Origin of the sequence: Cytobacillus sp. SAFR-174 (genome assembly GCF_051964675.1) — a bacterium.
In the GTDB taxonomy this organism is placed as follows: Bacteria; Bacillota; Bacilli; order Bacillales; family Cytobacillaceae; genus Cytobacillus.
In genome coordinates this window covers 1-115,343 of record NZ_JBQCMZ010000013.1, presented here as the reverse complement: position 1 = coordinate 115,343, position 115,343 = coordinate 1, and the positions used below count along the sequence as shown (strand labels likewise).

Below are 115,343 nucleotides of genomic sequence, written 5' to 3'. Positions count from 1 at the left end.
ACAGAGGAAAGAGTGTTATTCGGAATGAATAATAAAGGCCATTTACAAGAGTTGCGTGAAGATGATGAAGAAATTGCTTCTGGCCTGTAAAGTAGAAAACAGCACCTATGGAGGATAACGGGTTCGGATACCTATCACAATTTTTGCAGACCAAATTGCTATACCGGCAATTTGGTTTTTTGTTTTGTGGGGCATTTATAAACCATTATTACAGAGAAGGATTTATGCTCCTTTTGGTTGAATTTCTAATTAAACTAACGGATCAGTTTTGTTGAATTATGAACCAAGTTTCTGAATATGACAATAAAGAGAAATTCATTAGAGTGGGAGTGTTTACTTTGAGGATATTGGTTACAGGTTCAACAGGACAACTAGGGTCAACTTTAGTTAAGCAACTAAAAGGTTCTGATTATAAAGTTAAAATAACTTCTAGAAGAAAACCTGAAGGATTAGGACATTTCGAGTGGGTTTATAGCGACTTATCGTCTGGTGAAGGATTAGATGCCGCAGTAAAAGATGTAGATGTAATAATACACGCAGCAACAAGTCCGATGAAAAATTCAAAAATGGTCGAGGTTTTAGCGTTTAAGGAGTTTTTAGGTAAAATGAAACACATAAAACATTTTATTTATCCGTCAATTGTTGGGATAGATGAAATACCATTTAAATATTATAAACACAAATATGAAGCAGAAGAGTTGTTAAATAATTGTTCTATCCCACACACAATTGTACGTGCCACTCAGTTCCACAATTTTGTCGAAAATTTATTTATATCAAAACCACTCTTTAAAAGATATATTGTCCCTGGAAACTTTAAATTTCAAAGTGTTGATGTTAGTGAATTTGCCAGTCATCTAATAGGTTTAGTGGAGAAAGATCCACAAGGAAGAGCGGATGATTTTTGTGGACCAGATATTATGACATTAAAAGAAATGGCTGAACTGAAAATCCAAAAAAATAAGGAGTCAAATAAAGTTTTAAGCATTTCTTTTCCAGGAAAACTGTACAAATCTATCTCAGAGGGGAAAAATACAAATTCTTTTCGAAAAATGGGGAAAATCACCTTCGGGGAATATCTAAGTAATAAGATCGAATGAGGTATTCAGGCTGCTGAGGGGGCCTTCTTTATTTCCTAATAAGGATTGTGGAAATTGTATTTCGTTCATAAATAAAAATCGCTTAACGCAACTGTTAAGCGATTTTTTTTCATTCTCCAAATTATCTTTCTGTTAGCAAAATTGCCGGTTAAAATGTACCGTAATTTGCAGCCGAACTTTTGACAGGTAACTGAACCCGTTACCTGGGGGAAGGTGTTTTTTACTTTTTGGAGATATCGCTGAACATGGCCACATGCAGCTTCGGTTCGTCTGCATCATTTTTGATGGTACTGATGGTTAGCCACTCTGGAAAGATCTCGCCGTTCTTCTTTTTGTTCCAGATTTCACCCTGCCAATATCCTTTCGTCTCAATTTCCACCCACATCTGCTTATAAAACTCTTTTGTATGTTTTCCTGACTGAAGGATTGCAGGTGTTTTGCCGACCGCTTCTTCCGGTGTAAATCCAGTAACCTTTGTGAAGGCTGGATTTACTTGTTTAATAATTCCTTTTAAATCGGTAATCATCATGCCGGACTCTGTACTTTCAAGCACCTGTTTCGATAAGCTGAGCTTATCCTGGTAGTAAAGCCAAACGACCAGAATTAAGCTTGCGAGGGCAAATTCGGATAATGCCATAAAACCGATGGCATAATGACCGGTCCAATCGAACTGAATGGTTAAAATAATCGGCGGGAAAAATCCGCCAAGTCCCCCCATAGCAGCGACTATCCCATTGACAATCCCGGCTTGTTTGGAAAAATACATAGGTACAAGTTTAAATATGGTTCCATTTCCAATTCCTGCACAAATGGCTACACCGAGACATCCAACTGTGTAGATCGGAAGTGATGGCGTGAAGGATAAGAGAAATCCGCCGAATGTCAGCCCTGAGAATACAAGCATCAAAATGACAAAGGAATTGAATTTATCCCCAAGCCAACCGCCGGCAGGGCGCAAAAAGGTAGCGATGGCAATAAAGCCGGCCGTCCGAAGTCCTGCATCCACTTTATCCAGTCCAAAGTGATTTACAAGGAAATTGGGCAAATAAATGGTAAAGGCTACGAAGGATCCAAACGTGATGAAATAAAACAAACTTAACAGCCATAATTTAGGATTGCGGTAAACACTTCTAATCTGCTCCCCGAGAGACACCTGGACTTTCTTTTCCTTACGGTCACCAAGCAAGAAATTTAATACCGCAATGAGTGCTAAAAGAATGATAAAGAACTGCACCGTAATTCGCCAGCCAAAGCTGTTTGCCAGTACCGGCGCCAAGAAGGCGGTTACTGCAGTACCGATGTTGCCGGCTCCGTAAATGCCATTTACAAAACCGTGCCGTTCTTTTGGATAGTATTTCGGCAAGGAGGTAACACCAACAGAGAATACTGCTCCGCCAATCCCCAGTAAAAGCCCTCCGAGGATGAGGGTCATCATCGTACCTGCTGAACTGATCACAAACACAGGCAGAATCAGGACAATGAAGCTTACGGTGAAAATAGGCCTTGCACCATAACGGTTGGTCCAGTAGCCAATTGGGACTCTTAATAAAGACCCCAATATGACAGGTATGGCCGTGACTAACGCCACCTCTCCCGGATTGAGGGCAATATCGGACTGGATATAGGGCATCAGTGAGGAAAGAATGACCCACACCATGAAGCCGACAACCAAACTTCCTGTCTGCAGAACTAATTGAAAGCTTCCTTTTTGCATAACGCTCTCCTTTCATGTAGGAAATGCATGTGTGAACGTGATGTATTAGGGCATTCTTAGTTTTAAAATACCCAAATACTTACAGGTCAACCATACTTTTTCCGGGACCATAACCTGAGTTGACAAATTCGGGAACATTATCTCTGCATAGCAAATTGATGAATAAGGAACTATATATTAAAACTTTGCTTATAAATATATGCTTCTGTTGGAGGAGATAAGTTCTTTACATAGCAGGTATAGAAATAAAAAAAGGCGGTTCATTTGTATGTATTGGTTTCCTTATCTTTCATTGGCCATTAATCTCATTGTAATTTGGTTTATGCCAAAGCGTTTAACGAATAAAGAAATATACGTAAGCTGGGCTGTCATTGCTTTGATTAACTTAAGTACAGACGTAATGCTAAGTTTATATTTTCGGCTGTATGAGTTAAACGGCGGGGGAGTACAGCTGGGGGTACATATTATTGAATTAACTCTTGGTGCGTCATTCGGGATTATTTTTTTGAATTTCATGCCGGAAAGCAGGCGTTCTTTTTTCATTTATACAGCAGCCTGGGTCATTTTCTCTGTTCTTTATGAAATGGTTACGGTTAAGATGGATTTTATTAATTATTTCTTCTGGAAATGGTGGTATTCTTTCTTCTACTATTTTGCTGCTTTTTTATTTGTCCGCTGGCATTTGCATTATATCAGGTCAAATTAGAGCTTCCTGCTATTGCCGGAAGCTCACAGCCTTTCTTTATTCCTTTCCATTCTGTTATCGAAGAACTTCCTGGCCTCGTGTTTTATCATATTTCTGATCGTTCTTAATATTTTCATGTTCATCACCACTATAGGAATACGCAGATGAAAATATTCTGTGCCAGTCCGTGTATCGGGAGAAATAACAAAAGACTCCTGCTCCGTTGGTCAGGGGCAGAAGTCTTTCAGCGATTTTTAATTTCTTTCAGGAGTGCCAGGCGGCATATAGCTTGGCGGGATTCTCAGCCAGCCTCTTTCCTTCATTAAATTCTTAAGAGGGGAGGCAATTTCCATTAAGTGCACCTGTAAGGTAAAGAACATTAACCCCACATCTGTTCTGACTGTTTTACTCATAGCCTGTGCACAAAAGGTTATGCTTGCTGCGATTTTTACTGATATTAAATTAGCGATTTCATCTTCCGTTAACTTGACACCTTCAGGAACAGAATCCGGGTTGGAAAGTGGTTTTTCGGCATTAGTTAAAGGCAGTGGCACTCCTTCTTTAAGCAGAAAATTCTCAATCATTTTTGTGTCGGCCCTGCTTCCTTTAATGGAGGAGCGTATAGTATGCAATAGTTCAGGATCTGTGGTCATATTTAAGGCAATATAGTAAAGGGAGTGGGCTTCATGGAATGCTGTATACAGAGTCCATAAATCCATAACCTCCCCGACATGCAGCGGCGGCTTTGGTTCGTTATCAGCAAAATTCTTAATGGTTTCCTTAATGGCCTCGAATGGGTTTTGCATTATTTCACCCCATCATATGTATTTTTTTTAGTTTTGCCGATATTTTCAATTTCATTCAATATTAAGGAAATGACTAATTTTTTTTGAAACTATTTTTGAGAATATTCGTAATACATTAGGAGCAGACCTTACTCGGAAAAGGGGAATTTCTGAATGAGAAATAGAGTCCTGAAGAGACTTTCCTATCTTTTTACCGGAGAATCAATGAGTTTAATCATGTTTGTCTTCATCAGAAATAATGAAAAAGGGAGTTGGTCAGGTGTCCACGGGATTTGGTGCTAAATACAAAGAAAGAGATTCTGATCTTCCGCGACATAGAGAAAGAATAATGCAATGCATTGAAAAGGATTTGATACATGATCAAAATGTGTTGTCTGTTTTTTATGGCGGCTCAGTTGGAGAAAACAATACGGATTTATTTTCAGACATCGATGTGAGGATTGTCGTGAAAGACGGGGCATTTGAGGAGTATAGGCATAATAAAAGAGAAAGGGCAAAAAAATGGGGAGATGTTTTATTTTTCGAAGATAATATCCGGGCTGCACATACTGTTGCACACTACACTAATTTCTTAAAAGTTGATGCATTTTATTATTCTACTAAACAGCTTTGGCCAACTGTATGGCTTCAAAATATTAAAATTGTTCATGATACGGATGGATTAATGTTTGGATTATCCCAAAGATCAAAGGATTTAACTTACCAGCCTGAAATTGAAGATATAGAAAGCTGGAGAAATAAATTTTTTGCATATGTACATGAAATATACAGACGAGTGAGCCGGGGTGAGGTATATTATGCTCTTCGCTGCCTGGACAATCTTCGGTTATCCATAATAAATGCATGGCATATGGAAGCAGGGGTGCAGCCAAATACCTTTGGAGATTGGGCCAGATTGCAAGGATCAAGGAGCAAACTTGAAGACTGGCAGCTGATTCTTCTGGAAGAATGGTTCAGCAGCCAGGAACCCTCTGAAATTATGACGGTAATGACATGCATTTTCCCCGAATTCAGAAGAGTACATGCATGTCTGTGTCATAAGGTTGGGCTTGAGGAAAATAGTGATTTGGTGGATAAGGTACTTGGAATGGTTATTTGAAAAATACATATTAAATTAATGAAAGCAAGAGATGACAATGGCAAAAGTAGTTGGGTTTGAATTAAACTGTCAGGATCCGGAAAAAGCAGCTGAGTTTTATTCCAAAGTTTTTAACTGGGAGATAGAAGAGCGAAGTGGGGATATCGGCCCGTCCATACTGAAAAAGCTCAAAATCAAGCAATTAATGGGGGTATCAGTATAGGTCCAAGTGATTACCCGCATGGAACCAGGATTCAGATTGAAGTAGAATACGATTGATGACACCATATCACTTGCAACAGAGAATGGAGCAATGGTTGTAAGAGATAAAATGGAATTTGATGACTTTTATCTTGCCTATTTGGCTGTAGAGGCTAATTTAACTAACGAAGCAGGATTGTTTAAGAAGAAAAACAGGAACTTGTTGCAATAGCTAAAACGCAAGACACCAGTTAATTTATTAGGAGGAAGTTTTATGCGAAAAAAATCTTTAGTAATAATTGATATTCAAAATGACATAACAAAGAATTACAAAGATATCATTGACAATATCAACAAATCAATTGATTGGGCGGTCGAAAATAATATTCATGTTGTTTACATAAGACATGAGAATTTGTCACCTGGTACGAGAACTTTTAAAACAGGTACACTAGGTGCGGAATTAGCTCCAGATTTGAAAATAGTATCAGAAAATGTTTTTACAAAATATAAAGGAAGCGCATTAACAAGTGAAGAATTCACAGATTTTATTAGTATAAATGAAATAGACGACTTCTACATTACTGGAGCGGATGCTGTTGCTTGTGTTAAGTCAACTTGCTATAACTTACGTAAATCAAACTATGGGGTTAGTGTACTATCAGATTGCATTACCAGTTATGATAAAAAGAAAATTGATGGTATGATAGACTATTATGAAAGTAAAGGATGCGAGATAATTTGTTTGAATGACTTATTGATTTAAGAATTTTTTTAGGACCATTTAATCGTCCAGAGGCTGTTTTAGCATACTGCTTTGCTCCGCTTAAAGTATCTATACGCACTACTCAATAATTAAAGAATAATTTTTGGAATAAGTTTCTGAACTAATGTACTTAAACATAAGGGTGCTTATCTTCAATAACGTGCTGCTATAAAGAAAGCTCAGAGCATAATGGCTCCGAGCTTTTTTCGTGCTAATTTTACTGCTAAAGTGTTCAGCTAATTACACTGCGAAAAGCATTGCAAATTCGAATTTTGCACTTCAAAACCGAATCCGTTATGCTCATCCAGTTCCGTTTTTGATTTAGATACTTTCGCTCTTGCGCTTGCTGATGAATTTGTAAGCGAAGAAAATAATGAGTCCCGCAAGGATAATCAGGACTATAGGAAGGGCATAGCTATTGAAAATTTCCTCTGCTTCTTTATAATGAGGGCCAAGCTTGAACCCAAGGTAAACATAAAATGCGGTAATCGGAAGCATTGCCAGGAATGTATAGATTGAGAACTTCCACACATTCATTTTGGCCATTCCGCATGGAATCGATATCGCTGTACGGACAACCGGCAGAAAGCGGGCAAAGAAAGCCACACCTGAACCATATTTTTCAAAGAACTTGTCCGACGCATCAATCTGTTTTTGTGAAACTAAAAAGTATTTTCCGTATTTTAAAACCATGGGACGGCCGCCATATCGGCCCAGCGCATATAATGTCAGCGGTCCGATCGTTCCTCCCACAGTGCCTGCTAATACAACCAGATAATAATTAAAGTCACCCTGGAAGACCCAAAAGCCGGCCAAAGGAAGAACCACTTCTGCCGGGACAAATTCAAAGCATAGGGCAAGCAATATCCCAAAGTAAGAAAACTGTTTTAAAAATTCAATTAAGCTGATAACAATTTCTGACATAGTCACACATCCTGTTGATTAATAAGAAAAGCGCAAGCCGACCCATCGAGGGGGTAGGCGCTAGAGCTAGACAATTCACAAAGTTTATAGATATAAAATGTACATAAGTCAGTCTAACGGGTAATAAGAAAACAATCAAGTATTTATATAGACACAAAAATGGCGGCTGCCTTAATCGGAGCCGCCGTTTTTTCTTAGGCTAACTGGGGCTTGCTTTTAAAAACCTCCAGATAATGAAGCTGGTGTCCATCTTTTTCGTGGACTTTAAATGTAAATCCATCCGCTTCAATCTCTGTTCCTATTTCTGCTTCCATATGCTGTGTAAGGAACCAGCCGCCAATAGTATCTACGTCTTCATGCTCAAAATCCGTGCCAAGCAGATTATTGACATCTTCTATAAGAAGCTTGGAATCCAGGATATAATGATCATCATTCAGCTTTCGTATCTCCGGAACTTCATCTTCATCAAATTCATCACGGATCTCACCGACTATTTCTTCAAGAATGTCTTCAACCGTCACCAATCCGGAAGTTCCGCCATATTCATCCATTAAAATGGCAATATGGATGCGTTCCTTCTGCATTTTGACAAGCAGGTCATGAATGGGAATGCTTTCAATGACATGGATGACCGGATTAATAAAGGAGTCTAAATCAAGGTTCTCAGGTGTAATCCTGTCTGTTAGACTGGCAGTCAGAAATTCTTTTACATTAATAAACCCGCGGATATTGTCTTTATCCCCATCTTCAACGGGGTATCGCGTGTAATTTTCTGTCTGGATGGTTTGCATAATTTCTGCCAGTGTATTATCGAAGGCAATCGTAACCATCTCAGTACGCGGGACCATGATTTCTTTTGCAATTCTTTCATCAAATTCAAAGATATTGTTCACGTACTTTAATTCATTTTTATTGATTTCACCGCTCTTATAACTCTCAGATAAAAGAATTCGCAGTTCTTCTTCTGAATGGGCCATTTCATGCTCAGAAGCCGGCTTTAAACCAAACAGGCCAACGAGTACCCTGGCAGATCCATTTAAGAACCAAATGAATGGAAACATCACTCGGTAGAACCAGATAATCGGTGCTGCGAAAGCCATTGTAACTGCTTCCGCTTTTTGAATGGCAACTGTTTTTGGTGCAAGCTCTCCTACAACGACATGCAGGAAGGTGACTAAAGCAAAGGCAATACCAAATGATAAAATATGGGTAAGGGACTCTGCTATTTCAAACCTCTCAAATAACGGATGCAATAACTTTTCAACCGTTGGCTCACCAAGCCACCCGAGACCTAATGCAGTGATGGTAATCCCCAATTGGCAGGCCGATAAATATTCATCCAGGTGCGTGACGACTCTCTTAGCCGCTATAGCCCTTTTATTCCCTTCAGCAATCAGCTGATCAATTCGGGAAACACGGACCTTTACAATCGCAAACTCGGTTGCTACGAAGAATGCGGTTAATGCTATTAATAATGCAATCAATAATAAATTTATGGTTGTCAACAAGCAGTCTTACTAAAAAGTAAGACATACACCTCCTAAAATGGTAATAATACTTAATAAGTTCACTACTTAAATTGTGCCCAAACAAATATCCATAATGCTCCAAAAATCAAAAAAACGATATCAGTTCAGCAATAAGAGCAGTGACTGAATTAATGATAAGCTTTCATGTGAAATATTTTTTTTAACATACTCATATTTTTCCGGATCTGATTTCTTCAGCTGTGAAAGTGCTTTCGTCACATCTTCCTCCAGATCCTGAATTTTTAGCCTTAGCTCAAGAACATCTACCTCTTCAGAAAATTGGCTGATGACTTTTTTCTTGATTTCCTCCAATGACAAACCATCCGCTTTACATTTCTCGATAAAAGCAATACGTTCGATGGAGGAGTGGTCATAATAGCGATAATTTGAAGGTGAACGTTCTGCTTCTAAAAGACCCAGGGAAGTATAGTAATCAATCGTTCTCTTCGTAACCTTTGCTTTTTCAGCCAATTCTCCTATTCTTAACTTCTCAGCCCCATGAGGTTTCCTCCAAACTGTTACGTGATGGTTATGAATCTAATTATACTAAACTATCATAGAAAAGCAATGAAATTGAATGTAGAAGGGGAGGGTGAGCTCCGAAAAAAATAACACCGGATAACCGGTGTTATTTTGTGATCAGGCTTTAACAGCCTCTTTCTTTGCTTCTGTTTCCGTGACAATAACTGCACAAGCAGCATCTCCTGTAATATTGACAGCTGTTCTCGTCATATCAAGCAAACGGTCAATACCGATAATTAAGGCGATACCTTCAACCGGCAGGTTAACGGAGTTAAGAACCATGGCAAGCATAATAAGGCCGACACCCGGCACACCTGCAGTACCTACGCTGGCAAGCACCGCGGTAAGAACAACGGTGATAAGCTGGGTGAGTGATAAATCCACATTGAATACCTGTGCGATAAATATAGTGGCAACACCCTGCATGATGGCTGTCCCATCCATGTTGATCGTTGCACCAAGCGGCTGAACAAAGCTGCTGATTGATTCAGGAACTTTCAGATTCTTTTGAGCAGTATTCATGGAAATCGGCAACGTTGCATTACTGCTTGAAGTACTGAACGCAACTCCCATTGCCGGTGCAAAGCCTTTAAAGAACCAAATCGGGTTTTTCTTTGCAAGTAAAGCAATGGAACCTCCATAGGTTAAGATCGCGTGTATAAATAACGCGAGAAGGACAACAATCATATAAAGTCCCATGGCTTTAATGGCACTTAGACCTTGGCTGCCGACAGCTGAAACGATAAGTCCGAATGTTCCATATGGCGCAAATTTCATAACCAGATTAACAAGATACATCATTATGTCATTGCCCTGTTCAATCAGGTTTAAAATGCCTTTTGTTTTATTGCCAAGCATCGTTAAGGCAAATCCGACGAAAATGGAAAAAGTAATAATCTGAAGCATGTTTCCTTCTGTGAAGGCTTTTACAGGATTGGTCGGAATAATATTTAATAGGGTGTCAGAGACAGGCGGAGCTTCTTCAGATTCATACTCCACGTTTGTTACGTCAAATTCCCCAACATTTCCCGGCTGGAAGACATATGCCAAAGCGAGTCCGATAATAATCGCTATACTTGTAGTAACTAAAAAGTAGGATATCGTTTTTACACCGATTCTTCCTAATTTCTTTGGATCACCAAGTCCTGCAGTACCGAGGGTGATGGAAAAGAATACGATCGGGACAACCAGCATGTTAATCAGATTTAAAAAGATTTTTCCAAGCGGTGTAAACAAAAACTTGTCAAGCTCAGGGAATATTCCAGGCGCAAACAAATTAATCAGCAGGCCTGTAATTCCCCCTGCAATCAAAGCAATAATAATTTTAGTTGATAATTTCATACGCGTTCCTCCAATGAATGATGTAAAAAAATGTAAAATACAGACACAAAAAATAATGTCCTTCCCTATATTACCCCCAAAAAACATAAATCTAACTTAAAAAAGGCAACAAAAAAACACAGAGGTATAACCACTGTGCATATATGCAGTGTTTCCCTCTCAACACGCTTACGAGGTTAGCTGTCGGGTTCGGGTTTTGAGAGTACCCTACCTATAAAAGGATTCACCCCAGGTACTTTATAAAAAGTACAATTGGTTCCCCCGCTCAATAAAGATTAAGCGAAAATCATTTATGTTTTTTTAATATAATAACAAAATAGTATGAAATTTGTAAACATCCTTTTAATTATTTGTTATTTCCAATAATATATTATTCAAACAATAATATTAAGGTATTAGAAATTAAGCCAGTTGAAAATAGGATGTCTATTTTTGTCCTTGACTTTCAGTTCCTTCTTATTCAGCTTGTCTTCATGTTCGGCAAGCCACTTTTTCAACTCCACTTTATCCTTGCATTGCGTATAATAAGTCTCGCCGTTTTTTCCAGTGGCACTCACAACATATCTGCATGTATTTCCCATAATGCACCCTTTTCAAAGTAATTTCTTTTTGAATTATAACAAGATATCTGGCAATGTCCACTATATTTTTAAAGAAAATAGATATATGCATTATGGGAAAACAAACCTATTTTCGCAAAACTGTAATAAAACCGTCCAGAATATCGTGACTCTTAGTAAATCCTTTACTTACATAAAATTCAAGGGCCTCTGTATTACCATTTGATACATAAATAAAATAGTCTTCCACATCTTTAAATTGACCTAACCATTCCATCGACATGTTAAAAAGCACTGACCCGATTCCGTATTGCCGGTAGCCATCTTTAATAAAGAATTGTGATAAGCAGCCAACATTGTCTTTCTCAACTGAAGATAAATCAAAAAAAGTGGCGATATCATTCGAGTAGGCTTCCTTAGGAGAAACATTGGAATAGACATAGCCCACGACTTCTTCATCGTCCTTAACAATTACAATATAATTATGTATAGCAGATTTTACGGATGGAACCATTCTTGTTTCAAAGTTCATGCTGTCAAATCGCTCAGGTGTTATATGTGCCTTTGATTTCTGAAAAGCCATCAGCTCATTGCATAAATCCCGGCATAGGCTGATTTCGTCTTCTTTTACCACTTCATAGTTTAGATTCATACCAATTCACCCCTTTAGCTAACATTTTATATTGGAAGGGACTCATTCGTCCAAAAAAGAGGGGATTTTTTTTCGATAGAGAATTAGTTTTTAAAACTAATATAAAAAGAGGGACGATCATGATTAAGGAAATAAATATTAAGGACCGAAAAGCGGCTGAGCAGGTTCTAAGCGTACAGCTTTCCGCGTACAAAATTGAGGCTGAAATCATTGGTTATCCTGATTTACCGCCTTTGAAGGATTCGGCGGACGATTTGCGAACAACCGGAGAGACCTTCTTTGGGTACTTTACTGGAGAAAAATTATGCGGTGCGATTTCCTTTAAAGAGAAGAATGATGTTTTAGATATTCACAGACTGATTGTGCATCCTGAACATTTTAGGAAGGGGATTGCACAAAAGCTGCTGAATTACATTGGGCGGAGGCCGATCATAAAAAAAATGATTGTCACAACCGGTTCCAGGAATACTCCAGCTGTCGCATTTTATCTGAAAAATGGATTTAAAGAGGTAGAAATGATCAAAATAAACGATTTACTCACAATTACTGCTTTTGAGAAATTATTATAAGAAACCCGTGAAGGTGGAAAGGAGCGGCAATATGAATTTTAACTTAAGAGAAGCTATTGAGATTCTTGAACGTACACCTGATACGCTGGATGCCTTACTAAGAGGTTTATCTTCAGAATGGCTCAATGGCAATGAAGGGGAAGGGACGTGGAATGCAGCCGAAGTGGTTGATCATTTGATTGATGGCGAGGAGAAAAATTGGATTCCGCGACTGACATTTATTTTGCAGGAAGGGAAAAGCAAGCCATTTCCTCCATTTGACCGTTTTGCTCATTTAAGTTTGTCAGGGGATCTGCCATTTGAAGAAAAGCTTAAAATCTTTAAGACCCTTAGAATGAAAAATTTGGCTTCGCTGAGAGGTATGCCTGATCTGGAAACTCATTTCGAAAAGAAAGGCCTTCATCCGGCATTTGGTCCAGTAAGAGTCAGGGAATTGATTTCCACTTGGGCTGTGCATGATCTTACGCATATTTCACAGATTTCAAGAGTATTGGCAAATAGGTACAGGACAGATGTTGGTCCTTGGATTGAATATTTGGGCATATTAAAAAAGTAAGCACTTTAAAAAATTGTTAAGTATTGTAAAACAGTATAATTTTGGGACCAATACATCATGCCCTGGCCGAAGGTGTTCATTTATACTAGGTGTTGATTGTGACTTTTCTGATTATTCGAAGTCCTTTCAAAACATTATGGAGGCGAATGAATGCTGAATCGTAAGAGAAAAGGTCTGCTGTTATCGCTGATTCTATTTGCTGCCATTCTCATTGTAATGCAGCCCATACAAGATTCAATAACAAAGGCAGCTGCTGGAGATGGGTCCTGGTCATCACCTTATTCGGTTTCTCAGGGAATCAATGCTCAGAATAACTCATCCAAAACTGTTCAAGGCTATGTGGTTGGACAGCCGACTGCAACAAATACGGTGATCACCAGCGGGTTTCCAAATGACTATGCTTTAGCGCTGGCGGATAGTCCATCAGAGACCAGCTTGGCTAAGATGATTTATGTTCAAATTCCATCCTCCTTTCGCTCAAGCTATGGTTTGAAATCGAATCCATCTCTGATGGGAAAGAAAATGAAAGTAACGGGAGCGCTGACTGCTTATTTTTCTCATCCGGGGCTTAAGGATGGTACTGCTTTTGAACTGGATGGCGGCGGAGCAATCGACCCGGAACCCGGACCTGGAGGGTATTATGATGCTGCAAATGGAAAAACAGGTGAGTCTTTAAAATCTGCTCTTCATAACATCATTGATGACCATAATGAAATTTCCTATTCCAATGTATGGGAAGCTCTTCGTGAAACAGACGAAGACCCGGCTAATCCGAATAACGTCATACTCTTATATACCGGGCGTTCACAGGGCAAACTCACCAATGGATCTGGAGTCAATGATTGGAACAGGGAACATGTGTGGGCTAAATCGCACGGGGACTTTGGCACAGCGATGGGGGCGGGAACTGACCTTCATCATTTGCGGCCAACAGATGCTTCTGTAAATAGTTCGAGAGGAAATCTCGACTTTGATAATGGGGGATCCCAGCACTCTGAAGCACTTGGAAATTACTATGACTCAGATTCCTGGGAACCAAGGGATGCCGTAAAAGGCGATGTAGCCCGGATGCTGTTTTATATGGCTGTCCGCTATGAAGGAGACAGCGGAGAAGTGGATCTGGAGCTGAACAATGCAGTCAACAACGGTTCTGCTCCTTATCATGGCAAAATGTCTGTCCTGCTCGAGTGGCATAAGGAAGATCCGGTCGATGATAAAGAACGGAGAAGAAACGAAATCATCTACTCTGATTACCAGCATAATCGCAATCCGTTTATCGATCATCCTGAGTGGGCATCTGCGATTTGGGAATAAGGCACTATCCGTTTTAAGAAACAATTCAGTTAAGATAATTCATAGAGAAATTACACACAAAAAGCTCAGAGTATGTGACTCTGAGCTTTATTTTTTGTATGTGGCCTAATCCGATAAAGAACCCAATTAATGCTTAATAATTACTCGTTTTTAACGATTTCTTCCCAGTAATCCCAGGCTTCAAGGTATTCCTGGAAATCACATGGATGATGCTTTATACAAGTTGCCATTCTAAGATATAAACCAACTAGTGCCTCTTCATATAAAACAGAAAGATTCATATCACTTTTAGATTTCAAAAAGGCTGCTGCACTAAGGAGGGTTTCTTTCGTTAGTTCCTCTGGGGATGAACAAAAAGCATAAATTAAATCATATAAAGGCTCGCCAATAACAGGCGTCGGGTCAATTACACCACTTAATTGTCCATTACGAAAAATAAAATTATGTACTCCGCAATCCCCGTGCAGTAAAAATGCCTCTTTGCCTTTGCTGTTTTTTTCAGCAAGCTCCAGTACGAGATTATAATGACGATTATCTAATCGTGAATGAAGGATTTTATTTGCTTCATTGATGTTATCAAGTATAAAACTATGCCAAGACTTCGATGGCTGATCCGCCCAGCCCCAGCCATTAATGCTGTCAACGGGTTTGTAATGATTTAAAAGCCCTTGCACCAGTGTTTGGAGGGTTTCTTTTTTGTTTTTTCTAACATAATTGGCAGTGCCTTCAATGAAGGAATAAACGATGTACTCGTATAATGGATCAACGAATAAGAGTTTCGGCAATAAATCAGTCTTCTTGTAATCATTAAGGAAATTTGCCTCTGATTTAATAATTTGTGGTTCATTTTTCTTAATGACATACTTCATTTCCTCAAAATGCAGAAGGTACAATTCACTAACCGTACCCCCATTTAATTTTTCATGATAAGTTGGCTTTGAAGGTAAAATGTTATTGTTCATTAGCTGATGTATTATTTCTTGTATATTCATATTTCTCCCCCTATCTATGACGCTTTCTTCTGCTTCTCTTTATATTTTAATATAATTTACCAAGTTTCTAGCTGAATTTTCAAAATAATTGAGTATAAAACGTTTGCGATTTCTTACTCGATCTCTAATGTGCAAACAGGGCAGGATTCTTGAAGAAGGTATTTGTAATAGAAAATTGAATAATTACTTACATATACAGTGAGTTAATTTTAATATAAAGGAGAATTTAAATTGAGCGAACTTAAACTAATAAAGACTTACAAAAACGAGCTTCAAAAATACTCTTTAGAACAGCTAAGCTATAAATCTGAAGAAACGGTCTGGTCAATTGGGCAAATGTATGACCATTTAATCCTTGTAGCCCATGAGTACCTGGATAATATGGAAAAATGCTCCAAATTATATGATGAACAGCCCCTTGGGAAAACTGAGTTTGGTTTGCATTTATTTAAGATAGGAGGGTTTCCTCCAATAAAAATTAAATTGCCGGCTGAACTAAATGCTCCACCTAATAATTCAGATAGCAAGGATGATCTTAACAGCAGAATGGATCAAGTAATTCTAAGGCTAAGTCAATGGGAATCGAAAGTGGATAATATAAACCCAAAATATAAAGTAGAGCATGGGGGGTTCGGATGGCTGAATGCAAGGGAATGGTATGATTTAGTTGGTATGCATTTCCGTCATCACTTGCGCCAAAAAGCTGAGTTAGAACAAAGGCTTGTTAAATGATGGCTGTATAAGTTGAGGGTAGGAAAGTTTTGGGTAGGATAGTTTTGGCTAGCCTGTCTTCTTATTCAATAACAGGTGCGTTATTCCGCAAGGAATGACCAAAAGGACCTTATGAGGAGGTCTTTTTCTTTTGTTCAAAAAATTAATATCCCTTTAAACTCAGCTTTATGAGAAAAAGATTGACAAGAGATAAACATGGGAGTAATTTATATTTATTAATTTCATAGTAAACCTTTTTGCTGAATCATTTGAGCGGGGGAACCAATTTTGATAAACCTTGTTTATCTTGGGGTGAATCTTAGCATATTAAGGCTAAGAAGGGATACTCTCAATCCCTAATCCGACAGCTAACTCCGTAAGCCAAATCGAGAGAAGGGTTAATGGAAACCATTGGCCATTCTTTATTAAGAGTGGTTTTTTTGTGTTCATTTTTTAAAAAGAAGGGAATTTCTTCAATGAAAAAACAGTATGCTGTATTTGGTTTAGGCCGCTTTGGCGGCAGTCTTGTAAAGGAATTTCATGAATTAGGTGTGGAAGTGCTTGCGATTGATGTGGATCAGGAGAAAGTGAATCAATACGCTCAGTTTGTGACATACGCCGTTCAAATCAATGGGATTGATGAAGCTGCCATTAAACAGACGGGAATCAAAAATATTGATCATGCGTTTGTTTCATTTGGTGAAAACATCGAGTCCAGCATATTGACATCATTGCTCTTAAAAGAATTGGGAATTCCAAAGGTGTGGGCGAAGGCACATAATGAGTATCATGCCAGAGTGCTCGAAAAAATTGGCGTTGATCGTGTAATTCATCCGGAGCGGGATATGGCAAAGCGGATTGCCCACCATATTGTTTCAGAGAAGATGATTGATTATATTGAGCTGTCTGAAGATTATAGTATGGTGGAGATTGTGGCGACTAATAAAATTGCCAACAAATCTCTATCAGAGTTGAATATACGGGCTAAGTATGGCTGTAATATCGTGGGGATTCAGCGCGGGAAGGAAATAATCGTTACTCCGCCGGCTGAAGAGGTCATTTTAAAGGGAGACGTCCTGATTGTAATGGGACATAATAAAGGGATTGGCAGGTTTGAGAGGCATGGAGTATAAACCTTCCTAAAAAATACCAATACAAGGGGTTAGCCTTAGATGTATAAGGAGCATAAAAGAATGAGGAGAATGGGACGATCCTATAAGTGGATAAAAATGAATCCGGCACAAATGCTTTCGGTCGGTTTCTTAATCTTAATTGGTGTAGGCACACTGCTGCTGATGCTGCCTTTTGCTACGAAAGACAGACATCATTTGTCGTTTATCGATGCCCTTTTTGAGGCGACTTCTGCTGTTTGTGTAACAGGTCTCGTGGTAGTGGATACCCAAACAACATTTACTGTTTTTGGCCAAATTGTATTGATGGTACTCATACAGATTGGCGGCCTTGGATTTATGACATTTGGAGTTCTCATTGCTATCATGCTTGGAAAGAACATTGGGTTGAAAGGAAGGCTGATGATCCAGGAATCTTTAAATCAGCTTTCGATTGAAGGGATGGTCAGGCTGGTTAAATTCGTTGTCGGCTTTACTTTAATTGCTGAAACGATCGGTGCATTGATACTGGCCATACGCTGGTTGTCCGATTTTGGATTTCCCCGCGCGTTGTATTATGGCATTTTCCATTCGGTTTCTGCCTTTAATAATGCCGGGTTCGATATAATGGGCCAATTCAGGAGTGTGACTGAATATGCCGGCGATTTTACGGTCATTATGACGCTCAGCACTCTGCTGATAATCGGGGGAATTGGCTATTTTGTTGTACTTGATGTGAAAAGAACCAGGAGCTTGAAGAAACTCTCTTTGCATACAAAATTGGTCCTTTTGATGACTCTGGTTCTAAATTTTCTGGGGACAGTGTTTATCTTTGCGCTGGAATTTGATAACCCCGGGACACTTGCCAATTTGCCTTTAAAAGATAAACTGCTGGGAGCATACTTTCATGGTGTAGTACCGAGAACCGCTGGCTTTAATTCTTTGAATACTGGTGAATTAACACTGGGTTCACAGCTGGTAACCATGCTGCTCATGTTCATTGGAGGGGGATCCGGCGGTACTGCAGGAGGCATTAAAGTCACTACATTTGTCTTGATTTTTCTTGCAGTCCGGGCGCTGATAAAGGAGGAAGATGAAGTAAGCCTGATGGGGAGGCGAATTCCGAAGGATCTAATTGTCAGGGCCTTTACGATAACCGTCTATTCAATAGGATTTATTTTCTTTATCTTATTTATTTTATCCATAACTGAAAATGCTCCTTTAAACGTCCTTTTATTCGAAGTAATCTCCGCCTTTGGCACGGTAGGCATGTCGATGGGGCTGACACCTGAATTAAGTGCAACAGGAAAAGGAATAATTGCATTTATGATGTTTGCAGGAAGAGTAGGGCCTATCACAATCGCTTTTGCACTTGCCCGAAGAAAAGGAAAGGCCAAATATAAATTTGCAGAAGAGAAAATTATGATTGGCTAGTACGGGATAGAGTGTGACACTCTATCCTGTTTTTTTTATAGAGCCGAAAAAGCGAGCGGCGGGAAGAAAATGGTCCCCCTGCTAGGGCGAATACCAAATTCCAACTATCCAAATTGATTTCAGTTCCTTCTATAATAATAGTATAATAAAATACATATATTTCTATTTTTCGGCCGATGGGTATTTTCAGTGAGTCATACAGGGGGAAGATAATGGCGAAGATTATGCAGATATCAGACGAACTGAAGGAATGGATTACGGGTGCGTTAAAAAATGAAGTGAGTCCTATTTCGCTAGCAAATGCATTGATCAAAAAGGGGTTCGATAACCGGTTTGCTTATGAGACTTTATTTAAAATTGTTGGAAATGAAGCAATAGGGACGACAGAAGGGCAGCAGATTCGATATAATTATGAAGTCCCTGAAATAGGCAGGAAGGGGAATATCCTGCATGCCAGGGACAGGGACGTCAAAGTGCTTTCCAGGAATGAAAAGCCGTTTGTTCTCCATTTGGATTCTGTGCTCACCTCAGAAGAATGTGATGGGCTCATCAGTCTTTCAAGGAGCCGCCTGCAGCCATCCCGTGTGGTGGATACGGGTTCTGGAGAAGAACGGGCAGGTTCCGGCAGAACAAGCAGGAGCATGGCTTTCAGCATCATGGAAAATGAGCTGGTCGAAAGGATTGAAATGAGGATTGCCGATCTGACGGGTTATCCGGCAGAAAATGGCGAAGGCCTTCAGATTCTGAACTATGGATTGGGTGAAGAATATAAGCCTCATTTTGATTTCTTCCCTACCCATATGGTGGATGCCGGCAAGGGCGGACAGCGGGTTGGCACTTTCCTCATCTATTTGAATGATGTGGCTGAGGGCGGTGAAACCGTTTTTTCTAAAGCCGGACTTTCGATTGTTCCCAAAAAGGGATCGGCCATTTACTTTCATTATGCCAATGACCAGGGGCAGCTGGACCGATTATCAGTCCATAGCAGTCTTCCTGTCAAAAAGGGAGAAAAATGGGCGGCAACCAAATGGATTAGGGAAAACAATATTTACAAGTGTTATTAAGTAGGCTGTTTTCGCAAGGTTTGCTTTTTGTATTATATTTACTGTGTTGATTGGAGCGGAAGGTGCGAGACTCCAGCGGGAGTAGCGGGACAGGTGAGACCCCACAGACGCGGAGCGCCGAGGAGGCTCACCGCCCGCCCCGCGGAAAGCGAGCAGCCTGGAGCGGAAATCAACGGACAACATAGATAGGCAAAAAACAACAATTTGTACGGAAAAGATCCTAAAAGTAAAACCAAAAGGAAGTTTGATCAGGTGAAACTCATCAACAAACTATTCTCAAAAGAAAAAACATCTTCAATTGAATTTTGCCAGCGGAATCTGGATGAATTTTTAAAAGAAGAAAGTTTGGCTGAATTTAACCAATTCCTGAGCCGTAAGAATATTACCTATAAAGAATACGAATGCCAGAGCAAATGCAAAGAATGCAGGCTATCTCCCTATGCTGTAGTGGACGGAAAAATGATTGCAGCGGAGAATTCGGATGAATTATTGATAAAACTGAAAGAAGAAGTAAAGAAATAAAAGGAATCGGAGCAATCCGGTTCCTTTTTTCATACAATATTCAAATACTTGTTTGAATAAGGTCACAGACGAGGTATAATATATTCAAATGAATGTTTGAATAATGAGGGGAGAATAAAATTGGGCTCTAAAGATACATGCGATATTTACTGCTTTGATGAAGACAAAGTGAACCGCATTCAGGGGGAACTGCTGAAGGAAGATCTTTCGGGTGCTGCCCAATTATTCAAGGCTCTTGCTGATGAGAACAGGGCAAAGATTTCTTATGCACTAACCCGGGATGAAGAGCTGTGTGTCTGTGATATTGCCAATATCATTGGCGCAACAGTGGCAACGGCATCCCACCATTTGCGGACATTGCATAAGCAAGGAATAGTTAAGTTCCGGAAGAAAGGGAAATTGGCTTTTTATTCATTGGATGATGATCATATCAGGCAATTAATGATGATTGCACTTGAACACAGAAATGAGGTGAAAGCCAATGTCTGAACAAGCTGGAATTGCGGAGAAAGAGACGGTAACCTACCGTGTTCAGGGCTTTTCCTGAGCAGGCTGTGCCAAGACGTTCGAAGAGAACGTGAAACGCCTGGATGGCGTTTTAGATGCGAATGTGAATTTTGGTGCTTCTAAGATAACTGTTACAGGGAAAGCTTCAATGAAGGCGGTCGAAAAAGCGGGAGCCTTTGAAAATCTGAAGCTGCGTGCAGAGAATGAAAAAAAGGTGGAGCGCGAGGCATTTTGGAAGCAGAAATCTAACTATAAAGTGTATTTGGCAGCGCTTATTCTGATTGTGAGCTGGTTTTTAAGCGAACAGTATGGAGAGGATCATCTATATCCGATCACAGGGTATGCAGCAGCAATCATCATAGGCGGTTATACTTTATTCCTGAAAGGCTTCAAAAATCTTGCAAGATTGAATTTTGACATGAGCACCCTGATGACGATCGCTATTATAGGTGCAGTGATCATTGGCGAGTGGGGAGAAGGAGCGATGGTTGTCATCCTTTTCGCCATCAGTGAAGCCCTTGAGCGTTTCTCAATGGAAAAAGCGCGCCAGTCCATTGAATCATTGATGGACATTGCCCCTAAAGAAGCATTGATCAAACGGGACAATGAAGAAATGCGGATTCATGTGGATGATATTCAAATTGGTGACATCATGATTGTGAAGCCGGGAGAAAAATTGGCCATGGATGGCGTGGTAGTGAAAGGAACCTCTTCCCTGAACCAGGCAGCGATTACCGGAGAAAGCGTGCCTGCCGTTAAGACTGCAGGTGATGAGGTTTTTGCAGGCACACTAAATGAAGAGGGACTACTTGAAGTAAAAGTCACGAAGCATGCTGAAGATACCACCATCGCCAAAATCATCCATTTAGTGGAAGAAGCACAGGCTGAAAAAGCGCCTTCCCAGCAATTTGTCGATAAGTTTGCCAGGTACTATACGCCTGCCATTATTGTTTTAGCATTTTTAATAGCGATGGTTCCTCCGCTATTTGGCGGGGATTGGAGCGAATGGATTTACCAGGGGCTAGCTGCATTGGTTGTCGGCTGTCCGTGTGCGCTAGTCGTATCTACACCGGTAGCGGTCGTTACGGCCATCGGAAATGCGGCAAGAAACGGTGTCCTGATTAAAGGCGGCATCCACCTGGAGGAAACAGGGGCGCTTAAATCGATTGCATTTGATAAAACAGGCACATTGACAAAAGGTGTTCCTGCCGTTACAGACATCATCACTATTAATGGTGATGAAAGACAGCTTCTCCAAATCACGGCTGCCATTGAGAAAGGGTCACAGCATCCCCTTGCTTCTGCAATCATGAAAAAAGCAGAAGACATAGGCACTGATTTTACCGGCCTGGACATAGAGGATTTCATCTCTATTACAGGAAAGGGAGTAAAAGCCTCAGTGAATGATGTCCTCTATTATGCCGGAAGCCCCAATCTGTTTGAAGAGCTTCATAGCGGCATGGAAGGCACGATTCAAAAGCAAATAACAGATCTGCAGACCCAGGGTAAAACCGTTATGATTCTGGGAACAGAAAGCGAAATCCTCTTAATAATAGCTGTTGCAGATGAAATACGGGAGCATTCGAAAACGGTCATCAGCAAACTAAATGATATGGGAATTAAAACGGTTATGCTGACAGGCGACAATCACAGAACGGCTTTGGAGATCGGAAAGCAGGCCGGCGTTTCTGAGATTAAAGCGGATTTGCTGCCACAGGATAAACTGGCTGTTATTAAAGAGCTTCGTGCCCGCCATCAAAGTGTGGCAATGGTCGGAGATGGAGTCAATGATGCGCCTGCACTTGCTGCTGCGTCTGTCGGGGTTGCCATGGGCGGTGCCGGAACCGATACGGCACTAGAAACAGCGGATATAGCGCTAATGTCAGATGACTTGAGCAAATTGCCTTATACGATTAAACTCAGCCAAAAAGCGTTAGCGATCATAAAACAGAACATTACGTTCTCACTCGGAATCAAGGCCCTTGCCTTACTGCTGGTGGTTCCAGGCTGGCTGACCTTATGGATTGCCATTTTCGCGGACATGGGAGCAACTCTGCTGGTCACCTTGAATAGCCTAAGGCTTCTCAGAATAAAGAAATGAAAAAACTCAGAGTGATGCTTTCGGGCATTGCTCTTTTTTTTGCGGTGTATTTGAATTTCTGTCTGGGTAACAGCCTACTCTTAAAATAAATATCTGCATACGCTAATACTGAAATTTATCCTGAGGAGGACTAGACATGCAGAATGAAGTGAATGAACTAATGCAGATTAGCCCAGATGATGACTTTAGGAGGCCATTTGGTTTTGGGAGACCTTTCGGGTTTGGCAGGCCGTTTGGTTTTGGGAGACCGTTTGGATTCGGAAGACCATTTGGGTTTGGAAGACCATTTGGATTTGGCAGGCCGTTCGGTTTTGGCTTCGGGTTTCCTTTCCTGGGAGGTCTGCTTTTGGGAAGTGCTTTAGCTCCGCCATTCGGATATGGTTATCCTTACCCATATTACGGTTATCCTTATTACTCATATCCTCCATATTACTATTATTAATCTCTTTATAAATAAAAGAGGAAGGAGCATTATTGCTCCTTCCCTGCACCAAGCTCTTCTGCCAATTCCACAATCGCTTTGTTGATTCTCCAGACGAAATAAAGATGATGAATCAAGTCACGCTGGGATTGCTGCCTTGGTGGTGCCATTCGTTCAATTTGTTCTCTTTCCCGGTCCAGACTATAGACAAGTGTGCCGTCTCCGCTTTCTTTGATCAGGTCCATTAATGTTTCAATATTTAATTCAAGTTTCTCCTCCATTCTTGTGAAAACATCGACCAGCTCATCAGGATAGTCGAATCCTTTCCGGTAGGAGGAAGCCACCAGATGTCTTGCATAGTAATTGATGGCTGAAAAAAGGGTGATCCATCTGTTAACGTCAGCATGGCGCGGAGATCCGGGTTTCTTTATCAGTGATTGCGCTTCGACGTTTATGGTTTTAAGCTTTTGATCCAATAAGAAGCCTTTGCCTGAAAGCTCCTTAACATTCACATCTTCCCGGAAGCTTCGCACATATGCCGTGACATACGGTTTCAGTTCCTGAAGATAATCATTTATCGTATCGGCCACTTTATCCTTCGTTTTTTTAGGAAAAATAAATAGAGATACGCCGAATGCAATGCCGGCACCGGCAATCGTATCGATAACCCTGGAACTGATAAGGGAGAATGATATTCCGCCAAGTAAAAGGTCATACATAAAAGCGACCAGCATCGTAATAAACATGCTCATTAATGTATAAGAGACTTCAAATAAATAAAAAGAGAAGAAAACTGCTGCAAAAATGAGCGTGATTTCCAGCACAGAATGGCCGCTGACCACTCTGGCAAGCGTAAATCCTATCACTGCCCCGATAATCGTTCCAACTGACCGCTGAAAACCTTTCGTATAAATGCGCCCGATTGATTCGGTTCCGAGCAGAACGATAAAGGCTGTTAAAAGAACCCAATAAGGCTGGTCAGGCGAAAGAATCTGTCCAGCAATGATGGATATGATGGCAGCAGTCAATGCCTGAAATGCTTTTTTGGTGGAAGGTTTGAGGCTCTTATCTTCTTTAGGTGATTCATCCTCATCGGGCGTCTCTTCAGATACTTCTATTTCATTGTCTTTTACTTTATGAAGCGCCTGCTGTATAGTTATGCCGCCCTCAATGACATGGTTTGCAAGGGACTCGATCCGCCTGATCAAGTAAAGCCATCCTGCCGGTTTGTCTTCCCTGTTGAACAAATCCATAATAAGCAGGCGAAGTGCCTGTACAGCAAGCTCTGCTTCACGAAGATTTTGTTCTTCATATTGATGGGCAAGAACTTCAGCGTCACGGAGAGAGCGGGTGACCCAGACCAGGAGGTTTCTCAGCTCTTCTATGTCAAGGGCATTCGCTTTTTTTAAGTTCCGGATGGAGTCAGTCAGCGTTTCAATCAGCATGCCTGTATCAAATATATATAATCTCAGCTGGGATGGGGTCAGCCCGGGCCATAATTTCTGCACATCATCCTCATTGATATACTCTGAAACGATTACAGCATAATCCCGGAGTTTCAGCACGTTTCTCCGCAATTCTTCCCGCTGATGAGCAGTCATACGCTCTTCCTGCATTCCCTCAATTAAGAGATTGAAGGTAAAATTACTTTGGAAATGAAAGGAGCGGATGCTTCTTTTCAGGTTTTTCGCGGTGTCCTGAAAAAGAATAAAATTGAACAGGAAAGCATACGCGACCCCAATCCAGATCCCGAAGTAAAAGGAAGGAAGCTGGCTGGCTGATAATTGCAGAATAGATGAGAAATAAAGTGTCATGAATGCGATCATGCATAATGAGAAATAGCGGACACCAAAGCGGGTCAAATAAAAGCTTAAAAATATTAATGCAACCATTGAAATATCGGTAAAGATTGTGCTTTCTGCCAGCAGTGAACCGATTGATACTCCTGCCATTGCTGAAAATCCAAGGAGGCCGGTTGTGAGCATTTTCCCTTTTTTAGAGTCATCCATCACAATCATGATGCCAAGCATGCCGGCCATTCCGGAAACAATTGCCGGAGTAAGGGCGAGAGCGGCATCTGCCCCAGCCAATTGCATAAGAAATAAAGTTGTAAATACCGACGCCATTAAACTTAATGTGGCTCGTCCGGCTTTTTGAAATCGGATAAGTCCGGGATCGGACGCCAGCAAGCTTCCAAGCCACCGGTGTTTGATTTGCATCTGCTTCATTGTTTCACCAATCTTTTTTTAGAGAGTTAAAGTGTATTTTACCATTCGTACTTTTATTATCCAAATGAACCAACTTAAGCTTTTTCTGTTTTTTAGGTTTTAAAATCGAACAAATGTTCTATAATAAAGTATGGAGGGATTTATTATGCCGCTAAAAGACAGAGGGAAAATAAAATGGCAGCCTGCTCACTTCATGCCGGAACACCGGGCGATGCTAAGAAAGCTGGAAAGAGATCAAATGGCGCAAAACAAGCCGCTCATTGATGAATATGAATTGGAGGAATATGAAAACAAAATTCACTATGCAATGGAATATGCTTATCTTTTGAAAGTAAAAGTCTGGCGGGAAGGATTTTTCCTCGAATACAAAGGAAGGGTAAACCGACTGGATGGCATCAGCAGAAAAATTTATCTGCAACTGGAGAGCGGGGATCTTGAGAAAATTAACTTTGATGAAATAGCCGGGGTGGAAGCGGAAGAATGAATAATATTTTATAATTGCAGCAGACTCGAGGAACTTACCTCGAGTTTTTATATGGGCCGTGGACCGCAAACCTGGAGAAAATACATCCACTTTTTTCAATTTTTAGATATAATAAGAAAGAGCAGCTGGGAGTGAGTAGCGTTAAAGTACATCAAACATTTTTTCGTTATAAGGAGTCTTATCAATGAATGAATTGTTAACAGATTTACTTGATGATCTGCAAAAGTCAAACGGTGGCCATATTCTTTACCACTATGATCAAATGGATTGCTATCTTCAGAATGCGGTCTCATACATAACGGCTGGTGTCAGATGCGGCGGACATGTTTTATTTGTGGAGAATGATCGGAATTATTTTCTTATTGAAAAAGAATTAACTAATATGTTGGGAAAAGAGGAATTAAACAGGGTTCATTTTACGAACAATTTTGATTTTTATTACTCTAACGGTAATTTTAATCCTGGTACAGTGTTCAACTTTTTTCTTAAACACATTCAGCCATATTTAGATAGCAATACTAAGATATTTACATGGGGTTTGGTTGAGTGGGGGAACGTGAAGGACTACATTCCGTTAGTGGAACAATATGAAAAAAATCTAAGCAATGCCATTTCTGACCATGGCCTGATTTCCCTGTGTGCGTATGATAACAGAAATACCCCTCCGGAACTAAAGGAGAATTTAATGCGCTGCCATGATGTGCTCATAACAGATAGAGAGTATAAATACCTATAAAATGTTTTTAGGAGAAACCGATGAAAAAGATCACATTTCATGATATTTATAAACCGGGACACAGTGTTCTGGAAAATGACCTAATTATTCATAACCATAATCCTGACATGCTCCTTCAGTATGACAGCAATTTTATTGCCTTTAAAAGAATGCCTTCCGTTCAGGAGTTTGAAGAGGCACATCAATATTTAAGAGATTTTCATCAGAAAAAGGGCCAAAAGCATGTAAGATTTTATTTTCCGGATGATGAGGAGCTTTCTGGAGAGCTTGTGGCTTTCTTTCAGCAGGATAAAGATTATACGGTTGGGTTCCTGGAGTTATTTGCGATTCTTCCGGCTGAATTTCCGGAAGTCCAGGAAAGGGAAGAAATTAAAGTTGAAAATGTTACGGATAAAACATGGAACGATTATTTGGAATTTCAGTATGAGCAGGATTCGGTATATGGGGAAAACTTCGCAGAGAAAAAGAAAGCTCAGCACTTAAGAAATTACAAAGATGAAAGTATTCAGCAGCTTATTGCATTTTATAAAGGAAAGACAGCCGGATCTGTTGATGTCATTATCAAGGAACGAACAGCTGAAATTGATGGATTGATGGTCCATGAGGATTTTCAAAAAAAGGGCATCGGCAGCTCCCTGCAGAAATCCGTGATGGATCAGTATAAGGATAAAACGATCATTCTTGTGGCGGATGGAGAAGATACTCCAAAAGAGATGTACCGAAGGCAAAATTACCGGTATATTGGAAAGCAGTATAACTTATTAAAAGTATACGAATGAAGGGAAACCTGGTTCTATATGAGCCAGGTTTTTTTGTGTCAATAAAACATTGTTTTACAGTAAGAAACTTGAACAGTATTGATTTCGTGGTGAATTCCGGAAGATTTGTCGAAAAAAATCAGGAAAAAAAGAATAAAAACACATTTCATACGTAACAGTGTTATGTTACAATCGTATCATCAGAAAGGAGTCCTGGAATTGAGCGATGAATTAATTTCAAAAAAAGAGGTTCTGGATTTAACTGGGATTTCATATGGACAGCTTTACCGGTGGAAAAGGAAGAACCTGATACCTGAGGACTGGTTTGTCAGGAAATCAACTTTTACAGGGCAGGAGACTTTTTTTCCAAAAGAGAAAATCCTCGAGCGGGTTGAAAAGATACAGAAGATGAAGGATAGCCTTTCTTTGGATGAGCTGGCTGATTTGTTTTCATTGAATGCAACGAATCTGAAGCTGCCAAAGGAAAGTCTGATGGCTAAAGGAATAGCTTCTGATCCGGTTATGAATATCTTTCTGGACACACAGGGGGAGATTCACGAATTCAATTATTATGAGATTTTAAAGCTTTATATACTTTCCAGCCTGCTGGAATCGGGGGATATCCATATCGAAGAAGGGAAAATGCTCCTTCAGCTATTAAATGATCATCAAGAGATTCTGCAGCAGCCAAAAGCTGTGATCTGCTTCATTCGAAAACTCGGCATGTCCAGCTGCCTGGCTTCAATGAACGGGGAACAGGTCCTTCTCGAAAAAGGGACAAAATTGGCTGCCGCTATATCGGTAGAGCAATGTGCTGAGGAATTAAAATCCAAATTGGCATAGGAGGAAATGCTGTGGAAATGAAAACACTGGGGAACTTAATCATTAATGGAGTTGGATCGGTTAATGGAGGAACTTTTAATAAAGTCGAAATCAATGGAAAGGGCACGGTAAATAGTGATATAGAATGTGAGAGATTCAATTGCAACGGTACGGGGACGATCCATGGAAACGTAAAAACCGAAAAAGGAAAAATCAGCGGTGCAGCCAATATCCATGGAGCAGTTAAAGCTGAATCTTTAAATATTAACGGCTCCGCATCCATTTCAGAAGCTGTCCACAGCCAAAAGCTTGAGGTTGCCGGGAATTCCTCCATTGGAGGTTCTGTAAAAAGCGATGAAATGGTAGTGAATGGAAAAGCAAAGATTGCAGGAGACTGTGAAGCGGAGGTTTTCCGCGCGGAAGGGGCTTTTAAGATAGATGGTTTACTAAACGCAGAAACGATTGATATTAAACTATTTGGAGAAAGCAAAGCGAAAGAGATTGGCGGAAGAAAGATTAAAGTGGCACAGCATAGAGAAAGCCTGTTTAAATTGATCAAATCGCTCTTCCCCCTCAAGCTTGAGGCAGAATTAATTGAAGGTGATGACATCGAACTTGAAGGCACCTCAGCTCTTGTCGTCAGAGGCAAAAATGTCAAAATCGGCAAAAATTGCGAGATTGGACTAGTGGAATACTCCGGAGAATACGAATGTTCACCAGACTCAGTGGTGAAAGAATCCCGGTTAATATAGAATCATGAAAACCTAACCTGATTGGTTAGGTTTTTTTATTAAAAAGGCAAGATATTCATAATACCCGGGCACACTAACAAACAAGATTCGTTTTCCAAAGGAGATTTACTGTGTTCCGGAAACATTACAGTCACCATAAAAAGATAAGCAAGAGTATTCACTCTAATATTCAATACTTAACAGAGCAGTTTGGCAACAGCTCCGATCTATCAGTCCGAAATATAATACTTTCAAACCATGGAAAAGCAGCCCTCATACATATCCAGGGGATTGTTGACGACCAAAGCCTGCATGACAATGTTCTGCATCCTATTCTTGCCTTTAGTCATGAACAGAAATCTATTCAAAATTGGTCCGATGAAATATCTCAGATCATTTCAGTTCCTAAGGTGACTAGCATTGATGAATGGCCTGAATTAGTAGACGGTCTGCTGAGCGGGGACACGGTTATTTTGATAGAGGGGCAGTCAGAGGCAATCCTTGCCGGAACAAGAAAGATTCAATCAAGGTCAATTTCAGAACCTACCACACAAACGGTGGTGAAGGGGCCAAAGGATGGGTTTACAGAAAATTTAGGTACGAATATTTCGCTGATTCGCTCCAGAATACAAAATAATCAATTAAGAATTGAACAGACAAAAGCAGGGAAAGTGACCAAAACGGATATAGGCATTTTATATATGGAGGGCATAGCGAAAGAGGAAATCGTCAAGGAAGTGAAGGAAAGAATCAGTAAAATCGATATGGACAGTATATTGGACACAAATTATGTGGAAGAAGCCTTAAAGGACAACAGGAAAACGATCTTTCCCCTCTTCCAGAATTCAGAGAGGCCAGACGTGGTCTCTGCTAACCTTTTAGAAGGGAAAATTGCGATCATTATACAGGGGACACCATTTGCATTGATTCTGCCGGCTGTTTTTATCCAATTTTTTCACTCTCCTGAAGACTATTATGCCAATTACCTGGTGAGTTCTTTTTTAAGACTCATTCGGGTTGGCTCGTTTTACGTTAACATGTATGCATCGGCCATTTATTTGGCCCTGATCACGCACCACCATGGCTTAATCCCTACTACTTTAATGGTGACGCTCATGGCACAAAGAGAACAGGTTCCTTTTCCAGCCATTGTGGAATTACTGGTAATGGAGCTAGCCTTCGAAGTCCTGCGGGAAGCCGGGATTCGAATGCCAAGGGCCATTGGTCCGGCTGTTTCCATTGTAGGGGCACTTATTCTCGGGCAGGCTGCAGTCGAAGCAGGCTTTGTTTCAGCGGCAATTGTGATCATCGTGGCGACGACAGCTATCTCAAGCTTCACACTGCCTAACCCTAATATTGTGAACACCGCACGCCGAATGCGTTTCATTCTTATTTTTGCCGCTGCTTTTATTGGATTCTATGGAATTATCCTGTTTTCCTTATGCATTATTCTGCACCTTTGCAGCCTTAAATCAGTAGGAGTCCCATATCTCACTCCACTCTCACCGGTCAGAGTCAGCGATTTGAAAGACAGTTTAGTCCGGATAGGCACCTCATCCAAGTGAGGCTCCTTGATCGGAAGTCAAATAAAAGAGCAGGGATGAACGTATGAAAAAAGTCATTTCAGTCCTGTTGATAATGGGTTTACTAACGGGCTGTTCCAATTATAGAGACTTAAATGAAGTCGGTTTAATAATCGCCATTGGCATAGACCTCCCCCAGGAAAGGGAATCAGGCTATCGGGTCACGTATCAACTAATCAATCCGGGTTATTTTTCGCAAAATGGGGCTGGAAGCAGCCTTCCAGTTATTAATTACACAGTCGAAGCAGAAACGTTTATTGAAGCCTACCGGATGGCGTCTTTAATCATTCCAAGAGAGAACAGTGTTACTCATCTTTCTTTGATTGTGATTGGAGAGGCTCTTGCAAGAGAGGGGCTGGGGCTAATATTTGATGTGTTTGAAAGAGGTGAATCACGCTCTTCGTTTCCTGTTTTTATCGCAAGGGACACGACTGCGGAAGAAGTTCTGGGGGTCATTGAGCCGCTGGAATCCAATCCAACGAAAAGCATCATTAGCACCAGCGAGAATAATGAAAAAATGTACGCCATCTCAGAAATCGTTCCCATTTACCGGGCCATCTCCCTTTTATCAGGTGAAGGGCAGAACCTTATGCTGTCAGGCATTCATTTGAATAAACCGCTTAAATCTCAGAATCAGACGGATAACCTGCAGGATATCAAGCCTCCGGTCGTAGAGGTAACTGGATTGGCACTGTTTAAAAAAGATCAATTAGCCGGCTGGTTTGACGGTAAAATCGCAAGAACAGCCCATTTAATCAATTCAGCCGCTGAATATACATCCTTTCCGCTGCCGTGTAACAGTAAAAAAAATATGACCGTCACGACAAAAGGAATAAAGTTAACCATTAAAACAGAGTTAAAACCAAAATTGACCCTGGCAGTTGACGCAGCTATTAAGGGCTATATTGCTGAACTGGAATGCTATATAAAAATTGACAGTGATGAAGAAATAAGAAAGATTGAGAAAAAATTAGAAGACGAGGCTGAAAGCCAAATAAGGCAAACAATAAAAATGGCGCAGGAAATGGAAACCGATGTATTTGGTTTCGGCAGAAAACTATCAATAAATAATCCAAATTACTGGAAAAAACATAAGGAAGAATGGAATACGCTATTTAGAAATGCGGATATTGAAGTAAATGTGAATGCAAACATATCGAACGCAGGGTTGCTGACAGATCCATATAAACTACAATAATTCTGGATGTGAAGTAAATGCCGAAAGATAAGATTGATGGAATACAATTATTCTGCTTGATGGTCCTTTTTATGTTTGGGACAGCTGTGTTTTTGGATCTTGGAAGCGGAGCACGCCAGGATGCATGGATCGTTACAATTCTTTCACCCATTGCCGGGCTGGCAATCTTCGCTGTTTACTATCGTCTTTACAGACAGCATCCGGATTTGCCGCTGACAGAATATGTGAGAAAAATACTTGGAAAATACCTTGGAAGCCTTATAAGCTATATGTACATTATTTATTTCATTTATATCGCGTCCAGGGTTTTACGTGATGTTGAGGAATTGCTGATCAGTTCTCCTTATGCCAAAACCTCCATTATTACGCTGGGTATCTGTATGGTGTTTGCATTGATATACGCAGTTCATTTAGGTTTTGAGGTATTTGCAAGAGCAGGGATTATCTGTTTCGCCGTCATGACAGTCACTTTATTGCTAATCCTGATATTCTATGTGATCAGTGACTTGATTCACCTCGAAAATTTACGGCCTGTTTTGGCTAATGGATGGAAGCCGGTCATCGGGGAGATTTTTCCGGTTAATATGACGGTCCCCTATGGAGAATTGGTTTTATTTACGATGATCCTTCCTTTAATGAACCGGAAGACAAAGATTTTGAAAACAGGAAGTATGGCAATTGCTTATGTAGGCATTTATTTAACTATTAATACTATAATCTTAATTTGTATTCTTGGTGCAGACCTCCTTGAGCGTTCGGCCTTCCCGGCATTGGCTGCTGTTGGCTATATTGAAATTGGGGGATTTATTCAGCGTCTGGATCCTTTTATCATCCTATTGATTGTATTTCTGGGGTTTATTAAAGTGGGCATGTTCTTCTATTGTGCAGTAATCGGAATGAATAACCTTTTCAAAATGAAGCCAAATGTTTTTACCTCCTATTTTATGGGCGGGATTATTTGTCTTTCTTCCATTATGATTGCACCAAGCTATCAAAGCCATCTGGATGAAGGATTAAAAGTAGTGCCTTATTTCCTGCATATTGCTTTCCAATTCGCCATTCCTGCTGTATTGCTAGTATTGGCGTCAATGCAGCGTAAATGGAAACTGGGAAAAGTGTAAAATAGCGGTTATTTTTTCTTCTTTTCCTGTAACAAGTACATAACGAATAAACCAAGGATAAAAATTACCATAAGAAAATAATCTTCTCCCTGTGCGGAAGACAGAACACTTTTTATGCTTTGCCAGGATTCAAATAATGAATGACCCTGGATATAATCAAGAGAAACAATGAGGCCGATTGTACCGGCTAAGAGTGATAAGAGAATGAATAAAACACGCAAATGATTCACCCACAGGTATTAGGATATGTATTAGGTTTAACATGTTTTTTCTTTTATAAACTTTTAAGGAACCAAGTGTGGCAGGAAATCAAGAAATGAATATGGGATAAAAACCTGTTCTGCAGCATAATGTACAAATTTAGAAAAATATACTTTACTATTCATCAGAAAATAAATAAATTTTTATTTTTGTAAGCGCTTTAAAGGGTTGAAGTTTTCAGAAGACTTTGATAAGATTTAAAAAACCGAAAAGGCTGTGTGTAACTGGCGAGACGCGGATCACCGCGGGGGAGCACATAGTGTCGAAGCCGTTCGCCTGGGCAGAGGTAAGGGATTCTACCCTTGCCTCTTTCTGTTTTAAAATCTGACAAAGTTAGTTGAAAAGGGGAGAATCCAGTGAGTACCATGACTTTAGACAAAGTGAAGACGATTAAAACACTGAATGCCATTGCGCCAAGCGGTCTTGAAGTGTTTAACAAGGATCATTTTACAATCGATAATGAAAGCGGCAATCCGGATGCGATTGTTCTTCGCAGCTTTAATATGCATTCTATGGAATTGGGCGATCGTTTAAAAGCAATCGCACGTGCAGGTGCAGGCGTGAATAATATCCCGGTGGATAAATGCACTGAGCAGGGAATTGTCGTTTTTAATACACCTGGTGCCAATGCAAATGCAGTAAAAGAAATGGTGCTTACTTCATTGATGGCTTCATCCCGCAATCTTTTTGCAGGCATCGCCTGGACCAAAACGCTGAAAGATGAAGGAGACCAGATTCCAAAGCTTGTGGAAGCAGGGAAAAAGCAATTTGTCGGAAAAGAAATAAAGGGGAAAACGCTGGGTGTCATCGGATTGGGGGCAATTGGAGCACTTGTGGCCAATGATGCACTTGAACTTGATATGGATGTTGTTGGCTTTGATCCATTTATTTCTGTTGACACGGCCTGGAACCTGTCCCGCAATGTACAGCGTGCTATGAGCATCGAGCAGGTGTTTGCAGAATCTGACTATATTACTGTACATGTTCCATTAACCGATGATACAAGGGAAATGTTCAATGAAGATGCGTTTGGCATGATGAAAAAGGGTATTCACATCCTGAATTTCTCACGCGGGGAGCTTGTGAATGAAGCAGATATGGCAGCTGCCCTTGAAAACGGAAAAGTGGGTAAGTATATTACAGACTTCCCAAATGAAAATATCCTGAAAATGAAAAACGCAGTGGCCATTCCGCACCTTGGCGCGTCAACGAAGGAATCTGAGGAAAACTGTGCTGTCATGGCAGCAAGACAAGTGAAGCACTTCCTTGAAACAGGCAATGTCAAAAACTCAGTGAACTTCCCAAATGCTGCTCTTCCTTACACTGGCAAGCGGCGTGTCACTGCTTTTCATAAAAACATTCCCAATATGGTCGGCCAAATCACACTTGCCATTTCAAGCTACCAGCTGAATATCGCAGACATGGTGAACCGCAGCCGCGGTGAATATGCGTACACCATGATCGACATTGATAATAAGGTGAATGGCGATGTGATCCCTGGACTGCTTGAACAGATTAATCAAATAGAAGGCATTGTTACGTCACGGATTATATAAAAATGCAGCCTCAATTCCGATGGGATTGGGGCTTTTTTTGAAAGCACACAGAACTAATCTTAAAAATAGTATAGGTGCAGTATAAAATCAGCTATCCTTAGAATAAACTGATAAAAATTTTAATACCCCGTATCTTTTTGTTCTCTTATTGCGTTATAGAAGCAGAGATGTATTAAAGGAGTGAACAGGTTTATGAAGCATGGGAAAGTTCAGGCTGAATCAAGGAGTTCCTTAAAACAGAAGGAAAGCTGTATTGCAGATATCTATCCTTCACTGCAGAGATATAGCCGGTTTCTTGCACAGAACCGCTGGGATGGGGACGATCTATCTCATGAAGCAATCGTCCGCGCTTATAAAAACTATTTGCCTGAGAAAATTAATCAGGCTCTTTTAAAGAAGATTGTCTATAATTGCTGGATTGACACTCTTCGAAACAGAAAGCGGGAGCAGCTGGCAGAGTTGCCTGAAGGTGAAAAGAAGAATTCCATCTCCAGTGGAGGAGAAGCAATCAGCCATCTCATTAATCGTCTAACATTAAAACAGGCAGTTATTTTTACGCTGAAGGAAGGGTTTCGATACAAAACTAAAGAAATTGCTGATATCATGCAGACTACTGAATTTGCAGTGAAGTCCGCGCTGACCCGTGCACGGAAGCAGCTTCAACACGCAGTTGAGGATAAGACTCAGGATATTTTTGCAAATGAGGAAGAAGAAAAGCTTTTTCATCTGATGCAGCAATCAGTGGCGGCTGAAGACCCGTCCATCCTAATAAAGTCCATCCCTTTCCTGCAATCCCTGGAAAGCTATTCGAAGAAGCCTGTTCTGCCCGTTTCATCTCCTTCTAATACTCTCTGTATGGCGGCATAGATCCGCAAAGAACAGGAGGGATAAAGATGACAGCCATACCATATGTCATTGAGCAGTCCGGCAAGGGAGAACGTTCCTACGATATTTACTCACGGCTTTTAAAAGACAGGATTATCATGATTGGTGAAGAAATTAATGATGTGGTTGCCAATAGTGTGATTGCCCAGCTGTTATTCCTTGCAGCGGAATCTCCTGAAAAGGATATCTCTCTTTATATTAATAGTCCGGGTGGTTCGACAACCGCAGGGTTTGCCATCTTTGACACGATTCAATATATAAAGCCTGATGTGAGAACGATTTGCACTGGAATGGCCGCGTCATTTGGGGCGATGCTTCTGCTGGCAGGAAAAAAAGGAAAACGCTACAGTTTGCCGAATAGTGAAATCATGATTCATCAGCCGCTTGGCGGAGCGAGGGGGCAGGCGACCGAAATCGAAATTTCGGCAAAGCGGATTTTAAAACTGAGGGAGCACATCAATGGAATTATCGCAGAAAGAACAGGCCAGCCTGCAGAAAAAGTGGCTCGGGATACGGACAGGGATTATTTCATGAATGCCGAAGAAGCAAAGGAATACGGGATTATAGATGAAATAATCTATAAAAGCTAGGTGAAAAGAAAAAGCAGCCAATGAAGGCTGCTTTTTCCGTTTGATCATTTTTCCCCGGAGTAGTACTCGTCAATTGCCCGAAGCCAATTAACACGTGCGATATGTCCGGCCTTTTCTCTGTCTTTTTGTTCAAAAGCTTTTAATATATCTTCATGTTCTTCAATAGAACGTTCTTTTAAAATAATGGTTTTATTATAGTATAACCGCATGACATGAGCCTGCAGCATGGAAGCTGTATTCGAAATATAAGGATTCTGGGCAAGTTCGATTATGATATTATGAAACTTCTCATCCTGCTTCAAAGCTGAGAAGGTATCTCCCGCCTTTAGAGCTTTGGCGAATTTATGATTGATGTCCCTGAGAATATTGACTGTCTCCTGGCTGATAACAGGAGCGGCCAGTTCAGCAGCAAGCGCCTGAAGGACGCCTAAAGGAGGCAGGATCTTGCTGATGTCTTCCGGGTTAACTGAAGTGACTTGAGTTCCGACACCCGGGAACATTTCGACAAATCCCTGAACATTCAGCAGCTGAAGCGCTTCCCTGATAGGGGTGCGGCTGACTCCTAAAGCTTTGGCAAGATCAGCATCGTTTAATTTTTCCTTAGGCTGAAGTGTCCCGTCAATAATCCACTCCTGGATCTGTGAGAAGGCGCGATCTTTAGCGGATACACGAGTAGGTGATGAATAATTAGAGGGTATTGGCATAGCTGTGACCACCTTTTCATTTCTAGCAATTTTCCTGCGGATTTATAGTTATTTCCAAATAAAATATAAATTTAGTATATAGAAGTATCTTAAAAAATTCAATATATCGCATGATTCGACAAAAAGTTTTATGCGATATATTGCATAAGTATTTTGAATATGTTATCTTGAGTTATGCAATATATTACTAGAGTGCAAAAACAATAATATTACCGCACTATAATTTCAGAAAATTTAAATTTGATAGATTGTTAGGTTTAAAGCCTTGTCAATAGGAGGAAATAAATATGACGAACAAAATACCATTCTCATTTACTGTGACAGTTGGATTTATGCTCTTTGCCTTATTTTTTGGGGCAGGAAACTTAATTTTCCCTGCAATGCTGGGCCAATCGGCAGGAACCAATGTATGGTCAGCGAACGCAGGATTCATTATAACGGGTGTGGGTTTGCCTCTGCTTGGCATCCTGGCTTTGGGATTCTCGGGAAAAAGTGATTTGCAATCGCTGGCAAGCCGTGTCAATCCATTGTTCGGGCTGGGTTTTACAGTTGCCCTGTACTTATCAATTGGACCACTTTTTGCTATTCCGAGAACAGCTACCGTTTCATACGAAATCGGCATTAAGCCTTATCTGTCAGAAGGAAGCGGTTCAGTCGGCTTAATTATTTTTTCAATTATTTTCTTTGGGATTACAGCATTTTTCTCTTTGAATTCTTCAAAAATTGTTGATATCGTAGGAAAGTATTTAACACCTATTCTCCTAATTGTTATAGCAGTTTTGATCGGTGCGGCTTTCTTTAATCCAATGGGTGCATTCCAGGCTCCGGCAGAAGCCTATGTGAACGGTGCATTTTTTAAAGGATTCCAGGAAGGCTATCTTACGATGGACGCATTAGCAGCATTTGTATTCGGGATTATTGTCGTAAATGCTGTAAAGGAAAAAGGCGCTAAAACCAAGAAGGAGATCATGGTATCTATTGCCAAAGCAGGAGTAATTGCTTCAGGTTTATTGGCAGTCATTTATACATCGCTTTCCTTTATTGGAGCATCAAGTGTAAGCGGTCTGGGAGCATTGGATAACGGCGGTGCTGTTCTATCAGGTACGTCTGAGCATTATTTTGGCTCATTTGGTGCACTGCTTCTAAGTGTAATTGTGTTTGGCGCTTGTCTGACAACCAGCATCGGTCTGATCACAGCGTGCTCTTCATACTTCAATAAACTGATGCCAAAAGTTTCTTACAAAATGTTCGTAGTGGTTTTATCCATATTCAGCGCCGTTTTTGCCAACTTTGGTTTAAGCCAGCTGATCACCATTTCTGTACCTGTATTGGTGGGAATCTATCCATTGGCGATTGCACTGATGGCTCTTACTTTCCTTCATCCGATATTTAAAGGCAGGAAAGAAGTTTATCAGGGAAGCATGCTTTTCACATTTGTGGTAGCTTTGTTTGATGGCTTGAATGCAGCAGGTATTACATTCGCGCCAATCAATGACCTATTTAGTGCAACCCTTCCTTTGTATGATGTTGGCTTAGGCTGGATTGTCCCGTCCTTGGCAGGCGGTCTGATCGGTCTTGCAATTGCAGTAATAAAGGGCAGCAGCCAGTCAAATTCTTCTGAAGTGAAGAAAGCGGCATAATGTGTGAAACCTCCAGTTTTCTGCTGGAGGTTTTTTTGTGAATTTTGTAATTACGAATATTAAATAGTAATTATGAACTAAATGTTCGTTTTTAGGTTGAATTTATAAGGGTTATTTGTTATATTGGCAAAGTAATCTTATAAAAAACATCACTCGTATATGCTCGGTAATATGGTCTGAGCGTTTCTACCTGGTTCCCAATGAAAGAACCGGACTACGGGTTAAAGTATAAAAAAAGCTGTATTCTTTTTTGGCAGCTGCTTTAACTCTATGGTCTGGAAGGTAGAATCCATTCTGCTTTTTTCAGGCCTTTTTAATTTTCTATTACCAGCACTACGGTGCATCAGACACCAGGAGAAGGGGAGAACGTAAAATGAATAAGAAATTAGCATCAATCGCTGCCATCGCAGTCATGTCTGTATCCGTGCTTGCAGGGTGCACTTCAGCACCAAAATTTGAAACAGAAGCAGAAGGGGCACAAAAGCCAATTCTTATTCAAGGACCTATGCCGATCGAGGCAGAAAAATTTGCCCAGCGATTAGACAAGGTTAAGGTTGAAAAATCAGGGAATTTTGTTTTCTATAAAGGAAAATTGGACAAGTATCCAGTCATCGTTGCCAAGACAGGAAAGGGCATGGAAAATACAGCTGCAGCTACCGCGATTGCCATTGAAAAATATGATCCAGCTGCAATCATCAATCAGGGAACATCCGGCGGCCATGATCCGAGCTTGAATGTGTATGATATTGTATTAGGCGAAAGAACAGTCAATATTGGATCACTGAAAACGGGGCATTTAGAAGAAGGAGAAGGAATCGAACCAACCAATTGGATTCCAATGGACCTCATGGCTTCTGAAGGAAGTGCGGGGGAAGACCCTGATGCAGAAAAGATCCGCTACTTTGAAGGTGATGAAAATCTGCTGGCCGCTGCCAATGCCGTAAAAGATAAGTACACCAAGGGCAAGGTAGTTGAAGGGACTATTGGTTCAGCAGACTTATGGAATAATGAAGTGGACCGCATCAACTGGTTCCACGAAAACTACGAAACATCGGTGGAAGAAATGGAAGGTGCTGCAGCAGCGCAGATTGCCGGAGCATATGATGTTCCATTCCTTGGAATTCGCGTCCTTTCCAATAACAAGACAAACGGGGGCAAGTACGATCCCAACACCGCGGCAGCAAATCAGGATTATGTGTATGAAGTTGTAAAGGAGTATATTAGAGAGATAAAAGGAAAATAGTTTGAAGTGTGAGGCTGTTTTGATAAAAAATTTGAACATGGATTCGTCTTCGGACACAAAAAGCAAGAATCCAGGGATTAGAGTCAGAACCTAGTGCTACTTCGGACACAAAAAGCAAGAATCCAAGGATTAGAGTCAGAACCTGGTGCTAATTCGGACACAAAAAGCAAGAATCCAGGGATTAGAGTCAGAACCTGGTGCTACTTCGGACACAAAAAGCAATAATCCAAGATTTTGAGTCAGAACCCGGCCCATCTTCGGACACAAAAAGCAAGAATCCAGGGATTAGAGTCAGAACCTGGTGCTACTTCGGACACAGAAAGCAATAATCCAAGATTTTGAGTCAGAACCCGGCCCATCTTCGGACACAAAAAGTGAGAAACCGGGATTCTGAGTCCAAACCCAGGCAGCGACCTAATCAAAACCCGCCACCAGAATGATAACGCAAAAAAAGAGTCTTCCCCAAACGGGAAGACTCTTTTTTATGCTTCTAACCAGGTCTGCGACCATTTTTCTATTTCTTTCATTAACGGCTCCATGGCAAGGCCTTTTTCTGTTAAGGAATATTCAATTCTTACAGGAGTTTCAGGGAAGACATTGCGTTTTACGACTCCCTCATTTTCCAGGTCCTTAAGCCGGTCTGAAAGAACTTTGCCGCTTATTCCGATAGAGGATTCGATGCTGCAGAACCGCTGTGGCCCGTTAAGTAATTGGTAGATGATCAATCCGGTCCAGCGCTGGCTCAGTATGCCAATGGCTTTTTCAAATCTTGGACAAATTAGTGATTTCTCCATCCGTATCACTCCTTGTTTATTATTATAATCATAAACCAAAAATAATTAAATAACTATTAATAAAAAAGTTACTTGACGACACTTAATTTAAATTATATACTAACTTACATAAAGTAAGTAACTAACAAAACAGTAAAATTAACTAACCAAGGAGGAACAAACATGAACAAAAACGAATTAGGCCATTTCATTCTGCGTGCTATTTTAGGATTTATTTTCTTGATTCATGGATTATCAAAATTTCAGGGAGGCATCAGCAATACAGCCGGTTTCTTCGATAGTATCGGCATTCCAGGCTTTATGGCTTATGTCGTTGCCGTTATCGAGCTGGCAGGAGGCATAGCGCTAATATTGGGTATCGGCACAAAAATTGTTTCCTCATTATTTGCTGTCATCATGCTCGGAGCTATCTTTACTGCTAAGCTGCCCCTAGGTCTCTTAGGAAATGGCCAAATGGCCGGCTATGAATTAGATTTAATATTGCTTGCAGCATCGATTTATTTTGTTTTAGCCAAGGAAACACCGCTTTCACTTGACAACAAATTAACACAAGGGAGGAACATAACATGAACTTTCATCAAAAACCAATAACCTTTGTTGCACAGGTCCATATAAAAGTTCAGGATCTGGAACGGTCCCTGGCATTCTATAAGGACGTAATCGGATTTAAAGTGTTATCAAAAACCGATAGAACTGCCGAACTGACTGCTGATGGCAAAACAGCATTGCTTACCATCGAACAGCCGGAAAACGCTGAACCCAAAATGGGAAGAACAACTGGTTTGTATCATTTCGCCCTGCTGCTTCCGAAGCGCTCCGATTTGGCTAAAATTGTTCGTCATTTCACCGAGATCGGGCTGCAATTTGGGTCATCCGACCATCTTGTCAGTGAAGCACTCTACTTGTCTGATCCGGATGGCAATGGAATAGAAATTTACATTGACCGCAGTCCTTCCGATTGGACATGGAAAAACGGGGAAGTTGTTATGACCGTCGATCCACTTGACTTTCCTGACCTGCTCTCCATTGGGCAGCAGCAGTCCTGGAAGGGCTTGCCCGCCGGTACGGTCATGGGGCATATTCATTTACATGTGGCTGAACTGGCGAATACTGAAAAATTTTACACAGAGGGCCTGGGGTTTGAAGCGGTCTGCCGATATGGCACACAGGCATTATTCATTTCGAGCGGAAAATACCATCATCATATTGGTTTGAATACATGGAATGGAGTGGGAGCTCCACAGCCTTCAAAAAATAGCGCCGGACTTCAATCCTTCACACTCGTTCTGGAAAATGAAGCAGCCCGGGATCAGGCAGTCGAAAATTTGAAAAAAATAGGCGCCGCTACAGCAGTTGAACATAATCAAGTGATTACAGCAGATCCATCTGGAAATCGCATTATTTTAACAGTATAAAAGGATTTTTGAGCAGAACCTTGAGGGTCCTGCTCTTTTTTTGTCGGGAAGAAAGGTTTTCTTGCTAATCTAAAAGGAAATAATTAAACATAACAAAGAGAAGGGGGTGGTACTGGTGTGGAATGCTGCATTTTGGGGCGCAGTTTCAGGGTCAGCGGTCCTGCTGGGCGCATTGGCAGCCATGTTTTTACCTGTCAGAAAAAAATTAATCGGTTACATTATGGCATTCGGTACAGGTGTCCTGATTGGTGCAGCCTCATTTGAGCTTCTGGGGGAGTCTGTCCATAACGGCGGTTTATTGCCAACCGGCATTGGATTTATGGCCGGTGCCGTTACCTTTACCCTCTTTGATATAATGATTTCCAAAAAAGGGGCGCAGCACAGGAAAAGGTCCGGCCACAAAGCAGCAGCCACCAGCGGCATTGTTCTTTTCGCGGGAACCATTATGGATGCCATACCAGAATCCATCATGGTCGGAACAAGCCTGCTTGAGGCAGATTCGGTCAGCTTTCTTTTGGTCACCGCCATTTTTATCAGCAACTTTCCTGAGGGGCTTTCAAGTACTTCAGGTATGAAAAAAAGCGGTTATTCCAAAAAGAAAATCATTCTCCTTTGGAGTTCGGTATTTTTCATTTCGGGAATCGCTTCAATGGCCGGGTACATATTTTTGGATGGAGCAACAGAGGAGGTGCTGTCAGGGATTGCGGGATTTGCAGGGGGCGCGATTATTGCGATGGTTGCATCCACCATGATGCCTGAAGCTTTTGAGGACAGCGGTCCGGTGACCGGATTTATTGCAGCGATCGGCTTGCTGGCTTCATTGGTCCTGGATTATTTTTCTTAACATCTTTCCGAAAAATCATGAATGTTTGGCACCTAATGTGGAAAAGGCAAAACAGGGGGTGTTATTCATGAAAATTAGAAATATTGTCAGGGAACAGCAGGAGGATGTGCATATTGAGATCGGCAGCTACAAAATGGTCATCGAAAAGCGATATCAGGCTATTTCATTTGTAAATGACATACTCCTGGGTGTTCTTTATTTAATCGGAAGTATATTATTTTTGACAGATGTCAGCCAGACGGTTTCCATCTCGTTTTTCCTTGCAGGAAGCATCATGATGATCATCCGGGCAGGCTTAAATTTATTGAAGGATCTTCATATTAATAAGATATCACGAAAATAAAACGGGTTTTGCAGAACGCCAAAACGGCAATACTAGCGACATAGTTAAAAATATATTGATTTTTAAAGGAGAATCGAGATGGCTGAAGAAACAGATAAGGTAAGCAGTGGAAAGAAAGCAGATGTTGGCGATACGATTAGCATCATTAGCGGTTCGGAAAAAGGGAAAAAAGGCAGAGTAGTTGTGGTACGGGATAACTCAGTCATTGTAGAGCTTGGAATTAATCCGAAAAAGGATGAGCCCATCAAAACGGTGATCAGCCATAAGCGCTACAAAATCGTTAAATAAGGGGGAGGTACAGGAATGAAACCTGAGTCGAAACAGAGCTCTGCCTCCATACCTCCGGATGTCCGGGAAAAAATTATTAGGTCAGACAGGGATGAAAAAGCCAAGCGGCAAACAAAACGGCCGCAGTAATAGGATTTCCATGATAGACGAAAATGCTGTCATGGATTTTTTTGCTTTTTAGGAATTATAAAATCGCGATAGGTTTATAACTTTGTGGATGAAATTATCTACGTCTAGCTTCAGCGCCTACCCCCTCGAGTAGTCGGGGGTGAGCAAGGCGCTTGGGCTTTTGTTCTTGAATGGGGGAGTGAAAATGCTGATTGGACATATTAAAGAGATTGTCCGCTATCCGGTGAAAAGCTTTCATGGGGAAAGCGTGAATAAAACGAATGTAATGAATTATGGACTGTATGGGGACCGCAGCCATGCCTATCTGGATGAGTCCAGGCCAGGTAAATACTTGACGATTACTCAGTGTCCGGAAATGGTGCGGTATAAAGCAGAGTTTATGGGTGAGGAAAATAAGGACAAATATCCGCCTGTTAAAATTACAGCCCCGGACGGAAAACAGGTCACCTGGGATGATGACCAATTGATTAAAGAAATAGAAGAACATTCTTCTTCAAAAATCACCCTGGTGCAATACAGTCCTATACATGTTCCAGAAGGGGCAATTGAAGAAGAAAATATTTTAGTGGTAACAGATACTTCCCTGAAGAAAATGAAAGAGCTATGGGGAAAAGAGAAGCTGGACTTCCAGCGGTTTCGCCCGAATCTAGTTCTTTCCCTGGTAAAAGAGGAACCTTTTTTGGAGGATCAGTGGTTTGGGAAGACCATGAAGATTGGCAAAGTGGAGTTAAAAGTGAAGCGGCATTGCGAACGGTGCATGATTATTACAGTAGATCCTGAAAGCGGTGAACGGGATCCAAGCCTCCATAAAAAGGTAATCAGTGAACGGAATAATCACTTTGGAGTGTATGCCGCCGTCCTGAAAACAGGTGAGATCGCAGCAGGGGATAAGGTTTACCTTTTTGAGTGAGAACCTGTAAACTAGAAACAAATGTTTCCGGGAGTGAAAAGATGTTTCAGGCTATTATTTTATTTATACTGGCCGGATTAGATGAAATTGGCGGAGGGTATTTAATCTGGCAATGGATACGCGAAGGAAAGCCTCTTTCATGGGGAATTGCTGGAGGACTGATTCTGGCATTATACGGTGTTATTGCCGCATTCCAGGCCTTCCCGTCTTTTGGAAGAGTGTATGCTGCATATGGAGGTGTGTTTATCGTTCTGTCCATTTTATGGGGATGGGGCATCGATAAAAAAGCACCTGACTTTTATGATTGGCTTGGTGCCGGGATATGTCTTATAGGGGCGTCTATAATCCTGTTTGCACCACGGCAATAAGATTGGCCCAGTTGATGAACTGGGCTATTTCTTATGCATTATGACTCAATCTCTTTCCTTTTTTCTGCATCCCTGCTGCAAAAATGAGGACGAAAAAGGTTGCAGATATTAAGGTTCCATGGAAAACCCAGACCATTTTAGCCAATGATAAAACTTCCAGTACAAGCGGCGCGGCAACAAATCCGAGGGCAAAGCCCAATGATTTTAAAAGCATGCCGACTCCAAAAATCCTGCCTCTGACGTGGTTGTCTGTCTTTTGCAGGATGGTGGCATGCAAAGTCGTGAAGCACGCATCAAAAATACCGGTTAAAAAGGCAAACGGCAGAATGATCGCTAAGCCAGTATTGGACAGAAAGGTGATAAATCCTGCGGACATCAACATGGCTGCTGTAAAGCAGGCAAAATAAAGGCGGTTCCCCTGGAGGCTTTTCAATCTTGGCAGAATGATGGTTGCGAGGACCGACCCGATTCCCCATACACCCCAGATTAGCCCATAATAAAAGCTTTGTTTGCTGCTGTCGATCTCTTCTGCCAGCAGCGGTATCCCTAAATTATGCGAAGCCCCTGCAAAAGCCCCGATAAGGAAGACAATATTGACAAGCAGCAGCATTGGTTTAAGTAAGATAAAGGAATAAACTTCCTTCAAATCCCGGCCAATGCCGGCCAGCTTTTCTTTTAAGCCGCTGCTGATTCCTTCATTTAAGGCTGGTTCAGATGTTTGCCACTTCATTTTTAGTAAAACAAGAGCAGAAATAACGTAGGTGGCGGCATCAAGGATTAAAGTGGCCTCATAGCCAAGGAAATCAGTGATGACTCCAGCACCGATAAAGCCAAACACCAGGCTGACAGATGTTAGTCTTGATATTAATGCATTTGTCTCCAGCACTTTATCCTGCCCAAAAATCTGCGGAATTTCGGCGCTGTAGCTTACCGTGAAAAAGCTGGAGGTCAAACCAATAAAGAAGCAGACAATGAGAATCATGATGGGATTCGGAAACGGAATTAAGCATAGAATGATAACGGCCCGGAAAACATCCGTCCAAATCATAATTTTCCGCCTGTCATATCGGTCGGCGAGAACCCCTGAGAAAAGGCTGGATAAGACGCCGCCGAGTGTCCTGAAGGCCATTGTGGCAGCAAGCCAGGCAGAGCTTCCGGTGGCAACATACATGAGCACATTAATGGCAATCAAGTCCATGAAGGTACCCAGATCAGAAAAGGCTTTTACATACAGAAAAATTTTGCGGTTCATGTGTGTCTCCCTGGTTTTCAAAAATGGTTTCTGTTTTATTTTAAAGATTTTGAATTTAATTCGCAATACGAAATTTCAGAATAATGCTACAAAGGATTTAAAAAAACTCTGTAGAATTAGTAAGAATGCAAGAATTCAAGTGATGATGGAAGGAGACTGTCTATGGCTGCTCCAGTTATAAAAACAGACAGATTAATTCTAAGAAAAATGAGAAGAACTGATTTGCCCCATCTGATGGAAATCTTTTCTGACCCGGAGGCCATGAGGTTTTATCGCTCCACAAAAACAATAGAGCAGGCTGAAGATTGGATCAGCTGGACGCTGCGTAATTATCGGACTTATGGTGTCGGCCTTTGGATTGTGGAGGAGAAAGCTTCAGGCAGGTTTTTGGGGCAGTGCGGGATTACCCCGCAGGATACAGGCGGGGTTACGGAAATGGAGATCGGCTACTTGTTTGCCAGGCGTGAATGGGGAAAAGGCTATGCCACGGAAGCGGCACTAGCCTGTAAAGAGTATGGGTTCACCAGCTTAAACTACAGTAAGCTGGTTTCCATTATCAATGTCCATAATCTTGCATCAATCCGTGTTGCAGAGAAGGCAGGCATGAAAAAGGAAAAGACCTTACATAGGGCGGGAAATAAGATGTATGTATACTCGATTTCCAAAGGTTAAAAGATGTTTTTATAATGTTCATTAAACACCTTGAAAAGTCTTTCATCTCCACCTCGGTCAGGATGGAGGGCTTTCAATAGTTTTTTGAATTCTTTTCGGACTATTTGCAGATCTTCATCAGGCTTCAGGTCCAAAAGCTTTGCCGGCTTAATTTCTTCATCGGCAATCAGTTTTTGTGCCTGAATCATTTTCTTCAATGATTTCACTTTTGATTCCTCTATTTGGACCCTTGTATTCAGGATCTCGATTTGCCCTTTCAGGTCTTTAACTTGAAGCAGGACTCCTTCAAGCTTTTGGCGATACAGCACTTCTTTTTCCTGGATGATGAAATCAGCGAGATCCTTCATCTTTATGGAGTAGCTGACTTGCCTCCTCGCGCTGCGTTCCGCTTTTATTTTTCCTTCATTGATCCAGCGCTCAACGTCATCACTATTCGCCTTTATTCCAGATTTTTGCAATTGCGCTACAGCATCAGTAATGTTCATTTTTCTTGCTCGCTCTCTATAAAATCTATTCAGCAGTCAAAATAATCATATCACTGATCACTTTCAGAAAAATGACAGGAGAATGACATAGTATTAAAGTTTATTTACATGAGTGTTTCTGCTAAATGAAAAGGAATCACCCATGAATAGGTGATTCCTTTGCTGCACTCTACTTTATCGCAGTCTAACGGGCAGTAAGACCCCCACTTTAAGAATCAGAGGAATCAAAGGAAGATAGTGGGGGTCAAACTGCCCGTAAAGGCCCGATTGGTGAGATACAGTGAAACTTGCCGACGCGCAGGCAGAGGCTTAGTTGAACCAATCGGGTTCGTAGTGTCGATTGATCGAAGCGCTAGCGGAGATCTTAGCGACACTAGAACGCGACTAACAATCAGTGGGGGATAAGGAAAACCCCCACTGATTGAAGTTTCACTTTATGGGACGCTCGAGCGTCAGGATTTCATCCTCCATTGAAGCATATTGCTGTTCCACCACATGCTTTACATCAGCGATTGCTGCATTGTAGAAATGCGGGGCCAAAGACTCCTTAACAAAATCCAATACTCTTTCTGCAGCGAACTCAGATAGATCCTCATCTCTTTCCTCGGAAAAGAAAATCTGGATATCCTCAATCATCTTTTGCTGCTGCTCTTTTGTCACTTTAATAAACACAGCATGCCTTCCTTTCGGGTTGGGATACATGTTACTATACACGGAAATTTCATAAAATGGGAGGGTGGGATTTTGGCGGTTATGCCTCATCCCCGTAGACATCAAATAAAGAGCTGTAGTAATCTTTTACATAAGTGTTACTGTTTGCCTTCTTTTTCGGATAGAGGAAAATAGGTATAGATGACAGGGCAAGAACAGAGCTGCATAATAAAACCAGATAGAATATTCCTGATAGAATGAACATGAAGGATACCTCCTTTAGTAGTTAAAAAAAGCTTAATGTATGAAACGCATTTCATAGCAAGTAAAAAAGTGAAAAAAACAGGTGGGTTTATGGCAAATATTAAAGATATCGCTAAAAGGGCAGGAGTTTCGGTTACAACTGTGTCGAGGGTGCTCAATAATCATCCCTATGTGAGGGAGGACAAGCGGGAAGCGGTCCTGCAGGCGATGGAGGAATTCAATTATCAGCGGAATATCAATGCTGTTCATTTGAGTAAAGGGGAAACCCTTCTTATTGGAGTGGTTGTTCCTTTTACCAATCATCCCTATTTCGGTCTGCTGGTAGAAGGGATTGCCAATGAAGCCATGAAAAACAACTATAAATTAGTTCTTTTTCAGACGAACTACGAGGAAGCCAGGGAAATCGAGGCTCTGAAAATGCTGCAGCATAAGCAAATTGATTCTTTAATCATTTGTTCAAGAATCTGCGGCTGGGAGGTCATTAACCAGTTTACCGAGTATGGTCCCATTGTCTTTTGTGAAGATGCAAGGAATCAGGATGTGTCCTCAATCTTTATCGATCATTATATGACGTTCACTAATGCTTTAGAGTATTTACATAATAAAGGGCATAATAAAATTGGATATTGTATTGGAAGAAGGTCCGGCGCCAACAGCAGGCAGCGCGGAAAGGCCTACGCAGATTTTTTAAGCCGAATTGGGGAGTCGTATAATGAAGACTATATCTTTTATGAGTGTCTGAATTTTGAGCATGGCGAAGAAGTGGTTCAGCGGTTATTGAACATGGATAATCCTCCGACCGCGCTGCTGGTAACAAGTGACTTTGCTGCTGCCGGAATCGTCACATCCTGCAGGGAAAAAGGGATTCGCATTCCTGAGGATCTCGCGATTATGGGATTTGATAACCAGCCGATCGCCAAAATCATGCACATCACCACACTTGAAATCCCGCTGGTGGAAATGGGGAAAAAGCTGATGCTTCAAGCGATAGATAGTGAAAGCCGTACTCATGAGGAAATATCGGTGAAGCTGATTGAGCGGGAGACTGTTTAGGATGGCGGCTGGCGCCGGAGTTGGGCATGGAATCAGGAGCGGCTTCGGACAGAGAATGCAGAAATCATAGTTTTTGAGTCAGAACCTGGAGCAACTTCGGACACAGAAAGCAGAAACCAGTGATTTGAGTCAGAACCTGGAGCAACTTTGGACACAGAAAGCCGAAATCGGAGTGTTTGAGTCAGAACCCGACGCAACTTCGGACACAGGAAGCCGAAAACACAGTGTCTGAGTCGGAACCCAGCCCTGACTTCGGCCACAGAGTTAAAAAATAAGTCTTTTTTCAAACCAGGTAAACACCTAAAGGAAGCCACGACAGAATAATTACCTCCATGCCCGCCAATACTAACAAAAAAATATGGGGATGATGTTACATGGGGTTCGTACTTTTGGTTTTTCTGGCATGGCTGGTGCTAATGCTGTTTACTACTATGAATAAGAAACTTACTTTTATTGAAAATACCTTTGTTTATTTGGCAGCGATGGTCATTCATATTAATTATACGTGGATTGTTTATGAAGAGCTGAATATGGCGGATATTTCCCAGCAGATCTTAAACAATTCTGCCTTTATAATACATAGAAGCATAACGCTTCCAATTACATTAGCAATCACATTAAATTTAGTAAGGACAGGGGATTCGCTGGGTTCAAAGTTTCTTAAAGTGGCGGTTTCCGTTGCTTTCCTTGTTTCTGCTGTGATGATTGCCAGGTATTTTGGAATTGTTGATTATAAAAAATGGAATATTGGCTATGAAATCATCTATTTATTCCTCCTGCATTTAGTGGTTCAATTCTTACTGAAGTATTTTGGGCAGCTTAAAACAAGAGGGGTGAATGAAGCATGAAATTGTGGAAGGACTTCGGCGGCAATGAGATTTATCTTTTGCTCATGATTGCTGCTGCCTATCTTGTTTATTTTCTCCTTATAAGAAGGCCGGACAGACTGGCGAAGCAGATCAGAGTGCTGAGTTTACTGTGGGGCATTGCCATTGGGATCCTTTATGATTTCACCATAGGCGGGGGCAGAACCGATTTTTATAAGATTAATGATCTAAATAATTATGAAGTGACAGATATTTTATACTATATCTTATTCGCTCCATTTGGCTACTTCTTTTTTTACCTTTATGAAAAACTGAACATCAGCAAAAAAACGTTTATAATTTATGTGTTGGGGTGGGCCTTATTTGGTGTGTTTTTTCAATGGGTGTTGACGGCGGCAGATATTATTACCCTGCAAAAAGGGTATAAGCTCATTCATTCTTTCCCAATCTTTTTGCTGACTCAGACACTGACAGGTGTTTATATTCAGGTGCTCAAATCAAAGGAATCACTTAGAGCAGCTGAATAGGCCGCAATGTTTTCATGAAACTTTTTTCTGCTTCTGAACGTATGACTTACTAAATGAAGCGGAAAGGAGAATGAATATGAAAGCAGAAAAATGTCCAAAGTGCGGATCAAATGAACTGGGGAAAGGGAAGCATTCGGGTTATGGGGGCATGTTTCCTGTGGATAAGATGAGTCTCGGTTCTGATATTGAATATGTTATTTGCACCAGCTGCGGTTTTATCATTGAAGGGTATGTGAAGAAGCCGGAGAAGTTTAAAAATAGAATGTAGGAGCATCATGAAAAAATTTAAGTTAAAGAACATTTTAAAGGATTAAAAAAGGGTACGCACTTTTACTTGATTGCGGAATCTGAATTTATTGGCATTAAAGAATATGTACTGCGGACAAAAGATTTATCGTATCGGATCTCCATTAATGAGGCCGAGCTGAAGAGGAATTTTATTTTCATGCCCAAAGAGTAAAAAAGAATGCTCAGAGCATGCCGCCCGGAGCATTCTTTAAAAATTTGTCACCAAATATCCCCGCGTTCTTTCTTCAGAGTCTTCATTTTTTCAACCCATTCGTCTACTCTCTGTCTAATTTCATCACTTTCCGTTTCAGCTGTATTCCGATTTTTTTCGTGCAGCTTCATATACAAATCCTTCATTTGGCCGCTGCGTTCGTAGCCCCATTCACGGAGTTCGGATCGCTGCTCATCCGTGATCCAGCCCTTATCGCCCATAATGGTGACGGCATCCAGGATTCGGTGTGCTTCACGCCTGCCGACTGTAAATAATTGGCGGGGATAAACTTCACCAATTTTATATTCATCCATCATTTCCCAAGGGCTTGGTGCCATTGTAAAAGCCCATGCGAGGTCACCGGCAGACGGAAGCCACTCGTATTGAATGGTGTCTTTCAGATCGTCGGGACTGTCTGCTTTAAAGTACTCCCCGTTGCCGGCTTCGGCTACTGCTTTTAATTGATCCTCGGCCTTGCCGTCTACATCAAACCCAATGATATTTACAGTATTGCTGCTGTTGTTATTTACAAGGTTCTCGCTGGCCTTGACAGGGTCGCCGTCACATGTTTCGGCACCGTCGCTGACAATGTAGATCGTGGTGGAGCCGTCATAGCCGCTGCTCATTTCTGCTGCTTTTTGAATGGCGCCGGCAAGAGGCGTCCAGCCTTTGCTTTCAAATGAATCAACAGCTTCGTGAAATTCCTTCTTGGAATATTTGCTCATAGGATAGACTTCCTCAACACCAGAGCAGGAAATTTCTTTATCAGCGTCTGCTTCAGAGCCTTTATGGCCATAGACCACAAGGGATACATCACTGCTTTGGCCAATCGTCTGGGCGAAACTCTTGACGGCGCTTTTAGCAATATCCATTTTCACTTTGCCGTCTGCCTGCAGCAGCATGGATGAACTGGCATCCAGAAGAATAATGGCCTGTTCTGCTGCCTTTTTTTCTTCTTCTCCGGGTTCTGACTTGGTGGGATCCGGCAGGTAAGGTTCTTCAAAATCGGGTTTGTAGGCATTGGACTTTTCAATAATGTCTTTATAATGTGGACTCGCCAGCAGGGAAACTAGCCCTTTTTTAATAGAGTCTGTATCCTTGGCTTCCTTCGTCAGCTCTTCCAGTTTGGGCGTCATCTTCCGTAAAAGTTCAGGATCAGTTTCCGGTATAACTTCAATGGCTTCAATGTCTTTTTCGTATGTAAGGTTATCCATTAGGGTTCCAGGAGGTAAATTTAGCAGGGTTTCTTCAGAGACCTCCAAATTAATATTCTTAGACTCTGCTAAAATGCTTACCTGCTTTTCTTCTTTCTTTTGCTCTTCTTTAACAGGTGAATCAGCGGCTGTTTTCTCTTTGTCATTGCTGCACGCGGAAAGAATCAATCCGGCAGACAGCAGCCATAGACCATAACGTTTCACAGAAATTCTCCTTTTGTTTATATTTTACTAATAATAGAGTTTAACATGGATAAAGCTGGTTTTGAAGTAATTTCCATATGATAGGATTTTTTTACAGCAATTTGGTATAGTTGAAGATAGATATTTTGCAGAGGAGGCAGTCCGTTGGAAAAAGCATTTCCGATTCTTGAAACAGAAAGATTAATGTTAAGAGAAGCAACTGAAGAAGATGCAAAAGATATGTTTGTGTACCTGTCAGATCAGCTGGTTGTAAAGCATATGGGAATCTCAGCCTGTGAAACACCTGAGGAGGTGCTTGGAGAAATAGAATGGTATAAATCCATTTATACAAATGGCACAGGAATCCGCTGGGGCATCACCCTGAAGGATTCAGGGAAGGTCATTGGGAGCTGCGGTTTCCTGAATAGGAATCCGAAACATTACCGAAGTGAAGTCGGCTATGAATTAAGCAGGGAGCATTGGGGAAAAGGTATAGCGAATGAAGCACTTGAAAGGGTATTAAAATTCGGATTTGAACATCTTGGGCTTGAAAGGATCGAAGCCTTGATCGAGCCAAAAAATCTATCATCCCAGAAGCTGGTTGAAAGGCAGGGCTTCACGAGAGAAGGACTGCTTAGGCATTATGAATATACGAACGGGAAATTTGATGATTTATATATGTACTCCATTTTAAAAGGGGATTTATAAATCGATACATACCAGGAGGATATTTTCATGAACTATAATGACCGTACCTTTGTTTCTGTGCAAAATACAGAGAATGGTGAAGTTTCTTCAAAGACCTTCTTTCATTATAAACAGGAAGGGAATATAATATCAGCTGCTTATGGCGGGGGAGAAATCATTCAGGGAACGCTGATTGGAATTGTCAATGAAGATGGATGTTTAGAATTCAGATATAACCATGTGAATAACAAAAATCAGCTGCGCGGCGGAAAATGTCTCTCCACCCCTGAAATTTTGGCTGACGGCCGCATCAGGCTGCATGAAAAATGGCAGTGGCAGGATGATGAAGGAACTGAAGGACAGTCGATTATCGAGGAAGTAAAAGAATAAAGCAGGCGGCATGCCAGCCGGAGGGAATTATCCCTCCGCATGCAGCTTCAGGTTCTGTCGGCTTCTTTTTGTTTTTTCTTTGGTTAAGGTAAAGAAGAAAACAAAGCCGATGAATGATGTAATAAACAAGATGGCACCCATTGGAACTGCAGTGGTTTCATCAATGCTCACCAAAGGGGAAACGGCTGAACCCAGCACTAAAGGAAGCATTCCAATAACGGCGCTTGCACTGCCGGCACGATGCCCCTGGTTTTTCATGGCCAATGTAAACGAGCTCGTGATGATCATCCCCATTGAAGTCATATAGATAAAAATCGGGATGACTAGCATGAATAGCGGCCCTTTAATGATCGTCATGATTAAAAGGACCGAAGTGGCACTGACCGCAATACAGACCGCTGTCCGGAGCAGGTTTCTTTCCGGAATGACACCTGCCAGGCGGCCAATCAGGAAACTCCCCGTAATGATGGCCAATCCATTAATGCCAAACAGGATGCTGAACACCTGAGGCGATACACCATAAATCCCCTGATAGACAAAGGGTGTCCCCGACACATAAGCAAAGCTTCCGCCATGTATGAATCCAACGATAAGGGCATAGCCGATGAAGGAACGGTCCCTGAAAAGGCCCCCCATGCTTTTAACGGAATTCCCAATGGAGCTTGGGACCCTTTTTTCTCGAGGAAGGGTTTCTTTTAATCGGAAATAGATCACAATGGTAATAAATAATCCCAAAAAGCTTAGAAAATAAAAGATGGATTCCCAGCTTGCGAAAGGAATCAGAAGCAGGGCACCGCCTGTCATTGGCGCGATCATCGGAGCCGTTGCATTAATGACCATAAGCAAAGCAAAAAATTTCGTCAGCTCTTTTCCGCTGAACACATCACGGACAACCGCCCGGGACAGGACGATTCCAGCAGAGGCGGTTAATCCCTGCAGAAAGCGGGCTGCAATAAAGGCCGCAATATTGGGTGAAATGGCGCATAAAAGGGAAGATACGGCAAAAAGAGAGATGCCGATTAGAAGCGGTTTTCTTCTTCCATGTGAATCGCTGAGCGGTCCAACAATAACCTGTCCAGCTGCAAGTCCGATCAAACACGCTGTTAAACTCATCTGTACAAGTGAAGCTCGGGTACTGAAATCATCAGCGATATCCGGGAAGCCCGGCAAATACATATCAATATTGAAGGGCCCCAATATTCCTAGCATACTGAGGAGAAAAGCCAGCGCAAGCCTCTCTTTTCCAGTCGGATTGTGAATCATGTTAAACACCTTTCTTTCTATGAAGCTGCTAATCTTTTACATAAATATGGCTAGTATACGCGAGGCAAATGTGGATGTCCAGCGGGGAATGCTGTAAATAAAAAAATCCATGGCCATCTAGCCACAGATTCTTTCATTAGCAATTGCAGATCATCAATACATTGCCATCCGGGTCCTGAAAGTTGAAATAAGCAAAATCTCCAATACGTTCAATTTCCCTCACAATCGAGATTCCCTGATTTTTAACAAAATCGTACGCCTCGTCAATATCCCGGGCAAAGAAATTAAATAAAACGTGACCGGAAGGAGTCCATTTGAAGGATGGATCAAAGGTGTGGTCATCCAGTGTAAGACCAGTTTCAGAGTTCACTGGAATGTTGTATACCGGAGATTCCACATCATCCATATTAAAAGGCAGTCCAAGCAGGCTGCTATACCATTCAGCCGATTTTTTTAGGTCCTTGACATGAATAAACACATTGTTCACTTTGCCTGCGATCGGGGAAGCAATTGAATTCATACTCTCACCGCTTTCATTGTTATTATTTTACATATTCTCTATATGAGGCACAATCCCTTTATTTAATATTTTAGAAATGCGGCAACAGGAACTTCTTTAAATACACAAATCCCGATTAATAGGAAAAAGTTAAAATATATGTCGTATTATACCCCCATAATATTCAGATTCTTATTCGTATTCTATGAATATAATCAATCATTAGTCATGAGGAGAATATTATGAAATCACCAGCTAAGGGAGCCCTAGTCATGGTAATAGCGGGGGCTTTAACGTTTTCTGCTGCCAATGGCATTTTGAAAGCAACTGAACTTTTTTCAGCGGAAAATTCATCTGTTTTAACAGGTATTCAAAAGAAATCTGAAGCATACATACAACATGACAAAAAAGCTGAATCAAAAACAGTGGCTGAAAAAAATACTGTGAAACAAAAAACGGAGGAAAATACTCCTGCTTCTGCAGAATCCCCCAAAAAGGGAGATAGCAATAAGGCAATTGCTGCTGTGCAAACGGATACCGAATTATCGAGCCGGAAACCTGCAGCAAAACCAGTGGTAAAAACGGAATCTGTACCAGCCAAAAAGCCTTCAGCTCCTGAGCCTGCTTCTGCGCCTACAGGAAATAAGACAACAAGTGAACCCGCAAAACCTGTAACCAGCCCAAAAGATTCCCAAGCACCAGCATCTGGCATGGGAGGGAATAGTACAGCAAGTCCTGCTGAAAAAGTTCTCAACCATGGACAGCAGGTTTCCCAGACCGCTAAAGAAAAAGCTGAGAGCAGACGAGCGGAAAAAGGAAATGAAAACAAAGAAAGCAATGGGAAGAACTTATAGACTTCCTGGATCATTAAAAATTAAAGGCCTCTCCCGCGATTGGGAAAGGCCTTTTAGTTTACAGCGGATGATCTTGTGTCACACTGCCTTTACGTTTTAGTTTATTCCAGCCGACAGTTACACCTTTTATGGCAGAGAAAATCGATTTTACCACCACATAGGTCATCAGCTGTTTATATAAAATTCGCTGTAAGAACAATGAGGCCAGTGGTTTAGGACTTTCTTTTTCCAGCCTGAACGCATATAAGGAGGTAAAGAAATCCATCAAGTAAAATAGAACAAACCCAATGGCTGCTTTTTCAGGCTTGGTGCTGAAAAAGGCTAAGATAAACAAAAGATCTGCAATGGGAGAAATCGTTTGATAAACATATTGAAAGAGCCACATGTTTGGAAGGGCTACATATCCTAATGATTGATGTTTTCTGTTAAATAATGCCTCCCTGTGTTTCCAAAGGCATTGAAGAGTCCCATATACCCACCGGTAGCGCTGCTTTGCCAGGCTTTTAATATCTTCCGGCACTTCAGTATAAGCATAGGCCTTTTCTTCGAATTCAATTTTCTTTCCATTGCGCAATAGGGCAAGCGTGATATCCGTATCCTCTGCAAGTGTATCCTCGCTAAAGTATCCGGCTTCTTCAACCTCAGACTTTTTCCATGCACCGATTGCACCTGGTACTACAGTAATACAGTTGAGAGCGGCGAAGGCTCTTCTTTCCAGATTAAAGCCTGTCACATATTCAATATGCTGCCAGTTCGTCAGGAGATTCCCTTTATTGCCGACCTTCACATTACCTGACACAGCAGCCACTTGATCGTCCTTGAAATGGCTGACAAGCAGAGAAATAGCATTTTCAGCGATAAGCGTATCGGCATCTAAAGCTACCACAATTTCCCCCTTAGCTTCCTTGAAACCAAGGTTTACAGCTGAAGATTTTCCGCCATTGGCTTTTTTAATTAATCTGACGCGCGGGTTGTCTGCAAAAGCATCTTCAACAGCACGGGCCGTCTGATCCTTTGAGCCATCATCAATAACCAGTATTTCAAAAGCAGAATAGTCACTGGTTAAAATGGAATCTACAGTTTTGCAGATGACCTTTTCCTCATTATAAGCAGCAATGACCACACTGACATATGGAGTAAATCCAGGGTCAATCTTTGTCTCTTTATACCGCTTAACCTGCTTCCTGGACAGGAAAACAAGAAAAACAAGACGCAAAATTCCTAAAAGGATGGCTGAATAAAACAAAAAGCTGATGCCGTTATTCCAGTTTTTAAGGATTTTAAAAACGGCACTATCATATACAGAATAAGGGTTTTCCTGATCAGCAAAAGGCATGATCTCACTGTCCCTTTTCCCAATTAAGCCGGCAGTAGTTGAAAATGTATAGCCGCGGCCTTTAAGTGTTTCAATAATAATCGGAAGGGCCTCAACAGTTTTGGAGCGGTCACCCCCGGCATCATGAAGCAAAATGACATTCCCTTCTGACAGCTGATCCAATGTTTGATTTACGAGATGATCAACTGTGGCTTCCTGCCAATCTCCAGAATCAATGGATTGGCCGACCATGGTATAGCCAAGCTTCTGAGCTTCCATTATAGGAAGCTGCTCATTCCTTGTGGCCAGTTCCGTATCTGCAATGTATGGAGGCCGAAAAAGAGTCATAGAACGGCCGGTTATGCCTTGAATTAAGCGTTGTGTTGCATTCAATTCCATCCTCAAACGGGAAGGTGTGATGGATGTAATATCTGGATGTGTAAAGGTATGGTTTCCAAGCTCATGCCCCTCATCATAAATTCTTTTAACAAGCTGAGGATGCATCAGCGCATTTTCCCCTACGACAAAAAAAGTGCCTTTCACCTGATACCTGTTCAATATGTCCAGTATTTCCGGCGTGTAGGCAGGATCAGGACCGTCATCAAACGTGAGAACGACTTCTTTTTTACTTGATTTTCCATGGCGGATTACTTCAAAAGGCTTTGGATATTGGACATAGGATTCCTTTTTGATCATTCCATTGGAATCCATTTCGATTGTCCTTCTTCCTTTTTCTGTTTCTGAAGCGATTTTCAATACCTCTCCGCTGCCAGTATGAATGGCTGAAAAATGACTATCAAAGGTACTAAGCACCTGAGATGGTTTTTTGCCTTCATTCCCCTTGTTAAGGAAATTCCAGATCGAAGGATCCTCGGAACCGAGCCGCCATATGGCAATCCCGGTAGAACCACTATTTAGCGCAAGGTTCATCTGGTTATAAAAAGTAGCAGCATCCAAAAACCAGACAGTATGATTTTTTCCATCCAGTTTATATCGTAAGTAGGGGTTTCCAGCTTCCATACTCCAATTGATATGGAGGTTCGCTTCCCTGCCCATCTTCATGATATCCCCAAACGTCATTTCTGCTGCTGGTTCACTTGAATTTTCTTCCCAGTTGTAGCCGTATGTCCCCAGTCCTGCAACCAATTTTTCGGAGGGAATATCAGTTTGATTCAGTTTCTCCTTTACCCAATCTGTTTGAGCGACGGGGCCTGGTGTGCTCATGGCATAGTGCTGGTCATAGAGCATCACAATGACGCGGTCAGCGTAGTTAGTCAAAGAAGCATAATCATAGCTTTCATCGTTCGGCGGAACATCCAATGTCACCAGTAAATCTACCTTATGAAAGGCTTTGTACACCTTACTCATGAATTGTGTAAAATGATCCCTGTCAGAAGATTTAATGGCTTCGAAATCAATATTAATCCCATCGAAGTTATTTGCTTTCACATAAAAAATCATTTCTTCAATAAAGCGATCTTCTGCCCCTGGAACAGTGAATAACCTATGCAGAACATCTGAATCCCATTTGCCGTCTATAAAATTATTTACTAATGGCAAAACCTTGATTTGATGTTCTTTAGCTTCTTTTACAATGGATGTGTCAATGGTGGACTTGACCTTTAGATCTGGTGTAACCTGCATCCATTCAGGTATCAAAGTAGTTATAGACTCTTTGTTTTTCTTGAAAGATATTTTACTATTTTCATCCCAATTGACATAGAATCCATACACTTCTTGATCTTGATTTTCTTGAATTTTGGCATCAGAGTTTGTTTCCTGAGCCCGAGATGCCGAATCCTTTTCATGGAAGGGCTTGTCAATCGGCTCTATCTGTGTGCTTGAAGGGTGCTGCTCCAGATTTAATGCAGGAACCCTGGGAGCCGTATTTAGGCTCTCAATAAAAAATGCTGATATCACTGCAATTAATAGAATGAAGCCTGCAGTCATTCGTTTGATTAGAGACCAGCGCCGTTTAGCCGGATCAAGAAATATAGATTCCTGTTTTCCATCATTTGTTTTCAGCCCCAGATTATAAAACCAGTGGAAGAAAAAATAGCAGACAAGTCCTACAATCCCTCCTAAAATACCAGAAACAACTGAATCGGATGATAATAATCCGCTTTTAAGATTTGAAATCAGCCGGAAATCGTCTAATGGGCCAAAATCCATGTAAGGCAGCTTATGTATGTATGGGATAAAAACAGTAATCAGAGAGCCCAGGAACAGGGCCACAATATTAAGGCGCAGCAGCAGTGAACAAGCAAACAACAATGGAATTCTGTAACTATCCAAAGGTAAAAATGCCAGAAAGAAGCCCAGAGTACTTGCAATCGCTCCTGCAGTACCAGTGACAGGGGCAAACAGAGATCTGACAATCCACCTAAAAAAACGATCCACATTTATTCCTCCCAAGATGTAATGTTAATTATGTAAAAGGGTACGGCTGTACTCCTAAACCTCCATTATTTCTACAAAAAATGACCATCAACAAAAATTTAGGCTTTCACTCTTTGATTTTGGGGGTAGGTTAAAATTTTGCACTGATTTTTTTATGGTAAAACTGGTTAATCATAAAAGAAGCATATTGTAAAGCTGTCCGGCAGTATGATGAAGTAATAGCTATTTGTCAGTTCGCCGGAAGGAGAATCGGAATGGCCTATTATCGGGATCCGCAGTTATCAACAGAGGAAATGCTTACCATCATCCGAAACGGACTCGGCATTTCTCAGGTTCAGAAGAAAATTATTATTGTCGGAGCCGGTATGTCCGGGCTGGTGGCTGCTTCGCTGCTGAAGGAAGCCGGTCATGATGTAACGGTATTAGAAGCAACACAACGGGTTGGCGGCAGGATTTTCACGATGAGAGAGCCGTTCATGGACGATTTATACCTGGATGTGGGCGCCATGCGAATTCCTCATATTCATCCATTAGTTCTTGAATATATTAAAAAATTCCGTTTAAAAGTAAATGAATTTAAGAACACAACACCCCAGGACCTGATCTTTGCCAATGGAATAAAAACGAATCGAACCGCCTATCAGAAGAATCCGGATATGCTGGGTTACCCGGTTGCTCCGCATGAAAAAGGAAAGACCGCGGAAGAGCTGCTCGCGATGGCAATAAAGCCAGTTGCAGATTTTATTAGGCAAAACCCTGCTCAAAATTGGAATATAGTAGTTAGAGAGTTTGACAGATATCCAATGAGTTTCTTTCTGAGGTACAACCCGGTGGGCCCCAGTCTGTCTCCCGGAGCCCTTGAAAGCATTAAAGTTCTGCTGGGTCTGGAAGGGTTTCCGGAGCTGAGCTTTCCGGCCATTCTGCGGGAGCTGCTTCCTTTATTCAGTCCGGACATTCATTTTTATGAAATAGAGGGAGGCAATGACAAGCTTCCAAATGCTTTTTTGCCTCAGTTAAAAGAAAATCTTTATTTTGGCTATCAGATGACAAAAATAGAACAGGATCAACAGCAGGTTACCATTCATGCCAGACATACCTTAAGCCAAAGGCCTTTGGCAGTAATGGGTGACCTGGCCATTATCACGATTCCTTTTTCTTTGCTCTCCTTCGTTGAAGTCGTTCCCCGGCATTCATTTTCGCATAATAAATGGAAAGCCATTCGGGAACTTCATTATGTTTCATCAACAAAAATCGGGCTTCAGTTCAAGCATCGATTCTGGGAACGGGAAGGACTGCATGGAGGGAAGCTCATGACAGATCTGCCCATTCGCTTTGCTGCCTATCCGAGCCATCTGATCGGATCTTCAGGTTCCGGAGTTATTATGGCAAGCTATACCTGGGAAGATGATACGTTATCCTGGGATAACCTTAAGGAAGGGGACCGGATCCGGAATGCCCTTGACAATTTGGCTGTTGTTCATGGCAATCAGGTCTACGAGCATTTCTTAACAGGAGCTTCCCATAGCTGGTCCCAGTACCCTTTTTCGGGCGGAGCCTTCTCCATGTTCAAGCCGAGCCAGGAGACAGAGCTGTACCCGTCTATTCCTGTTCCAGAGGGGAGAGTTCATTTCGCCGGGGAACATACTTCCACAGCCCCGGGCTGGATAGAGGGAGCGATTCAATCAGGCATCAGGGCTGCAAGTGAAGTGACCGATTTGCCAAGAGGCTATTATAAGTGGTCTTAAAGGCTAAATTGCGACAGAGATGTCTGTTTTTGACGTTAAAATGTGCCATTGGATAGGCACTTTTTAACGATTTTCCAACAAATTGTACAAGACAGGTGTAAACGCTTTCAATTATAATTGAAGTATCAGATAGGAAAGGGGGATGCGTTCAGGTGGAACTTTTAATGGAGCAATGTGAACATGGCCAGCAGGAAGGACCTTGTGAAGAGTGTGCCCCCAATATAGAAGGGGAAGAGACTTTCGATACCTCTGATTATGACTATCATAAGAGACTGTGGTTTTAAAGAAAGACGCTTGGGAATAATTTTCCCAAGCGCTTTTTTCATAGTTTCTTTCTCCTCATCCATTGCGTTGCAGCCCATTTGTCGCCAATGACAACAGGTGCTCCGCCATGAAGGGTAAGATCGTTCAAGTTTTGGTCATTATAAAAATATTCAAAGTACACGGCCATGCCTTTTTGTGGAGATACGGAGAGGTTAAGCTTTGGAAAATACGTTTCCCCGCCCTGTTCCACATCATTCAGGTACATCACAAGCGTGCTGATCCTCGGATTGCTTGCTGCTTTGCTGGCCGAAGAGAAGAAGTCAAAGTGTGCTTTATATTCCTGGCCTATTTTATAATTAAGAATCTGCAGCCCTTCACCATGATCTACTGGAATGTTCATGATTTGGGATACTCTTTTCTCGATTCTGGCAACGAGTTCATTTTCCCCTTCTTCGAAAAACGTGCTGCTGCTGGTTCTGAGTTCATCCACTTCAAGGGAGTTGGCAACTTTTGAACGCTGCATGCGATCTTTTGACTGTTGAATCAGCTGGTCACATTCTTCATCGCTCAAAACATTTCCCAGTACCACAATTAATGGTTCTGCGAATTTAGCGATTATTTGAATTTCCCGATCTTCTGTAATAATTTTATTTCCAGCATGATCAAAAATCGTTTGTTCTTTTATAGATGCATCCATTGCCATGTACATCAACCTCATTTATTTAGTTTTCTGAAAATTCAATATATTTTTGCGCTGCTTGACGTATTTCTATTTCTGTTTTTTAACCAGTTTTTCAGCTGGCTGAATTTATTTTACACTCTGATATGAAGGAATTCTATCTTTTTTTTCTGGGAAACTATTAAAAATTTAAAAGAAGCAACCGCATTTTATGGATTTAACGGAATATATTTCAATACATAAGCCAGACTGAACAAAAGGAGATGGACGGTGTATCGAAACAGAGTTCCATACTATTTAGGCCAGAGTCGAAATGGCACTTTTTCCGCATTTAAAAATGGACTGATTATCATACTCGGGGCAACACTTGTGGCTGTATCCCTGCAATTATTCCTTGTGAAAAATTATGTCATTGATGGCGGCATTGTCGGATTGAGCATCCTCCTTTCACATGTTTTTCATGTAGATGTGGGTGCCTTGATCCTGCTGTTGAATCTCCCGTTTTTAGCGGCAGGCTTTTTCTTTTTAGGAGGAAGATTTTTGGTGTTAAGCCTGTTTGCCAGTTCCGTGCTGGCAGGGGAGACATACATATTGGCTCCATTTGAGGAAGTGACTAACCATCCCTTGCTGATCATTATCCTGGGAGGACTTTTGCTCGGAACGGGAGTAGGGCTCATTATCCGTTTCGGGGCCTGTCTGGACGGTACAGAGGTTTTGGCCATTATTTTCAGCGAGCGCCTGCCGTTCACCATCGGGCAATGCATTTTGATCATGAATACTCTACTTTTTGGAAGTTCGGTTTTTTTATTCGGACTGACCGAAGCGGCATACTCCCTTGCTACATTTTTGGTTGCTTATAAAACCATAGATACCATTTTAATGAAGACTTAAACATTTTCGGATAATTTGGTGGGCCAGGTGCATCCTAAGCTTTAAAAAGCTGAAGGAGATAGTAACGTGAATCCATACGAAATAACCGGCTTGATTGTGGATGATGAATTCGATGGGGAAGAATATGTGACGGCAGAATTTCTTCATGAACACAATACCTATAGCATCACATTTAAAAAAGCAGATCTTGAGGTGATCAACGCCTGGGTATTTACTGATGGCTCGTCGCTTCCAGCAAATTTGTCTGAAGAGATAGTCGGGTTCATTAGAGGTGATGTGAAAAATAGAATAGGACTAAAATAGGGGCAGGAAAGTGAACCTCTATTTTTTTTGCATATTATTAGTCATCTCTCAAACAATACTTGTAAATACAATGTATTTGCAGGGAGGGTATTCTATGAGTTATAGCGAGTATTGGGAACGGATATATTTACAAAGTGAAAAGATGAATTCACTCATCTCTTCCTACTGGAGAGAATATTCAGGTTTTGGAGCCTGGCAGTATTGGGTGGTTTTCGCACTTATGGTGCTGCCTCTCGTTATTGTATACCTATCAGTTGACCGGACGAGAATATTTGAAATTTTCTTTTTTGGATATACCGTACATATACTTTGGACATACGCCGACAGCTTTTTGGAGCGATATAGTTATTTTGTTCACACCCATTTTTTATTACCCATGTTTCCCTATGCACTGAATATGACAGCATCAGCTTTACCGGTCGGTTTCCTGCTGATCTACCAATTCTGCACCAACCACAGCAAAAGCTTTCTGCTTTACACGATTTTAGGTTCTGCGATATTCGCCTTCGGATTTGCCACTATTGAAGAGTGGGCAGGTATGGCGCATTTTAACAAGGGAATGAATCAATTCTATATCTTTCTGATCGATATCGCGATTGCTTATGCAGCCTATTTTTTAACGATGTTTGTTAAAAGGATGAATGAGAATATTAAAAGGTGACCAGGCGTGTAGCTGCTTGTTTGCACAAGGCCCGGGGTTGGGACACAGAATGCTTGGGGAGCACGGGGTGAGTCGGAAGATGGGGTGGGTTCGGACATAGAATGCGTGGAAAGCTTGTGTTGTGTCAGAAGAAGGGCTAGGTTCTGACACAAAATGCGTGAAAAGCTCAGATTGAGTCGGAAGATGGGATGGGTTCGGACTCAGGAAGCTCGGAAAGCTCAAAATGAGTCGGAAGATGGGATGGGTTCGGACTCAGATTGCGGGAAGAGCTCAGGTTGAGTCGGAAGAAGGGCTAGGTTCTGACACAAAATGCATAAAAAGCTCAAATTGAGTTTGAAGCTGAGCCAGGTTAGGACACATGATGCGAGAAAAGCCCAGTTAGAGTCCGAAGATGGACAGGGGAATTACATAATTAACGAGAATACAAAGGCAAATCAAAAAAAATCGTCGCCACAGAGCGCCCGTGACGACGATATCTTCAAGTCGAGTCCGAAGAGAAGCCTGGTTTACCCCAAAAAGGCTAAATGTGTTCCTGCATAATAACCAGCAGCCGTTCTGCTGTTACCGGTCGCCGGTTATATTCAAGCAATGGTTGACGCAGTCTTTTTATGGTCTTTGTCCTGCAGAACAAATTGATCACGCCCCGCTCCAATTCCGGAAATCGTAAAGATGGCAGTAATGACCAAAAGCAAGACCAGCGGAACGGTCCATGACTGGAACAGGTCATATAGTGATCCGATGAGAATCGGTCCAGCCGCGGCGAGAAGGTAGCCGACGGATTGTGCCATTCCTGAAAGACTGGCAGCCTGTTGCGCATTTTCAGCACGAAGGCCGATCAGTGTTAAGGAATGGCTGATGGCAGCGCCCAGTCCGATCCCGATTAGAACGATACTGATGTTAGTGATGATGCTATTAACATTCAAAAGCAGACCAGTAATGCCGGCAAAAGTGAAAGTGCCGATGCCTAAAGCGATCGCTTTTTGGTTGGGGAGCCGGTCAGCAAGGATAGGAATAAGAATATTTACAGGGAGTCCTGAGAACTGGAGAACCGTTACCATCCATCCAGCGGAGGCTATATCCCGTCCCTGGCTGTGAAGAATCTCCGGAAGCCAGGTTGTGGTGCTGAAATAGACCATTGATTGCAATCCCATAAATAGTGTGACCTGCCAGGCGATGGGTGAGGTCCACATGGAAGACTTTGGTGCAGAAACCGCAGATACTTCCGTTTTTTTCTTTCCCATTCTGAGCTGAGGAAGCCAGACAATGATGGCAATTAAGATCAGGATGACCCATGCTCCAAGTGAAAGCCTCCAGCCCAACCCGAGTCCCTCAGCAAGCGGGACACTGAACCCTGGCGCAAGTCCCGCAAAAATCCCCATTGAAAATGTATAAATTCCTGTCAGCAGGCCAACCTTTTGCGGAAATTTTTCCTTGACCATTCCCGGAAGAAGAACATTGCAAAGACCTACCCCTAATCCAATTAAAATAGTTCCTATGTACAGCGGAGTAAGCATTCCTGCAGAACGGGCCGCAATGCCGGACCCTAAAATCGTTAACCCCAAAAGAATGCTCCATTCACCGCCAAGCTTTTGGGCGATCCTCGGCACAAAAGGGGAGAGCAGTGCGAAGGCAACGAGCGGCAGAGTGGTCAGAAGACCTGCTGCACCATTGGAAATTCCTGTCTCATCCCGTATAGACCCAATCAATGGCCCGACTGATGTAATCGCTGGGCGTAAATTAAAAGCCACAAAAATAATGCCGGCCATTAGTATAAGGTTTTTTGAATCCATTTTTGCTATAGTTCTCAACTTAAGACACTCCCTAAAGGTATTTCGAACATCCTTCGTTTTACGAAAAGGCAATATTCAGAATAGTATAATTGCTTTCGGATGAAAAGTACATAGCTTTTGGGGGAATTGGTAAAAATTTTACAGGGTGTTGGGGTGAATTTAAAGAAGGTAAGTGGATATACCCTCTTACCTCTCATCCGGAGACTCTACTACTTGGAGAATCTTTGTCAGCCAATTCATATAAAATTCATTTAAGCCCTTATAATGTTCCTGTATCAGATTGGGGATGACCGCCTGGTAGTCATGCTTTACTTTGCTCTCTGCTTTCAAGTCGGAAATCCAGTTTTTTATATGCTCAGCTGCTTCGGGGACTTGGGCTGATTGAACAAACAATAGGGCAGGATAAAGGGATCGCGGTTCTGGCATCCGCTTTTTAAAGACCTCTATGATTTCTTCCGATAGCTGCTTCTTTCCATCTTCAGTTATTTGGTAGACGGTACGGTTTGGACGGTTATTCACCTGCTCCTGCTTTTCCGCCTGGATCCACTTATGCTTTTCGAGCTTGCGGATGGCATGATACAAATTACCGTCCGTAACGGGGAATAGGTGATCCCATTTGTGTTCTAAAATGACTTTTTTCATTTCATATGGATGATATTCTTTCTCTTTTAAAAGACCGAGAATGACAATTTGGATAGACACGATTGGTAACTCCTTTTTAGACAATACCTTTGCTCTAATACAGGATATCATACCCTAATGTCATTTTAATGCAAGCAGCATTGGAATACCAAATGGAAGAGCAGGGGGAAAAGCTGCTGTATCATATTCAGCGCAGCTCCTCCTTTTAAACTGTCCAAACCATCACATGGCAGATGAGGGAACACACAAAAAACTGCCCCGCAGCGGGAACAGTTTTTTTGTTTGTTTATTGTGCAGAGAAACCGCCATCAATAACAAGTTCTGCACCTGTAATATAAGAAGCATCATCTGAAGCAAGGAACAAGACAGCACGTGCCACGTCATCAGCTTCACCAAGTCTTTGAAGCGGAGTTGCCTGAATTAATCTCTGCAGCACTTCACTGGATTCTGACAGGTTCTCGGTCATTGGCGTTTTAATGACGCCAGGGAAAACAGCATTAACCCTGATTCCGAATCGGCCGAACTGTGTGCTTGCCGCTCTGGAGATGGCTCTCACAGCACCTTTTGAAGCAGTGTACGTGTTTGTACCCATTCCCACCATGGCTGTGTAGCTGGAAATATTCACAACGGCACCGCTTTGCTGTTTGACCATTTGCGGCAATACATGCTTCATTCCTGCAAATGGCCCGAAACCGTTGATGCGCATCATGAGATCCCAGTCTTCAATTGTCACATCATCCATATGCTTCTCGCTTGAAATGCCGGCATTATTAATTAGAACATCGATTCTTCCATGATCGGCAACGATTTCATCTACAGCCTTTTTCCAATCATTCTCTGACATGACATTCAGCAATTTGCCTTCCACAGCATCATTTTGGCTGACAATCTCCAGGAGCTCTTTATTAATATCCGCTGCAATAACATATGCGCCTTCCCCGACTAAAAGCTCAGTCATGCGTTTTCCCATTCCTGATGCTCCGCCAGTAACCAAAACAATTTTTTTATCGAATTTACCCATGATATATTGCCCCCTTGATCTATCTTTTTAAAATGCCTATTCAAATATATTGTAAATGATAATATACTTTGTGCAAAGTAATTTGTTTTGGAAAAAAGTTTAAAGTTAATAATGATTAAAAAAACGGATGACCGCTTTTTAGTGAAAAAAAATTCTTTAAAATTCTTCAAAAATTAGTTGTAAAATGCAACTTTATTAACTATACTATAAGCAAGAGGTGAAAATAATGGAAAATCTTCGCAGTTTGTTTCAAGTAATGACGCGCCGTTTTGGCTTACTCAATAAAAATTGCTGCAGTGTCGGCGGATGCGATATTTCCCTCATTCAAAGCCATATTCTTTATGAGATTAACAATCAGCATAACCCGTCCATGCAGCAGATTGCAGATTCGTTAGGGACGGATATTACAACTTTCAGCAGGCAGGTTCAATCTTTAGTGAAAATGAACTTAGTTAAGAAAACACCGGATCCTGCTGATAAGAGAATCAGTATTCTTTCGCTGACTGCTGAAGGGAAATATATTGCAGGTGCCATAGATCAGCAGATGAATTCTTTTTTACAAGAGGTTTTTTCACAAATGAATGAGTTTGAAAAAGAAACAGTCATCCGCTCAATTCATTTGTTAAATAATGCAATGGCAAAATCCAATGCATGCTGTAAGCCGTTTCAGGGGTAAATGCCTCTGGGGCAAATACTTGCAATTTGCAAGTAAAAATTTATAGGAGAAAAGAGGAGAAAGCATGACTAATCAGAATGATCTTGTAAAGGGATGCTGCACGCCTAAGAAAAACGAAATAGAAAAGAATTCACAAAACAAGGGGAAAGCAAGAGCGTTGCCTGTAGCTATAATTGGCGCCGGACCGGTGGGACTGGCAGCTGCTGCACACCTGACAAGCAGGGGGCAGTCATTTATTTTGCTCGAGGCGGGGAAGCAAGCGGGAGCCAATATCAAAAGCTGGGGACATATTCGTTTATTCTCACCATGGCGGTACAATATTGACAAAGCTGCTGCCAGTTTATTAAGCGCAAATGGCTGGGTACAGCCGCAAATGGAAACACTGCCTACCGGTGAGGAACTTGTTGAACACTATCTAAAGCCGCTGTCCAGTTTACCTGAAATAAAGCCTTTCATTCATCTGAATACAAAGGTTTTGTCAGTCGGCAGAAAAGATACCGATAAAATGAAAACGGCAAACCGGGACGATATTCCTTTTGTTATTCATACTGAGCAGAATGGAGAGTACAAAACATTCGAATCGAGAGCAGTCATTGATGCTGCAGGTACCTGGGGTAATCCAAATCCGGCTTCATCAAGCGGAATTTGGCTGGCTGATGAGAGGGAACTGAAGGAAAAGATATTTTATGGAATACCCGATGTATTAGGGAGTGAGCAGCAGCGCTACCGGAATAAGTGCATTGCCGTTGTCGGCGGAGGCCATTCAGCGATCAATGCCTTGCTGGATTTAGCCGAATTGAAAGAGTTCTATCCCGAAACGGAGATTCTATGGATTATGAGAAGAAATCAGGTTGAGGATGCTTACGGAGGAGAAGAAAAAGATGCACTTGAAGCAAGGGGCCGCCTCGGAAGCAAGATCCATCGATTGGTTGATAACGGGCAAGTGGAGGCCGTTACTCCATTTCGTATCCAGCTGGTCAAAGAGTCGGAAACGGGAATAGAGTTAATAGGCAGCCAAAACGGGAAGCAGATAAGCCTGGATGGAATCGATGAAATGATTGTCAATACAGGGAACCGTCCGGATTTTTCAATCATAAGTGAACTTCGTACTTCCATTGATTCTGCAACTGAAAGTGCAGGCTCATTGGCACCATTAATTGATCCTAATATTCATAGCTGCGGTACGGTTCGCCCCCATGGAGAAAGGGAATTAAGACAGCCTGAAAAGAACTTTTATATTGTGGGTTCCAAAAGCTATGGCCGTGCTCCAACCTTTTTGATGGCGACAGGCTATGAGCAGGTTCGGTCTGTGGCTGCTTATTTGAGCGGTGATTTCACTGCTGCAGAAAAAGTGGAGCTGGATTTGCCGGAAACGGGTGTATGCAGCGTTAATATAAAAAGTTCAATTGAAGAGTCTGCATCATCCTGCTGCAATTGATTAGCTGCCCCTTAAAATGTAATTGAATAGGTGATAATGATGACCATAAATCATGCTGGAGCTCTCAAAAAAGAATATTTTATATCCTATATGAAATTAATCATGAATGCTTTTGGGTGTTCTGTTGAGGAAGCAAAAGATACAACATTTGAAAGGCTGTTTCGATTGCGGGAAAGTGAAATGGGGCAGGAGACGTATATACAATTTATTTTGGCTTATCAGGAATTGCTGAATCATTCGAATTTAAGGAGAGAATGACATATGGCGGCTATTAAAAATTATTTATCTGAAAAGCCTATAATAATAGTCGCCATAGTCACAGCTTTAAGCCTTTTAGGTGATTCCATGCTGTATATTGCCTTGCCTATTTATTGGGAAAGTGCAGGCCTGGACTCCCTTTGGCAAGTAGGTGTGCTCCTATCAATAAACCGCTTCATACGATTGCCATTTAATCCATTTGCAGGCTGGATGTACAAACATATTTCATTAAAGTCCGGCCTGATTATTGCTGTCCTGTTAGGCGGGTTCACAACAATAGGCTACGGAATTTTCAAAGGGTTTGCGGCCTGGGTGATCCTCCGTGCTTTATGGGGGATTGCCTGGTCATTTTTTCGGATCGGAGGATTGTCGGTTGTTGCTGTTTATGCTGAAAACAATAAGCGTGGAAGTTCTATGGGCTTGTATAACGGGCTCTACCGAACAGGAAGCCTGGTCGGAATGCTGGTTGGAGGCTTGCTCATTCCAATTATAGGCTTGAGCACCGTATCAATTGCATTTGGGTTATTGTCCCTTTTGGGGCTTCCTCTAATGCTGAGTTCTAAAATTAATCAAGTTGAGGAGACACCCGGGAGGATTGATAAGAGGGCTGAAGAGAAACCTTTCATTGGCAGGACCGTTTATAAAGCAGCGATTATTGTTTCAGGCTTTCTCGTTGCCATGTTATATCAGGGAATAGTGACATCCACAATGAGCTCCTTGATTGAACACTTTTACGGAGAGAGTATATCAATATGGAATGTGGTTGTCAGTGTTACTTTTTTATCAGGCATAATCCAGGCGGTAAGATGGACATGGGAACCGTTTCTGGGGAAAACAGTGGGGCACTGGTCTGATGGGGCGCAGGGGAGGCTGCCGATTTTTATTATTTCTTTGATTTCATCAGCAATAGTCTTTGGAATCGTATCCATTAGACTTCCATTAGGGCTGTGGATAGCTGTTACTCTTTTAGTGATGGCCGGAGCTACTATTTTAACAACCATTTTAGACACGATTGCCCTGGACACAGCAAAAACTGCAAACGTGGTTACTTTCCTTACGATATACTCCATCTCTCAAGATGTGGGGGCAGCTTTAGGACCGGCAATTAGTTACATATTAATCCAATTAGAGGCTGGTTTTACCATTTTATATTGGGGCGGTTCGATCATACTGCTTATCTTAGCAGCGATTTGGACAGTTTTAGCAAAGAGGTTAACCACATTTATAAAAAAAGAAATCTATGAATCTTATTAGCGGGGGACCTGCAATGATCAGTGAGACTGTTGTTCGTTTAGCGAAGAAGACAGATTTGGAAGAGATTATGGGAATTTATAATCAGGGAATAGAAGATCGCATCGCTACATTGGAAACAGAGGCAAAAGATTTTTCCTATATGACAAAATGGTTTGATCAGCATCAAGGGCGATATTGTGTGCTTGCTGCAGAAAAAGGGGGTCAAGTAATCGGCTGGGCTTCTCTGAATCCGTATAGCAGCCGCTGTGCATATGATGGAGTGGCAGATCTATCAATCTATATCGCAAGAGAGTTCAGAGGCAAGGGGGCAGGGGGGAAGCTGCTTTCTGCACTCGAAAAGAAAGCAAGAGAAAACAAGTTCCATAAGCTGGTTTTGTTTACTTTTCCATTTAATGGACTGGGACAGAGTCTTTATAAGAAAATGGGGTTTCGTGAAGTCGGTATATTTCAAAACCACGGTGTGCTGGACGGAGAATTTGTGGACGTGATGGCTATGGAAAAACTTCTGTAAATATTATGTTTGCGGCTAAAGTGTTAGCCGTTTTTTGTTTGGCTGCGTTCATGACTCTCCCAAAAATAGTCCGCATAGTTTCCCTAAATAAGAAAAAACCATTTGCTTATATAAGCAAATCATTATATATTAATATCTGGGCAAAGCGGAGGTGATGAGAACATGATAGAATCCACAGTTGAAATCGAGAAGGCAGCATCCATTTTAAAATTATTAGGAGATAAAACACGGCTCACAATGGTGAAGCTATTAAATAACCATGATTGCTGTGTATGTGAATTTGTGGAGATTTTTAAAATGAGCCAGCCAGCCATTAGCCAGCATCTCCGGAAACTTAAAGATGCCGGTGTGGTCAGGGAAAACAGGAGGGGTCAGTGGATTATTTATTCATTGAATCAGGAAAGTGACTATTACCCGCTGGTTCAGAATGTGCTTGATCACCTTCCAAGCCAGGATTATTTATTAACAGAATTGGAAGAGCAGGGATTGCGAATTTCCTGTGAGTAAGAGGGGGGAACACATTGACTCAAATAATTTTAGCTTCGGTGATTTTCTTGGTCACCCTCATATTAGTCATTTGGCAGCCAAAAGGTCTGTCCATCGGCTGGTCCGCATGCGGCGGAGCTATCCTCGCTTTAATAGCAGGTGTGGTGGATTTCAATGATGTTATAGATGTTACATCCATTGTCTGGAATGCCACATTAACCTTTATTGCCATCATCATTATATCGCTTATTTTAGATGAAATCGGGTTTTTCGAATGGGCTGCTTTACATATGGCAAGAGCGGCAAAGGGCAGCGGAGTGAAGATGTTCATTTACGTTTCCATTTTGGGAGCGGTTGTCGCCGCATTCTTTGCGAATGATGGAGCGGCACTCATTCTCACGCCCATTGTCCTTGCGATGGTGCGAAACCTTCAATTTGAAGAAAAATTGGTTTTTCCGTTTATTATCGCAAGCGGATTTATTGCGGATACAACGTCACTGCCATTGGTTGTCAGCAACCTTGTCAATATCGTCTCCGCTGATTTCTTTGGCATCGGCTTTGTGGAATATGCGTCCCGCATGATTATTCCGAACTTCTTTTCACTGGGTGCCAGCATTTTGGTTTTATTCTTATACTTTAGAAAAAGCATACCAAAGAATTATGATTTATCTCATTTGAAAAAACCAGCCGAAGCAGTAAAAGACAGCAAAATGTTCCGATTGTCATGGCTCGTTTTAGGCATCTTATTAATAGGCTACTTTGCCAGTGAGTGGATTGGTGTCCCAGTCTCATTCATCGCAGGCATTGTAACGGTGTTCTTTCTGATCATGGCCCGAAGAAGCCCGGCCGTGAATACGCGCACCGTCATCAAGGGTGCACCATGGGCTATCGTTTTCTTTTCGATAGGCATGTATGTAGTGGTTTACGGACTAAGAAACGCGGGCCTTACAAATGTATTGGCTGATGTCATTCAAATGACAGCTGACCAGGGACTATTTGCAGCAACCATTGGAATGGGATTCATTGCGGCCATCCTTTCTTCTGTCATGAACAATATGCCAACCGTGATGATTGACGCTCTGGCCATTGCTGAAACTGATACAAGCGGAATCATCCGTGAAGCCCTTATTTATGCGAACGTGATTGGATCGGATCTCGGTCCGAAAATTACGCCGATTGGGTCCCTCGCAACTTTGCTGTGGCTTCATGTATTGTCCCTGAAGGGAGTAAAAATCTCATGGGGAACGTACTTTAAAACAGGGATCATCTTAACGATTCCAACACTGTTCATTACATTAACCGGATTGTACATTTGGCTAATGATTATCTAAAAAGGAGAATCTCAACATGACTAAAAAAACGATCTACTTCCTATGCACAGGCAACTCATGCCGCAGCCAGATGGCTGAAGGATGGGCAAAACAGCATTTAGGTGAAGAATGGAATGTTTATAGTGCCGGGATTGAAGCACATGGCTTGAATCCGAACGCTGTAAAAGCAATGAATGAAGCTGGAATTGACATCTCAAACCAGACTTCTGATATCATTGATCCGGAAATACTCAATAATGCAGATTTGGTTGTAACGCTTTGCGGTGATGCAGCGGATAAATGCCCAATGACACCTCCTCATGTAAAGCGCGAGCATTGGGGATTTGATGACCCTGCGAAAGCAGAAGGAACAGAAGAAGAAAAATGGGCTTTCTTCCAGCGTGTCCGGGATGAAATCGGCGGGCGGATTAAAACATTTGCCGAAACTGGAAAGTAAATAATATACTTAAAAACATCCAAGGGGAGGGAACAGGCATGAAAATCACAGACAATGCGCGTGATGAATTGAAAAAAATGCTGGAAGAACAAAATGCCAGCAGCGTCCGCATCTTTTTTGACGGCTATGGCTGAGGACAGCCAAGAATAGGACTGGCTCTGGATGAGCCTGAAGCAGATGATATTATTGTCACAATCAATGAAATCAAAGTAGCAATCGACCCGATTATTGAACCAAACACCGAAGACCTTGTTTTAGAGCGGAGCGGTAACGGAAGCGGGATCTCGATGATCGGGAATACAGGAAGATGCTGTTAGGAAAGGGCCTTTTAGAGGCTCTTTTTTATTTGATCTAATCCATGCTCCTAAATAAATCATTCACATACATTATGGTATCTGGCATGGAGAGGTGAATGTTGTTGTATTACTCTTATAATCCTTATGGGCATCACTTTAGCAGAGGACCTGTGAATCATCAGGCTTTTCCAAATACCAGCAGAGAAAGAGCAGGCTTTTCCAAAGAAGAGGCTGCAGCCATTGCGCTGCTATTGGGAATTGATTTTACGAAAACCCAGTTTGATTTGAATGAATTCTGGGTGGGTGTTAATACAGAACTGGAACATGGAAAACGATCAGGCCAAACGAATGTTACTGGAGATGATCCGCTACTTACAGGGAAAATTGCCCTGGCGCATCTTAACGAGTTTCCTGACTATTATAAGAGATTAAAAGTTTTGGAAGCGGAAGCAAAAGCCTATTGGAATTCATTGCAGCAAGGCTGAATAAAACAATGCCGGAGATATTTTCTTGAAATGTAAGCCCTTTGATAAGGGCTTTTATTCTTTATGCTGCTGAAGGGGCAGCTGGGATGGCGCGTGCTTGGGGTTTGGCGTTTTATCTAACAGGTTTTGGAGTTTATCTAGCATGTTGAGAGTTTTTTCCAACTGGATTATGAATTTATCTAACAGGTTTTTTGATTTATCTAGCATGTTTTGGAGTTTATCTTACATTTAGAACAATTCCTCTTTACGGAGAAGAAATCGACTATGAAAGCAGAGGGCGAGATGAGGAATGTTCCAAATAATTTGATTCTGGCGCATATAGCATGAAAGTGACGCATATCTGTGCCAAAGTGAAGCATATCCAGAAAAAGTAACGCATAACTGCAATTTTCAATAAAAAGAAGAGTCCAACTGATTCAGCTACCTATAATTACACACAAAAAAGAGCACCCATCAGGTGCTCTTTTTTGCTCTGCAGCGTCCTACTCTCACAGGGGGACAGCCCCCAAGCAAAGAGGAGTGCATTGCTTTTTCAGCTTACTGTTCCGATGTTTTCTCAGTTAAAAAGGTAATGGCTACAAAAAGTGCAAAGGCAAGCAATAGCAGGGTTCCGCCGACAATAAAGAAGACCAGAACAAAGGTGTCCCCTAAATTAAACGGATTTAAAGTATACATCCACATGCCGATTGTCAGACCAAGTGCTCCTGCCATTCCAAGGATGCTGTGAATGGAAACGAGCTTTTTGTATTTTACGCGGTAGACTTTATAAAAGATTCCCCATGCAAAGACGGAAAGCCATCCTACCAGCAGGATGTGGGCATGAATGGGCCTTAACGAATAATCCATCTGCCCGGACATATGCGACCCAAGGTAGGTTCCGATCATGCCAAAGATAGCTGCAAACCTTATTAATCTAATACTCCATTTTTGTTCCATAATATTTATTCCTCCCGTTGTTTCTCCCTGAAAAATGTAATGGTAAAGGTGGTGCCTTCGCCAGCCTGGCTGTCTGCCTTGATTTCCCCATTATGCAGCTCAATGATTTGTTTTACAATCGATAGCCCGAGTCCTGTGCCATCTTTTTTCCTGGCCGAGTCCACCCGGTAAAAGCGCTCGAAAACCTGGCTGATCGCATCCTCTGATATTCCGATTCCGGTGTCTTTAAAAACAACTTCAACCGCTGTTTGGGTTTGAGACAGGCTGATGAGAATACTGCCGCCATGCGAGTTATATTTTATCGCATTCGTCAGCAGGTTGTCCCAGATATTCACTATTAGCTCGGGGTCTCCCTTCAAAATGACGGGCGCGAGCTTGTAGGAAACCTCAATTTCTTTTTCTTCCAGCCGCCATTGATGCCTGCGGATTGTTTCCTTGATCTGTTCGTCCAGTTTGACCTCCGAAAGCTTCATCGGATAGGAATTCTGGTCAAGGGAAGTCAATAGCAGAAGCTGTTTGGTCAGATTGGACAGCCGCTTCGACTCCTGATCGATAATCTGCACGTATTCGCAATGTTCTTCATCTGACAGTTTCTGTGTCTGCAGAAGCTCCGCATACCCCTGAATATTCATAAGAGGGGACTGAAAGTCATGGGACACATTGTTGATGAATGACTTGCGGGCCTCATCATTGTGCTGCAGCTGAGCCTGCATGCGGCTGAAGCTTTCCGCGAGCTGTCCGATTTCATCCCTTCGGTCAATGTTCAATGGGAAGTTGAAATTCTCACGAGTAATTTCCCTGGTCGCCTCCGTCAGCTTCGTGATCGGCTTGATCAGGTGCTTGGCGAACCAGATCACCCCGGTAATGCTGACAACGGCAATGGCGACAAAGAACCACGCGAAGATCATGTGAATGTCGGAGAAAAGCAGCTTATTATCCGGCCGGAGAAATAGCCCGTAATTCTGGTTGTCCATGGTAAAAGGGACGCCGACCGTATTTTCAAGGTCGTTTGAAAAATGGCCCATCATCAGAAATTGGCCGGCAAAGCTATCCATCCCATGATAAACCTTCTGATCGGTCAGCACTTTTTCAGCTTCTTCAGGCAGATCTGTCTTATTGAAAGGCTGCCCGAAGAATTCTCCATCTCCGGATTCACTCACGATATAGAGCTGATAGCCGAGTTTGCTCATCGAATTTAAGTACGTTTCATAAGTGGAGCCAGAGGAATGCATATGTTCAAGGCCATTCGCGATTTCCTCTGCAATCACGACATTGTGTCTGTCGATTTTCCCTTTTGTCGAAGCCATATAGACCCAGTTGGTTAAAAAGAAGGAAAGCAGGATACTTATGGCTAAAATCACAAGTGTGGCTGCAATGAATTTCCGGTAGAGCGTCTTCATTTTGTTTCCTCAAGCTTATACCCGATGCCGCGGATAGTCTGGATCTCAACGGTTGCCCCGTATTTTTTCAACCGGTCGCGAATCCGGTTGATGTGGGTATTTAAAGTCTGTTCGCTGCCTTCATAATCCGCTCCCCACGCCTGTTCAATCAATGCGGCCCTCTGTGTTATTTTATTTTTTCGTGCCGATAGCAGGCTCAGGAGCTCAAATTCCTTTAATGGAAAAAGGATAGTCTCCTGATTGATTTCCACTTCAAAGCTTTTTCTGTCAATAGACAGATTACCGGCTTTAACAACTGTTTCCATCGCCCGCTCGGCTCTTCTTAACACAACGGCTACCCGGAAAAGCAGCTCCTTGACTTCAAACGGCTTGACAATATAATCTTCAGAACCGGATAGGAAGCCCTGTTCTTTATCACTGAGCTGCCCCTTTGCCGTCAGAAGAATAACAGGAATTCCGAAGTCACCGGTTAATATTCTGGTAAGCTCAAAACCATTCATGCCGGGCATCATGACATCCACAACGGCTAAATCTGCCGTTTGCTCTTCCAGGAGCGTTAATGCTTCTTGAGCATTATTTGCTCTCAGCACCTGATAGCCTTCATGATTCAGATGAATCGTAACAAGCTTCTGTATATGAACATCATCATCTACGACTAATATTTTCATGGCAGGGCCTCCTTAAAGGGAATAGGGAGGGACCCTCACTCTATTCCGAAATTTTTTCCCGGGAAGTTTCCTTATCTTTTTCGAAAAATAAGATCAATGCCGGAAGCAGCATCCCTCTCACAAGGAAGGTATCAATCAATATTCCCATGGCAACGATGAAGCCAAAGACGAATAAGTCTGCGATTGGCATGGTCATAAGGGCAGCAAAGGTAGCAGCCAGAATGAGGCCTGCCGAAGAAATAACACCGCCGGTATTGCGGATGCTAATTTCAAGAGCGTCCTTCACCCGGTGTTTCTTTCGTTCCTCCATAAAACGCGAAACCAGGATGATGTTGTAATCAATCCCCAATGCTACAAGGAAAATAAATGAATAGACAGGAACGCGCGAACTGATGGCTTCAAAGCCGAATAATACATCAACCAGGAAAATCCCAAGCCCTAAAGCCGAGACAAATGAAAGCAAAATAGTTGCCATCATGTAGATCGGCATCCTGATGGATTTCGTAAGCGCAAATAACAGCGCAAGGATCAGGACCGTTTCAAGCAGGACAATTTTCATTATATCACCGCTGTTGACATCCTGTTCGTCCACTATTTTCGGTGTGACCCCGCTATAGTAGGACTCAGCTTCCACACCGATCTCTTCTAATAGCTCAGGTGTGTCGTCACGCAAATTTTTCATAAAGGATATGGCTTCATTTGAATAGGGATTGATGGATAGTGCCACACTCATTTTTGCCGCCTTTCCGTCTTCTGATAGGGCAGACAGGCGGACAGAGGCAACTTCTTCATATTCCTGCAGCTTTTCACTTATCGCTGCTGTATCGTTTTCAGCCAATTGCTGATCACTGACAACGAGAAGTGTCGAAGGAGCCAGCTCGCCTTTGTCATATCTGGCTTCCACTATTTCATAGCCGACCCGCGATGGCAGGTCCTCAGGGAATTTCTTGACGGTGTCGAATTCATAATCAAGATTGAAAATATTAAACGCTGTGATGAGCATGAAAATGCCGACAATTCCGCCTGAGAGGCCGGGCTTGTTCACAACGAATTTGGCAATGGGTTCCCAGACACTATGTTTAACTTCTGTTTCAGCACCGTATTCAGGAACCTTCGGCCAGAATGCCTTGCGTCCGAAGAGGGTGAATAAAGCTGGAACCAATGTAACGGAAGCCAGCATGATAAAAAACATCGCTGTTCCAAAAATCGGGGCAAAGTTCTGATAATCACGGAAATCCGCGAAGAACAGAACCAGCATAGCAGCCAGAACCGTTCCGCCCGCAAAGAAAACAGGCTCGCCGGTTGCGCGCATTGCATGCTTCATGGCTTCATATTTGTTCTCGAAATGGTTAAGCTCCTCGCGGTAACGGGAGAACACAAATAATGAATAATCAATCACGGCAGCAAACAGCAAAATGCTCATGATGGAGGTTGTCTGGTTATTGATCTCAAGTCCGCCGGCACCCATTAATGCAACACTCTGGTTCACGACCTGGTAGACAATCACCGTCGCGAGAAGCGGAATGATGGCAAGCAATGGTGAACGGTAAATGGCTATAAGCAGGACAAGAATGATGACAACAGTCGCAATCAGGAGAACAAAGTCAGCCTGTTCGAACAGCTTGACTGTATCTCCGGCAATACCGGCTGGACCGGTGATATAAAAGGAGGTGCTTTCGAGATCCTCCGCAATTTTATTGCCGACTTTTGAGGCATGATCATTAATCTCGGCATACTGGTCATTGCCAAGTCCCTGTTCTAGCTCCATCGGCACTATTAAAGTGGACTTGTCTTCAGAAATGAAAGAACCTAGTGCTTGCGGCGGAAGCTTGCTGATATCGATAATCGTCTTGATTCCATCGATATCTTCTTTCATGATTCCTTCCAGAATCTGTTTAGCTTCTTCGATTTGAACCTCGCCATTTTCATTATGGAAAACCAATATGCCCGGAGTTCCTTGTTTGTTTGGAAAATATTCTTCTGTTTTATTCTGGGCAATAATGGATTTCGCCTCATCAGGAAGTGACTGGAAATTATTTGTTTTATAATCTCCAAGCATCGGACCTGCACTTAAGCCGATCATCAGCACAAGCCAGCCGATAATCGTAATCCACATTCCCCGTTTGGTGGAAACCCAATCTGTTACCCCATGCAGCAGTTTTTTCACATGAATGCCTCCTAAAACTAATTTCAATGGCTATTCTACAAAATGAAAATAAACTGAACCTCAACTTCTGTTTACAATTAGCCCGATGCATGAAAGAAGTGAATTATATAGAAAATATAATTATATTAACACGAGGAGAGACAAGGATGAAAACAGCACTGTTGATTTTGGACATGCAAAAGGGATTTGATGACCCTTACTGGGGGAAGAGGAACAATCCCCAGGCAGAAAACAATATGTTTCGCCTGCTGACTGAATGGAGGAAGCGGCAGTGGCCCATTTTCTTTTCAAAGCATTTGTCGCTTGACCCGCAATCGCCTCTTTATCATAAAAATGAGGCGGGAATCCAATTTATGGACCTGCTGGCACCAAAATACGGGGAACAGGTTTTTACAAAGAATGTAAACAGTGCTTTCATCGGCACAGAGCTTGAAATACAATTACGGCAGCAGCTGATCAAATCGGTTGTCATCACAGGCCTGTCCACACAGCATTGTGTCTCAACCACAACGAGAATGAGCGCTAATTTAGGGTTTATAACGTATTTGGCATCAGATGCGGTTGCCGCTTTTGACATCACTGATCATAAGGGGGTTGTCCATTCTGCGGAGACCGTGCAGGAATTGGAGCTCGCGGCATTGCACAAGGAGTTCGCTGTGATCGTGACGGCTGATGAAGTGATAAAAATGCTGACTTAATATTGTGGATTGGCTGTATTGCTCCAGGGAGGCATAAGTCTCTTTTAAAATTTGAAAGGTGTGTGTGTTAAGTATGCCTGTTAGTGAAACGATACTCCGTGTAACCATCTCGTTTTTAGTGCTTTTTTTGCTCGCAAGGCTGATGGGTCGGAAGGAAATTGGACAAATGACCTTTTTCAACTGGGCGTCCGCCATCGGAATTGGGTCAATCGGCGGAAACCTTGCTGTGAATGACAGTACCCGAATCAAGGATGGAGTCATCGCACTGGTTTTTTGGACGCTTTTCACCATTGTAATGGATATGATCGACCTTAAGTCGAAACAGGGACGGTCAGTTACAACAGGGGATCCCTTGATTGTCATTAAAGCAGGCAGAATCATGGAATCTGCTCTTAAAACAGCGAGGGTGGATCTGGATGAGCTTCAGGCGCTATTACGGCAAAAGGATATCTTTTCTTTTAAGGATGTTGATTACGCCATCCTCGAAACAAACGGAGACCTGTCTGTGTTAAAAAAGACAAGTCAACAGGCTGTGACGAAAAAGGATCTAAACATAAGCAGTCCAAACAGGGCTCTTTTTTCTTTGCCGACGGAAGTGATTGCGGATGGAAAAGTCAATTCAGAAAATCTGACGAAATTAGAATTAGATGAAAACTGGCTTGAAGGGGAACTGAAAAAAGCGGATATCCGCTCTGTTGAAGATGTATTTTTCGCACAAGTCCAGCAGGACGGCACTCTTTATTTTGATCAAAAAGACACATAAAGGACAGAAATCGGATTCTGTCCATCTAGTTATGCTTGAAAGTTCCCAGCAGCCTCTGAAAGGGGCATTTGGAAATCGCGGTGTCATCATCGCGAAGAAAATATTGTTTCCATTCAAAATTGTCATCGGCGCCATAACTGTTCAAGTCAGGATGGATAGGGATGGCATCGTAATGTTGGAGCCGTTTGCGGATCTGATTTTTAAGGCGGGACGCTAATGTTTCTTTTTTCATGAACTCCTGCAGAACCCATCTCGGCGTGATGGCCAGCATCATCGTATCAAAATGGCGGCTCTGCCGATTTTTATGAGCAGGGGTGGCACAGTACACAAAATATTTTTCCCTGTGAAAGCAGAATTCCCAAAGCGGATCGTGCGGGTCTTTTGGGATTTCGTTTGGCCATTCCACTTCATCAATCTCAGACAGCCCCGTCAGCCCATCCCAAAAAAGCTGCTCATATTCCTCCACACTCAAATGCTCCTTTTGGTTAAAAAAAATGATCAGTGACGTGTAGCTTCCATAATCTCTTGAGTGCTTTGTGAATTCCTTCAGGATGGATGCTGTCTGCTGTATGGAGGCCGGGTTTCCCGGATCGTCTGCAAATCCAAATCGAAGCTGATTTTTGGCAAACCCGATGGTCGCAGGGATGCAGGGGAAGGGTTTTTCTCTGTCGGTCATCTTTTTCCGGAATTTATCTAAGGCATTCAGCTGCCAATCTTCTAAACTCTGCAGGCTGGAGGAGCTGGCAGTATATAAATGGCTGATCTTAGTCACCCCCTCTAACTCCTACACTATATTCAAAGCGGGATAAGGCGGGTGAGTGTCCATGGTGAAAATGGGCGGACAGAGGCGGGACGCGGCAGTTAATCAGGAGGAATTACGCCAAAACTTCCATCGAAAAAGGGGCAGGTAATCACAAATATTCCTTAAAATATTTACTCAAAGGTTTATTAAATAAAATAACCGGGTAATGGTATATGTTTAGGTATAAGATGAAGCGTTCTCATTGTTAAGATTAAATCCAGGTGCTATAGGGGGAGAAAATGAATAATCAGATGCTTCTTTTAGGGGAAAAGATTTTAAAAGAGAAGGATATATTAGCGAAAAAGCTGCATAAGGATCGAATGAGCGGGGTCGAGATGACTGAAACAGAGAGACTTCAGGCTGACAAGATGGAATCGCACATTGTTCAGATTCGTGCTGAGTTTATTGAATTGTTCGGTGTAGCATTGCTGAATCATGAGAACAAAGATGAAGCAATGGAGAAGATTGAAAAATGGTGCAAGGAGACAGGAGAGTATTTTTATAAGCTCGGAATCCCTTTGGATGAAGCTTTAAAGGATGCGGGATATTACCGGAAATATATCTGGAATGAACTTGAAGAAACGATGATGGAGCATAAAATGACAGCATCAGAGGTTATAAAGGTAGTCTATTTGATAGACCCCCTGCTGGATCATTCCATTCATTGTTTCAGCATGGCTTATGTCAAATTCCATCAGGTAACTCTCGAGAATGCAAAGCAGGCTTTCCTTGAGTTATCTGTCCCGGTTGTTCCACTCTCAAAAGGGGTGGGCATACTGCCTTTAATTGGGAATATTGATACAGGGAGAGCCCGGCTGTTAATGGAAGAAACGTTAAAACAATCTGCACACCTTAAGCTGTCTCATTTAATTTTAGACCTTTCCGGTGTAATGATTGTCGATACCATGGTCGCAGATCAGCTGTTTAAAGTAATTGAAGCCTTATCGCTTGTCGGCGTTAAAACCATTATTACAGGTATCCGCCCGGAAGTGGCACAGACGATTGTTGCGCTCGGCATTAATCTGAATGGCATTAAGGTAAGAGCCAATGTGTATCAGGCATTTGAAGAACTTCATGGGTAAAATTGAAACAGCAGAGGAATTCAGATTGAATTTACTCTGCTGTTTTTTGTTTTAATCCCTTTCTGCCATGGGCATCCATTCAATTTTTCCGCATATGAACCGTGTTAATTTTCCCAGCCGTGAATACAATGAATCAAACAGCACTTCAATGAATATTGAGGGGTGATGACATCATGTTTTCGGTAACGGGAATGCAGGGTTTTGAAATTTTTTCGCTTATGCATCTGGTTACGTTGTTTCTTTTCTTTTTTACAGCCTGGTGGCTGGTTTATTACAGACAGGCGCTTAGAGCATATCAGAAAATCATTAAATGGACGCTGTTTTTTACGTTGCTTGCCTGTGAAGTGACCTATCATGTATGGCTGGTCCTGACCGATCAGTGGGATGTGTCAAATCTGCCGCTCCAGTTATGTTCCCTGAGCACATTCATTGCACTTTTCCTATTTTTAAAGCCTAATCAAAAGGCTTTTTGGCTGCTGTATTTTGTTGGTACAATTCCTCCCATTTTAAGCATGGTGACACCTGATATGGTTTACCAATTTCCTCATTACCGCTACATCAAATACTTTCTTCATCATTCAGCCATTCCATTAGCCGTACTATATTTTATTTTGTTTGAAGGATACAGGGTGCCGAAGAAAGCAGTGCTGACCGGCTTTTTAACGCTTAACATAATTGCGGTGCCAGTCTTCTTTTTAAATCTGCTGCTGGGGACCAATTACTTCTATTTGGCGAGCCCGACAGAAACCAAAACCCTGCTCTCATTTTTCGGGAATGGTGTCTGGTATTATGCAACGCTTGAAGCAGCTGCGTTAGTTGTCTTTTTTATAACTTATTTACCTATGCAATATTTGCAGAGAGCCGAACAGAAAAGAGTCCGGGACAATTGAAAGCCGTAATCCTGCTTGGCGAGCAGGATTACGGCTTTTTTTATCGCAGTCTAACGGGCAGTAAGCCCCCCACTCAAGACTCAGAGGAATCAAAGGAGAATAAGCGGTGGTCAAACTGCCCGTAAAGGCCCGAAAGAAGGACGAAGACTAAGAACGCCACGTCCTCCCAAAAGCTGCCGCTTTCGGTCGTGCGATGTATCATTGCCGTTGCCTTCCTTGTCCTGTGGGCCTCAACTAACAATCAGTGGGGGATAAGGAAAACCCCCACTGATTGAAGTTTCACTTTATCGCTTATTCTGTTCCTTTTCTTTTTCGTACTGCCGCTGCGGAGTCATTTTGGAAATGGCATCATCCACAACTTCCTGGGCTTTCTTCGCTTCGCGGTCCTGTTTTTGTGCTTCCTCCTGAATGCGGTTTACATCCTTTGGGGTATTTTCGCTCATCTATTTAGCCTCCCTTTTGATATATGTAATTAATGTATCCGAATTACTTTGAAATAAACAAATTGGAAACACGAAACCTTATGAAAACTGAAACGTAATACAGTAAAGGAGATGAGAAAATGGCAGCTTTCATTGTGATTTTTTTCTTATTTATTCCTGTGTACGGAGTATTGCTTTGGAGTTATTTTGATCCAGAAGAAAGCCTCTTATGGGGGAGGCGGGGGATGTATAAGGAGGAGCCCGAGATTTCGGAAGGAGCCAAAAAATATACGAAAGTCCTCTCGCTGGTCCTTATGATCCTGATAACCTTGATATTTGCTATTGTATTCTTTAATCTAATAGTAGAAAAGTTCAGTTAAGTATTTGTAAGAAGGAGTAATGCGGAAAATGATAATAGAAGTGATTGCCGACACCCTCAGTGATGCGCGGATTGCAGAGCAGGCCGGGGCAGGCAGAATTGAACTGGTAACCGGGCTGGCAGAAGGCGGCCTTACCCCGAGTTATGGAGTTATTGAAAGAGTGTGCAAAGAACTAAAGATCCCAGTAAATGTGATGATCCGCCCGCACAGCCGCGGGTTTTGCTATTCGGAAGTGGACATAGAAATCATGATTCAGGATATTAAGGTCTGCAAGAAGCTAGGAGCAGCAGGTGCAGTATTTGGCGTCCTCACACCTGATCGCAAAGTACATAATGAACATTTGAATCGGCTAATTCAAGCCGCAGATGGACTGGATATTACCTTCCACAGGGCATTTGATGAGACGGATGACCAATTTGCGGCTCTGGAAGTGATCAAGGAGTATCCGCAGATTTCGAGAATCCTTACATCCGGCGGCCAAAGAAGTGCTGCAGATGCAGCAGAAAGACTGAAGCGTCTGCATGAGCTTACGGCAGATAGCCATTTAAAAATTATGGCTGGGGCCGGTCTATCAGCTGAAAATATTAAAGCGTTTATAGAAAAAGTGCCTGTAACTGAAGTTCACTTTGGTTCTGGTGTACGTTTCCAATCCAGCTATGAGAATGCCATTAATCCTGAGAGAGTGCAGGCGTTAAAGAAGATTATCGGCAGCAGAGCGTTTTAGAAAAAAGCATCAATTTGTATGATGCTTTTTTGCGTTCTATTATGAACGAATGTGATTTGCATACGGGTCATAAAAACAAGCCAGCAATATAAAACTACCAAATAAAATGATGACTCCCACTAATAACAATCCTTTGCCAATCAGTCTATCCCTCTTTTTAAGTGAGATGGTCCCCATTATCATTAAAATTAATGAGATGGGTGCAAGTATTAATCCCAATCCAATGTTCATTGTCTATTTCTCCCCTTATGACACTGCCAAATTCAATCCAGTATTTATAGTTAAACAGATAGACAACAAAATCCTTTATTTAAGAAAACCGAGTGCCAACTTGCCGATTTGTGAAGGGCTGTAAGTCCCGCTATTTGAAAAAGCTATGTATTATTTTCATAAACTTTCTTAAAAGAAGGTTAAGGCATGTAAAAAAATGGATTTTACTCTTCTTTTTCAGTTCAATTTTTTCTATGATAACTACTGTAAGAAATATAGCAGCCAAGGAGGAAATGAAAATGAAAAAATGGATTTTAGCATTGATGGCAGCTTTAATGATTACAGGTGTGGCGACAGGCTGCAGCAATGAAGAGGACACTGACGAGACGAACACAGAAGAAACTGAAGATACCGGAACAGAAGAAGGCACTGAAGAAGACAGCGAAGATGAAACTGAAGAGGAAACAGAGTAAGGAATAACATAAGAAAGTGCACCTTTTGCAGTAAAGGTGTGCTTTTCTTTTGCCATTAATTCAAATTTTCAGAATGAAGATTGACTGAACCGGCAGTTCCGTGCTACATTAATTTCATATTATTAAAAGGTGTGGTGAAGTATGTCGATTGCAGGTGTCAACTAATTGTTTAGTTGAATTAGGTGCTAATTTTCTGGTTATTGCCAGTTTATTAAGAATGCCTTTTTTCAAACATGACATGTTTGAATACCTGCTATCAGACTGCTTCCATTTCTATATATTCGTGCAGATTTAGACACTATGTCTCTTTTTTAGGGTTTAGTTTGTTTATGCCTGTTCGAAAAGTAGAACGCCCGCGGAAGCTTTCTGCCCAATTCACATTGGGGTGGGGAAGGCTTTTGCGGGCTATTTTATTTGGAATGAGGCAGAGAGAATGAATGGAATGACCTTTGATAAATTGCAATACCACGAATTGAAAAATAAAGTAAAACAGCATTGCGTCAGCAGTTTAGGGAAAGCGCTAATCGATAAGATGGAGCCGAGCTCGAGTATAAAAGCCGTCCGCAACCGCTTAAACGAAACAAGCGAGGCGAGAAGGCTGCTGGACGCCGAAAAGCATCTGCCATTAACCGGCATTTCCAATATCACAGGCATTATTGAAAAAGTGGAAAAAGGGATCATATTAACTCCTTCAGAGTTAAACGCTGTATCCGATTTTCTAAGAGGATGCAGGAAAATCAAAAAGTTTATGGCAGATAAAGAATTCTTTGCGCCAGTTCTCTACACGTATGCGTTATCTATGACAGAATTTAGAAATATCGAAGAAGAGATCTTGTATGCAATCAAAGGAAACATGGTTGATTCGGGTGCCAGCAAAGAGCTGAAACGGATCAGAAACCATATTGCCAAAACCGAAGAGAAAATTGAAGAACGATTGAATAAGTTCTTGCGGAGCAGTTCTAATAAGGAATATATTCAAGAATTTTATATCAGTAAAAAGGATGACCGTTTTACGATTCCGATAAAAGCATCTTTTAAAAATCAGGTAGCCGGAACAGTGGTTGAAACATCTTCAAAAGGGTCGACTGTTTTTATGGAGCCTGATGCCGTTTCAAAGCTTAATGTGGAATTGGCCATGCTGAAATCGGAGGAGTCAGTGGAGGAATATCAAATACTGGCCACACTTTCAGGAGCGATTCTTGAATCCATTCATGAGATCCGCATCAATATTGAATGCATCAGCCAGTACGACATGATTTTTGCGAAAGCGAAGTACAGCAAAAGTACAGACGGTATTGAACCGGCGATTAATAATCATGGGTATATCAAATTAGTAGGAAGCAAACATCCTTTATTGGAAGGAAATGTTGTCCCGCTGAATTTTGAAATCGGGAAGGACTATAGAAGCTTAGTCATAACAGGCCCCAATGCGGGCGGGAAAACCGTCGTCCTAAAGACTATCGGAATCCTTACACTGGCTGTCATGTCCGGGTTTCATATTATGGCGAAGCCGGGAAGTGAAATCGCCATCTTTGACAATGTCTTTGTTGATATTGGTGATAATCAGAGCATCGAGAACGCCCTAAGCACGTTTTCTTCTCATATGAAAAATATTTCCGAGATCATGAGTGCTTCCACTAATAATACGCTGCTTTTATTCGATGAGATTGGCAGCGGAACAGAGCCGAATGAAGGGGCTGCATTGGCCATTGCGATTCTGGAAGAGTTTTATCATATGGGATGCATCACGGTTGCCACTACTCATTACGGTGAGATTAAACGGTATTCTGAAATGCATGATGATTTTATGAACGCTGCCATGTTATTCGACAGTGCGGAATTGAGACCGATGTATAAGCTTTTAATAGGTGAATCAGGAGAGAGCAATGCGCTTTGGATTTCCAGAAAAATGAATATCCGCGAACATGTCCTGCAGCGCGCGCAATTGTATATTGAAAATAAGGATTATAATCTGGAAGCAGTAAGAGAGAACAAGGTAAGGAAGCCATTGATTGAAGTGGAGCATACCGAGGATGTGATTCAATATGAAATTGGTGACCGGGTAAAAGTGATTAGCCAGGATGATTATGCCATTGTGTATGAGCCCATAGATAAATTCAATAACATCAAGCTGTTTTATAAAAATGAAATAGTGGAAGTCAACAGCAAGCGGATTGAATTGGACATTAAAGCAAGCGAGCTATATCCGGAAGGGTATGACAGGAATACCTTATTTACCAGTTACCATGAACGGAAGCTGCAGCATGACCTGGAGAGAGGGTCGAAAAAGGCGCTGCGAAAGGTTGAAAAGGAGATTCGGAATAGGAAGCAGGAATAGAATTTGGCGATTCTCCGGGTGGAGGATCGCCTTTTTAGTGTTTAATCAGAGGTAGCCTCGGGTTCGGACTCAGATCCAGGGTTTTCAACTATTTGTGTCAGAAGTAGTCTCGGGTTCAGACACAGAACCATGTTTTTCTGCTTTTTGAGTCCGAAGTTGGCTCGGGTTCAGACACAGAACCGCGGTATCCGGTTTTTTGAGTCCGAAGTTGGCTTGGGTTCGGACACAGAACCGCGGTTTCCAGCTTTTTGAGTCAGAAGTTGGCTCAGGTTCGGACACAGATTGTTGGTTTCCAGCTTTTTGAGTCAGAAGTTGGCTCAGGTTCGGACACAGATTGTTGGTTTCCAGCTTTTTGTGTCAGAAGTTGGCCCGGGTTCAGACACAGAACCACGGTATCCGGCTTTTTGAGTCAGAAGTGGCTCCCTATCTCACCAATTCAAATAAGCGCCAAGTTGGATTACTTAAGTTTTAAGCAAAGGATCAGACTGTCTATTAAATCAACAACCCTGCCGCAATAAATAATGCAGCTGCAAGCACAGCCCCAATAGCTGAAACCTTCAATTTATATCGGGCATAGTCCACGAGGTCCATATCCAGAATAGAAGCAGTGGTAATGGTTGTATCACCAAGCGGTGACGTCAGCGCACCGAATGCCCCGCTTGCGAACACGGCTCCAACGGTAAGCGGGATGGAGGCGCCGGTCGAAACCGCGAGAGTAATTCCGAGCGGCATGAACAGACCCCAGGTTCCCCATGAGCTTCCAATAAAGTAGCCGACCACAGACCCTAGCACAAAGATAGCAGCCGGTGTCAGATAAGCTGGCAGAAAGCTTCCGAGTGAGCTCCCGATAAAATCTGAAAAACCAAGATCCTCCGCCGCCAGTGTCAGGGCCCAAATCAGGATGAGGAGGCTGATCGCCTCCATCATCTGATTGCCTCCATCGTAAAAATGATAAAGAATTTCGTTCATTTTTTCCCGTCTGAGTATGTAGAAAATAAAGGTTAAGACGAGGGTGATAAAGACAGCCAGCAGCATTACAAATGTAGCGTCGGCCATGGAAAATGCTTCGAATATCGTATTTGCACCCTGCGACATTCCATCCTGCCATAAGAGTAACAGAGAAAAGGCGAGCAATAAAACTACAGGGAAAATCAAATGCCATGGCTGGGCTTTGACAAGCGATAATTCCTTCTTAATTCCCATCCGGTGGAATTCATGCTCTTTTTCCTCCAAATCGGTATGGGCTTCAGCTTTTTGCTCTCCAGTCTTTTTCCGGCGCCAAAACGTCTGCACAATCCCAATCAGCAGCATAATGATTGCGTAAAAATTAAACAGAATACTTAATAAAAAGATCTCATATGCGGACATATCCAGATCCAGCCCGCTGATGCCGCCTTCAACAAGGGATACCATGAAGCCCACAAAAGCAGTCGCAACCGGAAGCAGTACAATCACGGATTCGGTTGAAATATCAAGAGTCATGCCGACTTTCTGCTTGGACAGGTTCATTTTTTTAATCAAGGATTTGATAATGGGCCCGATCATCATGATTCGAAACATCGGCATCATGAAGGTGAACGGGAGAGTGATCCAGATGAACACAAGAAGACCGCGTTCAGAGCGGATCCGTCTGCCGGCCCATTCGGAAAAACCCTTAATGCCGCCCGCAATATTCATCATTCCCACAAGCCCGCCGAACAAATATAAAAATCCGACTATCTTGATATTCGTTTCATCGGAAAGCGTCGTCACAATATAAGTGACCGACTGTTCCGTGCCCGCCAGCAGGTCCGCAGACACTAGTATGGAGCCAACAAGGATGCCCGCCACCAATCCCGGCAGGATATTCTTTAACCAGATGGACATTCCGATTACGATTATAAATGGTATGATCGATAGCCAGGTGCTGTTCAAGTTTGTGACCTCCAATGAAAATGCCGTTACCTGTTTAGTATTTCCAGGGGAGGGCTGTAAATTCCTGAAATTTGACAAGGATACTGTCAGCCTGATATATCGGTGAACGGGTACAGGGTTATTCACTTTGGAAGAAATACCCGATGTTGGTTCAATAAATATTCGATTTGTTAGCCCCCGTATTTTAAAATGAACAGAGAACATTTTTTAGGAGGCATTAAATGAAACCGCGAATTTCAGTTATTACATTGGGTGTAGATGATTTGAAAAGGTCATTGAAGTTTTATCAGGATGGACTGGGACTATCAACAGAAGGAATAGTAGGTCAAGAATTTGAGCATGGGGCTGTTGCGTTTTTTGATTTACAATATGGAGTAAAACTTGCCATATGGAATCGTAAGGATATTGCTCATGATACAAACTTAAATCAAACACCCAAAAGCCCTACTGAATTTACCCTTGGTCATAACGTAGGGAGTAAGGAAGAGGTCGATAAAATAATGGAACAGGCAGATAAAGCTGGTGCAGTTATAACAGTTCCAGCACACGATACCTTTTGGGGAGGGTACTCTGGATACTTCCAGGACCCTGACGGACATTTGTGGGAAGTAGTTTGGAATCCAGCTTGGGAAATTACTGAATAGGGTTTTATGTAACTGCATTTTCAACAAAAAGCTGACATAAAATCGCTAGGTATATAATTAACGGGTTCGGTTTTCGAGTACAAAATCTTTATTCACACACAAATTAGCAGCCTAATTCGCAGCTGAATCGGGCTGCATATTTTTCTTGATATATAAGCTTTTACATAAATTTAGGGGTGTTATAGCACTCGAATTTGCACCCCTTTTAGCAGGGTAACAGAAGATGTTTTTTGGATATTTATGTTAAAATCATAGGAGAGCTTATTCAACTAACAAGCAGGTTAGCAGAATAAGGATGGTTAAAATTATTTTAATTACTGTTATTAGGTTTTAGGGATGTGATAGCAATGTGTGGAATAGATTTTGTAATTGGAGTAACCGATAAAGAAGCATCAAAGGCAGAAAAATTTGTTCATTTTAACGAAAGAACACACGCTTACTTAATAAATATTGAAAAGGGTTCTGGTAATGACTTTAATCTTCTTTTGAAACTTGACCCTTACCGTCAAACAATAATATATAGAGATAAGATTCCAGATTTATTAGTAGTTTGCGAAGCTTTAATTAATAAATACAATTTAGCTGGAGAAAAACAATGTGAAATAAGGAATTTTGCACAAGAATTAAAGGAACTATGCGAAGATGCGATAAAACAAAAGAAACATATATACGCTATTGGAGATTAGTTTAGTTTGCTTATCAATCTCGGTTTCCATCTTGTTCAACGAACGGGTGCTAATCTTCAACAAAGTGGTGCTATAAAAAAAGCTCAAAGCATTATGGATCCGAGCTTTTTTGCGGCTGATATTTCTGCTGAAACGTCGGTAAATCGATTCTGGAGGTGCTTAAGCGTTCCTGCGGCATATCGCCCCGCGGAAAAAGGACAGCAGTTCGAATCACAGGGAAAAACCAGCTTTATCCAAATCCCGATTGGCTTTTACCGTGCCCGTCCATGGCTGAGGGGGAATTTGATTAGCTAGATTAGAAGATGAATCTGATTGAATTTCTGTTTTCGGGTGCTTGACGTGTGAATTGGCACACGTCATTTTTCTTGTTTATGAAGGCCTTAGCCTTTTATCGTTTTTGTCATTGCAATTGACATTATATTTTAATAAGAATTGTGCCGGAATAGTTGTCAATTTCAATGCCACTTGGACTGTTCTTCCACTGAAAAACAGGTGATTTTGTATAACGGAGAGAATTTATTTTTAGATAGAATTAACTCATGGCGGTTAAAAAATCCATCTCATAAAAATAAAGAATAGTGAAAACTCGTCATTTAGGGCGAGTTTTTTACCTTTTATATGTCATGTAAGGCATAATTGATAAGTATACCATCCAAAGTATTTAAAAAAGTTGTATGAAAACATCTCCCCTTTTATTAGCACTTTTGACAATTGAATTTTCTGAAATATCGAACTATTATTAGGGCAAGGAAATTCTTTTTGGGAGGAGAACATGATGCATTCAAGATCTGTAAAGGAAAGAATAGATATTTCCATCCGCGATATTTGGGAAGCAAAGAAACGAATTTCTTCCCTTGTAGATAAGACTCCATTGATTCAATCGGCTATCCTGTCTGAGAAATTGGGACGGAGGGTTTTTTTGAAACTGGAGAATGTTCATGAAATCGGCGCCTTTAAAGTCAGAGGGGCAGCGAATAAAATTTTGAGTTTAAGTCCTGAAGCGAGAGAACGGGGAGTTGCCACCTATTCTACAGGGAACCATGGCATGGCTGTTGCCTATGTGGCGAAAAAGCTTGGAATCGAGGCAGTTGTTTGCATATCCAACCGTGTCCCAAAAGCTAAGGTAGATTCTTTAAAAAGGCTGGGAACTAAAATAGAAATTTACGGTGACAGCCAGGATGCCGCCGGGGAGCGATGCTATGAGCTGGAGAGGACGGAAGGGCTGACTGTGATTCAGCCGTTCGATGATCCTCACGTGATTGCAGGACAGGGAACGATTGGTTTGGAAATTTTGGAGGAACTTCCGAATGTATCAGATGTAATTGTCCCTCTTTCAGGCGGCGGGCTTCTTTCAGGGGTTGGGCTCGCACTTAAATCAAATGACAGAGGGATAAAGGTTTCAGGTGTATGTATGGAAAAATCCGCTGTAATGTATGAGAGTTTAAAGGCAGGGAAACCGGTAGTGCTTGAAGAGAGTGAGACTCTGGCTGACAGCTTGCTGGGGGGAATCGGTCTGGATAACTGCTACACACTTCGTATGGTTCAGGAATACATGGATAACGCTTATCTGATTCCCGAAGAGGAGATTGCATACAGCATGGCTTTTATGATGGATAAGCACAGAATGATTATGGAGGGAGCAGCAGCTACTGGAGTTGCAGCGGTTTTAGGGGGAAAGATTCCCCGGCAGGAGGGGGATGTTGCTGTAATCATCAGCGGACATAATGTGGATCTTTCAGTCATACATCGGATCATTCAGGATTATGCCATCTGTAATGGTGTGAGTAAATAAGTGGCTGAAATGAAGGCTATGGCTATAACCGGACATATGGAAAAATACTGAATTTATTATATTAATAAAATATAAGCAGGCATTGCGGGAAATTTATAGTAGACGTTCCTATCTGAATATGGTTTCCTATAATAAAAGTCTTTTATTATTTTAATCTTAAGGTGTTCAGAGGGGAGCCAACATGAGATTAACAGTTAAAGATGTCCTAAAATACAAGATTCTCAATAGTGCCAAGATTGTTACCGGAAAGGAATATGCTGAAAAACGGCATATCCAATGGATTTCGGCCATAGAAATGCCAGTGGAAAACTTTGTCCGAAAAAATGAAGCGGTATTAACGACAGGGATAGGCTGCGGGCAGGATCCTGAAACTTTCAAAAGGTTTGTTCAGGATGTGATCGACTCTGACGCTTCGGCCCTGATGGTTGCTTTGGGAAGATACATTTTTGATATTCCGACTGAGGTCATAGAACTGGCTGAAATGAATAATTTTATTATTATTGAACTTCCATGGGAAATCCGTTTTTCCAGTATTATCGAATTGGTAATGAAAGAGATTAATGACATCGAATATAAAGAGCGTCAAAAATCAGAAAAGGTTCAGCAGGAACTTCTTAATCTCATTCTAAAAGACACCGATCTGAGGGGTATCTCAAAATTCGTTGAAAAGCATATCGGGCATCCGCTCGTCATTACAGACCGATCAGGCACCCTTCATGAAAAAAGCATCCATACACAATCCTTTATAAAGGAGTGGAAAAAATATGTCCTGCAAGGAATTCTTCCATCAAGGACAGAAAACACTCTATTAAAAGGAGATCCTATGTTTCAGAAGTTCCAAATGATTAAAATAGAAAACCGGATTGTTTTTCAAATTCCGGTGCTCCAGGTAGCCGACAATCCACAAGGCTATATTTTTGTATTGGTTCCCAGTTCGGAATCAATCGAATCCTTTCTCACTCTCTTTCGGGTTAACGTGTTAGAGCACGCTGCAACTACGATTGCTCTTTGGCTTTCAAGGAGAAATGCCATTGAAGAGACAAAAATGCGCCTTCGCAGCGATTTTGTCCATGAGCTTTCTAAGGGCGAATTCCTATCACTTGAACAAGCCGATACAAGGGCAAAATTGCTTGGATATAATCTTAAACTCCCATATGTGTGTATTGTCGGGTATCCGGAAAATATGAAAATTTTATTCCAAAAGCGCAAGCAGGACTACGATTCCTACGAACATTGGCTTGAAAGCATGATTCAATATATCGAAGAAGAAGTCTACTATGCCGCCCAGTCTCTTAAAAAGGACATACTGATGACCTATCAGGGTGAACAGCTTGTCATTTTTCTGGAAACACCAGGGGTGAAGGAAAATGAAAACGCTACAAATTTCCTTGATCTTGTCGAACGGCGCCTGGGAAATTTGCTTCCTGAAGTTGTCATATCGTGGGGCATCGGCAATGCGTTTGAAGGCATTTCAGGATTTGGTGAAAGCTTCCGTCATGCTGGCACTGCTTTAAGCATTGGCCGGCGGAAAAAGGGTTTCGGGCAGCGGATGATGTATGAGCAAACTAGAGTGGACAGGGTGCTGTTAAATTTGGCTGGCAATAAAGAGATGGAAGATATTATTATGTCAACTATTGAGCCTCTTGTACAATATGATGAGCAGCGGCACATGGATTTGATTGGAACTTTCATCGCTTATAATCAATGTCATGGGAATGTAAGTCAGACAGCGAGATCACTAAATCTCCACCGGCAGTCCCTGCTGTACCGGCTAAGGAAGATTGAATCCTTGACTGGCTTGTCCCTTATTGATCCGGATGATTTATTTCTTTTGGATCTGAGCATAAAGATTTGGAAAATAGGAGAACATGCCGTAATGGCAGGTCAACCTTAATAATATTAAAAAAATGCGGAAAAATCCTTTGCGGTTTTTTTCCGCATTTTTTTTGCTTCCAACCAATCACCCAACTTGTCTATTAATCTTTTTGCAGGAAAATTTACTTATAAATATTTTAAAAATTTAAAACCTTTCGATAGTTTGACTAAAATAAAATTTGAATTTTCATACAACTTTGCAGATGATAGTTTTTTTATCCTGACACTATAATAAACCTACAAACTTAATAAAATATCCGGTTTTGCAGGAGGGAGAGCCACCATGTCATTTGGAACAGCAGAGTTTAAAATGAGAATCTTGAAAACAAAAGAAAGAATGGCAGCAGAAGGGATTGAAGTATTGCTTATTACCGATCCCGCTAATATGAATTATCTATCGGGTTATGACGGATGGTCCTTCTACGTGCATCAAATGCTTGTCATCATCATTGATGAGGAACAGCCGATCTGGATCGGTCGCGGGCAGGATGCAAATGGAGCCAAGGTCACGACATGGCTATATCATGAAAATATTATTCCCTACCCTGACGATTATGTACAATCTGAAACCAAACATCCAATGGATTTTGTGGCAGAAATTTTAAAGCAAATCGGACAGCAGAATCGTTTCATTGGTGTTGAGATGGATAATTATTATTTCACGGCAAAGTGCTATGAGCAGCTGAAGAAGGGACTTCCAAATGCAAGTTTCCGGGATGCATCCCTGCTGGTAAACTGGGTCCGTATTATAAAGTCCGATACAGAAATCGAGTATATGAAGAAAGCAGCCAAAATTGTGGAGAAAACAATGGCAGCAGGAATTGAGCTGGTGAATGAAGGTGTACGTGAATGTGATGTGGCAGCGAAAATCTTTCATACACAAATAACAGGCACGGAAGAATTCGGAGGGGACTACCCGGCAATCATGCCTCTTCTTCCATCCGGGGAAAGAACTTCAACTCCGCACTTAACCTGGACGGACCAGCGTTATAAATCAGGCGAGCTTGTGATCCTGGAATTGGCCGGATGCTATAAGCGTTACCATTCTCCTCTTGCCAGAACGGTCCATATCGGCCAGCCCTCCGAAAAAATCATGTCACTTTCGGAAGTGGTTGTCGAGGGACTGAACGCTTGTCTGGACATGATTAAGCCCGGGATTGCCTGTGAAGAAATTGAGGAAGCATGGAAAAAATCGATTGAAAAGAGCGGAATTATAAAGGAATCGCGTCTTGGATATTCCATGGGTCTGAACTATCCGCCAGATTGGGGTGAGCATACGGCGAGCATCCGCAAAGGAGATAAAACCATCCTTCAGCCCAATATGACATTCCATTTGATCCCTGGTATCTGGCTTGATCAATACGGTTTCGAAGCAAGTGAATCATTCAGGGTAACCGAGAATGGATGCGAAACATTTGCAGAACTCCCTAGGCACTTATATATAAAAGAAGCATCACTTTCAAAAATCTAGGAGGTGAAGCAGAGAGATGCTAATTTTTACAGAACAGGAACTTAAGCAGTATGTGCAGCTGAACAAAGAAGCGATTGCAATTGTGGAAGCAGGATTTACGAAGCTTGCAGAAGATGAAGCCGTCATGCCGCCGATTATGCGCGTGGACCTGCACGACCAAAATGGGGAAGTGGATGTCAAAACCGCTTATGTAAAAGGGGAAGACATGTTTGCGATCAAAGTATCTTCCGGATTTTTCAATAATTATAAGCTGGGGCTTCCAAGCGGAAATGGCCTGATGCTATTGATCAGCACCCAAACAGGCCTCCCGCAGGCCATCCTGCTGGATAACGGCTATTTGACCGAGGTGCGGACAGCCGCAGCGGGAGCGATTGCTGCAAACTACCTTTCCAGAAAAATCATTGAAACAGTAGGCGTGATAGGAGCTGGAAGCCAGGCGAGGTACCAGGCAAGGGCGCTGAAACTCGTACGGAACTTTAAAAAAATCCTGGTCTATTCCAGGTCAGAGGATCGTTCGAGAAGGTATGCCTTGGATATGTCGGCCGAATTAGGGGTTGAGGTCCAAGTGGCTGAGAGTGCTGAAGCATTAGTCCGTAATAGTGATACCGTCATTACGACGACTCCCGCAAAAGAACCGGTGATCAAAGCGGAATGGCTCCATCCCGGCCTTCATATTACGGCTATGGGGTCAGATGCTGAGCATAAGCAGGAGCTTGAAGCAGAAGTCCTTGCCCGGGCGGATAAGCTGGTATGCGATACAAAAGCACAGTGTGCCAGGCTTGGAGAATTGCATCACGCACTTGACAAAGGAGTAGTAACGAATGAATCGCAGGTTATTGAATTGGGTCAATTAACATCTGGAAAGCTAAGCGGCCGGATAAATGACGAGGAAATTACGGTTTGTGATTTAACTGGAACAGGAGTCCAGGATACTGCCATCGCCCTGTATGCATACAGTGAATTGGCCAGGCGGGAAATCGGATTGAAAGTTGAGAACGAAAAACTGGCAATAAAAAACTGAGAAGGAGTGATCGTATGGTAAAAGAAAATGTTCAGGCAGGTACAAAAGCGGTATGGGCTGGGGAAAAGGATTATTTGGTGCATGGAGCGACCCAGGTGCCGGTCGTACTCAGTGTGGCATATGGCTATGATGATATGGATGAGTGGTATGATGTAGCGATTGGAAAGAAGAAGGGTCATATTTACGGAAGAAATACAAACCCGACTGTTCAGTCATTTGAAGATAAAGTAAAAATCCTTGAAGGCGCCGAATCAGCAACAAGCTTCTCAACTGGCATGGCTGCAATCAGCAATACATTATCAACGTTCCTGGTTCCGGGAGACCGCATTGTATCCATGAAGGATACGTATGGCGGAACGAACAAGATTTTCACGGAATTCCTGCCGCGCCAGCAAATAGATGTGGCTCTTTGTGAAACGGGGAATCACGAGCAAATAGAAGCAGAGGTCGCAAAAGGGTGTAAAATCCTCTACCTCGAAACACCGACCAATCCAACTGTCAAGATCACTGATATCGAACGCATGGCAAAAGCAGGACACGATGCCGGGGCGATTGTCATTGTCGATAATACGTTTGCAACGCCAATGAATCAGAACCCTATAAAACTTGGTGTGGATCTGGTTATCCATAGTGCTACGAAATTCCTCGGCGGGCATGCGGATGCGCTGGGCGGAGTCGTTTGCGGTCCGCACGATCTTGTGGAGAAAATCTATCATTATCGTGAAATCAACGGAGCCACAATGGATCCGATGGCAGCTTATCTGATGATCCGTGGTATGAAAACGCTTCACCTTCGTGTCCGCCAGCAATGTAAAAATGCCATGGCGCTTGCCAAATACCTGCAGACAAAGGATATGGTGGAATCAGTTTACTATCCAGGGCTTGAAACACATCCAAACCATCATATTGCCAAAAGGCAGATGAAGGATTTTGGCGGGATGCTCAGCTTTGCTGTCAAAGGCGGAGTGGATACAGTCCGTGACTTGCTGCCAAAATTACAATTTGCCAACCGTGCTGCAAATCTCGGCGCTGTCGAAACAACAGTAGGGCCGGCCCGAACAACAAGCCATGTCGAGTGTACGCCTGAGGAGCGTGCAGCAGTTGGCATTCCGGAAGGGTTAATCCGTGTCTCCTGCGGGATTGAAGAAATTGAGGACCTCATTGCAGATTTTGAACAGGCATTTAGCCATGCAGAAAGTGTTTTGCAAGTAAAGTAGATTACTAGTTCCGATCGAGGTGAGAGATGATGTCAAATAATCATCCTATCGTTGAGCAAGCGAATAAGTTGGCTGGCCGTCTGGTTGAATGGCGCCGTCATCTTCATGAGCATCCCGAGCTTAGCTTTCAGGAGTTCGGGACCTCCCGTTTTGTTGCGGATGTGTTAAAGGAAATAGACGGTATCGAAGTAGAAACAGGAGTGGGTCTTGAAACAGGAGTATTAGGCACTTTGACCTCTGGGGATGGACCAGTCATTGCACTGAGGGCTGATATGGATGCCTTGCCGATTACGGAGGAAAATCGAACAGTCTATTCGTCCAGAACTGAAGGTGTGATGCATGCTTGCGGCCATGATGCACACACCTCCATTCTCCTGGGGGCGGCTTCCCTCCTCTCGGACCAATTTAAAAAGGGCGAATTAAAAGGGACGGTTAAATTTATTTTCCAGCCGGCAGAGGAGAGTACCGACACTAACGGACTTTCAGGTTCACCGTACATGGTCCGTGCAGGGGCTTATGACCAGGCCGAAGTTGCCCTTGCACTTCATGTCTGTCCATGGCTTCCGGTAGGGAAAGTGCAAATCAGCGATGGCTACAGTATGGCTAATGTGGATGTTTTTGAAGTGAAAATACATGGCTCAGGCGGACACGGAGCTTATCCGGAGCTTGGCACTGATCCTATTTGGATGCTTGGCCCGGTCATGCAGGCACTGTATGGAATTACAGCCAGGAGGGTTTCCGCGCTGGATGCTGCCGTTATCAGCATTGGGCAAATCCATGCAGGCACAGCAAGCAACATCATTCCGACTGAGGCAGTAATTCAGGGTACCATTCGAAGCTATACACCGGAAATCCGTGATTTTTTGGCATCGGAAATAAAGAAAGCGCTTTCCATCGTTGAGCATTTGGGCGGGTCCTTTTCATTGAGTATCCAAAGAGGGGAGCCGGCTTTAAAAAATCATCCTGCCGTCAATGAATGGATTACGGACGCCATTGCACAGACATATCCAGGCATGGGGATCATCAGGCGCCCATTTGGCCTTGGCGGAGAAGACTTCGGCTATGTCACTGAAAAAATACCGGGATCCATGTTTTTCCTTGGATGTGGACCAATGGAGGGGGGACAGCGTGATCTGCATACCCCGATTTTTGATTTGGATGAAGCCTGTCTGCCGATCGGAACAGCCATTTTGGCACAAACGGCGGGCACATTTTTAAAAAAGAAACAGAAAGTACAAATAGACCAAAATATGGAGGTGGAAATGCTTGGCACATAAATTGGCGTTTATAGGATTTGGGGTTGTTGGCCAGGGATTGGCGGAAATTCTGCGTGATAAGAAACAGGCGCTGAAACAGAACGAAGGATTCGAAGCAGAAATTGTTGCCATTTCCGATTTGAGGAAAGGGGCAATCTACCATCCGGGCGGACTGGATATCGGGAAAGTTTTGCAAGTATTGCAGGAAACAGGGAGCTTGGAGAATTATCCGGAAAGCCCGGGGCTAATCAGGGGATGGGACAGTATCAGAACAATCAGGGACACCAATGCAGATACGGTTATCGAGGTTTCGTATACAGATGTCAAAACCGGTCAGCCCGCCATAGACCACTGTAAGGCTGCATTTGAAAGAGGAAAAAATGTGGTGATGACCAATAAAGGCCCTGTTGCACTCGCTTACCGTGAGCTATCAGAAATGGCCAAAAAGCATGGTGTCTACTGGGGATTTGAGGGAACCGTCATGAGCGGTACACCAGCATTACGGATGCCGGCCGCTGCCTTGGCCGGTAATGACATTACGGAAATCCGCGGCATATTGAATGGAACAACCAACTATATTCTGACCAAAATGGAACAGGAGGGTGTTTCTTATGAAGCGGCTCTAAAAGAGGCGCAAAAACTCGGCTATGCAGAAGCGGATCCTGCCAGCGATGTAGAAGGCTATGATGCAAGATATAAAATTGTCATTCTCGCAAACCATGTCATGAATTCTCCTTTATCAGTCGAGCAAGTGGAATGCAAGGGCATTACAGGCATCACGCTGAATGATATTGAAAATGCTAAGGCGGAAGGGAAGACCTGGAAGCTGATTGCAAAAGCCAAAAAGGAAAACGGAAGGGTCATTGCCTCGATAACTCCTGAAAAATTGGATGCTGAAGATCCTTTGTCTTCCATTAAAGGCGCTGTCAATGCCATTACGTATCAATGCGATCTTTTGGGCACAGTCACATTAAGCGGTGCAGGAGCAGGGAAAATAGAGACAGGATTCTCCCTTTTGATTGACTTAATTTCCATTAATCGACAAAGGCAGCTTGTTTCAATCTAAAACGGAAAGGCGGTAATTAGCATGACTACTCAACTAACCGGACAAAGAATGTTTCTCGCAGGCGAATGGGCGGCAGGAGAAAGATTAATTGAAGTTCGCGATCCGCAGGATAACAGCATGATTGATACTGTACCAGCAGCTTCGAAGGAAGATATGCTGAATTGTATTGAAGAAGCGAAAGAGGGGGCGAAAATTGCTGCTTCCCTTCCTGTCCATCAGCGAATGGCGATTATTAATCGGGCTGCAGACTATATTGAAGCCAATAAAGATAAATATGCCAAAACGATCGCAAGGGAAGGAAGCAAAACCATTCGGGAAGCCTCAAAAGAAGTGGAAAGAGCCATACAGACCTTCCGGATCAGTGCAGAAGAAGCAAGAAGGATTCATGGAGAAACCATACCGTTTGACCAGATGCCCGGGAGTGAAAACCGCCTGGGATACTACCGCCGTTTCCCTATTGGAATTATTGGCGCCATTACACCCTTTAACGATCCATTAAATCTTGTAGCACATAAGGTGGGTCCCGCCATCGCTTCCGGGAATGCCATTATCGTGAAACCAGCAACAGTGACTCCTCTCAGCGCCCTTTTAATCGCCGAAGCCTTTGACCAAGCCGGATTGCCGCCTAAAGTGTTATCGGTCATCACTGGGTATGGAAGCGAAATTGGGGATGCTCTTGTCACCCATCCTGCTGTGCGAATGATTACCTTTACTGGAGGCCTGGACGCCGGGGAACAAATTACCCGGAAAGCAGGATTGAAAAAGATAAGTATGGAGTTGGGGTCCAACTCTCCTGTCATTGTGCTCGAGGATGCTGATTTGGAAGAGGCTGTTGAATCAACGGTTTCAGGGGCATTTTGGGCAGCAGGGCAAAATTGCCTCGGTGTTCAAAGAGTGTACATCCAGAATTCTGTTTATGAGGCATTTCAACAGGCTTTCGTTGCCAGGACAAATCAATACTGCGTAGGGGATAAGCAATCAGAACTGACGGATATGGGGCCGCTTATTACGGAAAAAGAGGCTGTCCGGGTTGAAAGGATGGTTAATGAAGCGAAACAAAAAGGAGCAGCCGTGTTAACAGGCGGAAAGAGGAATTGGGCATTTTACTCGCCTACCGTTCTCGAAAATGTTCCGGAGGACTGTACCATTGCGAGAGAAGAAATTTTTGGTCCGGTTGTACTCTTATACAAAGTATCTTGTCTGGACGAAGCAATCAGTAAATCGAATGACATAAATTATGGCTTGCAGGCCGGAATATTTACCAAGGATATCGAAAAAGCCCATAAAGCCATCGACAAATTGGATGTAGGCGGAATAATGATCAATGACAGCAGTGACTACCGGATTGATGCCATGCCATTTGGCGGCGTGAAAAATTCAGGATTAGGCAGGGAAGGCATCAAATTTTCGATCCAGGAGATGACGGAACCGAAAGTAGTCTGCTTTAAATTAGCGAACTATAGCAGTCTATAAATTTAATAATATCAGACAGCCGACAAGCTGCCTGAATATCGTGTGAGGAAGAACGATCCGGCTTCGGAGGGTCTTCCTTTCCTTTTAAATAGCTGAAGTTATAATTTATGTCATTCAACATCCTTCATAACCCTTGGAAATCAGACAGGCTTTATAATTCTATCAAACTTGAATTACAGTTTTCCGGAAGGCAAACAAGTACGATAGCCGAACAAAAGACTAATAAGGAGGATTTTATTTTGAAGAAAAACGGGGACCGAGCTTCATATAACAATCCAGTCTTTAAAATCTCAGCCATAATTGTTGGACTTTTTACCATTTGGGGAGCCTTTTCTCCTGATAGTCTTGCTAAGAATGCCTCTATCGTTTTTAACTTTACCAGTAAATCATTTGGATGGCTTTATTTAGTCAGTGTAGCTCTTTTTGTATTCTTTTGTTTATACCTTGCTTTTAGTAAATATGGAAACATAAAGCTCGGGCCGGATGGAGAAAAAGCCGAGTATTCCTTATTTGCCTGGATCAGTATGCTGTTCAGCGCGGGTTTTGGGGTAGGAATTGTCTTCTGGGGTGTAGCAGAACCGCTGTCTCACTTTACTTCTCCACCGCTTCCTGGTGTAGAACCGCAATCAGCAGAAGCCGCACGGGTAGCCATGCGATATTCGTTTTTTAACTGGGGCATTCATCAATGGTCAGTCTTTGCCATTGTCGGACTGGCTCTTGCTTATTATCAATACCGTCATAAAAGGAAGGCTCTTGTAGGTGAAGTATTAAGTGCAAAGCACCCCGAAAAAAGAAAAAGGCTAAAGTCAGCAGTTAATATACTGGCGGTCATTGCTACAGTAACGGGAATTGCCACCTCGCTGGGAATGGGTGTATTGCAAATTAATGGCGGCTTGAACTATGTCTTCTCAGTACCCAACAATCCTTGGATGCAAATCGGCATTGTTGGCATCATGCTTGTCCTTTATCTTGTTTCAGCAACGACCGGTATTGATAAAGGGATCAAGATTTTGAGTAATACAAACATGATTTTGGTTCTTGCTTTAATGGTGATCTTCCTGATCAGTGGCCCCACCGTCTTTATATTCGAAAGCTTCGTTCTTGCCATTGGGGATTATATCCAGCATTTTATAGAAATGAGCTTCTATTTGACCCCATACACAGGTGAAGCGTGGGTTCAGGATTGGACAGTTTTTTATTGGGCATGGGTGATTGCCTGGTCTCCTTTCGTCGGTTCCTTTGTTGCACGGATATCAAAGGGGAGAACGATCAGGGAATTTATTATAGGTGTAATGATTGTCCCTCCAGCCATTGGGTTTGTATGGATGGCCATTTTCGGGGGAACAGGATTATACATGGATTTATTCCAGGGTACCGCCATTTCCGAAGCGGTTTCGCAAGATGTAACAACCGCCATTTTCGTTCTGTTAAAGGAGTTTCCATTATACACATTGTTATCAGTAATCATGCTTGTCCTAATCGTCATATTCCTTGTCACTTCGGCGGATTCAGCTGTTTTCGTTCTGGGCATGATGACATCTGATGGCGATTTGAATCCTTCCAATATGGTAAAAGTGATCTGGGGAGTATTAATGGCAGGGATTACTGCCGTTTTAATTGCCAGCAGCGGATTAAAAGGACTGCAAACCGCATCCTTGGTTTCTGCTCTGCCTTTTACCATCATATTGGGCATTATTAGCATCTCGCTCTATAAATCATTGTCCAGGGAGAGAAAAGAAGCAAAAGGACAAACCGAGTCTGTTCCCTTGAAGAAAGCGCAGTAATAATTCAAAAGATTATGCGGTGAACAATCCTAGCACTATTAAGAGTAAAAACGCTATTCCTTCGATAAGGATAGCGTTTTTATTGCGTAAGGATTCTCAGGAAGACGGCAGGGTGATTTCTGCCTCGGCAGGGTGATTTCTGCCTCGGCAGTATATTACTGGCCAAACTTCCCGCGATAATGAGCCAAAGCCATAAGCGGAAAGATATACCGATAGCTATGGTAATGAATATAAAAGCTCCCCGCCATGGCCTGCCCTTTTGGATAATCAGTCGTCCAATCCTCTTTGTCAATTGAGTTCAGCAGGTATTGAATTCCTTTTTGAATCTGTTCAGTTGGCTGGTCTTCCGCTGCAATTAGAGCATCAACCGCCCATGCCGTGTCTGTAAGGGTACTTGCCTTCAAGGGAACATAAGAATGTTGGCTGTCGCTCAGGCAGGATTCTCCCCATCCGCCATCCTCGTTTTGGATTTTCTTCAGCCAGTCACAAGCCTTACTGACAGAAGGATGGTTTGCATGGCCTGCCGCAACAAGCCCTGTTACGGATGCCCAGGTCCCGTAAATATAGCAAATACCCCATCTGCCATACCAGGAACCATCCTGCTCCTGATTTTCCACTAGCCAGTTTACCGCGTTATTATTCAAAGGGTCTGCAGCTGGCAGATTCGTATAGTTTCCCAAAAACTCAAGCGTTCTCCCGGTCAGATCGGCTGAGGTGGGGTCTCCAAACATATATTCACCCTTTTCAATCGGAAGAAAGGTGAGCCATGGATTTTCGGTGTTTCTTTCAAAGGAAGGCCATCCGCCATCATCATTCTGCATGGATATCAGCCACTGAAGGCCGCGGTCCCAGGCATCCTGATATTCTGAGCGGTTCCCGGCACTTCTGGCAATCGCCCTCAAAGAAGCAGTAGTATCATCGACATCCGGGTTGAGGGTGTTGACATCGGAAAATCCCCATCCTCCCGGCTTTCCATGGGGGTTATGGATCGCCCAGTCCCCATACTTTTCATGCTGACGCTTCAGCAAATAGGTGTTTGCTTTCTTTACTGCAGGGTCATCGGGAGAAACACCGGCTAATTGGAGAGCTGTATTTATGAGAGATGTATTCCATACACTGGCGTTTGCGTATTGGATATGAGGGAGGCCGTCTATATCAGTCCGGAGCGATTTCAGCCCCTCAACTGCATTCTTTATTACGGGCTCTTCTTTGGAATAGCCAAGAGACAGGAGCGCAAAAATCATTAAAAAGGTTGAGCTGAAATAACTATAGAAGGTCCCATCCGGCTCAATCCGTTCGAGCATATAATCCTTCGCCCGGTCCATTGCCAATGAGTGAAGCTGTTCTGGCAAACCCAAAAGCTCTTCAACACCTTCTTTGATGTCTGATAAAAATGATCGGTATCCCGGCTGGACCTCCCACCGGGCTCTTGTTAATAGCAAGTCAGAAAGGTCAGGGCTGTTTGCTGTTTTGATGCTGAACTTTTTTTCTGAAAGAATGAGAATCGGAGCCAGATTCACACGCCCATACACCGAAAACTGATAAAAATTGAAAGGGAAGGACAGGGGAAAAAGCATAATCTCAACAGGAATCGGAAAGGATTCAGGCCATGGATATTGTCCCGTAGAAGCTAGCATAATTTTGGTAAAAATATTTGCGTTCTCCATTCCGCCATGCTCCTGTATAAATTCTCCCGCAGCTTTCATCCTTGCGTCTTCCTTCTCTATATAGCCCGAATAAAGAAGTCCATAATAAGCCTCCAGTGTGGCATTTGCATTTCCATCCTGTTCATCCCGGAAAAGCTTCCAGGCTCCATTTTCTTCCTGCTTGCTTAGGATTCTTGCGGCAAGTCCCTTAATTAATTTTTCATCATGTATCTCCAGTGTCCTTAATAAAATGATCATATAAGCGTCTGTTGAAATGCCGGTTTCAAAAGGATAATTCCATGAACCATCATGGGACTGATTTTTTCTTAATGCGGCAATGAGACGTTTCATGCCAGCAGCGGTATAGGTCATTCATGCACATTCCTCTCCAGTTAAATTGCTCCTATAAATACATATTCATTTCACAGAGAGAGAATTCATGGAGGAGGTCTGCTTATCTTTTTTCAAAAGAAACAACCAATGAACTGGTTAAAAGAAGAATTAAAGAAAAGAGATCATAAGCAAATTAAGCTTTCAGATGAAGAAAAGGGGATTCTGGGCCAGGTTAAAAGGGAGACAACAAAATGGAATCTAAATAACGTCACACGGACACAGGCCTATCTTGATTTCTACAGGCAGCATCCCGAAATCCATTGGGCCTTTTTGGGGCATATGGTTTCCCGCAATGGCGGCTGGAGTATGACCGACCTAAAAGGGGAGCTCCTGTCCAGATTACTATCAAATCGCGAAAAGCAATCCTTCTTTTCTTTTCTGGAAAGAGGGAACTGGCTCATTTTTCAGGATGCGTATCCGCAATTTTTGATATATAAAGAAAGCTTGAAGCGAAACAAGCCCTTATTTTACCTTTTCCCGTTCCTTAATATCTCGGTTTTTATGGAAACAGTCTGGAGCAGTTTTTGGAGGAAGCCTGATCCCTATATGCTCACCATTGCCCTAATCATCAATGAACAAAGCTATTTAGAAAAAAGGGTCATTCAAAATCCGCAATTTAAGCTTGAAGTTTTTCAAAAGCTTGAATTTAAGCTGCAGGAGCTGCTGTCCTTGAATCACATCCTCTTTCCTTATGAAAAGAAGAGTGTTCTTCATCTGAAAGGCCAGACATTGAATCATTTTGAATCGCTGCACGAGCGGATCACATTAGGGAAAAGGCTGTACGATGTTCTGTTTAAAGACAAAGAGGTGCTTGCCCCTACCGAAGAATGGGCGAATGCACATCCTCATACCGGCTCAAGAAAGGATTATTGGCCGCATATTTTCAATGATGTTCACGAAGGGCTGCCAGGCGAACAATATCAATTTCAGCTAAAGTCGTGTCAGCTCCGGCCGGGCGGTAGAAGAATTTATAGCCCAAGCCTTGAAAACGCCTGGGAAAATGTAAGTCAGCCTGAAGCGGAATTAGGAGATTGGTATAAAAGTGACCACGTATTGGAGTATTTTTTGGAGTCAGACGATATGATTAATGGGGAGATCCGGCATGCATACTGTCAAACACTTGAAAGGCTCGAGCTCGCAGCCCTTGCCAAAAAGGCTGTCTGGAATTAAAGCCTATATACCGGCTATGCTGCTGGCATCGCTATTAGGCACATATTTAGATTTGTATTTTACCGGGAAGGGGATGTACGCTTTCCCAATAAGGCCATTCTCAGGCATCTTTACGATCAATATTTTATTCACCCTGGCCGTCCTTCCGATTTTCATGATTTCTTTATTAAAAATAATGGAAAGCTTAAGGGGCCGGTTCCGGTGGATGTTTGTATTGGCCATCAGTATAGCGATGGCAGCTGCAGAAAAAATCGCAGAGAGCTTAGGTATGTTTGTTCATGCCGAAAGCTGGCATCATCTTTATACCTTCATAGGCTACTGCCTATTTATTGGATTGGTTGCTGTTTTTCATGGATGGATGAATGGAAATCGCTAAAAAAAGCCTATTTCAATAGTGTAAAGGCTTCCGTTTTCGGTTGATTTATTGAAAATTGGCATAAAGAATGACGTGTGATTGGCACACGTCATTTTCCTTAAAAAAAACTCGTCACGTCATGACTGGCGAGTTTTAAATGCATGCAGGAAATAATATATATCATTATTCAACAAAACCATCTGATTGTTGAATTAGCATGCTCTACATATTTTTGCTTTCCTGAAGAAGTTTGGATTTTCCTGTACGTTCCCATTCTTCTACTGTTTCATATGCTTTTTCAGGGGAATACCCCTTCCCTACAAGAACTCCCATTAGAATAAACTCTTGAAGAATGTGTGTCATGTTAATTCCTCTTTTAACGTCCTCCAAGCCTTCTTTTACCAAAAACTCCGTATGTCTTACCCATTCATCCGGAGTCTTTCCGAAAGCTGCTGTTTTCCCATTTCCATTAGCCGAACCTTCCATTGCCATCGCATCTGCCTTCGTTTTATGCACGGTACCAAATGGATGGTTTGGCGGGGCATATATGGAGTAAAGTTTCAACGGAACATTTCCTGTGTTTGTGACATTGTGCCACATTCCAGCCGGAATCATAATAGCAGAGTCATCGAAGACTCTCCATTGGAAACTTAAATTATCTTTACTTTTGCCCATTTGAACAATCCCCTGGCCTTGTTCAATACGTAAGAATTGATCCACATCAGGGTGAATTTCCAATCCGATATCTTCACCAACATTAAGACTCATTAATGTAACCTGCAAATGACTTCCTGTCCATAGTGCAGTACGATACGTGCTGTTTTGTTTGGCGGCCTCATTGATATTTATAACAAATGGGTTAGAACCATAATCTTTTAAGATTTCTCTGCTATCACCATAAAATGAACGATAAGAATTGAATGCCAACTCATTAGGATAAGCCCAATAACCAGCAGCACTTCCGTAAGTATGCGCTGGTACATTTGCATAATAAGGATTTTGATGCGTATAGGGCGTATAATACATTTTCCTCAATCCCTTCATATTTATCTATTATCAATAAATTATCTTATGTACATATAAGTGGAAGGTACTTATTAATTTTAAATGGCCAATTTCGCTGTTGGAAAATTCATTTCCTCTTTTGCATTTATAAAACAAAGATGTCCTATGTTAAAGAAAGTTAACACTCTATTTACAAATCAATAAAGCACTCATTGTTCGACATTTTTTTAATAATCACTTGATATAATGACATTATTTTAAGAGGAAGGGAGATGAATATCATACGCATCGAGAATAAACCCATCTAAAATAAAGATTCAATCATTGGGGGAGGAACCATGACGGAGATTTTGCTTTATGTCGGTACATATATTTCGCTTACTTTTGCCCTTGGCTGGCTGATTACGGTTGCTTTTAATCTGTTCTTAAAATGAAAAGATAGTAAAGTCCTTTCCGCTTCATCAAGGACGCCACGGCTCGTGCATATTCTTCAGGAATCCTATTATCCAGGGAGGAATTCGATATGTGGATTTTAACGCTTTTTTCACAGGACGGGATTCAAATGTTTGAGTATGACACTAAGGAAGAAGCAAAAACAGAGTTTAAAAATGCCAATGGATGCAAAATTCTATCTGAGATCATTCATTATAGAGACTTTGAAAATAGATAATAGACTAATTGTAGAAAAGGCCTTCTTTCGATGAAGGTCTTTATTTATTTTGCTGTCAGATAAACGGATTCTTAAATTGTTTATAAATAATAAAACAAAAACAAATTTTGTTTGACTAAACTCAAACATTACTTTAATATGTTTAATATAAATCAAACAAATTATTACTTTGTTTATAAAAATAGGATGTGTTTTAACGAATGGAATTATCAAATCAATTCTGGGACTCTTCTTTGGAGGAGCTAAAACAGGGTTACATTGAAGAAAAAGAAGTATACACTTGCCTGTTATGCGGGGAAAAGACGGAAAAAGGGATTGTCTATCCATATAAAGATCGATTTTACGAAGCGGAACGGTATATGCGCATTCATATTGAGACGGAGCATATTTCGGTTTTTGACTACCTGCTTTCGATGGATAAGAAGCTTACAGGACTCACGGATCATCAGAAAAGTCTTCTGCAGCTTTTTTATCAAGGCAAGAGCGATAAAGAAATTCAGAAGGAGCTGGAAATGGGCAGCACTTCGACCATACGCCATCACCGCTTTGCCTTAAAGGAAAAGGAACGTCAGGCGAAGACCTTCCTGGCGATTATGGAATTGCTGAAGGAAAAGGATGAGCATGCACCAGCGTTCCTGCCGGTCCATAAAACAGCCACGATGGTGGATGACCGCTACAACATTACAGAGGGGGAACAGGAGAAAATTCTAAAGAAATACTTCCCTGAGGGCAGCGGAATGCCCCTCGCGAAATTTCCGCCAAGAGAGAAGCAAAGGCTGATTGTACTGCGGGAAATTGCCGGCCGGCTAAAGTCTGATTACACATATGGCGAGAAAGAGTTAAACGAGGCACTAAAGGCTATTTATGAGGATTATGCATTGATTAGAAGGTACTTAATCGATTATGGGTTTTTAGAACGAAAGCCTGATGGCAGCGAGTATTGGCTTAAAAAATAGAAAAACGGGGGATTACCATGGAACGTAAAAAAGAATTAAAGCAGCAGTTTAAAGAAACACCCATTGAAGCAGGGGTCTATCAAATAAAGAATACAGTGAACAATAAAATCTTCATTGGCAGCACCAATAATTTAAAAAGCTTAAATGGAGTAAGATTCTCACTCGAAACAAACGGCTATATGCCTAATCGAAAGCTGCAGGGTGAATGGAATCAGTACGGGAAAGAGGCTTTTGAAATCAGCATTCTGGAAAAGCTGAAAAAGAAGGATGATCCGTATTTCAACGAGAAGGAAGCGCTGGAAAAGCTGGAGGAAAAATGGCTGGAGGAGCTTCAGCCATTTGGCGACAAAGGTTATAACAAGGAATAATAACAGTTGAAGTCTGATTCCCTTATGAATCGGACTTTTTTGTGCAATCTGCTTTTGAAAGAATAGCAGAAATCTGTGTAAATCTGGGAATTTTTATGAAAATCGTTGGATATGTTTGTTAGAATTAAGGGTGGGCAAATTAACTTAATATAAGATGTTTTATGAAAGGAATTTATTGACGAATGAAAAAGCCAACAAAGATTCTTTCTATTTATGCAATTGTAATGGTGATGGCAGGAATGCTTGCGGGATGCGGAGACAAAACAAAAGATGGTTCCGCTGATGACGATTTGAAAAACAATTCATCGTTAGAATCTGCTGCTGAAGAGACAGCAGGTGAGTCAGAGGCTAATGATGGAGAAGACTCTTCAACAGAAGAATCTGCTCATAGTGAACCAGATAGTATGGCTTCTGAAAATAGTGCAGGGGATAAAGAAGACAATAAAACATTATCCCAGTATTCCAGTCAGCAAATCGAATACGCAAGAGTTTGGCTGCAGCTTGGACCGAATCAGGAACTCGATGAATTGTATGTTAGGCACATTCCTGCCGGTACACCACTTAATCCGGAAGATGAGACAAGTGCAGGCTATCCGGAAGATGTAATTCAGTTAGCAGGTTCACGCCTTGCAGATGGTTCCGTTACTTATAGTGGAAATGGGGACGGGACGATTAATGTTTACAATGTTCCTTTGCGATGGGATGGCCAATACCCTGCAGGAGAAAAATTTTACAGTGATATAATTGAAAATACAAAGCAAGTGTCCATCGAACCAGGCGAGGATGAAAAGGTTATTGAATTAATAGAAAAGCAAATCGAAGAATAAATAGTATGGATGGAAAAAGAGCTGGACTGACAAAGTCAATTCCAGCTCTTTACACATGGTCTTATTTTAAAGCAAATGAATCCTTCAGCCAATTCTTCCCCTCAACAATCCGGCTGACCATCATGGCCGATACCGTGTTGCCGGCTGAATTCAGGAGGGTAGCCGGTGCATCAATGACCGTAGAGATGACTGCGATGATCGGCAGCACTTCAGGAGGGAAGCCGAACACACTCAAAATGAGCATCTCGCCTATCATTCCGCCACCAGGGATGGCCCCCATAACAGCTCCGACCAGGAATGAAACAGCCAGGATAGTAAGAATGCTGGTCATACTCGACATGTCTTTCCCGAACAAGCTGAACAGGAACACAATCTTAAAGACTCCGCCAAGAACAGAGCCATCTTTATGCGTGTTGGCCCCTAGCGGGATCATGGTTTCAGCGATATCCTGCGGAACGCCCATCTTTCTGACAGCAGCAAGGTTAATAGGAATACAAGCGGCACTCGAGCATGTAGCAATCGCACTGACAGAAGGAGTGATCGCATTTTTCCAGAACACCTTGACGCCATCTTTCCCGCCAGCCGCAAAGGCATACAGCGTAAAGAAGCCAAAGAAGTAGATTAGCGTTAATACCAGATAAAGAACAAACACACGTACATATCCGCCGAGTATCTGCGGGCCAAGCTCACCAATGATCGTCGCGAAATAACAGCCAAGACCGATTGGTGCATAGTACATCACAAATCCAACAATTTTCATCATCACAGCGGAACCGGATGAAAGAAGGTTGGCAATCGGTTTGCCTTTTTCACCGGACATCGCTGTTGCCAGTCCGAATAAAATCGAGAACACAATCAGCTGCAGCATGTTGTTCTTTGAGAACAGCATCTGGAAATCAGGAACCGTGAACGCCTGAACCAGCTGCCCTAGGAACGTAACTTCTTCTGCCTCAGGATCGATGGCCGCCTCCGTCATTATGCTTTTAATAGCAGAGACGTCTGTATTCTTCAGGGGATCCACAATGGAAATCCCGATGAATCCCAGTATAGCGGAAATGACAGCCGTTATAAAAAACACGGTGAAAATCCCGGCCATGATCTTCCCAAGCCTTTTCATTCCGCTCATATTCGCAAGGCTCGATGCGATGCTGAAAAAGACAAGCGGCACAATAATCATAAATAATAAATTTAAAAATAAATCCCCAAACGGCTTCACAACCGCAGTCTTCGGGCCAAAAACCACTCCGGCAACTCCGCCGATCAGGATGGAGAGGAGCAGGAAGATGGTTAGCTTGTAATTTGCAAAAACCTTTTTCATGATGTCTCAACCTTTCTGTGTAATTCAACACTCTATTATATAATTAAATCGTGGCTTAAAAGAAGGCTGATGGAATAATTCTTTTTATTCTGTCTGATTCGTCTTTACTGGCCAAGCACCATTTGACATCAATCAGTAAATATCTTACAGTGATATTATCCAAAAGTCGAAAGGGTGAAGAAAAGCACATGATCCTTTAATCCTGCACTTAGTGAAAGCCGATAGTACAGCCTTCCGTTCAAGTTCCACACCGTGTGGGAATGGGCTTTATTTATCGATGATTTTTCTGAGACAGGATTGAATGTGTGTGCTTTGCTTTTTGACTTGAAGAACGGCTTTATTTCGAAAAGCCTATTTAAGTCTATGGTTGTGCAGCACTGCCTCCTGTCTCGGAAAGTCGAGATAGGAGGCTTTTGTTTTGGGGAAATTTTAGTGGTTCGGAGGTAGAAGGATGGAATTTAAATTACAGGAGATAAAACTTGCCCGTACAAATACAGGCCCATACGGAATCGCTGTTTCAGACAAGGGTGAAGTCTGGTTTACACAGCATAAAGCCAATCAAATCAGCTGCATCGGATTGAATGGGGAAGTGACAGAGTATCCGCTTCCGACACAGGATGCAAAGGTCATGTGTGTAATGGTGTCGTCAAAAGGAGAGGTCTGGTTTACCGAGAATGCAGCAAACAGGATTGGGAGAATTACGAAGGAAGGCACTATTCAAGAATATCCCTTGCCCAATCCAGATTCAGCCCCTTATGGAATTACGGAAGGTCCGACTGGAGATATCTGGTTTACGGAAATGAATGGAAACCGTATTGGGCGGATTAAGGATGATGGTTCTATCACTGAATACAATCTTCCGGCTCAAGGTTCGTACCCGGCATTTATAACGCTGGGATCTGATGATGCTCTATGGTTCACAGAAAACCAAAATAATGCCATCGGAAGAATTACCGAAAATGGAGAAGTGACAGAATTTAAAATTCCTACACCTGCTTCCGGGCCGGTTGGAATTACGAAAGGAAACGATGGTGCACTCTGGTTTGTGGAGATTATCGGCAATAAAATAGGACGTATCAGCGCAGCGGGAGAAATAACTGAATTTGAAATTCCAACCGCGAACGCCCGCCCGCATGCCATCACAGCAGGGGCAGGCAATGATTTATGGTTCACAGAGTGGGGAGCAAATAAGATTGGAAGAATTACAGACAACGGGATGATTGAGGAGTATCCAATTAAAACTCCAAATGCTGAACCGCATGGGATTTCTAGCAGCGATGGGAAGAACATGTGGTTTGCATTGGAGTGTGACAGGATTGGGAAAATCACGTTGATCGAATAATAGAAGGCCTATTTTGATGTGAACTTAATAGATTATTTAACCCCGTCATATAGTGAACTGCCCCCTGTCAAGTAGACAGTAGAAATAATAAAAATGATTTAAGCGGCTTTAGTTCTATATTCCATAGGGC

General features: G+C 42.2%; 120 protein-coding genes and 4 riboswitches (1 of these 124 running past the window's edge). Of the genes, 84 read left to right on the top strand and 36 right to left on the bottom strand.

From position 1 onward, the window contains the following. Together ACTHRG_RS14705 and ACTHRG_RS14700 are read left to right on the top strand one after the other, a co-directional pair. Positions 1-90, top strand: partial view of a hemerythrin domain-containing protein gene (locus tag ACTHRG_RS14705; protein ID WP_440231472.1) — the 3' portion only. The gene continues 387 nt to the left of window position 1, outside the view; 90 of the gene's 477 nt are visible here — the last part of the coding sequence; its start codon lies beyond the left edge, outside the window; it ends in the stop codon at positions 88-90. A gap of 239 nt (positions 91-329) precedes the next feature. Further along, a complete protein-coding gene (locus ACTHRG_RS14700; RefSeq protein ID WP_286149056.1) occupies positions 330-1,100 on the top strand; it encodes an SDR family oxidoreductase in 771 nt (256 codons plus the stop codon). 220 nt (positions 1,101-1,320) lie between these two features. Here ACTHRG_RS14700 and ACTHRG_RS14695 read toward each other — a convergent pair whose 3' ends face one another. After that, entirely contained in the window at positions 1,321-2,814 is a 1,494-nt protein-coding gene (locus tag ACTHRG_RS14695) for a nitrate/nitrite transporter (protein WP_440231470.1), read from the bottom strand. 268 nt (positions 2,815-3,082) lie between these two features. Between ACTHRG_RS14695 and ACTHRG_RS14690 the strand changes: the two genes are divergently transcribed. After that, positions 3,083-3,520 (top strand): hypothetical protein, encoded by a 438-nt coding sequence (locus ACTHRG_RS14690; protein ID WP_076261735.1) that lies wholly within the window; start codon positions 3,083-3,085, stop codon positions 3,518-3,520. Positions 3,521-3,753: 233 nt separating this feature from the next. Here ACTHRG_RS14690 and ACTHRG_RS14685 read toward each other — a convergent pair whose 3' ends face one another. Next, the gene (locus ACTHRG_RS14685; protein WP_076261737.1) at positions 3,754-4,305 is read right to left on the bottom strand and encodes a DUF3231 family protein; all 552 of its coding nucleotides are present in this window, start codon (positions 4,303-4,305) and stop codon (positions 3,754-3,756) included. 259 nt (positions 4,306-4,564) lie between these two features. Here ACTHRG_RS14685 and ACTHRG_RS14680 point away from each other — a divergent pair, with 259 nt between their 5' ends. From ACTHRG_RS14680 to ACTHRG_RS14670, 3 genes are all read left to right on the top strand, one after another. Beyond that, positions 4,565-5,404, top strand: a complete 840-nt coding sequence (locus ACTHRG_RS14680; RefSeq protein WP_440231468.1) for an aminoglycoside 6-adenylyltransferase — start codon at positions 4,565-4,567, stop codon at positions 5,402-5,404. A 37-nt stretch (positions 5,405-5,441) separates the two neighbouring features. Next, on the top strand, positions 5,442-5,606 hold the full coding sequence (locus ACTHRG_RS14675; RefSeq protein WP_440231466.1) for a VOC family protein: 165 nt from the start codon (positions 5,442-5,444) through the stop codon (positions 5,604-5,606). Between the two features lie 252 nt (positions 5,607-5,858). Then, on the top strand, positions 5,859-6,350 hold the full coding sequence (locus ACTHRG_RS14670) for a cysteine hydrolase family protein (protein WP_440231465.1): 492 nt from the start codon (positions 5,859-5,861) through the stop codon (positions 6,348-6,350). Positions 6,351-6,671: 321 nt separating this feature from the next. On the opposite strand, the gene ACTHRG_RS14665 is transcribed toward ACTHRG_RS14670, so the two are convergent. The 6 genes from ACTHRG_RS14665 to ACTHRG_RS14640 form a co-directional block, all read right to left on the bottom strand. Next, positions 6,672-7,274 (bottom strand): DedA family protein, encoded by a 603-nt coding sequence (locus tag ACTHRG_RS14665; protein WP_440231464.1) that lies wholly within the window; start codon positions 7,272-7,274, stop codon positions 6,672-6,674. A 194-nt stretch (positions 7,275-7,468) separates the two neighbouring features. Continuing rightward, complete coding sequence (locus ACTHRG_RS14660) at positions 7,469-8,779, bottom strand: hemolysin family protein (protein ID WP_076261756.1); 1,311 nt, start codon at positions 8,777-8,779, stop codon at positions 7,469-7,471. A gap of 123 nt (positions 8,780-8,902) precedes the next feature. After that, a complete protein-coding gene (locus tag ACTHRG_RS14655) occupies positions 8,903-9,274 on the bottom strand; it encodes a MerR family transcriptional regulator (RefSeq protein WP_048010004.1) in 372 nt (123 codons plus the stop codon). A gap of 168 nt (positions 9,275-9,442) precedes the next feature. Further along, a complete protein-coding gene (locus ACTHRG_RS14650) occupies positions 9,443-10,666 on the bottom strand; it encodes a dicarboxylate/amino acid:cation symporter (protein WP_076261759.1) in 1,224 nt (407 codons plus the stop codon). A 149-nt stretch (positions 10,667-10,815) separates the two neighbouring features. Then, positions 10,816-10,958: riboswitch (cyclic di-AMP (ydaO/yuaA leader) on the bottom strand. Between the two features lie 103 nt (positions 10,959-11,061). Beyond that, positions 11,062-11,247, bottom strand: a complete 186-nt coding sequence (locus ACTHRG_RS14645; RefSeq protein ID WP_174751507.1) for a hypothetical protein — start codon at positions 11,245-11,247, stop codon at positions 11,062-11,064. A gap of 106 nt (positions 11,248-11,353) precedes the next feature. Continuing rightward, entirely contained in the window at positions 11,354-11,878 is a 525-nt protein-coding gene (locus tag ACTHRG_RS14640) for a GNAT family N-acetyltransferase (protein ID WP_440231463.1), read from the bottom strand. 119 nt (positions 11,879-11,997) lie between these two features. Here ACTHRG_RS14640 and ACTHRG_RS14635 point away from each other — a divergent pair, with 119 nt between their 5' ends. The 3 genes from ACTHRG_RS14635 (at position 11,998) to ACTHRG_RS14625 (ending at position 14,317) form a co-directional block, all read left to right on the top strand. After that, on the top strand, positions 11,998-12,447 hold the full coding sequence (locus tag ACTHRG_RS14635; protein ID WP_076261767.1) for a GNAT family N-acetyltransferase: 450 nt from the start codon (positions 11,998-12,000) through the stop codon (positions 12,445-12,447). Between the two features lie 31 nt (positions 12,448-12,478). Continuing rightward, entirely contained in the window at positions 12,479-13,003 is a 525-nt protein-coding gene (locus tag ACTHRG_RS14630; RefSeq protein ID WP_076261769.1) for a DinB family protein, read from the top strand. 150 nt (positions 13,004-13,153) lie between these two features. Then, the gene (locus ACTHRG_RS14625) at positions 13,154-14,317 is read left to right on the top strand and encodes an endonuclease (RefSeq protein WP_076261771.1); all 1,164 of its coding nucleotides are present in this window, start codon (positions 13,154-13,156) and stop codon (positions 14,315-14,317) included. 140 nt (positions 14,318-14,457) lie between these two features. Here ACTHRG_RS14625 and ACTHRG_RS14620 read toward each other — a convergent pair whose 3' ends face one another. Next, positions 14,458-15,309, bottom strand: coding sequence for a phosphotransferase (locus tag ACTHRG_RS14620; protein ID WP_076261773.1), 852 nt, complete (start codon positions 15,307-15,309; stop codon positions 14,458-14,460). Between the two features lie 231 nt (positions 15,310-15,540). Between ACTHRG_RS14620 and ACTHRG_RS14615 the strand changes: the two genes are divergently transcribed. The 8 genes from ACTHRG_RS14615 (at position 15,541) to ACTHRG_RS14580 (ending at position 23,199) form a co-directional block, all read left to right on the top strand. Next, positions 15,541-16,041, top strand: a complete 501-nt coding sequence (locus ACTHRG_RS14615) for a DinB family protein (protein WP_440231462.1) — start codon at positions 15,541-15,543, stop codon at positions 16,039-16,041. Positions 16,042-16,268: 227 nt separating this feature from the next. Continuing rightward, positions 16,269-16,418: riboswitch (cyclic di-AMP (ydaO/yuaA leader) on the top strand. A gap of 78 nt (positions 16,419-16,496) precedes the next feature. Continuing rightward, complete coding sequence (locus ACTHRG_RS14610; protein ID WP_076261815.1) at positions 16,497-17,153, top strand: potassium channel family protein; 657 nt, start codon at positions 16,497-16,499, stop codon at positions 17,151-17,153. A gap of 39 nt (positions 17,154-17,192) precedes the next feature. After that, positions 17,193-18,563, top strand: coding sequence for a TrkH family potassium uptake protein (locus ACTHRG_RS14605; protein ID WP_440231461.1), 1,371 nt, complete (start codon positions 17,193-17,195; stop codon positions 18,561-18,563). Between the two features lie 212 nt (positions 18,564-18,775). After that, positions 18,776-19,627, top strand: a complete 852-nt coding sequence (locus tag ACTHRG_RS14600) for a 2OG-Fe(II) oxygenase (protein ID WP_440231460.1) — start codon at positions 18,776-18,778, stop codon at positions 19,625-19,627. A 252-nt stretch (positions 19,628-19,879) separates the two neighbouring features. Then, positions 19,880-20,149, top strand: a complete 270-nt coding sequence (locus ACTHRG_RS14595; protein WP_076261781.1) for a DUF1450 domain-containing protein — start codon at positions 19,880-19,882, stop codon at positions 20,147-20,149. Positions 20,150-20,269: 120 nt separating this feature from the next. Continuing rightward, on the top strand, positions 20,270-20,638 hold the full coding sequence (locus ACTHRG_RS14590; protein WP_076261784.1) for an ArsR/SmtB family transcription factor: 369 nt from the start codon (positions 20,270-20,272) through the stop codon (positions 20,636-20,638). Further along, positions 20,631-22,757: a heavy metal translocating P-type ATPase gene (locus ACTHRG_RS14585; RefSeq protein WP_083675407.1), complete on the top strand. Its 2,127-nt coding sequence runs from the start codon at positions 20,631-20,633 to the stop codon at positions 22,755-22,757. Before ACTHRG_RS14590 ends, ACTHRG_RS14585 begins: the two co-directional genes overlap by 8 nt. A gap of 148 nt (positions 22,758-22,905) precedes the next feature. Beyond that, positions 22,906-23,199: a hypothetical protein gene (locus ACTHRG_RS14580; protein ID WP_440231490.1), complete on the top strand. Its 294-nt coding sequence runs from the start codon at positions 22,906-22,908 to the stop codon at positions 23,197-23,199. A 29-nt stretch (positions 23,200-23,228) separates the two neighbouring features. Here the strand turns inward: ACTHRG_RS14580 and ACTHRG_RS14575 are convergent, their stop codons facing one another. Next, positions 23,229-25,406, bottom strand: coding sequence for an FUSC family protein (locus ACTHRG_RS14575; RefSeq protein WP_440231457.1), 2,178 nt, complete (start codon positions 25,404-25,406; stop codon positions 23,229-23,231). Positions 25,407-25,551: 145 nt separating this feature from the next. Between ACTHRG_RS14575 and ACTHRG_RS14570 the strand changes: the two genes are divergently transcribed. The 8 genes from ACTHRG_RS14570 to ACTHRG_RS14535 all read left to right on the top strand — a co-directional run bounded on the left by ACTHRG_RS14570 (position 25,552) and on the right by ACTHRG_RS14535 (position 32,839). Next, on the top strand, positions 25,552-25,890 hold the full coding sequence (locus ACTHRG_RS14570; RefSeq protein ID WP_440231455.1) for a YolD-like family protein: 339 nt from the start codon (positions 25,552-25,554) through the stop codon (positions 25,888-25,890). A 184-nt stretch (positions 25,891-26,074) separates the two neighbouring features. Beyond that, positions 26,075-26,626: an MEDS domain-containing protein gene (locus ACTHRG_RS14565; RefSeq protein WP_394579014.1), complete on the top strand. Its 552-nt coding sequence runs from the start codon at positions 26,075-26,077 to the stop codon at positions 26,624-26,626. A gap of 20 nt (positions 26,627-26,646) precedes the next feature. Next, on the top strand, positions 26,647-27,405 hold the full coding sequence (locus tag ACTHRG_RS14560; RefSeq protein WP_440231453.1) for a GNAT family N-acetyltransferase: 759 nt from the start codon (positions 26,647-26,649) through the stop codon (positions 27,403-27,405). Between the two features lie 198 nt (positions 27,406-27,603). After that, a complete protein-coding gene (locus ACTHRG_RS14555) occupies positions 27,604-28,227 on the top strand; it encodes a YhbD family protein (protein WP_440231452.1) in 624 nt (207 codons plus the stop codon). Positions 28,228-28,244: 17 nt separating this feature from the next. Next, a complete protein-coding gene (locus tag ACTHRG_RS14550; protein WP_394584252.1) occupies positions 28,245-28,958 on the top strand; it encodes a polymer-forming cytoskeletal protein in 714 nt (237 codons plus the stop codon). 110 nt (positions 28,959-29,068) lie between these two features. Beyond that, positions 29,069-30,502 (top strand): spore germination protein, encoded by a 1,434-nt coding sequence (locus ACTHRG_RS14545; protein WP_440231451.1) that lies wholly within the window; start codon positions 29,069-29,071, stop codon positions 30,500-30,502. Between the two features lie 43 nt (positions 30,503-30,545). Continuing rightward, positions 30,546-31,718, top strand: coding sequence for a Ger(x)C family spore germination protein (locus tag ACTHRG_RS14540; protein WP_440231450.1), 1,173 nt, complete (start codon positions 30,546-30,548; stop codon positions 31,716-31,718). Between the two features lie 17 nt (positions 31,719-31,735). Next, on the top strand, positions 31,736-32,839 hold the full coding sequence (locus tag ACTHRG_RS14535; protein ID WP_197216671.1) for a GerAB/ArcD/ProY family transporter: 1,104 nt from the start codon (positions 31,736-31,738) through the stop codon (positions 32,837-32,839). An 8-nt stretch (positions 32,840-32,847) separates the two neighbouring features. Here the strand turns inward: ACTHRG_RS14535 and ACTHRG_RS14530 are convergent, their stop codons facing one another. Next, the gene (locus ACTHRG_RS14530) at positions 32,848-33,060 is read right to left on the bottom strand and encodes a hypothetical protein (RefSeq protein ID WP_197216669.1); all 213 of its coding nucleotides are present in this window, start codon (positions 33,058-33,060) and stop codon (positions 32,848-32,850) included. 250 nt (positions 33,061-33,310) lie between these two features. Next, a riboswitch (ZMP/ZTP riboswitch) is annotated at positions 33,311-33,389 on the top strand. A gap of 67 nt (positions 33,390-33,456) precedes the next feature. Here ACTHRG_RS14530 and ACTHRG_RS14525 point away from each other — a divergent pair. From ACTHRG_RS14525 to clpP, 3 genes are all read left to right on the top strand, one after another. Then, complete coding sequence (locus ACTHRG_RS14525; protein WP_440231448.1) at positions 33,457-34,656, top strand: phosphoglycerate dehydrogenase; 1,200 nt, start codon at positions 33,457-33,459, stop codon at positions 34,654-34,656. Positions 34,657-34,848: 192 nt separating this feature from the next. Beyond that, positions 34,849-35,523: a sigma factor-like helix-turn-helix DNA-binding protein gene (locus tag ACTHRG_RS14520; protein WP_440231446.1), complete on the top strand. Its 675-nt coding sequence runs from the start codon at positions 34,849-34,851 to the stop codon at positions 35,521-35,523. A gap of 26 nt (positions 35,524-35,549) precedes the next feature. Beyond that, positions 35,550-36,131: an ATP-dependent Clp endopeptidase proteolytic subunit ClpP gene (gene clpP / locus ACTHRG_RS14515; RefSeq protein WP_440231444.1), complete on the top strand. Its 582-nt coding sequence runs from the start codon at positions 35,550-35,552 to the stop codon at positions 36,129-36,131. A 44-nt stretch (positions 36,132-36,175) separates the two neighbouring features. Here the strand turns inward: clpP and ACTHRG_RS14510 are convergent, their stop codons facing one another. Beyond that, positions 36,176-36,835, bottom strand: a complete 660-nt coding sequence (locus ACTHRG_RS14510) for a GntR family transcriptional regulator (protein WP_440231442.1) — start codon at positions 36,833-36,835, stop codon at positions 36,176-36,178. Between the two features lie 287 nt (positions 36,836-37,122). Between ACTHRG_RS14510 and brnQ the strand changes: the two genes are divergently transcribed. Beyond that, the gene (gene brnQ, locus ACTHRG_RS14505; RefSeq protein WP_197216659.1) at positions 37,123-38,475 is read left to right on the top strand and encodes a branched-chain amino acid transport system II carrier protein; all 1,353 of its coding nucleotides are present in this window, start codon (positions 37,123-37,125) and stop codon (positions 38,473-38,475) included. A 133-nt stretch (positions 38,476-38,608) separates the two neighbouring features. Next, positions 38,609-38,712, top strand: a riboswitch (purine riboswitch). A gap of 136 nt (positions 38,713-38,848) precedes the next feature. Continuing rightward, on the top strand, positions 38,849-39,718 hold the full coding sequence (locus ACTHRG_RS14500; RefSeq protein WP_440231440.1) for a 5'-methylthioadenosine/S-adenosylhomocysteine nucleosidase: 870 nt from the start codon (positions 38,849-38,851) through the stop codon (positions 39,716-39,718). Positions 39,719-40,200: 482 nt separating this feature from the next. Here the strand turns inward: ACTHRG_RS14500 and ACTHRG_RS14495 are convergent, their stop codons facing one another. After that, on the bottom strand, positions 40,201-40,512 hold the full coding sequence (locus tag ACTHRG_RS14495) for a winged helix-turn-helix transcriptional regulator (RefSeq protein ID WP_048010760.1): 312 nt from the start codon (positions 40,510-40,512) through the stop codon (positions 40,201-40,203). A 162-nt stretch (positions 40,513-40,674) separates the two neighbouring features. On the opposite strand from ACTHRG_RS14495, the gene ACTHRG_RS14490 reads away from it, so the two are divergent. The 7 genes from ACTHRG_RS14490 to ACTHRG_RS14460 all read left to right on the top strand — a co-directional run bounded on the left by ACTHRG_RS14490 (position 40,675) and on the right by ACTHRG_RS14460 (position 44,809). Continuing rightward, positions 40,675-41,082, top strand: a complete 408-nt coding sequence (locus tag ACTHRG_RS14490; RefSeq protein WP_440231437.1) for a DoxX family protein — start codon at positions 40,675-40,677, stop codon at positions 41,080-41,082. After that, entirely contained in the window at positions 41,079-41,927 is an 849-nt protein-coding gene (locus ACTHRG_RS14485) for a VOC family protein (protein WP_440231435.1), read from the top strand. Before ACTHRG_RS14490 ends, ACTHRG_RS14485 begins: the two co-directional genes overlap by 4 nt. A 115-nt stretch (positions 41,928-42,042) precedes the next feature. After that, complete coding sequence (locus ACTHRG_RS14480; protein WP_440231433.1) at positions 42,043-42,771, top strand: ZIP family metal transporter; 729 nt, start codon at positions 42,043-42,045, stop codon at positions 42,769-42,771. A gap of 67 nt (positions 42,772-42,838) precedes the next feature. Next, positions 42,839-43,114 carry a YrhK family protein gene (locus ACTHRG_RS14475; RefSeq protein WP_440231431.1) on the top strand — a complete coding sequence of 92 codons (276 nt, stop codon included), beginning with the start codon at positions 42,839-42,841 and terminating at the stop codon, positions 43,112-43,114. A 78-nt stretch (positions 43,115-43,192) separates the two neighbouring features. Continuing rightward, positions 43,193-43,402 (top strand): DUF2187 family protein, encoded by a 210-nt coding sequence (locus tag ACTHRG_RS14470; RefSeq protein ID WP_440231429.1) that lies wholly within the window; start codon positions 43,193-43,195, stop codon positions 43,400-43,402. Between the two features lie 313 nt (positions 43,403-43,715). Next, positions 43,716-44,441, top strand: a complete 726-nt coding sequence (locus ACTHRG_RS14465) for an MOSC domain-containing protein (RefSeq protein ID WP_076263530.1) — start codon at positions 43,716-43,718, stop codon at positions 44,439-44,441. A 41-nt stretch (positions 44,442-44,482) separates the two neighbouring features. Next, a complete protein-coding gene (locus ACTHRG_RS14460) occupies positions 44,483-44,809 on the top strand; it encodes a YnfA family protein (RefSeq protein WP_440231428.1) in 327 nt (108 codons plus the stop codon). 31 nt (positions 44,810-44,840) lie between these two features. On the opposite strand, the gene ACTHRG_RS14455 is transcribed toward ACTHRG_RS14460, so the two are convergent. Further along, the gene (locus ACTHRG_RS14455) at positions 44,841-46,061 is read right to left on the bottom strand and encodes an MFS transporter (RefSeq protein WP_076263525.1); all 1,221 of its coding nucleotides are present in this window, start codon (positions 46,059-46,061) and stop codon (positions 44,841-44,843) included. A 162-nt stretch (positions 46,062-46,223) separates the two neighbouring features. Here ACTHRG_RS14455 and ACTHRG_RS14450 point away from each other — a divergent pair, with 162 nt between their 5' ends. Further along, positions 46,224-46,733, top strand: coding sequence for a GNAT family N-acetyltransferase (locus tag ACTHRG_RS14450; protein ID WP_076263523.1), 510 nt, complete (start codon positions 46,224-46,226; stop codon positions 46,731-46,733). Here the strand turns inward: ACTHRG_RS14450 and ACTHRG_RS14445 are convergent. The 3 genes from ACTHRG_RS14445 to ACTHRG_RS14435 all read right to left on the bottom strand — a co-directional run bounded on the left by ACTHRG_RS14445 (position 46,730) and on the right by ACTHRG_RS14435 (position 48,134). Next, a complete protein-coding gene (locus ACTHRG_RS14445) occupies positions 46,730-47,218 on the bottom strand; it encodes a J domain-containing protein (RefSeq protein WP_076263521.1) in 489 nt (162 codons plus the stop codon). The two genes, ACTHRG_RS14450 and ACTHRG_RS14445, sit on opposite strands and share 4 nt — an antisense overlap. Positions 47,219-47,647: 429 nt before the next feature. Further along, entirely contained in the window at positions 47,648-47,890 is a 243-nt protein-coding gene (locus ACTHRG_RS14440) for a DUF2164 domain-containing protein (RefSeq protein WP_076259566.1), read from the bottom strand. Positions 47,891-47,969: 79 nt separating this feature from the next. Continuing rightward, positions 47,970-48,134 (bottom strand): hypothetical protein, encoded by a 165-nt coding sequence (locus tag ACTHRG_RS14435; RefSeq protein ID WP_175609117.1) that lies wholly within the window; start codon positions 48,132-48,134, stop codon positions 47,970-47,972. 89 nt (positions 48,135-48,223) lie between these two features. On the opposite strand from ACTHRG_RS14435, the gene ACTHRG_RS14430 reads away from it, so the two are divergent. The 4 genes from ACTHRG_RS14430 (at position 48,224) to ACTHRG_RS14415 (ending at position 50,808) form a co-directional block, all read left to right on the top strand. Then, entirely contained in the window at positions 48,224-49,186 is a 963-nt protein-coding gene (locus tag ACTHRG_RS14430; protein ID WP_076259568.1) for a LacI family DNA-binding transcriptional regulator, read from the top strand. 374 nt (positions 49,187-49,560) lie between these two features. Next, a complete protein-coding gene (locus tag ACTHRG_RS14425) occupies positions 49,561-50,034 on the top strand; it encodes a hypothetical protein (protein WP_076259570.1) in 474 nt (157 codons plus the stop codon). Further along, complete coding sequence (locus ACTHRG_RS14420; protein ID WP_076259572.1) at positions 50,031-50,540, top strand: hypothetical protein; 510 nt, start codon at positions 50,031-50,033, stop codon at positions 50,538-50,540. Before ACTHRG_RS14425 ends, ACTHRG_RS14420 begins: the two co-directional genes overlap by 4 nt. Before the next feature lie 76 nt (positions 50,541-50,616). Beyond that, positions 50,617-50,808, top strand: coding sequence for a transcription initiation factor TFIIIB (locus ACTHRG_RS14415; protein WP_394578959.1), 192 nt, complete (start codon positions 50,617-50,619; stop codon positions 50,806-50,808). Between the two features lie 239 nt (positions 50,809-51,047). Here the strand turns inward: ACTHRG_RS14415 and ACTHRG_RS14410 are convergent, their stop codons facing one another. Beyond that, complete coding sequence (locus tag ACTHRG_RS14410; protein ID WP_076259576.1) at positions 51,048-52,457, bottom strand: vWA domain-containing protein; 1,410 nt, start codon at positions 52,455-52,457, stop codon at positions 51,048-51,050. A gap of 144 nt (positions 52,458-52,601) precedes the next feature. On the opposite strand from ACTHRG_RS14410, the gene ACTHRG_RS14405 reads away from it, so the two are divergent. Further along, entirely contained in the window at positions 52,602-53,144 is a 543-nt protein-coding gene (locus ACTHRG_RS14405) for a GNAT family N-acetyltransferase (RefSeq protein WP_440231427.1), read from the top strand. Between the two features lie 27 nt (positions 53,145-53,171). Beyond that, entirely contained in the window at positions 53,172-53,513 is a 342-nt protein-coding gene (locus ACTHRG_RS14400; RefSeq protein WP_440231426.1) for a n-acetylglutamate synthase, read from the top strand. A 27-nt stretch (positions 53,514-53,540) separates the two neighbouring features. On the opposite strand, the gene ACTHRG_RS14395 is transcribed toward ACTHRG_RS14400, so the two are convergent. Together ACTHRG_RS14395 and ACTHRG_RS14390 are read right to left on the bottom strand one after the other, a co-directional pair. Then, positions 53,541-54,776, bottom strand: coding sequence for a Bcr/CflA family efflux MFS transporter (locus ACTHRG_RS14395; RefSeq protein ID WP_440231425.1), 1,236 nt, complete (start codon positions 54,774-54,776; stop codon positions 53,541-53,543). A 136-nt stretch (positions 54,777-54,912) separates the two neighbouring features. Further along, positions 54,913-55,296, bottom strand: a complete 384-nt coding sequence (locus ACTHRG_RS14390) for a VOC family protein (protein WP_440231423.1) — start codon at positions 55,294-55,296, stop codon at positions 54,913-54,915. A 221-nt stretch (positions 55,297-55,517) separates the two neighbouring features. Here ACTHRG_RS14390 and ACTHRG_RS14385 point away from each other — a divergent pair, with 221 nt between their 5' ends. Beyond that, a complete protein-coding gene (locus ACTHRG_RS14385) occupies positions 55,518-56,129 on the top strand; it encodes a hypothetical protein (RefSeq protein WP_076259586.1) in 612 nt (203 codons plus the stop codon). 58 nt (positions 56,130-56,187) lie between these two features. Here ACTHRG_RS14385 and ACTHRG_RS14380 read toward each other — a convergent pair whose 3' ends face one another. Beyond that, on the bottom strand, positions 56,188-59,844 hold the full coding sequence (locus tag ACTHRG_RS14380) for a polysaccharide deacetylase family protein (protein ID WP_083675369.1): 3,657 nt from the start codon (positions 59,842-59,844) through the stop codon (positions 56,188-56,190). Positions 59,845-60,098: 254 nt separating this feature from the next. On the opposite strand from ACTHRG_RS14380, the gene ACTHRG_RS14375 reads away from it, so the two are divergent. Further along, positions 60,099-61,589, top strand: a complete 1,491-nt coding sequence (locus ACTHRG_RS14375) for a flavin monoamine oxidase family protein (RefSeq protein WP_076259588.1) — start codon at positions 60,099-60,101, stop codon at positions 61,587-61,589. A gap of 322 nt (positions 61,590-61,911) precedes the next feature. Here ACTHRG_RS14375 and ACTHRG_RS14370 read toward each other — a convergent pair whose 3' ends face one another. After that, positions 61,912-62,556 (bottom strand): 2OG-Fe(II) oxygenase, encoded by a 645-nt coding sequence (locus ACTHRG_RS14370; RefSeq protein ID WP_076259590.1) that lies wholly within the window; start codon positions 62,554-62,556, stop codon positions 61,912-61,914. 246 nt (positions 62,557-62,802) lie between these two features. Here ACTHRG_RS14370 and ACTHRG_RS14365 point away from each other — a divergent pair, with 246 nt between their 5' ends. From ACTHRG_RS14365 to ACTHRG_RS14355, 3 genes are all read left to right on the top strand, one after another. After that, positions 62,803-63,423, top strand: a complete 621-nt coding sequence (locus tag ACTHRG_RS14365; RefSeq protein ID WP_076259592.1) for a YitT family protein — start codon at positions 62,803-62,805, stop codon at positions 63,421-63,423. Positions 63,424-63,489: 66 nt separating this feature from the next. After that, complete coding sequence (locus ACTHRG_RS14360) at positions 63,490-63,726, top strand: hypothetical protein (protein ID WP_076259594.1); 237 nt, start codon at positions 63,490-63,492, stop codon at positions 63,724-63,726. A gap of 94 nt (positions 63,727-63,820) precedes the next feature. Further along, positions 63,821-64,387 (top strand): hypothetical protein, encoded by a 567-nt coding sequence (locus tag ACTHRG_RS14355; RefSeq protein WP_076259596.1) that lies wholly within the window; start codon positions 63,821-63,823, stop codon positions 64,385-64,387. 581 nt (positions 64,388-64,968) lie between these two features. Here ACTHRG_RS14355 and ACTHRG_RS14350 read toward each other — a convergent pair. The 3 genes from ACTHRG_RS14350 to ACTHRG_RS14340 all read right to left on the bottom strand — a co-directional run bounded on the left by ACTHRG_RS14350 (position 64,969) and on the right by ACTHRG_RS14340 (position 67,840). Continuing rightward, on the bottom strand, positions 64,969-66,177 hold the full coding sequence (locus ACTHRG_RS14350) for a CynX/NimT family MFS transporter (RefSeq protein ID WP_076259791.1): 1,209 nt from the start codon (positions 66,175-66,177) through the stop codon (positions 64,969-64,971). A gap of 186 nt (positions 66,178-66,363) precedes the next feature. After that, positions 66,364-66,879, bottom strand: coding sequence for a PadR family transcriptional regulator (locus ACTHRG_RS14345; protein ID WP_076259600.1), 516 nt, complete (start codon positions 66,877-66,879; stop codon positions 66,364-66,366). Positions 66,880-67,105: 226 nt separating this feature from the next. After that, positions 67,106-67,840: an SDR family NAD(P)-dependent oxidoreductase gene (locus tag ACTHRG_RS14340; RefSeq protein ID WP_440231422.1), complete on the bottom strand. Its 735-nt coding sequence runs from the start codon at positions 67,838-67,840 to the stop codon at positions 67,106-67,108. Between the two features lie 226 nt (positions 67,841-68,066). On the opposite strand from ACTHRG_RS14340, the gene ACTHRG_RS14335 reads away from it, so the two are divergent. The 9 genes from ACTHRG_RS14335 (at position 68,067) to ACTHRG_RS14295 (ending at position 75,011) form a co-directional block, all read left to right on the top strand. Then, entirely contained in the window at positions 68,067-68,516 is a 450-nt protein-coding gene (locus ACTHRG_RS14335) for a MarR family winged helix-turn-helix transcriptional regulator (RefSeq protein WP_440231421.1), read from the top strand. 64 nt (positions 68,517-68,580) lie between these two features. After that, positions 68,581-69,954 (top strand): FAD-dependent oxidoreductase, encoded by a 1,374-nt coding sequence (locus tag ACTHRG_RS14330; RefSeq protein WP_440231420.1) that lies wholly within the window; start codon positions 68,581-68,583, stop codon positions 69,952-69,954. Between the two features lie 39 nt (positions 69,955-69,993). Further along, complete coding sequence (locus tag ACTHRG_RS14325; RefSeq protein WP_440231419.1) at positions 69,994-70,212, top strand: hypothetical protein; 219 nt, start codon at positions 69,994-69,996, stop codon at positions 70,210-70,212. 3 nt (positions 70,213-70,215) lie between these two features. Further along, a complete protein-coding gene (locus ACTHRG_RS14320) occupies positions 70,216-71,466 on the top strand; it encodes an MFS transporter (RefSeq protein ID WP_440231418.1) in 1,251 nt (416 codons plus the stop codon). 13 nt (positions 71,467-71,479) lie between these two features. Further along, entirely contained in the window at positions 71,480-71,977 is a 498-nt protein-coding gene (locus ACTHRG_RS14315; RefSeq protein WP_440231417.1) for an arsinothricin resistance N-acetyltransferase ArsN1 family A, read from the top strand. Positions 71,978-72,139: 162 nt separating this feature from the next. Further along, positions 72,140-72,484, top strand: a complete 345-nt coding sequence (locus ACTHRG_RS14310; protein WP_440231416.1) for an ArsR/SmtB family transcription factor — start codon at positions 72,140-72,142, stop codon at positions 72,482-72,484. 14 nt (positions 72,485-72,498) lie between these two features. Further along, positions 72,499-73,794, top strand: coding sequence for an arsenic transporter (locus ACTHRG_RS14305; RefSeq protein ID WP_076259614.1), 1,296 nt, complete (start codon positions 72,499-72,501; stop codon positions 73,792-73,794). A 16-nt stretch (positions 73,795-73,810) separates the two neighbouring features. Beyond that, positions 73,811-74,230, top strand: coding sequence for an arsenate reductase (thioredoxin) (arsC, locus tag ACTHRG_RS14300; protein ID WP_048011477.1), 420 nt, complete (start codon positions 73,811-73,813; stop codon positions 74,228-74,230). 412 nt (positions 74,231-74,642) lie between these two features. Beyond that, entirely contained in the window at positions 74,643-75,011 is a 369-nt protein-coding gene (locus tag ACTHRG_RS14295; protein WP_286148796.1) for a DUF5661 family protein, read from the top strand. A gap of 537 nt (positions 75,012-75,548) precedes the next feature. Here the strand turns inward: ACTHRG_RS14295 and ACTHRG_RS14290 are convergent. The 4 genes from ACTHRG_RS14290 to ACTHRG_RS14275 are packed head-to-tail and all read right to left on the bottom strand — an operon-like array spanning position 75,549 to position 80,182. Next, complete coding sequence (locus ACTHRG_RS14290; RefSeq protein WP_076259616.1) at positions 75,549-75,947, bottom strand: hypothetical protein; 399 nt, start codon at positions 75,945-75,947, stop codon at positions 75,549-75,551. A 5-nt stretch (positions 75,948-75,952) separates the two neighbouring features. After that, the gene (locus ACTHRG_RS14285) at positions 75,953-77,347 is read right to left on the bottom strand and encodes a sensor histidine kinase (RefSeq protein ID WP_076259618.1); all 1,395 of its coding nucleotides are present in this window, start codon (positions 77,345-77,347) and stop codon (positions 75,953-75,955) included. Beyond that, positions 77,344-78,015, bottom strand: a complete 672-nt coding sequence (locus ACTHRG_RS14280) for a response regulator transcription factor (protein ID WP_076259620.1) — start codon at positions 78,013-78,015, stop codon at positions 77,344-77,346. The genes ACTHRG_RS14285 and ACTHRG_RS14280 overlap by 4 nt, the downstream gene beginning before the upstream one ends. 40 nt (positions 78,016-78,055) lie before the next feature. Beyond that, positions 78,056-80,182, bottom strand: a complete 2,127-nt coding sequence (locus tag ACTHRG_RS14275; protein ID WP_440231415.1) for an MMPL family transporter — start codon at positions 80,180-80,182, stop codon at positions 78,056-78,058. Positions 80,183-80,328: 146 nt separating this feature from the next. Between ACTHRG_RS14275 and ACTHRG_RS14270 the strand changes: the two genes are divergently transcribed. Together ACTHRG_RS14270 and ACTHRG_RS14265 are read left to right on the top strand one after the other, a co-directional pair. Beyond that, positions 80,329-80,880 (top strand): isochorismatase family protein, encoded by a 552-nt coding sequence (locus ACTHRG_RS14270; protein ID WP_076259624.1) that lies wholly within the window; start codon positions 80,329-80,331, stop codon positions 80,878-80,880. Positions 80,881-80,953: 73 nt separating this feature from the next. Continuing rightward, on the top strand, positions 80,954-81,643 hold the full coding sequence (locus tag ACTHRG_RS14265; protein WP_076259626.1) for a YetF domain-containing protein: 690 nt from the start codon (positions 80,954-80,956) through the stop codon (positions 81,641-81,643). Positions 81,644-81,668: 25 nt separating this feature from the next. Here the strand turns inward: ACTHRG_RS14265 and ACTHRG_RS14260 are convergent, their stop codons facing one another. Further along, complete coding sequence (locus ACTHRG_RS14260) at positions 81,669-82,406, bottom strand: YqcI/YcgG family protein (protein WP_076259802.1); 738 nt, start codon at positions 82,404-82,406, stop codon at positions 81,669-81,671. Positions 82,407-82,684: 278 nt separating this feature from the next. Between ACTHRG_RS14260 and ACTHRG_RS14255 the strand changes: the two genes are divergently transcribed. Continuing rightward, the gene (locus ACTHRG_RS14255) at positions 82,685-83,527 is read left to right on the top strand and encodes an STAS domain-containing protein (protein ID WP_440231414.1); all 843 of its coding nucleotides are present in this window, start codon (positions 82,685-82,687) and stop codon (positions 83,525-83,527) included. A 173-nt stretch (positions 83,528-83,700) separates the two neighbouring features. After that, the gene (locus ACTHRG_RS14250) at positions 83,701-84,417 is read left to right on the top strand and encodes a YwaF family protein (protein ID WP_440231413.1); all 717 of its coding nucleotides are present in this window, start codon (positions 83,701-83,703) and stop codon (positions 84,415-84,417) included. Between the two features lie 284 nt (positions 84,418-84,701). Here the strand turns inward: ACTHRG_RS14250 and ACTHRG_RS14245 are convergent, their stop codons facing one another. Further along, the gene (locus tag ACTHRG_RS14245; protein WP_175609118.1) at positions 84,702-84,860 is read right to left on the bottom strand and encodes a hypothetical protein; all 159 of its coding nucleotides are present in this window, start codon (positions 84,858-84,860) and stop codon (positions 84,702-84,704) included. A gap of 119 nt (positions 84,861-84,979) precedes the next feature. On the opposite strand from ACTHRG_RS14245, the gene ACTHRG_RS14240 reads away from it, so the two are divergent. Continuing rightward, on the top strand, positions 84,980-85,219 hold the full coding sequence (locus ACTHRG_RS14240) for a hypothetical protein (RefSeq protein WP_159345670.1): 240 nt from the start codon (positions 84,980-84,982) through the stop codon (positions 85,217-85,219). A gap of 28 nt (positions 85,220-85,247) precedes the next feature. Next, on the top strand, positions 85,248-85,943 hold the full coding sequence (locus ACTHRG_RS14235) for a copper homeostasis protein CutC (protein WP_440231412.1): 696 nt from the start codon (positions 85,248-85,250) through the stop codon (positions 85,941-85,943). Between the two features lie 39 nt (positions 85,944-85,982). On the opposite strand, the gene ACTHRG_RS14230 is transcribed toward ACTHRG_RS14235, so the two are convergent. After that, a complete protein-coding gene (locus ACTHRG_RS14230; protein WP_440231411.1) occupies positions 85,983-86,174 on the bottom strand; it encodes a hypothetical protein in 192 nt (63 codons plus the stop codon). A 278-nt stretch (positions 86,175-86,452) separates the two neighbouring features. Here ACTHRG_RS14230 and ACTHRG_RS14225 point away from each other — a divergent pair, with 278 nt between their 5' ends. Both ACTHRG_RS14225 and ACTHRG_RS14220 read left to right on the top strand, forming a co-directional pair. Next, positions 86,453-86,626 carry a hypothetical protein gene (locus ACTHRG_RS14225; RefSeq protein ID WP_286148802.1) on the top strand — a complete coding sequence of 58 codons (174 nt, stop codon included), beginning with the start codon at positions 86,453-86,455 and terminating at the stop codon, positions 86,624-86,626. A 433-nt stretch (positions 86,627-87,059) separates the two neighbouring features. Then, positions 87,060-88,964 carry an endonuclease MutS2 gene (locus ACTHRG_RS14220; RefSeq protein WP_440231410.1) on the top strand — a complete coding sequence of 635 codons (1,905 nt, stop codon included), beginning with the start codon at positions 87,060-87,062 and terminating at the stop codon, positions 88,962-88,964. 492 nt (positions 88,965-89,456) lie between these two features. Here the strand turns inward: ACTHRG_RS14220 and ACTHRG_RS14215 are convergent, their stop codons facing one another. Next, positions 89,457-90,878, bottom strand: a complete 1,422-nt coding sequence (locus tag ACTHRG_RS14215; RefSeq protein WP_440231409.1) for a Na+/H+ antiporter NhaC family protein — start codon at positions 90,876-90,878, stop codon at positions 89,457-89,459. Positions 90,879-91,099: 221 nt separating this feature from the next. On the opposite strand from ACTHRG_RS14215, the gene ACTHRG_RS14210 reads away from it, so the two are divergent. From ACTHRG_RS14210 to ACTHRG_RS14160, 11 genes are all read left to right on the top strand, one after another. Beyond that, positions 91,100-91,522 carry a VOC family protein gene (locus tag ACTHRG_RS14210; RefSeq protein ID WP_440231408.1) on the top strand — a complete coding sequence of 141 codons (423 nt, stop codon included), beginning with the start codon at positions 91,100-91,102 and terminating at the stop codon, positions 91,520-91,522. Positions 91,523-91,869: 347 nt separating this feature from the next. Continuing rightward, positions 91,870-92,208, top strand: a complete 339-nt coding sequence (locus tag ACTHRG_RS14205) for a hypothetical protein (RefSeq protein WP_076259640.1) — start codon at positions 91,870-91,872, stop codon at positions 92,206-92,208. A gap of 772 nt (positions 92,209-92,980) precedes the next feature. Beyond that, positions 92,981-94,000, top strand: a complete 1,020-nt coding sequence (eutB, locus tag ACTHRG_RS14200; protein ID WP_440231407.1) for a hydroxyectoine utilization dehydratase EutB — start codon at positions 92,981-92,983, stop codon at positions 93,998-94,000. Positions 94,001-94,181: 181 nt separating this feature from the next. Then, entirely contained in the window at positions 94,182-95,894 is a 1,713-nt protein-coding gene (locus ACTHRG_RS14195) for a PucR family transcriptional regulator (protein ID WP_440231406.1), read from the top strand. A 264-nt stretch (positions 95,895-96,158) separates the two neighbouring features. Next, positions 96,159-97,346 (top strand): M24 family metallopeptidase, encoded by a 1,188-nt coding sequence (locus tag ACTHRG_RS14190; protein WP_076259648.1) that lies wholly within the window; start codon positions 96,159-96,161, stop codon positions 97,344-97,346. 16 nt (positions 97,347-97,362) lie between these two features. Next, the gene (locus ACTHRG_RS14185; RefSeq protein WP_440231405.1) at positions 97,363-98,367 is read left to right on the top strand and encodes a cyclodeaminase; all 1,005 of its coding nucleotides are present in this window, start codon (positions 97,363-97,365) and stop codon (positions 98,365-98,367) included. A 14-nt stretch (positions 98,368-98,381) separates the two neighbouring features. After that, complete coding sequence (locus ACTHRG_RS14180) at positions 98,382-99,584, top strand: cystathionine gamma-synthase family protein (protein WP_315362606.1); 1,203 nt, start codon at positions 98,382-98,384, stop codon at positions 99,582-99,584. A 29-nt stretch (positions 99,585-99,613) separates the two neighbouring features. After that, entirely contained in the window at positions 99,614-100,861 is a 1,248-nt protein-coding gene (locus ACTHRG_RS14175) for a M20 metallopeptidase family protein (protein WP_440231404.1), read from the top strand. Further along, on the top strand, positions 100,851-101,906 hold the full coding sequence (locus tag ACTHRG_RS14170; protein WP_440231403.1) for a homoserine dehydrogenase: 1,056 nt from the start codon (positions 100,851-100,853) through the stop codon (positions 101,904-101,906). Before ACTHRG_RS14175 ends, ACTHRG_RS14170 begins: the two co-directional genes overlap by 11 nt. A gap of 21 nt (positions 101,907-101,927) precedes the next feature. Beyond that, the gene (locus ACTHRG_RS14165; RefSeq protein ID WP_440231402.1) at positions 101,928-103,379 is read left to right on the top strand and encodes an aldehyde dehydrogenase family protein; all 1,452 of its coding nucleotides are present in this window, start codon (positions 101,928-101,930) and stop codon (positions 103,377-103,379) included. 239 nt (positions 103,380-103,618) lie between these two features. After that, positions 103,619-105,163 carry a BCCT family transporter gene (locus ACTHRG_RS14160; protein WP_440231401.1) on the top strand — a complete coding sequence of 515 codons (1,545 nt, stop codon included), beginning with the start codon at positions 103,619-103,621 and terminating at the stop codon, positions 105,161-105,163. Positions 105,164-105,318: 155 nt separating this feature from the next. Here the strand turns inward: ACTHRG_RS14160 and shc are convergent, their stop codons facing one another. Further along, the gene (gene shc, locus ACTHRG_RS14155) at positions 105,319-107,181 is read right to left on the bottom strand and encodes a squalene--hopene cyclase (RefSeq protein WP_440231400.1); all 1,863 of its coding nucleotides are present in this window, start codon (positions 107,179-107,181) and stop codon (positions 105,319-105,321) included. A gap of 108 nt (positions 107,182-107,289) precedes the next feature. Between shc and ACTHRG_RS14150 the strand changes: the two genes are divergently transcribed. Then, positions 107,290-108,372, top strand: coding sequence for a DUF2515 family protein (locus ACTHRG_RS14150; protein WP_440231399.1), 1,083 nt, complete (start codon positions 107,290-107,292; stop codon positions 108,370-108,372). Next, positions 108,305-108,748, top strand: a complete 444-nt coding sequence (locus ACTHRG_RS14145) for a CBO0543 family protein (RefSeq protein ID WP_440231398.1) — start codon at positions 108,305-108,307, stop codon at positions 108,746-108,748. Before ACTHRG_RS14150 ends, ACTHRG_RS14145 begins: the two co-directional genes overlap by 68 nt. A gap of 201 nt (positions 108,749-108,949) precedes the next feature. On the opposite strand, the gene ACTHRG_RS14140 is transcribed toward ACTHRG_RS14145, so the two are convergent. Further along, complete coding sequence (locus ACTHRG_RS14140) at positions 108,950-109,753, bottom strand: cupin domain-containing protein (RefSeq protein ID WP_440231397.1); 804 nt, start codon at positions 109,751-109,753, stop codon at positions 108,950-108,952. Between the two features lie 502 nt (positions 109,754-110,255). On the opposite strand from ACTHRG_RS14140, the gene ACTHRG_RS14135 reads away from it, so the two are divergent. From ACTHRG_RS14135 to ACTHRG_RS14120, 4 genes are all read left to right on the top strand, one after another. Next, complete coding sequence (locus ACTHRG_RS14135) at positions 110,256-110,402, top strand: hypothetical protein (RefSeq protein WP_440231396.1); 147 nt, start codon at positions 110,256-110,258, stop codon at positions 110,400-110,402. A gap of 200 nt (positions 110,403-110,602) precedes the next feature. Continuing rightward, complete coding sequence (locus tag ACTHRG_RS14130) at positions 110,603-111,358, top strand: DUF2087 domain-containing protein (RefSeq protein ID WP_440231395.1); 756 nt, start codon at positions 110,603-110,605, stop codon at positions 111,356-111,358. 17 nt (positions 111,359-111,375) lie between these two features. Then, complete coding sequence (locus tag ACTHRG_RS14125) at positions 111,376-111,726, top strand: GIY-YIG nuclease family protein (protein ID WP_440231394.1); 351 nt, start codon at positions 111,376-111,378, stop codon at positions 111,724-111,726. A gap of 182 nt (positions 111,727-111,908) precedes the next feature. After that, a complete protein-coding gene (locus tag ACTHRG_RS14120) occupies positions 111,909-112,553 on the top strand; it encodes a hypothetical protein (RefSeq protein WP_440231393.1) in 645 nt (214 codons plus the stop codon). Positions 112,554-112,614: 61 nt separating this feature from the next. Here the strand turns inward: ACTHRG_RS14120 and ACTHRG_RS14115 are convergent, their stop codons facing one another. Further along, positions 112,615-113,871 (bottom strand): dicarboxylate/amino acid:cation symporter, encoded by a 1,257-nt coding sequence (locus tag ACTHRG_RS14115; RefSeq protein WP_076259681.1) that lies wholly within the window; start codon positions 113,869-113,871, stop codon positions 112,615-112,617. 451 nt (positions 113,872-114,322) lie between these two features. On the opposite strand from ACTHRG_RS14115, the gene ACTHRG_RS14110 reads away from it, so the two are divergent. Continuing rightward, entirely contained in the window at positions 114,323-115,213 is an 891-nt protein-coding gene (locus ACTHRG_RS14110) for a Vgb family protein (protein WP_076259683.1), read from the top strand. Positions 115,214-115,343: the final 130 nt, after the last annotated feature.

Coding starts and splice junctions, on each gene's coding strand:
- ACTHRG_RS14225 (WP_286148802.1), top strand. CDS start 86,453: ATGAAAAAATGGATTTTAGCATTGATGGCAGCTTTAATGATTACAGGT.
- ACTHRG_RS14415 (WP_394578959.1), top strand. CDS start 50,617: ATGAAAGCAGAAAAATGTCCAAAGTGCGGATCAAATGAACTGGGGAAA.
- ACTHRG_RS14420 (WP_076259572.1), top strand. CDS start 50,031: ATGAAATTGTGGAAGGACTTCGGCGGCAATGAGATTTATCTTTTGCTC.
- ACTHRG_RS14140 (WP_440231397.1), bottom strand. CDS start 109,753: ATGTATTATACGCCCTATACGCATCAAAATCCTTATTATGCAAATGTA.
- ACTHRG_RS14620 (WP_076261773.1), bottom strand. CDS start 15,309: ATGAATATACAAGAAATAATACATCAGCTAATGAACAATAACATTTTA.
- brnQ (WP_197216659.1), top strand. CDS start 37,123: ATGACGAACAAAATACCATTCTCATTTACTGTGACAGTTGGATTTATG.
- ACTHRG_RS14245 (WP_175609118.1), bottom strand. CDS start 84,860: ATGAGCGAAAATACCCCAAAGGATGTAAACCGCATTCAGGAGGAAGCA.
- ACTHRG_RS14625 (WP_076261771.1), top strand. CDS start 13,154: ATGCTGAATCGTAAGAGAAAAGGTCTGCTGTTATCGCTGATTCTATTT.
- shc (WP_440231400.1), bottom strand. CDS start 107,181: ATGACCTATACCGCTGCTGGCATGAAACGTCTCATTGCCGCATTAAGA.
- ACTHRG_RS14455 (WP_076263525.1), bottom strand. CDS start 46,061: ATGAACCGCAAAATTTTTCTGTATGTAAAAGCCTTTTCTGATCTGGGT.
- ACTHRG_RS14205 (WP_076259640.1), top strand. CDS start 91,870: ATGTGTGGAATAGATTTTGTAATTGGAGTAACCGATAAAGAAGCATCA.
- ACTHRG_RS14265 (WP_076259626.1), top strand. CDS start 80,954: ATGCCTGTTAGTGAAACGATACTCCGTGTAACCATCTCGTTTTTAGTG.
- ACTHRG_RS14690 (WP_076261735.1), top strand. CDS start 3,083: ATGTATTGGTTTCCTTATCTTTCATTGGCCATTAATCTCATTGTAATT.
- ACTHRG_RS14150 (WP_440231399.1), top strand. CDS start 107,290: ATGAACTGGTTAAAAGAAGAATTAAAGAAAAGAGATCATAAGCAAATT.
- ACTHRG_RS14115 (WP_076259681.1), bottom strand. CDS start 113,871: ATGAAAAAGGTTTTTGCAAATTACAAGCTAACCATCTTCCTGCTCCTC.
- ACTHRG_RS14535 (WP_197216671.1), top strand. CDS start 31,736: ATGCCGAAAGATAAGATTGATGGAATACAATTATTCTGCTTGATGGTC.
- ACTHRG_RS14270 (WP_076259624.1), top strand. CDS start 80,329: ATGAAAACAGCACTGTTGATTTTGGACATGCAAAAGGGATTTGATGAC.
- ACTHRG_RS14315 (WP_440231417.1), top strand. CDS start 71,480: ATGATCAGTGAGACTGTTGTTCGTTTAGCGAAGAAGACAGATTTGGAA.
- ACTHRG_RS14280 (WP_076259620.1), bottom strand. CDS start 78,015: ATGAAAATATTAGTCGTAGATGATGATGTTCATATACAGAAGCTTGTT.
- ACTHRG_RS14355 (WP_076259596.1), top strand. CDS start 63,821: ATGAGTTATAGCGAGTATTGGGAACGGATATATTTACAAAGTGAAAAG.
- ACTHRG_RS14435 (WP_175609117.1), bottom strand. CDS start 48,134: ATGTTCATTCTATCAGGAATATTCTATCTGGTTTTATTATGCAGCTCT.
- ACTHRG_RS14605 (WP_440231461.1), top strand. CDS start 17,193: ATGTATAAGGAGCATAAAAGAATGAGGAGAATGGGACGATCCTATAAG.
- ACTHRG_RS14465 (WP_076263530.1), top strand. CDS start 43,716: ATGCTGATTGGACATATTAAAGAGATTGTCCGCTATCCGGTGAAAAGC.
- ACTHRG_RS14165 (WP_440231402.1), top strand. CDS start 101,928: ATGACTACTCAACTAACCGGACAAAGAATGTTTCTCGCAGGCGAATGG.
- ACTHRG_RS14350 (WP_076259791.1), bottom strand. CDS start 66,177: ATGGATTCAAAAAACCTTATACTAATGGCCGGCATTATTTTTGTGGCT.
- ACTHRG_RS14570 (WP_440231455.1), top strand. CDS start 25,552: ATGCCGCTAAAAGACAGAGGGAAAATAAAATGGCAGCCTGCTCACTTC.
- ACTHRG_RS14540 (WP_440231450.1), top strand. CDS start 30,546: ATGAAAAAAGTCATTTCAGTCCTGTTGATAATGGGTTTACTAACGGGC.
- ACTHRG_RS14370 (WP_076259590.1), bottom strand. CDS start 62,556: ATGGCAATGGATGCATCTATAAAAGAACAAACGATTTTTGATCATGCT.
- ACTHRG_RS14290 (WP_076259616.1), bottom strand. CDS start 75,947: ATGGAACAAAAATGGAGTATTAGATTAATAAGGTTTGCAGCTATCTTT.
- ACTHRG_RS14475 (WP_440231431.1), top strand. CDS start 42,839: ATGAAAATTAGAAATATTGTCAGGGAACAGCAGGAGGATGTGCATATT.
- ACTHRG_RS14650 (WP_076261759.1), bottom strand. CDS start 10,666: ATGAAATTATCAACTAAAATTATTATTGCTTTGATTGCAGGGGGAATT.
- ACTHRG_RS14220 (WP_440231410.1), top strand. CDS start 87,060: ATGAATGGAATGACCTTTGATAAATTGCAATACCACGAATTGAAAAAT.
- ACTHRG_RS14490 (WP_440231437.1), top strand. CDS start 40,675: ATGAACAAAAACGAATTAGGCCATTTCATTCTGCGTGCTATTTTAGGA.
- ACTHRG_RS14400 (WP_440231426.1), top strand. CDS start 53,172: ATGAACTATAATGACCGTACCTTTGTTTCTGTGCAAAATACAGAGAAT.
- ACTHRG_RS14320 (WP_440231418.1), top strand. CDS start 70,216: ATGGCGGCTATTAAAAATTATTTATCTGAAAAGCCTATAATAATAGTC.
- ACTHRG_RS14330 (WP_440231420.1), top strand. CDS start 68,581: ATGACTAATCAGAATGATCTTGTAAAGGGATGCTGCACGCCTAAGAAA.
- eutB (WP_440231407.1), top strand. CDS start 92,981: ATGATGCATTCAAGATCTGTAAAGGAAAGAATAGATATTTCCATCCGC.
- ACTHRG_RS14195 (WP_440231406.1), top strand. CDS start 94,182: ATGAGATTAACAGTTAAAGATGTCCTAAAATACAAGATTCTCAATAGT.
- ACTHRG_RS14575 (WP_440231457.1), bottom strand. CDS start 25,406: ATGAAGCAGATGCAAATCAAACACCGGTGGCTTGGAAGCTTGCTGGCG.
- ACTHRG_RS14470 (WP_440231429.1), top strand. CDS start 43,193: ATGGCTGAAGAAACAGATAAGGTAAGCAGTGGAAAGAAAGCAGATGTT.
- ACTHRG_RS14610 (WP_076261815.1), top strand. CDS start 16,497: ATGAAAAAACAGTATGCTGTATTTGGTTTAGGCCGCTTTGGCGGCAGT.
- ACTHRG_RS14600 (WP_440231460.1), top strand. CDS start 18,776: ATGGCGAAGATTATGCAGATATCAGACGAACTGAAGGAATGGATTACG.
- ACTHRG_RS14250 (WP_440231413.1), top strand. CDS start 83,701: ATGTTTTCGGTAACGGGAATGCAGGGTTTTGAAATTTTTTCGCTTATG.
- ACTHRG_RS14695 (WP_440231470.1), bottom strand. CDS start 2,814: ATGCAAAAAGGAAGCTTTCAATTAGTTCTGCAGACAGGAAGTTTGGTT.
- ACTHRG_RS14185 (WP_440231405.1), top strand. CDS start 97,363: ATGCTAATTTTTACAGAACAGGAACTTAAGCAGTATGTGCAGCTGAAC.
- ACTHRG_RS14135 (WP_440231396.1), top strand. CDS start 110,256: ATGTGGATTTTAACGCTTTTTTCACAGGACGGGATTCAAATGTTTGAG.
- ACTHRG_RS14120 (WP_440231393.1), top strand. CDS start 111,909: ATGAAAAAGCCAACAAAGATTCTTTCTATTTATGCAATTGTAATGGTG.
- ACTHRG_RS14640 (WP_440231463.1), bottom strand. CDS start 11,878: ATGAATCTAAACTATGAAGTGGTAAAAGAAGACGAAATCAGCCTATGC.
- ACTHRG_RS14665 (WP_440231464.1), bottom strand. CDS start 7,274: ATGTCAGAAATTGTTATCAGCTTAATTGAATTTTTAAAACAGTTTTCT.
- ACTHRG_RS14510 (WP_440231442.1), bottom strand. CDS start 36,835: ATGCCAATACCCTCTAATTATTCATCACCTACTCGTGTATCCGCTAAA.
- ACTHRG_RS14495 (WP_048010760.1), bottom strand. CDS start 40,512: ATGGAGAAATCACTAATTTGTCCAAGATTTGAAAAAGCCATTGGCATA.
- ACTHRG_RS14235 (WP_440231412.1), top strand. CDS start 85,248: ATGATAATAGAAGTGATTGCCGACACCCTCAGTGATGCGCGGATTGCA.
- ACTHRG_RS14395 (WP_440231425.1), bottom strand. CDS start 54,776: ATGATTCACAATCCGACTGGAAAAGAGAGGCTTGCGCTGGCTTTTCTC.
- ACTHRG_RS14190 (WP_076259648.1), top strand. CDS start 96,159: ATGTCATTTGGAACAGCAGAGTTTAAAATGAGAATCTTGAAAACAAAA.
- ACTHRG_RS14375 (WP_076259588.1), top strand. CDS start 60,099: ATGGCCTATTATCGGGATCCGCAGTTATCAACAGAGGAAATGCTTACC.
- ACTHRG_RS14500 (WP_440231440.1), top strand. CDS start 38,849: ATGAATAAGAAATTAGCATCAATCGCTGCCATCGCAGTCATGTCTGTA.
- ACTHRG_RS14685 (WP_076261737.1), bottom strand. CDS start 4,305: ATGCAAAACCCATTCGAGGCCATTAAGGAAACCATTAAGAATTTTGCT.
- ACTHRG_RS14230 (WP_440231411.1), bottom strand. CDS start 86,174: ATGAACATTGGATTGGGATTAATACTTGCACCCATCTCATTAATTTTA.
- ACTHRG_RS14670 (WP_440231465.1), top strand. CDS start 5,859: ATGCGAAAAAAATCTTTAGTAATAATTGATATTCAAAATGACATAACA.
- ACTHRG_RS14210 (WP_440231408.1), top strand. CDS start 91,100: ATGAAACCGCGAATTTCAGTTATTACATTGGGTGTAGATGATTTGAAA.
- ACTHRG_RS14110 (WP_076259683.1), top strand. CDS start 114,323: ATGGAATTTAAATTACAGGAGATAAAACTTGCCCGTACAAATACAGGC.
- ACTHRG_RS14425 (WP_076259570.1), top strand. CDS start 49,561: ATGGGGTTCGTACTTTTGGTTTTTCTGGCATGGCTGGTGCTAATGCTG.
- ACTHRG_RS14645 (WP_174751507.1), bottom strand. CDS start 11,247: ATGGGAAATACATGCAGATATGTTGTGAGTGCCACTGGAAAAAACGGC.
- ACTHRG_RS14325 (WP_440231419.1), top strand. CDS start 69,994: ATGACCATAAATCATGCTGGAGCTCTCAAAAAAGAATATTTTATATCC.
- ACTHRG_RS14285 (WP_076259618.1), bottom strand. CDS start 77,347: ATGAAGACGCTCTACCGGAAATTCATTGCAGCCACACTTGTGATTTTA.
- ACTHRG_RS14295 (WP_286148796.1), top strand. CDS start 74,643: ATGTTGTTGTATTACTCTTATAATCCTTATGGGCATCACTTTAGCAGA.
- ACTHRG_RS14450 (WP_076263523.1), top strand. CDS start 46,224: ATGGCTGCTCCAGTTATAAAAACAGACAGATTAATTCTAAGAAAAATG.
- ACTHRG_RS14390 (WP_440231423.1), bottom strand. CDS start 55,296: ATGAATTCAATTGCTTCCCCGATCGCAGGCAAAGTGAACAATGTGTTT.
- ACTHRG_RS14565 (WP_394579014.1), top strand. CDS start 26,075: ATGAATGAATTGTTAACAGATTTACTTGATGATCTGCAAAAGTCAAAC.
- ACTHRG_RS14385 (WP_076259586.1), top strand. CDS start 55,518: ATGAAATCACCAGCTAAGGGAGCCCTAGTCATGGTAATAGCGGGGGCT.
- clpP (WP_440231444.1), top strand. CDS start 35,550: ATGACAGCCATACCATATGTCATTGAGCAGTCCGGCAAGGGAGAACGT.
- arsC (WP_048011477.1), top strand. CDS start 73,811: ATGACTAAAAAAACGATCTACTTCCTATGCACAGGCAACTCATGCCGC.
- ACTHRG_RS14485 (WP_440231435.1), top strand. CDS start 41,079: ATGAACTTTCATCAAAAACCAATAACCTTTGTTGCACAGGTCCATATA.
- ACTHRG_RS14310 (WP_440231416.1), top strand. CDS start 72,140: ATGATAGAATCCACAGTTGAAATCGAGAAGGCAGCATCCATTTTAAAA.
- ACTHRG_RS14145 (WP_440231398.1), top strand. CDS start 108,305: ATGCATACTGTCAAACACTTGAAAGGCTCGAGCTCGCAGCCCTTGCCA.
- ACTHRG_RS14255 (WP_440231414.1), top strand. CDS start 82,685: ATGAATAATCAGATGCTTCTTTTAGGGGAAAAGATTTTAAAAGAGAAG.
- ACTHRG_RS14635 (WP_076261767.1), top strand. CDS start 11,998: ATGATTAAGGAAATAAATATTAAGGACCGAAAAGCGGCTGAGCAGGTT.
- ACTHRG_RS14550 (WP_394584252.1), top strand. CDS start 28,245: ATGAAAACACTGGGGAACTTAATCATTAATGGAGTTGGATCGGTTAAT.
- ACTHRG_RS14180 (WP_315362606.1), top strand. CDS start 98,382: ATGGTAAAAGAAAATGTTCAGGCAGGTACAAAAGCGGTATGGGCTGGG.
- ACTHRG_RS14335 (WP_440231421.1), top strand. CDS start 68,067: ATGGAAAATCTTCGCAGTTTGTTTCAAGTAATGACGCGCCGTTTTGGC.
- ACTHRG_RS14520 (WP_440231446.1), top strand. CDS start 34,849: ATGAAGCATGGGAAAGTTCAGGCTGAATCAAGGAGTTCCTTAAAACAG.
- ACTHRG_RS14460 (WP_440231428.1), top strand. CDS start 44,483: ATGTTTCAGGCTATTATTTTATTTATACTGGCCGGATTAGATGAAATT.
- ACTHRG_RS14125 (WP_440231394.1), top strand. CDS start 111,376: ATGGAACGTAAAAAAGAATTAAAGCAGCAGTTTAAAGAAACACCCATT.
- ACTHRG_RS14560 (WP_440231453.1), top strand. CDS start 26,647: ATGAAAAAGATCACATTTCATGATATTTATAAACCGGGACACAGTGTT.
- ACTHRG_RS14445 (WP_076263521.1), bottom strand. CDS start 47,218: ATGAACATTACTGATGCTGTAGCGCAATTGCAAAAATCTGGAATAAAG.
- ACTHRG_RS14240 (WP_159345670.1), top strand. CDS start 84,980: ATGGCAGCTTTCATTGTGATTTTTTTCTTATTTATTCCTGTGTACGGA.
- ACTHRG_RS14630 (WP_076261769.1), top strand. CDS start 12,479: ATGAATTTTAACTTAAGAGAAGCTATTGAGATTCTTGAACGTACACCT.
- ACTHRG_RS14675 (WP_440231466.1), top strand. CDS start 5,442: ATGGCAAAAGTAGTTGGGTTTGAATTAAACTGTCAGGATCCGGAAAAA.
- ACTHRG_RS14175 (WP_440231404.1), top strand. CDS start 99,614: ATGTCAAATAATCATCCTATCGTTGAGCAAGCGAATAAGTTGGCTGGC.
- ACTHRG_RS14430 (WP_076259568.1), top strand. CDS start 48,224: ATGGCAAATATTAAAGATATCGCTAAAAGGGCAGGAGTTTCGGTTACA.
- ACTHRG_RS14340 (WP_440231422.1), bottom strand. CDS start 67,840: ATGGGTAAATTCGATAAAAAAATTGTTTTGGTTACTGGCGGAGCATCA.
- ACTHRG_RS14130 (WP_440231395.1), top strand. CDS start 110,603: ATGGAATTATCAAATCAATTCTGGGACTCTTCTTTGGAGGAGCTAAAA.